Genomic DNA, 115,343 nt, shown 5'->3' with positions numbered 1-115,343 from the left:
ACGGTTGTCTTTAAAATGAAAGGAGATAGAGTAAACAGTTAATTCTAGGATATCTCTTAGTGGTTAGTGAGGACACTAAGAGATTTGCAACTCACAATTATCATAAATAGAAAAAATAATATTATAAGGAGAAGATATATTGAAAACATTAGAAATGACACAACAAGTATTGACGCATGAGGAATTATCAGTGGTTGTAGGTGGTGGATGTAGTTGGAACAATGCAGCTAAGGCTGCCCTCGGAACAAGTATCACGGGTCTAATCACTAGTGGCCCAGGAGGAGCCTTGTTGGGATTAGCTGGAGGAGCAGTAAGTTACGGAGCGTTGTGTTGGGTATGATTGAATTTTTGATGTCAAAAAATGTGACTTATTTGGAATTGTTTTATATCTTTTTGGGAGTAGTTCTTTCAAAAGTATACCTTGCTTTGCGAGGCCGTAAGCGCGATAAACTTGATGTATAAGAAAAAGGGTAGCACTCAATGCTATCCTTTTTTACTGTCTTCATAAGTTTTAATCATCTTCTTCTGTGGTGTGGCCATTGGGAACTGGTCAAAGTCTTGACTAGCCACCCAGCGTAGCTCCTTATCGGAAGTAGGTTTATCGTTCTTAACGTTGCCTTCCACCATTTCGATGGTCCATTTTTGGTGGCTGAAGGTATGCTTTACGGGTGTAAAGTTATTGTTTGTCCACTCTGGTTTGAGGGTATAATTTTCCTCAAAAATAGCTTTTTGAGAGACTGTCTCGAGAATACTATCATCCTTTTCAAAAAGGCTGAGTTGTTGGCTAATAAAGTCTGTTTCCATGATAGGGAAGGACCAGAAACCACCTAGCAGACGTCCCTCGATATTTTTTTCGAGTAGAAATTCACCCTTTGTATTTCTGATAATAAAAGCCTGAATTTGCATAGGTTTAGGCTTTTTCTTTGGCAATTTGATGGGGTATTTGTCATAGGTTCCATTGAGATAGGCTGCACAGAAAAAGCGAATAGGGCTTTCGTCGGGTCTTGGATTTTTAGCTGATTCGATATCAGTCCCAAGGTCCATAAGCGCCTGGTTAAAGTCACCTGGACGGTCAGGGTCAATCAAAATGTCCATAATCGCTTGGAAAATCTTACGATTTTTAGCGTCTCCGATATCGTAGTTAACCTCAAAGAGACGAGCCATAACCCGCATAACATTACCATCAACAGCAGGTTCTGGGAGCCCAAAAGCAATGCTAGAAATAGCACCAGCAGTATAGGGTCCGATGCCCTTGAGTTTGGCAATGTTTTCATATGTATCTGGAAACTGACCATCAAAGTCATCCATGATTTGTTGCGCAGCCTTTTGCATGTTTCGGACACGTGAATAGTAACCTAGTCCCTCCCAAGCTTTGAGAAGCTTCTCTTCTGGAGCTTCAGCCAAATCCTTAACTGTTGGGAACCAGTCTAAAAAGCGCTCGTAATAGGGAATGACAGTCTGAACCTGGGTTTGTTGTAGCATGATTTCACTGACCCAGATATAGTATGGGTTTCTAGTCCTACGCCAGGGGAGGTCTCGTTTCTCTCGATCGTACCAGTCCAGGAGGGTGCGACGAAAAGACGCGATTTTCTCAGCATCCCACATGACAATGCCGTATTCTTTTAAATCTAACATGTCTCTATTGTAGCAAAGAAATCTTTTTTCAAAAAATTATGCGTTTTTCCGACAAAAGGATTGACAAAAGTAAGCGTTTACATTATACTAAAAGTGTAAAGAAGATAAGGATTCATCAAGGAGGTAAGAGCCATGGTGAGAGTAAATATTTCAAGGTACAAAAACGGAGACTAAAATCTCTAAACAAAACAGTAGGCAAAACAAATAACTTTACCAATCATCTCTGAGGAGCGTGACCGCATGACAGTAGGGCGTTACAAGAACGGAGATTAATTCAGTCGCATAAAATAGCTACAAGGGAGTGATACCACCAGAAGTCGAAAGCCAAACTCAAATCTGTTAACTTAAGAAAAGTGAGGTAAAGCTCATGAGAAATGTTAGTAGGTATAAAAATGGAGACACATAGGTTGTTGCGTAAAATAGCCTAAGGAGTGATACCCATGCCACACGAAACGTAAATCCTATATTCTTAAGATGAACGAGGTGAGTTCATGAAAAATATGAGTAGGTATAAAAACGGCGATTAATAATGTTGCATAAAATAGCTACAAGGGAGTGATACCACCAGAAATCGAAAGCTAAACTCAAGATTAACGTCAAAAAGTGAGGTAAAGCTCATGAGAAATGTTAGTAGGTATAAAAATGGAGACACTTAAGCTGTTGCGTAAAATAGCTTAAGGAGTGATACCAATGCCAAATGAGTAATCTATCGACAAAAGTTAAATGCTTAAATCTTGTAACAAAGTACTGAGGTGGCGCTTATGTTGATGTTTGATGTAAGTCGTTATAAGAACGGCGACAAGTAAACCTCATTGAGTGGTCAATGGGGAGATAGGTCTCAAATCATAAGAATCGGAGGCGATTACTATGATGATGAATTTAGGACGTTATAAAAATGGAGACACTTCAAGTTATTGCATAAAATAGCTTAGGGAGTGATACCGATGTAATAGAAAATTTACAATGCTTGAAAGTTGTTTGTAAGTTGATGGAGGTAATCTATGATTGCTAGGTATAAAAATGGTGACACACAATGACTCCTCCTTATGAAAATATTTTTTACAAAATTCCAAAAGGATGTTCTAATGACAATTGAAGAATCTTAAAAGCTCATTCTAGCGTGTAAGAATGAGCTTTTTGATATGTTGAATATTAGTGGATTTTAGTGAGAGACTCTTAGTCCTTTTTGTTCAACCGAACCTTCCGTAGGAGAGCAAGCCTTTTTTGTTCTTTTACTAGAGTCGTAAAGATTTGGTATTGATTTTTAAGATGCGGTAGGAAACTCTTAGGAATTTTACTATCGAAGTTTAGGTTGTTCAGAAATATGGGGGCACTACTGTCTCTATAGATTTGTCCTTGGAAGAAGTAGTTGTCGGTCACGATATCAACTGAGATACGTGATGAGCGCCATCGACGTTTGCGCATGTATTTGGGTTTCCAACGAATCTTAAGTTGCTGGTCCTTGATATACCACCCCATGATGTCTATTTTGGCGGTCTGTTTCGTTTTGTCATCAAAGTAGGTTACTGGTACGCTTAAAACCTGCTGGCTTCTTGGTGAGGTTAAGAAGGGGTGAAAATCAGGAATGAAGTCGTAGTCCTTGCTAGACACTTCCGATAGACCGTCTTCTTCTCGTATTTTGCCATGGCTGACGTACTTGAAGAAGTCAAAACTCTTACCTTGTCTTTCTAGTCGTTCAGCCTCTAATTGATATCTTGTCACCTGATCACCGGTATTTTTAGTCGTCTTGAGGTAACGCATGATTTCTGCATCCTTGTAGTAAAGAGCAACGAGATTTTTTAGACGTTGACTAGGGTTCAGAGAGTGTAACTTGTCTGGAAAGGACAAGATTTGTATGTTTTGGACAGCGGCTAAAGGAACAGCAGCGATACCAGATAAGAGCTTGTCTAGTTCAAAGAGGGAGACGGTATCAAAATGACTGGTATGACCAAGCTGATGTGTTATGTCAACAACAAAGAGGTTATTGTCCTGTTTGAAAGTTATAATGTAGACGTCACTCGGACCTAAGTTTTTTAAATCATATTCTAGGGAAGTAATAGGAATATTATAGTAGTGGTTAAAGGTTGGAAGCCCTAGTTTTTCTCCTAATTTCTTTTTATGATAAAGCATTCTCTTATTTTAACATGAAGTTTGGTCGGAGAAAAGACGACTCATAAGGCTCAATTTTTTTCTTAGCGATTCAAATTTCTATCTATTCACTTTTCCCTTGCATTATCCTTCAAACTTTGGTAGAATTATATCTTGTGAGTGCACCTCACTTACTCGTGGCGAAAGACCATGAGTCATTAGACCAAAAGAGGAGGAAAATATCAATGGCTAAATACGAAATTCTTTATATCATTCGTCCAAACATTGAAGAAGAAGCTAAAAACGCTTTGGTAGCACGTTTCGATTCTATCTTGACTGACAACGGTGCAACTGTTGTTGAATCAAAAGATTGGGAAAAACGTCGTCTTGCATACGAAATCCAAGATTTCCGTGAAGGACTTTACCACGTTGTTAACGTTGAAGCAAACGACGATGCAGCTCTTAACGAGTTCGACCGTCTTTCAAAAATCAACGGTGACATTCTTCGTCACATGATCGTTAAACTTGACGCGTAAGAAGGTAAATTATGATTAATAATGTCGTACTCGTTGGTCGCATGACCCGTGATGCGGAACTTCGTTATACACCAAGTAACGTTGCTGTTGCAACATTCAGCCTTGCGGTTAACCGTAACTTCAAGGGTGCTAATGGTGAACGTGAAACAGACTTTATTAACTGTGTTATCTGGCGCCAGCAAGCTGAAAATTTGGCTAACTGGGCTAAGAAAGGCGCATTGATTGGAATTACAGGTCGTATTCAGACTCGTAACTATGAAAATCAACAAGGTCAACGTGTTTACGTAACTGAAGTTGTCGCTGATAATTTCCAAATGTTGGAAAGCCGTGCGGCACGTGAAGGTCACAGTGGTGGTTCTTACAACGCTGGAGGATTTGATAATTCAAATTCATTCGGTGGTGGAGCTTCAACTGGTGGTTCATTTGGTGGATCACAACCTGCGCAATCTACACCAAACTTCGGTCGTGATGAGAGTCCATTTGGTAATTCAAATCCAATGGATATTTCAGATGACGATCTCCCATTCTAAGAATGGACAAAACGAATTAAATATATAAAGGAGAAATAAACATGGCTCAACAACGTCGTGGCGGATTCAAACGCCGTAAAAAAGTTGATTACATCGCAGCTAACAAAATCGAATATGTTGATTACAAAGATACTGAGCTTCTTAGCCGTTTCGTTTCAGAACGTGGTAAAATTCTTCCACGTCGTGTAACAGGAACTTCAGCTAAAAACCAACGTAAAGTAACAACAGCGATTAAACGCGCTCGCGTTATGGCACTTATGCCTTACGTAAACGAAGACTAAAAATAATACCCTCGACTGAGGGTGTTTTTTTATGCCTTGATTTTGTAGTTTTTTGTTATTTTTAGGCTTGTGTGCTGAGTTTTATTTTATACTTTAGAGAAAAAGAAAAACCAACTGGTCTTCTCATTTATCTTGAGGAGCTAGTTGGTTGTTTTGTGGTATATAGAGTGTGTTTTCTAAGAAATCATCAAATTTTTGGTCGTTAACGAGGATATCGACATTGTCTTTGAAGACCTTGAAGCGGTTGGATAACCAGTGTGTTTTGATGTCTGCCCAATTGTTGAAGCGACTCCACCTGTAAGGAAGTGTAGGGTCCTGTTTTTCAAAGACATAGATAGTGCCGTCTTTTTCGTAAGCTATAGCCGTGTGGAAATTGCTGACATCACCAGGGCTATTTTGAAAGACCGATAGGAGTTTAACCTTCTCTGGAAACTTGAGTCCAGCTTTTTTCCAAGCTTTAAGGAGATCGTCTGTAGACTGATAGCTGATATTATCACCAAAAAGGAGATTGTAGAGAGCTTGATCCTTGGCAGTTAACTCTTTGTGGTGTGACTTAAGATCTATAAATTCGTTTTGAAGGGGGAGTTCTAATTTGGTGAGGTCCTCTGAGCTTGTAATAAGGTCGTGAAGAAGGAGGAAAGATGTTCGTCGACAGTTTAAGTCGTCAGTAAAGTGTGATTTATTCTCTTCAAAAGTTTTTTCATTAAGGAAGGTGACGAATTGGTTTTGATCTTTGCCGATTTTACTTTTGGTCCATTTTTTGACAACTGGCTGAAGGTTTGTATTTTCCTGATTGTAACGAGTAATATAAGGGGCTAGATTATCCCAGTCTTTGGTCGGGATGCCTTTGCTTTTTAAGGCTTTGGCTAGCTGTTTTTCTTGAGTGGGAGTCGTCACGTTGTTGAAACTATAGTAAGCTTGATAGTTTTTCTGAGTATTCTTGTGGCTGCATGCCATAAGTAATAGGCAGCAAGCAATGATTAGTAGAGGGAATTTGATACGCATCTATTGGATTTCTTTCTTTTGTCTATTAACTTTAACATTTTAGTATAGAACAACCAACTGTGTCAAGATTTCTGACGTAAAAAAGCACCCTTCTGGGTGCTTGGAGTTGAGATTGATTAAGATGCAGGTGCGTAAGTACTTTGAACGTTGTAGTGACGTTTGAAGAAGTATTTGGCAACACCAGCGATGACACCAATGATAAGGATTACAATTGGTGAAAGACCAGGGTTGAGGTAGCTTGGAAGAAGGGCTGTAAGACTAAAGAGGGCAAACCATGCAATAAAAGAGAGAGTGATGATGGTCATGCTGAACCACCATTTTGGACGTTCTTCTTTTGGTTTGTTATTGTGACGGTAGATGTAGTGATAAGGGGTATACATAGCAAGGCCTCCAATGAATGACACTGAAAGAAGGGTTGTGAGGCCGTAGCTGGTTTGTGTACCTGAGAAACCAAAGATTGCGTTCATGATTGCAACGATGGCTAGAAGGAAGAGTGAGGTATCAAGCCACATTTTCCAAGGTGTTTTGTCTGTTTCTGGTACTTCTTTGTTCGGTTCACCAGTTTCAGGTTGTTGGTGTTTTTCAGGGGAGAAGCTAGCTGCCCAAACAGTTGGAGCACCAAGGAGTCCACGTCCTGTGATTCCTTTTTTCTGGTTTTCGATAAGTTCAGGAATAATATCGCCAAGAATGTCTTTGATTTCTTGGTCTGATTTACCATCTTTGATGAGTTGGTTAGTTGCGATGTGGATAAATTCTTGGTTTTTCTTGGTGAGTTTTTGGATGTCCATGAGATGACCTTTCGATAAATAGTATTATTTTTTAGTTTTGTAGTTTAGGGATAAGAAGAGGCTCTATGTTAGAACCATTTTTTCCTGATAAAGTAGATAACAACGCAGGATGACCCGAAGGCTGCGATGAAAAAGATAACCCAAAAGGCATTATCTAAATCGTTTAGAGGCATAGAATTATTTTTAAAGTTCATGCCGTAGGCGGAGAAGATAACGGTTGGGATGTCCAGAGCCATAGTCATGAGAGCGAGTGTCTTCATGATAGTGTTCTGGTTGTTGCCGATGATAGAAGCAGCGGTTTCAGCCATGGCATTCAAGACATTTTCATAGATGCCTGCCATCTCAATGGCCTGTTGGGTTTCGACCAGCGTATCTTCCAGGAGATCCTCGTCCTCGATATATTTCTTCAAGCTAGAGGCGTTACCTGTTAGCTTTTTGACAATTCGCTCATTCATCTTAAGCGAGGCTTTTAGGTAGACAATGGATTTTTCCAATTCCATCATGTCAATCAAGTGCTCGTTTTTTGTCGCATTTTCCAACTGAGCTTCCAATTTATCACTCTGACGGTCGATAGAACGTAGGGCGGTAAGGTAAAGTTGAGCATTGCGATAGAGAATCTGAAAGACAAAACGAGTCTTCATAAAGGTGTAGAAGTTACGTACACGGTGGTTGAGGAAGTTGTCCATGAGGCTGATGTCCTCGAGACAGGTTGTAACAACCACCTCATCGGTAACGATGATACCCAATGGAATAGTGACGTAGTAGCTTTTGTTATTACGCTCTTCTTGGGTTGGGACGTCGACCAGAATCAGGGTGTAGTCATCTTCGACATCGATACGTGATGTTTCTTCCACGTCCAGAGGGGCACGGAGGTCTTGAATATCAATGTTAAAACGTTCTGCGACCTTCATGGCTTCTTCTTGGGAAGGGTTCACCAAATGAATCCAAGCACCAGGCTCGAATGTTTCAATTTCTTTGAATTCTTTTCCGGTGGATAAGAACATTTGTTTCAATGGGAACCCCTCCTTTGTCATTAGGTAAGCGCTAGCGCCTTGATTACAAAAGGATTTTTACAATCGCTTTTAAGTAAAATAAACACTGCTCTTAGCTTTTTTTAGTGATGTCAAATGAGGCTTGGGACGATGTTCCTTGCCTTTTTTAGACACTCCAATATTATACTACATTTGAAACATTTTTGGGCTGGATAAATTGAAATTTTGTTATAATATGAGAGAAAGTCGGGATGGATTTTCCATCCGTCTGTAGAAAGGAGTGGCCGTAGCTTCTGGGTTAGGGTCTCTTAAAATATGCAAGATAAGTTAGTGATTCATGGAGCAAGAGCTCACAATTTAAAAAATATCGATGTGGAGATTCCACGTGATAAACTGGTAGTGGTTACGGGTTTGTCAGGTTCTGGGAAGTCTTCCTTGGCCTTTGATACCATCTATGCAGAGGGGCAACGTCGTTATGTTGAAAGTCTCTCGGCTTATGCTCGTCAGTTTTTGGGTAATATGGAGAAACCTGATGTGGACTCGATTGATGGTTTGAGTCCTGCCATCTCCATTGATCAGAAAACAACAAGCAAAAACCCTCGTTCGACTGTAGGGACAGCAACGGAGATTAATGACTATCTTCGTCTCCTTTATGCGCGTGTGGGTGTCCCCTATTGTCCTAATGGTCATGGAGCCATTCAGTCGTCCTCTGTGGAACAGATTGTTGACGAGGTTCTAGCCCTTCCAGAGCGTACACGTATGCAGATTTTAGCGCCGATTGTTCGTCGTAGAAAAGGGCAACACAAGGCCGTTTTTGAGCGTGTACAAAAGGACGGTTATGTTCGTGTTCGTGTAGATGGTGAGATTTACGATGTCACAGAAGTGCCAGAGTTGTCTAAGTCTAAGATGCATAATATCGAAGTGGTTGTGGACCGCTTGGTGAATAAGGAGGGTATCCGTAGTCGTCTCTTTGATTCGGTGGAGGCGGCCCTTCGTTTAGCAGATGGCTACTTGATTGTGGATACTATGGATGATAATGAGTTGCTTTACTCAGAGCATTATTCTTGTCCAGTTTGTGGCTTCACAGTGCCAGAGTTGGAGCCGCGTCTCTTTTCATTCAATGCACCGTTTGGCTCTTGTCCGACCTGTGACGGTTTGGGTAATAAACTGGAAGTTGATATGGATTTGGTTATCCCTGATGCTAGTAAAACCTTGCGTGAAGGTGCTCTGGCGCCTTGGAATCCTATATCATCCAACTATTATCCAGCTATGCTTGAGCAGGCCATGGAGCAGTTCGGCGTGGATATGGATACACCATTTGAAAATCTGAAAAAAGAAGAACAGGATTTGATCCTCTATGGATCTGGGGACCGCGAATTCCACTTCCATTATGTTAATGATTTTGGTGGGGTGCGTGATATTGACATTCCTTTTGAAGGGGTTGTGACTAATATTAATCGTCGCTACCACGAGACCAATAGTGATTTCACTCGCAATGTCATGCGAGGTTATATGAATGAGTTGTCATGTCCAACTTGTCATGGCTATCGTCTTAACGAAGCAGCTCTCTCGGTTCGTGTTGGTGGTGAGAATGGCCTAAATATTGGTCAAATCTCTGATTTGTCTATTTCAGATCATCTTCAGGAAATTGATAGTCTGGAATTAGGTGAAAATGAAGGAATGATTGCCCGTCCAATTATCAAGGAAATCAAGGATCGCTTGACTTTCCTTAATAATGTAGGTCTTAATTATTTGACCCTCTCTCGTATGGCCGGAACCCTTTCTGGGGGTGAGAGTCAGCGTATCCGTTTGGCGACACAGATTGGCTCTAACCTTTCTGGAGTCCTATATGTTTTGGATGAGCCTTCTATTGGGCTTCATCAGCGTGACAATGATCGCTTGATATCAAGTCTTAAAAAGATGCGTGACTTGGGCAATACCCTGATTGTGGTGGAGCATGATGAAGATACTATGCGTGAGGCTGACTGGCTTATTGATGTGGGACCTGGTGCTGGTGCTTTTGGTGGTCAAATCATGGCCTCAGGAACCCCAGAGGAAGTTGCTAAGAACAAGAATTCAATCACCGGGCAATATCTGTCAGGTGCAAAATCAATTCCTGTTCCTCTGGAACGTCGTGTAGGTAATGGTCGTTTTATAGAGGTTAAAGGTGCTAGCGAGAATAACCTGAAGAATGTATCTGTCAAGTTTCCACTTGGAAAGTTGATTGCAGTCACTGGTGTTTCTGGTTCGGGAAAATCGACTTTGGTTAACGGAATTCTCAAGAAAAAGATTGCCCAAGAGCTCAATCGCAATAGTGAGAAACCTGGTAAACACAAATCAGTGTCAGGAATCGAGCATATCGAGCGTTTGATTGATATTGACCAAAGTCCAATTGGGCGTACACCTCGTTCTAATCCAGCGACTTATACAGGCGTTTTTGACGATATTCGTGATCTTTTTGCCCAAACCAATGAGGCCAAGATTCGCGGTTACAAGAAGGGACGTTTCTCTTTCAATGTCAAGGGTGGCCGTTGTGAAGCCTGCTCTGGTGATGGTATTATCAAGATTGAGATGCATTTCTTGCCTGATGTTTATGTCCCTTGTGAGGTTTGTCATGGCACACGCTATAATTCTGAGACCTTAGAAGTTCGCTATAAGGGGAAAAATATTGCTGAAATTTTGGATATGACAGTTGATGACGCAGTTGACTTCTTTGCGGCTATTCCTAAGATTGCTCGTAAGGTGCAGACTATCAAAGATGTAGGACTTGGGTATGTGACCTTGGGACAACCAGCAACAACCCTATCAGGTGGTGAGGCTCAACGTATGAAACTAGCTAGTGAGTTGCACAAACGCTCTACTGGGAAGTCCTTCTACATTCTGGATGAACCGACGACGGGTCTCCATACAGATGACATTGCTCGTCTTTTGAAGGTGCTTCAGCGTTTTGCGGATGATGGCAACACTGTTCTCGTGATTGAGCACAATCTGGATGTTATCAAGACCGCAGACCATATCATCGATTTGGGTCCTGAAGGCGGTGTCGGTGGAGGTACTATCGTTGCTACAGGGACTCCAGAAGAGGTAGCAGCCGTTCCGGAAAGCTACACAGGACAATATTTGAAAGAAAAATTGACATAAAGGAAAAAGGGCTCTCTGAGTCTTTTTTTGCTTTAGGCTGGTTTAAGTTGAGTTTGCTATTCTATGGTTAAGAAAAAAGATACAGGAGCCAGACTATGGTTAAAAAGCGTTTTTTTATAGGATTTAATGGTATTCTTCTAGCCTTATTTCTAGATATTTGTCTTTTAATTAGTATTCGTACAGTGGATCATCACGGCCATTTTCAATCAGCAACAGATAAATGGGAAACTTTGCTTTATGTTTTAGGAATTTATTTTAGTTTTCTCCTTTTTGAAGTAATTTTTTATCTTATTCTGAAACACCGTAGAAATAAACAAGTTTTGGAACAGGTCTTATAAAGGCCTGTCTTTTTGTGTTCAGTGGTAGTGACATTTATGTCACTATTTTTTTGAAAAGGGAGAACTTATAATGACCTTATACCCAAATCCACTAGGTCTCCAAGACGACTAAATCTTTGTATAGTCCAAGTGGTTATTGCTGTATTTATTTTTGAAAAGAAAGGAGAAATAAGAATGCGAACTAAGGCATATGGTGAAGAGCTCAATGCTGAAACCTTAGAAAATGTTACAGGGGGTGGTTTTGTATCTAAACCTCAAACCTTACCTGAACGATTGGGTTGGAACAAATGGTGGTTGAAAAGAAGACCTCCTTATGGCGATTAGAAGTTACCATGAGCACCAGATATGGGAAAGAGGAGTATGGATAAACAGAAGAATAATCTTATTAGAAGTTTAAGCATTGTTATCGTGATTGTCTGGCTATTTATTGTGATCATAAATGCTACACTAAGTTTCACCGAAGGTGTTGCTTTTATTGACCATTGTCTCGTCTGGTCAACTTTTTCACTAGCTTTTTCTTTGTTTGCGCTTAGAGTAGCGAGTAAGGATAAGGAGAAATGATTGTCTCTGCTGATTATTATAGTCTTAGGTTGAGTTTATTTGCTTAGCCTTTTCTTTTTATCTTTAATCCTATGGAATAGTGACATCTATGTCACTATTTTTTATTTCGTTAAGCTCTTATAATGAAGTCATAGCTTGGACTTAGTGGCTAAAATATTAATATAAATAGAAAAAGGAGAGGAACATGGTAATTAGTGTCATGGTACCATTGCTTTTGTTAATTGGTAAAAAGTAAGATGTAACACAGTAAACAAATAAGGAGAATACATGAAGAAAATACAATTTATTTTGATGGCGAGTTTTGTTTTAGGTACTTGCCAGTTAGCGGTGCTTAGTGGAGCAGCGGATGAGTTAGATGTTAAGGAATCTACAGTCGAATTATCCAATAATTCTGTTGAGAATGTGGAAGTTTCTTCTGAAACAGCTTCTCAACAGGTAGCTAAGAAAGTTGAATCTATTAGTGAGACAAAGGAAAATTCTCTTCCTCAATCATCACAGACAGGAGTGGTTGAGACAGAAGTAAGGTCCGAAGAGGTCTCGGTTGAAACTTATGAAAAGAATCTTGAAAACCTGAAGCCAGTCTCTTATAGTGATGTCACAAATATGTTGACTGAAGATGGCGGGGACCATATCCTTTATGTTGGCCGGCCAACCTGCTACTATTGTCGTCAAAATTCTCCAGTTTTGAAGGATTTCAATACCCTGATTGATGGTCAGCTTCTTTATTACAATACAGATTCAGATCAGTTGGACCGTGAGTCTCGTAAAATACTATTTGATAAGCTAGGAATTCCAGGGACTCCAAGTGTCATTCGTCTCAAAAATGGTCAATTGGTTTCTGGCTATCTTGGCAGTGCTCCAGATGCCCAAGCTATTTATCAGGCTGTTTTCAAGGAAGATACTGAGAAAACAGAGACACCAGAGGGAACAGGAATAGTAGAGAAGGTGGAAAATCCCTTACCTGAGTCCTCTTCTGAAGATACTATCAAGGATAGTGATAAGGATGTAATTAATCATACTGAAGGGTCTGTTACTAGCCTAATGTCTCAAATTAAGCAAGTTTTTAGGAATCTAACAGATCTGCTTATAAGTCTTTTAGGGAAATTTATCTAACAGACTATTTTCTAAGTTGGAGAAATAAAAGAACTTATCAAATATGATTTCTTCTTTGCTTGTCTTGTTTGTGAAGAATACCTTAACGGCCTTTGTAACGGCTTATTTTGGAGTAACAGGAATGACTTTCTTCACGCTCTATTTGGCTAGTTTAGGGGATACCATGACTAAGCTGATGACTTATGTGCCATTTAGTTTTATGCGAGCAGTCTTTACTAGTGGTCAAGGGTTCTTTAATCTTCGCGAAGCCTTTGTTTTGTTTGTTTGGACTACGGTTTTGCTCATTTTTATGCCAACTATCTACGAAAAGCGAGCCTTTGTGTAATGCTAATAAAGTCAGAGTTTGATCTGGCTTTTTCTTTATGACCTCAAAAAAACAATCTAAAATGTCAATTTAATCCTTTAAAATCTGAAAATTTGGTATAATTAACCTAAAATACCAAAGGAGTAATTTATAATGCAACGTAGACTTGAACGATTTGATGCCAAACTTGCCCAATCAGGCCTTGATGCCTTGTTGGTGACAGGACAAAAAAATATCTATTATTTGACAGATTTCTGGGGGACAAATGCGACTGTCTTCATTACTAAGAATCGTCGCCTCTTCTTAACCGATTCACGTTATACCCTCATTGCCAAACAATCCGTGCATGGCTTTGATATTATCGAAAGTAAGGACCCACTTAAGGATATTGTTAAAATTATCGAGGCTGATAAACTGGAAACAATCGGATTTGATAATCAGGTATCATTTGCTTACTATCAAGGTCTTCAAGCGATTTTTGAAGGCTACACTTTATCACCACAAAGCAACTTCATGGAAGAGTTGCGTATGATTAAGGACGAAAAAGAATTGGCAACTATCCGTAAGGCTTGTTCTATCTCAGACCGTGCCTTTACAGATGTACTTGATTTTATTAAACCAGGTCAAACAACAGAACTACAAGTGGCAAACTTCCTAGATTTCCGTATGCGTGAGTACGGAGCTTCAGGGGTTTCCTTTGAGTCTATCATTGCTTCAGGTTACCGTTCTGCTATGCCTCATGGGGTTGCTTCAGAAAAGGTTATCCAATCTGGTGAAACCTTAACGATGGACTTTGGTTGCTACTACAACCACTACGTTAGCGATATGACTCGTACTATCCATATTGGTGACACCACTGATGAGGAGCGTGAAATTTATGATATCGTTCTACGTTCTAACCAGGCCTTGATTGACGCAGCTAAGGCTGGTATGACACGTCGTGACTATGATAAGGTTGCGCGTGAGGTTATTGTCGAAGCGGGCTACGGTGACTACTTTACACATGGTATTGGACATGGTATCGGTCTTGACATTCACGAGATTCCTTACTTTGGTAACTCTGATGAGACTATCGAAGCTGGTATGGTCTTGACGGACGAGCCAGGTGTTTATTTGGCTGATAAATACGGTGTTCGTATCGAAGATGACATCATTATCACAGAAAATGGTTGTGAATTGATTACCCTTGCGCCTAAGGAATTGATTGTTCTCTAAGATTTGGAGGAATACTTTATGCCAAACCGTTTATCTTGGCAAGATTATTTTATGGCTAATGCAGAGCTGATTTCTAAGCGCTCTACGTGTGACCGTGCCTTTGTTGGAGCTGTTTTAGTCAAGGACAAGCGTATTATCGCTACAGGTTATAACGGCGGAGTTTCTGAGACTGATAACTGTAACGAAGTAGGCCACTATATGGAAGATGGTCATTGTATTCGTACGGTACACGCAGAGATGAATGCCCTTATCCAATGTGCCAAAGAGGGGATTTCTACCAAAAATACAGAGATTTATGTGACTCATTTTCCTTGTATCAACTGCACCAAAGCTCTCTTGCAAGCTGGTATTGTTAAGATTACATACAAGGCCAATTATAGGCCCCATCCCTTTGCGATTGAATTGATGGAACAAAAAGGCGTTTCTTATTTGCAACATGATGTTCCAGAGGTTCACTTAGGAATGGATGACTAGTTTGTTCTTTGAAAAAAGCCTGAGGATTGGGCTTGAATCTATAAAACATTTGAGCCATGCTATCATTTATGGTAGAATAAACTGATAATAATTTTTTACAAAGAGGTATTTAATAATGATTGAAGCAAGTAAACTCCGTGCGGGTATGACTTTCGTAACTAACGATGGCAAATTGATCAAAGTTCTTGAAGCTAGCCACCACAAACCTGGTAAAGGTAACACAATCATGCGTATGAAATTGCGTGATGTTCGTTCAGGTTCAACTTTTGATACTAGCTATCGTCCAGAAGAAAAATTTGAACAAGCAATCATCGAAACAGTACCAGCACAATACTTGTACCAAATGGATGATACTGCATACTTCATGAACACTGAAACATATGACCAATATGAAATCCCAGTAGCCAACGTTCAAGAAGAATTGAAATTTATCCTTGAAAACTCAGACGTAAAAATCCAATTCTACGGAACAGAAGTTATTGGTGTTCAAGTTCCAACAACTGTTGAATTGACTGTTACTGAAACACAACCATCAATCAAAGGTGCAACAGTTACAGGTTCAGGTAAACCTGCAACACTTGAAACTGGTCTTGTGGTTAACGTTCCAGACTTTATCGAAGCTGGTCAAAAATTGGTTATCAACACAGCTGAAGGTACTTACGTATCACGTGCCTAAGCCCAACTAAGTCTTTCAAACCACTGGTTTGAAGGCTTTATTTTCCAAACTAACGGAAAGGAAACATGCGATGACTACAGAAAATATCGGTGAAATTGTAATTGCCCCTCGCGTGCTCGAAGTGATTACAGGTATCGCTGCAACTAAAGTGGAAGGTGTTTACGCCCTTCAAAATAAAAATGTTACGGATAGTCTCAGCAAAACAAGCTTGGGACGTGGTGTTTACCTCCGAACAGAAGAAGATGGTACTGTAAATGCTGATATCTACGTCTCACTTCAGTATGGGGTTAACGTACCAGCGGTTTCAATTGAAATTCAAAAGGCTGTTAAAGCAGCTGTCTATGATATGGCAGAAGTGGCAATTTCAGAAGTCAATGTTCACGTTGAATCTATTGTTACTGAAAAGTCACAAAAACCAGACTTGGCTGAATTGTTTAACGAGGATTTTTTGAATGACTAATATCTTTAAAGATTCACGTCGTGACCTTCGTGAGCGTGCTTTTCAAACGCTTTTTGCCCTTGAATTTGGTGGAGAAGCTCTGGAACAAGCACATTTCGTTTACACTTATGACAAGCCAATTGACGAAGAAACTGAAGTTGATGTACCAGCCTTTCTCCTTAGCCTAGTAACAGGTGTCCGTGAAGAGTTGGCCCAACTTGATAGTCAAATTGAAGAAAAGTTGAAAGAGGGTTGGAGCCTCTCACGTTTGATTGTGACAGATCGTACTCTCCTTCGTTTGGGACTTTATGAAATCACGTCATTTGAAGAAACACCAGGACGTGTAGCTATTAACGAAATCATTGAAATCGCTAAAAAATATTCTGATGAAACATCTGCTAAGTTCATTAATGGTGTACTTAGTCAGTTTGTGACAGATGAAGCATAAGCAAAAGAAGTTGAGCGTTGTTTCAACTTCTTTTTTTCTACAAATGTAACAAGAAAAAAGTCGCAAGCGGAGATTTCTTGCGACTTTCATTTATATACTGCCACCAGCAATCAGACTCACTGGAAGTACATAATCACGATTAACTGTTTTGCCTTTAATTTTCTTGAGAAGAATTTCGACACAAAGCTTAGCAATTTCATCCAAAGGTTGTTGGATAGTTGCTAACTCTGGGTAGAAGTGACGGATAAAGGCGGTACCGTCATAACCGATGATTTTTAGGTCATCTGGGATAGAAAGTCCCAATTGTCTAACTACCTTCATAACCAAGATAGCTGTTAAATCGTCCGAAACAAAGATGCCATCTGGCTTTTCACGAGAAATGATAGATTTGATTTCTAATTCTCGTCGCATGAGAGACAAATCGTTTGGAACGGGACAGATAATACCTTTTTTGTCCAACTCATAATTAAAACCTAGTTGACGGAGTCCTGTTGGAGAATCCGAATTATCATAACCTGTAATCATGACAATTCGTTGACAACCAGCTTTAACCAGAGCTCTTGCGGCTAACTTCCCACCTTCAAAGTTGTCAGATGAAACGATAGGAATCTTTGGGGCGAGATTACGGTCGAAGGCAACGATGGGAGCTTCAACCTTCTCATAATCCTCAATGCCAAGATTGTGGCTAGACGAGATGATGCCATCACATTGATTGGCGGCAAGCATCTCCAAATAGTCCTTTTCCTTGTTAGGATCATGCTCACTGTTACAAATGATGGTTTTATAGCCTTGCTTAAAGAGTTCATCTTCAAGACGTTCAATAAGCTCAGCATAAAAGACATTGGAGATATTTGGGAAAATCAAGCCAACAAGTTTGGCCGACTTTCCTTGAAGACCTCGAGCTAAATTATTAGGTTTATAGTTGAGTTCTTGCATAGCAGCGTGAACTTTGTCAATGGTCTTCTGTGAGAGGTAGCCCTTTTTGTTTATGACGCGAGAAACTGTGGTTGGGCTCACACCAGCCAGTTCGGCAACGTCAGTAAGCTTTGCGACCATAAATCACCTTAGTATTTCAAGTCGAAGTAGTGTCCAGAAACGTTCCCTGATGTCACTTTGATACCAGTTTGTTCTGCACTTGGGAAGACGCGGCTAGTGAAGACTTTTTCACCTTTGTTGAAGAAAATTTCAACGATTGAATTGTCTACAAAGATGTTTGCTGTTGCAGCTTGACCGGCATCAAGAGTACATTCACGACTTGTGCCAAAGTCAGTCGCATATTGTTCACCAGCTTTAGAACGGTCAAGGATAACTTTTCCGTTTTCAGTATCAACTGTAAGTGACAAGCCATTTCCTTCTTGGTCTGCGAAGAGGACAAGTTCTGTTTGAGTGTTAGCTTCAAAGTTAAGTTCAAGCTCGTAAGTGTTAGTTGTTGCCGTTTTTTCAGAGAAATCTTCTTGGCTAGCACGTAAGCTTGTAATGGCTTCGACTGGATATTGGTAGAGTTTGCCATCTTTAATAGACAATTCTTTAACCAAGCTCATAGCCCCTTGGTAGTCGTATTTGTCAGTTGGATAGTCCACATCTGGAAGACCGATCCAGCTGACAATAAGGGCACGACCATCTGGAGTATTAAAGCCTTGAGTTGCATATGCTTCAAATCCGTAGTCCAAGTTGATAATTGGTGTGCCATCAACGAGGGCAGGTTTTTCTGTGTCGAAATCTTGGAAAATCTTATAAGTGTTAGGGTAGATGTTACCGTAGTCAAGTTCAGCTTTATCGAGACCTTGTGGGCTATAAAGAAGAACAGGTTTGCCATCTACAAAGACAAGGTTAGGACACTCAATCATGTACTCTGACCCAGTGCCACCAAAGTCAAGATTACCAACCTCAACCCAGTTTTCGACATCATTGTCTACTGCCTTGTAAAGTTTGATATAACCTTGTTTATCGTGGTTTTGAGCACCTACGATAGCGTAGAATTGTCCCTTGTAATCGAAGATTTGAGGGTCACGGAAGTGCCCAGTAGCGTCAGCAGGTTGTTTGATAAGAACCTTGTCGAATTTTTCGATTTTGCCGTCTTTATCCATCCAAGCGCCGATTTGACGTGGGTCACGAATCCAGTTTTCATCACGAACGTTCCCAGTATAGAAGATAAAGAGTTTATCACCGATTTGATAAGCAGAACCTGAGTAGGCACCGTGGCTATCATTTTCATGGTCTGGCAAGAGTTTGACACCAGTTTCTGTAAAGTGAACCAAATCTTCAGTTTCAGTATGCACCCATTGTTTCAAACCATGAGCAGCTCCAAATGGCCAACTTTGGTAGAAAAGTTGGAACTTACCATTAAAGTAAGAAAAACCGTTTGGATCATTAAGAAGCCCTGTTTCTGGTTCGATATGGTAACTTGCACGCCAAGGTGATTTAGCGACATTTTCTCTAATCTTTGTTTTTTCTTCGTCTGTCCAATCTGCGTATGGACGGTAACGAACTTCTGTTGGTAGATTCATATTTAGTAATCTCCTAATCTATTTGTTAATAATATAGTAAACGTTTTACCTATAAAAATCAACGATTTATAACAAAAAATAAAAAAATATGCTAAACGGTTGACATATGGCAGAAAGATGCTAAAATAGTTATCGTAAAGAAAAGCTAAACGCTTTCATACCAAATTTTATTAAGGAGAATTTTGCAAATGGATAACAAACAAATTGCAAAAGAAGTCATCGATGCCCTCGGTGGACGTGAAAACGTCAACAGTGTTGCTCACTGTGCGACTCGTCTACGTGTGATGGTCAAAGATGAAAACAAAATCAATAAAGAAAAGGCTGAGAACATTGAAAAAGTTCAAGGTGCTTTCTTTAACTCAGGTCAATACCAAATGATTTTTGGTACAGGTACTGTTAACAAGATTTACGACGAAGTCGTTGCTCAAGGTCTTCCAACAGCATCTAAAGACGAACAAAAAGCAGAAGCTGCTAAACAAGGTAACTGGTTCCAACGTGCTATCCGTTCATTCGGTGACGTTTTCGTTCCATTGCTTCCAGCAATCGTAGCGACTGGTCTTTTCATGGGTATCCGTGGAGCAATCAATAACGATACAGTTCTTGGTTTGTTCGGTACAACATCAAAAGCTTTTGCTGCTACTGATTTCTATACTTACACAGTTGTATTGACAGATACAGCCTTCGCCTTCTTCCCAGCCTTGATTTGTTGGTCAGCCTTTAACGTATTTGGTGGTTCACCACTTCTTGGTTTGGTTCTTGGTTTGATGATGGTTAACAACGCCCTTCCTAACGCTTGGGATGTTGCATCAGGTGCTGCTAAACCAATTTACTTCTTTGATTTTATTCCAGTAGTAGGTTACCAAAACTCAGTGCTTCCAGCCTTCTTCGTAGGTTTGCTTGGTGCTAAGTTCGAGCAATGGGTTCGTAAATGGGTTCCAGACGTTCTTGACCTTCTCTTGCGTCCACTTATCGTCTTCGCAGTAATGTCAGCTTTGGCCCTCTTTATCATTGGCCCTGTCTTCCATACTGTTGAAAGCTATGTTCTTGCTGCTACAGAATGGATTCTTAACTTGCCATTTGGTCTTGCTGGTCTTGTTCTTGGTGGAGTTCACCAAGTTATCGTCGTTACAGGGGTTCACCACGTCTTTAACTTGCTTGAAGCTAACCTCATTGCTAATACTGGTAAAGACCCACTTAACGCTATCATCACAGCTGCTATGACTGCCCAAGCTGGTGCGACACTTGCAGTGGGTGTTAAAACTAAAGATGCTAAATTGAAAGCACTTGCTTTCCCTGCAACTCTTTCAGCGGTACTTGGTATCACTGAACCAGCTATCTTCGGGGTTAACCTTCGTTTCGGTAAACCATTTATCATGGGTCTTATTGCCGGTGCTGCTGGTGGTTGGTTGGCATCAATCCTTAACCTTGCTGGTACAGGATTTGGTGTAACAATCGTTCCTGGTACACTTCTTTACCTTAACGGTCAAGTACTTAAATATGTTCTTATGGTACTTGTAACACTTGCTCTTGGTTTCGCTCTTACTTGGATCTTCGGTTACAAAGAGGAAGAAGTTGAAGCTCAAAAAGAAGTTGTTGCTGAAGATATTGCATCTGCAGAATCAGCTCCAGTTGCATTGCAAGCTGAAACAATCGCTGCTCCACTTAAAGGTGAAGTTGTAGCTTTGGAAAATGTTAATGATCCAGTCTTCTCATCAGGAGCCATGGGTAAAGGTGCCGCTATCAAACCTTCAGGTAACCAAGTAGTTGCACCATTTGATGGCGAAGTACAAATCGCCTTCCCAACAGGTCACGCTTACGGTCTTAAATCTGATAAAGGTGCTGAAGTGCTTATCCACATCGGTATCGATACTGTCTCACTTGACGGTAAAGGATTTGATGCTAAAGTTCAAGCAAATCAACGTATTAAAAAAGGTGATGTCTTGGCTACCTTCGATAGCTCAGTAATCACTGAAGCAGGTCTTGACGATACAACTATGGTTATCGTTACAAACACTGCAGACTTCGAAGATGTTTCATCAGTAGCGACTGGTTCGGTTGCTGAAGGTGCAGACTTCATCGCAGTTAAATAATAAGCTAGGAAAGTCGAAGCCAATTCGGCTTTTTTAGTTAAATGGCTCATAAAGATAAGTGTGAAGCAGAGCAGTCTGTGCCTCCTTGAACAAGGTCTCATTTAGATTGTCTTTTGCCTAGCTTTTCTTTATAATAGTATAAAATAGTTATTTATTGATTACAAAAGGAGATAGCTTTACCTATGGCTAAACTTTACGGAAGCTTGGAAGCTGGTGGTACAAAATTTGTTTGTGCTGTTGGCGATGAGAAATTCCAAGTCGTTGAAAAAACTCAATTCCCAACAACTACACCTTACGAAACAATTGACCGTACGATTGAATTTTTCAAACGTTATGAAGATCAATTGGCTGGAATTGCAATTGGTTCATTTGGACCAATTGATGTTGATCCAAACTCTGAAACATATGGTTTTGTGACTTCAACACCAAAACCACATTGGTCAAATGTCGACCTTCTTGGTTTGATTGCTAAAGAGTTTAATATTCCTTTCTACTTTACGACTGATGTTAACTCATCTGCTTATGGTGAGACACTTGTTCGTAAAGGTGTTAAGAGTCTTGTTTACTACACTATCGGAACTGGTATTGGAGCCGGTGCTATTCAAAATGGTGAGTTCATTGGTGGTATGGGTCACACTGAAGCTGGTCACGTATATGTACCTCTTCACCCAAATGATGTTTCCAATGAATTTAACGGAACTTGTCCATTCCACCGCGGATGTTTGGAAGGTTTGGCTGCTGGTCCATCACTTGAAGCCCGTACAGGTATTCGTGGTGAATTGATTGAGCAAAATTCTGAGGTTTGGGATGTTCAAGCTTACTACATTGCTCAAGCTGCTGTCCAGGCAACTGTGCTCTACCGTCCAGAAGTTATCGTCTTTGGGGGTGGTGTTATGGGACAAGAACACATGCTTCGTCGTGTCCGTGAAAAATTCACAGCTCTTTTGAATGGTTACCTTCCAGTGCCAGACGTGACTGAGTATATTGTGACACCTGCTGTTTCAGGTAATGGCTCTGCGACACTTGGTAACTTTGCACTTGCCAAAGATGTAGCTGACAAACACTCACGCAAATAAGCAAAATATGTAAAATCGCTTTAAGACATGATCTTAAGGCGTTTTGCTCTATACAGGAGGATGTAATGGAACCTTTATTTTTAGATTCGCCAATGCATGAAAAAATCTGGGGAGGTAATCGACTTAAGACAGAGTTTGGTTACGATATTCCCAGTGAACATACTGGTGAATACTGGGCAATTTCTGCCCATCCTAATGGTGTATCCTATGTCAAAAACGGGAAGTATGCTGGTTTCCACCTGGCAGAGCTTTACAAGGATAAACCAGAACTTTTTGGAAATCCCAAGACTAGTGTTTTTCCTTTGTTGACAAAGATTTTGGACGCTAATGACTGGCTCTCAGTACAAGTACACCCTGATGATGCTTATGGACTAGAGCATGAAGGTGAGCTAGGAAAGACAGAATGTTGGTATATTATTGATGCTGAAGAGGGTGCAGAGATTATTTATGGTCACAAGGCTAAGACCAAGGAAGAATTGGCGTCCTTAATTGAAGCAGGTGATTGGGACGGACTTTTGTCGAAAACTCCTGTTAAGAAAGGTGACTTTTTCTTTGTACCAAGTGGTACCATGCATGCTATTGGTCCAGGTATCCTTATCTTAGAAACTCAACAATCTAGCGATACCACTTACCGTGTCTATGATTTTGATCGTAGGGATGATCAGGGCAATAAACGTGAGCTTCATATTCAACAGTCTCTTGATGTCTTGAATTTAGGGGACCCAGAAAATAGCGTCCCAGCAACTGTTAAGACCTTGCAATTAGAGTCGACTTGTTTGACATCAAACTCCTTCTTCACCGTATATAAATGGAAGCTCAGTGGCTTGGTTGACTTCAAGCAATCAGCTCCTTATTTGCTTTGTTCGGTACTTTCTGGCAATGGGACTATGACTATCGATTCACGCATTTATTGTCTAAAAAAAGGTGATCACTTCATTCTTCCAAATGATGTGACAGATTGGGAAATTGATGGACAATTGGAGATGATTGTCAGTCACCCTAACGAGGCTTAAGTATGAGTAATGAAAAAGTTTTAGCTACACTATTTGAGTGTATTGAAATCGGCAAATCCTATTATTTTGAGGGAGCTTACTATCGTCTAAAAGACTATGGAGACCACATTTATGGCTTACAACGGGCCATTCCTGGGATGTGCGGTGAAAAAACGGCCTCCCCTAGCATCAAATTTTACTGGAAAAATGGTGTCTTGGACTATCAATTCTACGTTGATTTTGAAGCTAGCCCTATGATAATGAAGGCCTATAGCGGCACCGACCATGCCTTCTTTGAGCAGGCTTTTGAAAATCTCTTGCATGATTTTGAGGATATCCTAGAGAGCCAAGAGAACTCTAAGAAGTAGTTTTAAAGCATTATTGTCGATATTTTCAGTGAATCTAATAAAAAAGTTTTCGTTTATTTGTAAATCCATTGTGAAAGCCCTTAAACTAGGGCTTTTTTCTTTGTCAATCCTTGAGTGATTTCTTGTTTAAAGGGGGCTTTTGTGGTAAAATATGGAGATAAAGACTGTCGAAAGGAAAAAAGATGGCAAATATATTACGCAAAATCATTGAAAATGATAAAGGCGAAATTAAGAAACTAGAAAAAACTGCCAAGAAAGTCGAGAGCTATGCTGATGCAATGGCGGCTCTTTCAGATGAAGAACTTCAGGCAAAAACAGAAGAATTTAAAAAACGATATCAAAACGGAGAAAGTCTAGACCAACTCTTGCCAGAGGCATTTGCAGTTGTTCGTGAAGGGGCAAAACGTGTTCTTGGACTTTTCCCATATCGTGTGCAAATCATGGGTGGTATTGTTCTTCACCATGGTGACGTCCCAGAGATGCGTACAGGGGAAGGGAAAACCCTGACTGCGACAATGCCTGTTTACCTAAATGCTATTTCAGGTGAAGGTGTGCACGTTATCACCGTTAACGAATACCTTTCAGAGCGTGATGCGACTGAAATGGGTGAGCTTTATAGTTGGCTTGGTTTGTCAGTAGGGATTAACCTTTCAGCCAAATCACCAGCTGAAAAACGTGAAGCTTATAACTGTGACATCACTTACTCAACCAACTCAGAGGTAGGTTTCGACTATCTTCGTGATAACATGGTTGTTCGTAAGGAAAACATGGTACAACGTCCATTGAACTATGCCTTGGTCGATGAGGTTGACTCAGTTCTTATCGACGAAGCTCGTACACCATTGATTGTATCAGGTCCTGTAAGTTCAGAAACTAATCAGTTATATCACCGTGCGGATGCCTTTGTTAAGACCTTGACAGAGGATGATTATGCCATTGATATTCCAACAAAAACGATTGGTTTGAATGACTCAGGTATTGACAAGGCTGAAGAATTCTTCAACTTGGACAACTTATACGATATTGACAATGTTGCCTTGACTCACTATATTGACAACGCCCTTCGTGCCAACTACATCATGTTGCATGATATTGACTATGTGGTCAGTCCTGAGCAAGAAATTCTTATCGTTGACCAATTTACAGGTCGTACCATGGAAGGACGTCGTTTCTCAGATGGGCTCCACCAAGCCATTGAGGCAAAAGAAGGTGTGCCAGTTCAAGAAGAAACGAAGACATCTGCCTCAATCACTTACCAAAATATGTTCCGTATGTACAAGAAATTGTCAGGGATGACTGGTACTGGTAAAACTGAGGAAGATGAATTCCGTGAAATTTACAACATGCGAATCATTCCGATTCCAACTAACCGTCCAATTCAACGTATTGACCACGATGACCTTCTTTACCCTACCTTGGATGCTAAATTCCGCGCTGTGGTACAAGATGTTAAACGTCGTTATGAAAAGGGACAGCCAGTCCTTGTTGGTACGGTTGCCGTTGAAACATCTGACTTGATTTCTAAGATGTTGGTTGAAGCAGGTATTCCTCATGAAGTGCTTAATGCCAAGAACCACGAAAAAGAAGCGCATATTATCATGAATGCGGGTCAACGTGGTGCCGTTACGATTGCGACCAACATGGCCGGTCGTGGTACCGACATCAAACTTGGTGAAGGTGTTCTTGACCTTGGTGGACTCTGTGTCATTGGTACAGAGCGTCACGAAAGCCGTCGTATCGATAACCAGTTGCGTGGTCGTGCGGGACGTCAAGGGGACCCAGGGGAATCTCAATTCTACCTTTCACTTGAAGACGAATTGATGCGTCGTTTCGGTTCTGATCGTATCAAACAAGTCTTGGAACGTTTGAATGCTGATGATGAAGATATTGTTATCAAATCACGTATGTTGACACGCCAAGTGGAAGCGGCTCAAAAACGTGTCGAAGGAAATAACTACGATACTCGTAAACAAGTCCTTCAGTACGATGACGTTATGCGTGAACAACGTGAAATCATCTACGCTGAGCGTTATGATGTTATCACAGCGGAACGTGACCTTGAACCTGAGATTAAGGCTATGATTACGCGTACGATTAACCGTACAGTAGATGGTCACAGCCGCAATGATCAAGAGGAAGCTCTTAAAGGTATTTTGAACTTTGCTCGTCAGGCTTTGGTTCCTGAGAATGCCATCTCACTTGAAGATTTACAAGAAGTGGGAGAGGTAACGAAACGTAGTGTTAATTATGATGCTATTAAAGTTTACTTGAATGAGTTAGCAGATGATGTTTATGATCGTCAAATCAAGAAATTGCGTTCAGAGGAAGCTATCCGTGAATTCCAAAAAGTCTTGATTTTGATGGTTGTTGATAACAAGTGGACGGACCACATCGATGCCCTAGATCAATTACGTAATGCCGTTGGTTTGCGTGGTTATGCACAAAACAACCCAATCGTTGAGTATCAATCTGAAGGGTTCAAGATGTTCCAAGATATGATTGGGGCAATTGAATATGATGTGACACGTACAATGATGAAAGCACAAATTCATGAACAATCTCGTGAAAATGTGAATGAACGTGTTTCGACAACAGCAACAGGCAATATCCAGGCCCACCAAGCAGATGCTAATGGTCAAGAAATTGACTTTAGTAAGGTTGGTCGTAATGACTTCTGTCCATGCGGCTCTGGTAAGAAATTTAAAAATTGTCACGGTCGTAAACAATTTTAGGAAAAATAGGTAATTATTATGGTTTTTAAAGCAGTAAGTGAAAAAATTGATTTTGATGCAGTTAAAGAATCAACTACATTAACAGGTGAAGCTCTTGCCAAGAAACAAGCTCGTGATAAAGAGCTTGAAGCAATCATCAAGGGTGAAGATGACCGTACGCTTTTGGTTATCGGTCCATGTTCATCTGATAATGAAGAAGCTGTTCTTGATTATGCTCACCGTTTGGCTAAACTTCAAGAAGAAGTTAAAGATAAAGTCTTTATGGTTATGCGTGTCTATACAGCTAAACCTCGTACAAATGGTGATGGCTATAAAGGACTTGTACACCAACCTGATGCTGAAGGGAAACCAAACCTAATTAACGGTATCAAGGCTGTGCGTAACCTTCACTACCGTGTTATCACTGAAACTGGTATCACAACTGCTGACGAAATGCTTTACCCAGAAAATCTTCCTTTGGTAGATGACCTTGTGTCATACATTGCCGTTGGTGCACGTTCTGTAGAAGACCAACAACACCGTTTTGTTGCGTCAGGTATTGATGTTCCAACTGGTATGAAGAATCCAACATCAGGGAACCTTAACGTGATGTTTAACGGTATCTACGCCGCACAAAACAAACAAAACTTCCTCTTTAACGGTGAAGAAGTTGAAACTCTAGGGAACCCATTGGCACACGTTATTCTTCGTGGTTCAACGAATGAATATGGTAAAAACGTACCTAACTTCTACTATGATGATGTGCTTGAAACAATTGAACACTATGAACAAATGGGCCTTGAGAATCCATTCATCGTTATTGATACAAACCATGATAACTCAGGTAAACGTTACTTGGAACAAATCCGTATCGTTCGCCAAACTTTGATTAACCGTGACTGGAATGAAAAAATCAACAAAGTTGCACGTGGTTTCATGATTGAATCTTACCTTGAAGATGGCCGTCAAGATGCGCCAGATGTCTATGGTAAATCAATCACTGACCCATGTCTTGGTTGGGATAAGACAGAAGAATTGATTCGTGAAATCCACGATACTTTGTCAAAATAATAAGGTAACAGAAACCATATATGGGGAGTGAACCGTTTGGATGACCAAGCGGTTCGCTCTCTTTTCACAAAGAGAGGGAAATAGATGGGAATTCATCAAAATAGTCCGCTGATTGATGTAGCGGAAGTAAGGAAATTACACGCTCTTACGGGAGACGCTCTAGTAACTAAACAGGCTAATGATGAGGCCTTGGCAAAAATTATCAAGGGTGAGGACAAACGTCTTCTCTTGGTTATTGGTCCATGTTCATCTGATAATGAAGAAGCCGTTCTTGACTATGCTCACCGTTTGGCCAAACTTCAGGAAGAAGTGAAGGACAAAATCTTTATTGTTATGCGTGTTTATACAGCTAAACCACGTACCAATGGGGATGGCTATAAGGGACTTATCCACCAACCGGATGCAGAGGGAGAAGTAGACCTTCTTGAGGGGGTTAAGGCAGTTCGCCACCTTCAGTCACGTATTATTACTGAAACAGGTCTTCCAATCGCTGACGAGATGCTTTATCCGTCAAATCTTTCCTTCTTTGATGATTTGCTTAGCTATCATGCTGTTGGAGCACGTTCTGTTGAGGACCAAGAGCACCGCTTTGTAGCTTCAGGTATTGATGTGCCAATTGGCTTGAAGAACCCAACGTCAGGGAATTTGAATGTCATGTTTAATGGTATCTATGCGGCGCAGAACCAACAGCATTTCCTTTACAATGGTGCTGAAGTTAAAACAGATGGTAACCCACTCGCTCACGCTATCCTGCGTGGTGCCAACAATGAAAATGGTCAGAACATTGTCAACTACCATTACGAGGACTTGGTTAAGGCTTTGGACAAGTATAGTGCACTTAATCTGGAAAATCCATTTATCCTTGTCGATACAAACCATGATAACTCTGGTAAAAACTTCATGGAACAAGTTCGTATTGTGCGTGAAGTCCTTCTTAACCGTGAGTGGGATGAGCGTATCGCGGATACCGTGCGTGGATTTATGATTGAGTCTTACCTTGAGGATGGTCGTCAGGACACACCTGAAGTTTACGGTAAATCAATCACAGATCCATGTCTTGGTTGGGATAAGACTGATAGCCTTATTCGTGAAATCCACAATCGACTTTCGTTATAATTATGATTTTTGGACATGGTATAGACTTGCAGGAAATTTCAGCTGTAAAAAAGGCTTATGACCGCAATCCACGCTTTGCAAAAAAGGTATTGACACCCAAAGAGTGGGAGCGTTTTGAATCCCTTTCTGGCAATCGTCAGATGTCCTATTTAGCAGGGCGCTGGGCCGGTAAGGAAGCATTTTCGAAGGCCTGGGGTACTGGTATTGGAGCAGTAGGATTTAAGGATATTGAAATATTGACCAATGACAAGGGAGCTCCAGTGGTGACCCAATCACCTTTTGAAGGCAAGGTTTTTATCTCGATTTCCCATAGCGGTGATTTTGTTCAGGCAAGTGTCATTTTAGAAAAAAACTAAGAGATAGATGTTGGAAGAGGATAACTTATGATTTCAAGTTTACATCGACCAACCTTGGCAAAGGTTGATCTATCAGCAATTTCAGAAAATATTGAACAAGTGGTTAGTCACATCCCTAAACAGGTAAAGACTTTTGCAGTTGTTAAGGCCAATGCTTATGGTCATGGCGCTGTCGAAGTGGCCAAGCATGTATCTAAGCAGGTGGATGGTTTTTGTGTTTCCAACCTAGACGAGGCGCTTGAACTTCGTCAAGCTGGCTTAGAGCAACCGATACTTATTTTAGGAGTCGTCTTGCCAGACGAGGTTCCTTTGGCTATTCAAGAAAACATCACGCTGACGGTAGCTTCGCTAGAGTGGTTGGAAATGGTTAAGGATCAAGGGCTTGATTTAACTGGTTTGACCTGTCATATTAAGGTTGATTCAGGTATGGGCCGTATTGGGGTGCGTAGCCAAGAGGATGCGGATAGCTTGATTGCTGGTCTTAAATCACTTGGTGCGGATGTCGAAGGTATTTTTACTCATTTTGCAACGGCTGATGAGGCAGATGATAGTAAATTCAAGCGTCAATTGGCCTTCTTCACGGACTTAGTTAATAACTTGGTGGACCGTCCTCGCTTGGTACATGCTAGCAACTCTGCGACGAGTATCTGGCATGCAGAAACAGTCTTTAATGCGGTACGTCTAGGTGTTGTTATCTATGGTCTCAATCCTAGTGGTAGTGTTTTAGACCTTCCCTATAACATTCGTACTGCTTTAAGTTTGGATACTGCACTTGTTCATGTTAAGATCCTACCAGCAGGTCAAGATGTGGGTTATGGTGCAACCTATACGACGACAGCTGATGAGGTTATTGGAACCATTCCGATTGGCTATGCGGATGGTTGGACTAGAGATTTACAAGGTTTCCACGTTATTGTGGATGGACAGTTTTGTCCTATTGTTGGGCGTGTGTCTATGGACCAGATTACCGTTCGTCTTCCTAAGGTTTATCCCCTAGGAACTCCTGTCACTCTTATGGGTGAAAATGGGGGAGCAAGTATTACTGCGACAGAGGTGGCTGAAAAACGTGGCACTATCAACTACGAAGTTCTTTGTTTACTTAGTGACCGCGTACCTCGTAGCTATGATTAATATCAATAAAAAGAGAAATCCAGTTTGATGCTGGATTTTTTGGTTTTAGTGAAGAGTATTTTCATGTGTTATAATAGCTGATAAGGCTTCCTTTTTCACGGGAAGAAGAACACGATAGAAATGATAGAGGATATGATTCAACTAGATTCACCAATTGCGGATTTGAAAGGCTTTGGGCCTAAGTCCGCTGAAAAATTTACCAAATTAGATTTATACACGGTTGGGGACCTCTTGCTTTATTTTCCTTTCCGATATGAGGATTTTAAGAGTAAGTCTATCTTTGAACTGATGGATGGCGAAAAGGCTGTTATTACGGGAACAGTGGTGACGCCTGCCAATGTGCAGTATTATGGCTTTAAACGGAATCGTCTGAGTTTTAAAATCAAGCAAGGAGAGGCTGTGATTGCCATTAGTTTCTTCAACCAACCTTATCTTGTGGATAAGATTGAGATGGGGGCAGAAGTGGCTATTTTTGGCAAATGGGACCAGAAGAAGTCTGCTGTGACTGGTATGAAAGTCCTGGCTCAAGTTGAGGACGATATGCAGCCAGTCTACCATGTGGCCCAGGGTGTTAGTCAGGCCCAACTGATAAAGGCCATAAAGGCAGCTTTTGATAGTGGGGCCCTTAATTTGTTGGAGGAAAATCTCCCTCAGGTGCTGCTGGACAAGTACCGTCTCATGGGACGTCAAGAGGCTGTGCGTGCCATGCATTTTCCGAAAGATTTGGCTGAATATAAGCAGGCTCTACGTAGGACCAAGTTTGAGGAGCTCTTTTATTTCCAGATGAATTTACAGGTGCTGAAGGCTGAAAATAAGTCCGAAACTAATGGTCTAGCAATTGCTTACGATGAAGCCAAAATCAAAACCAAAATTGCAGCATTACCATTCCCCTTAACAGAGGCCCAACAGCGTAGTTTATCGGAAATCCTAGCTGATATGAAATCTGGGGCTCATATGAACCATCTCTTGCAAGGAGATGTGGGCTCAGGGAAAACAGTTATCGCTAGCTTGGCTATGTATGGGGCCTATACGGCAGGATTTCAGTCTGCCCTCATGGTACCGACGGAAATTTTAGCAGAGCAGCATTATCAGAGTTTACAGGGGCTTTTTCCTGAGTTAGAGGTAGTGCTCCTAACTTCTGGAATGAAGGCGGCGGATAAGAAAGTAGCCCTTTCCAAAATCGAGTCTGGGGAGGCTCAGATGATTGTGGGAACCCACTCGTTGATTCAAGATGCAGTGACTTATCATAGTCTTGGGCTAGTCATTACTGATGAACAGCACCGATTTGGGGTTAATCAACGTCGTATTTTCCGTAAGAAGGGTGACAATCCTGATGTCCTCATGATGACGGCAACACCCATTCCTAGGACTTTGGCGATCACTGCCTTTGGGGAGATGGATGTATCTATCATTGACCAGATGCCAGCTGGACGTAAGCCCATTATTACCCGTTGGGTTAAACATGAGCAGTTAGATACCGTACTGACTTGGATTAAGGGGGAGTTGGAAAAAGATGCTCAGGTCTATTTTATTTCTCCTCTGATTGAAGAGTCTGAGGCTCTTGATTTGAAAAATGCGGTGGCTCTTCATCAGGAACTCACAGAGTTCTTTGGGGATTCAGCTACAGTAGGTCTGATGCATGGTCGTATGAAAAATGATGAAAAAGACCAAATTATGCAAGATTTCAAGGACAGAAAATCTCAGATTTTAGTATCAACCACAGTTATCGAAGTAGGTGTTAACGTGCCAAATGCTACAGTTATGGTCATTATGGATGCGGATCGTTTTGGACTTAGCCAGCTTCACCAGCTTCGAGGGCGTGTAGGTCGTGGCGATAAGCAGTCCTACTGTGTTTTGGTGGCTAATCCTAAAAATGATACTGGTAAAAAACGCATGCAGGCCATGTGTGAGACCACGGATGGCTTTGTTCTAGCTGAGGAGGATCTTAAAATGCGTGGCTCAGGTGAAATCTTTGGGACACGTCAGTCAGGTATTCCTGAATTTCAGGTGGCCGATATTGTGGAAGACTACAATATCTTAGAGGAAGCCAGACGGGTGGCTAGCCAAATTGTATCTGACCCTAACTGGCGAGAGAATCCTGAATGGCAGGTGCTAGGAGCACATTTGAGAAGCCAAGGCGAGTTTGATTGAGGAGGAAACCAATGAACAAAAGACGGTTAAAACTCGATTTTTTTGCAATCTTGCATCCCTTATTTCTTATGATGTTAGGTCTTATATTTTATTTTTTCGCCTTCATCTTGATTTGGTTTATTACCGAATTGACAAAGCTGATAGAAGGAAAGACAGACTTTCATACCCTATATCTTTATTCACTTCTTATCTCTCTACTATGTTCAGTACTATTCATTATGTATGTAGCTGGTTTCATAGCTCAACTGATTATCCATATACAGCATCAAAAGGAAAGGACGCTTTTGCCAGTCTGGTGTATGATTACGGCTGTACTGATGCTTGTGCCCCTATTCGAAGATTTTAGTATCTTAGGCTCGTCCTGGAATTTTAAAGGGTATTTTCTTTCCATAGTTGCCTACATTGCCTATCTCTTTACAAAGCTACCCAAGGTTATTGAAAGTTACCGCTATCATGCGACAATTCGCTATGCCGTTTGGGTGGCTCTGATCTTGGGAATTATTTTATCCATGCTTTAGACAGAAAAACTCTCAGTAAACTCACTGAGAGTTTTAAGTTTCCTTCAAGCTTATTACAAGCTTTCTTTAAGTTAGGCAACCTATAATAAAACCATCAAAACGAGATAGGTTTTGATAATAAAACGTTTTGGCTAGGCCAAACCATTCCTAAAAAGGAGGACATAACAATGACAGTAAAAATTAAAGTAACCTACAACCCAAATTTCCAAAAGGATCCTCAAGACTTTAAGGTTTATCAAAACTAGTATTGATGCTAGGAAGAGGCTAAATTTACCCATATTCTACAACTTTCATCCCTCATTTTCCAAAATCCCTTTTTCCTTTTTTCATTACGTAGAATCCCTCTTCTTAAAATCATAAAAAGTCTAGACGGAAGCATGACCAGTCTAGGCGATTAACATAAGTAAGCTAACCAGTTGAGATTTTCATGACTGGTTTTTATTTTTTGAATTTTAGATAAAAAATATCGAAAAACGATAAAAATGTGTTGACAAGGAGAAATAAAGAGTGTAATATATAATTATCGATAAACGATAATAAGTTTTCGATAAAGATAATCTTATTCGCGAAAAAGAGAAATTATATACCAAAAACTATTTAATAAAGGAAATACTTATCATGAAAACACTTAAATCAATCATCAACGCAGTTCTTATTCTTCTTATGGCAATCTACGGTCTTGCAATGCTTGCTTTACTTATCCTTCCTTTTGTTGATGTGACTAATCTTTTCCCAGGTGCTGAGGTTCATTACCTTTCTGGATGGGGTTACTGGCTTGTATCAGAGTTACAATTTGCCTTCTATCTTGCCTTGATTTGTCTCCTTCGTAAAGAGTTTAAAGACTTTACTTGGAAGGCATTTTGGACAGAAGATTTTTCTCTCTTCTTGAAAAAGGCTGCTCTTCTAACCTTTGTGCCATCAGCCTTGAATATCTTCTTACAGTTGGGAACGACTAATCACCTTGTAGTGGACTTCAGCACATCAGTCTGGCTCCTCTTGGTCTCTCTAGCTTGTGATGCTGTTCGTCTTCGTAAGGGACAAACAGCTGTCAAATAATTGAAGGAATCTTATTTGAAAAGTAGTAAAATCTTATCTATAAACTAGTATTTTATATTGATATTCGATATAATTGATACTGTTAATAGTTAGCTGCTGATTTAGTATAAGGTTAAGGACTCCTAGAGGCACCTTGGCTTTTTCTAGTCTATACTCCCAAAAAATCAAAATGTATTTACAATCGAGGTAACACATGACAACTATCTTATTCTATTTTTTAATCGTCCTAGCCTTGGCTGGCTCTAGTTATTATGGTTGGAAATCGGCTAAAAGTGCTAAAAATCGTCAGGAAACGCAAGAACAAAAACGACTTCGTAGTGTTCTCTTGTTCGTTAATGTCCTCCTTTTTGCGGGCTTTTTAAGTCTTGTTATTACCATTCTTAATGACGCCTTTATTCTGACTGGTCATGAAGGACTCTTACAACAAGGTTTGCGTATGCTTCTCGGTTCGGGAGTTACCGTGAAAAGTAGTAGCACTAGTCTGACGCTTTTTGCAGCAACCATTGATTTCCTTCGTATGGTAGTCAACATAGGTTTCTTGTTGTGCCTACGTGCCTTTCTGATTAACCTTTATCGTTCTGATATTTTCATCGCTAAAAATGCCAAGTTGGTTCGTTGGTCAGCGCATTTGCTAGTTCTTGGGGCTTTTATCAATAATGGTATCTTTACATTTGGAACAGGCAACCAGAGTTATAGTTTCTTTAATATCAGTTATTTGCTAGTTAGCTTTGTCCTCTATGCTGTTGCTATGATTTTGACTAAGGCTAATGCCATTGCTGAGGAAAATGAGTATACGATTTAGGAGGGGCTTATGATTATTGTCAATTTGGACGTTGAACTTGCCAAGAAGAAGATGCGCTCGGGTGAGCTGGCAGAACGGATTGGTATTACCCCAGCCAATCTCTCGGTTCTTAAGACAGGCAAGGCCAAGGCAATCCGTTTTACAACACTGGACGCTATTTGTAAAGAGTTAGATTGCCAACCAGGAGATATTCTTGAATATAGACCTGACGAAGAAAACTAAAAGCCTGAAGCATTTCAGTCACCTTTCTGGTGACCATGCTTCAAGCTTTTTATTTTTTCTTCAACCATGCGACCAGGGCTAGACTGGCTAGCACGGTACCACAGACCATGGCGATATGTGTTTTTGAGATGGTTAGTTCATAGTGGAAATCTTTATTTTCCAATTTATCGGTTGCTTCAATACTAAGTTTCATGTCTTATCCCTCGATATAGTCTTTCAATTCTTGACCTTTGAGTCCGGCACTGAGTGCGATGAGGAGTTTGAGGCGAGCTTTTGGTGCATTGAGTTCTTTAACAAACATTACGCCAGCTTCTTGGAGTTTGACCCCACCCCCTTCATAGGCGTAGACAGGTTCGGCGATACCGTTAAAGCAGCGGGAAACGAGCACAACAGGGACACCTTTTTTCATAAGCTTTGTGATTTCTCCTGCAGCTAGTGGTGGGAGGTTTCCAGCACCCAGGGCTTCGATGACGACACCGTCAATCTTCTCCGGATCCAGGAGACTGATGATACCATCTCCAATCCCCATCCCTGCATAAGCTTTTATGATTGGTACTGTTCCTGTGATTTGTTCCAAGTCAAAGCGAACACGAGGCTCAGCAGTTTTGAACCAGAGGATGTCATGCTTCATGATAATACCTAGTGGACCATGGGTTGGTGTGTGGAAGGTTGCCACGTTTGTGGTATGGGTCTTAGTCACATACTTGGCTGCATGGATTTCATCATTCATCACGACCAGGATTCCTTTGTCAGCGGCCTTGTCGTCGCTAGCAACGCGTAGGGCTGAGAGATAGTTATAGACACCGTCGCTTCCTAGCTCGTTTGACGAACGCATGGCACCAGTTAGAACGATTGGAATCTCAGGGACGGCCATGGTATCTAGGAAGTAGGCTGTTTCTTCCAGGGTATCTGTCCCATGAGTGATGACCACACCATCATATTGACCAGCTGTTTCCTTGATTTTTTTGTAAATATCCAGCATGTGGTAGGGTGTGATATGTGGGCTAGGGATATTAAGAAAATCGAGAACGGTTAGTTCTAAATGATCTAAATCAAGTCCCACATGGTTCATGGGATTATCAGCGTTTTGCCTGACCCTACCATCATTATCCGCTGACATGGAAATGGTCCCTCCAGTGTGAAGGACTAGGATTTTTTTTGTCATTTATACTACTCACTATCATATTTATGTTATAATTTATTTTAGCATAAAATGTTAGAAGGAGGGGAGCTCTGTGGCCATTAAAGCAGTCTTTTTTGATATTGATGGGACTTTTCTAAATGACCGAAAACGCGTGTCTAGTTCAACCAAAAAAGCCATCAGTCAAATGAAGGAAGATGGTATCTTAGTTGGTTTGGCAACTGGTCGTGGTCCAGGATTTGTTCAGCCTTTCATGGACAATCTGGGTCTGGATTTTGCAGTGACTTATAATGGTCAGTATATCTTGACCCACGACAAGGTTCTCTATCAAAACCAGCTCCCTAAATCAACTATCTACAACTTGATCCGCTATGCTACCAAGCACCGTAGAGAGATTTCTCTGGGGACTAGCACAGGACTGGTTGGTTCCAATATCATCAGTATGGGGACTAGCAAGTTTGGGCAAATGGTAAGCCGTATTGTACCAAAGTCTTGGGCTAAGATGGTGGAACGTAGTTTCAAATCCTTAATTCGTCGTTTCAAGCCACAAAGCATGGAGACCCTTAAAACTATCATGCGCGAGCCAGTTTATCAGGTGGTTATGGTAGCGACAGTGGGTGAAACCCAGGCTATCGAGGAAAAATTTCCACACGTGAAGATTACACGTTCGAGCCCTTATTCAGCTGATATCATTTCAGCTGGACAGTCTAAACTTAAAGGAATTGCCCATCTAGGTGAGGTTTTTGGTTTCGAACTCAGCGAGGTTATGGCCTTCGGAGATTCGGAAAATGACCTAGAAATGCTATCTGGTGTTGGTATTGGTGTTGCCATGGGAAATGGTGAAGACGAACTGAAAGACCAAGCTACCCATGTCACTGATACCAATAACCAAAACGGGATTGCAAAAGCCTTGTCCCATTATGGTTTGATTCACTTTGAAACAGAGAATTCATTCACCAGTGATGATGACAACTTTAACAAGGTTAAGGATTTCCACCATTTGATGGATGGCTCTACCAATGATATGCCTCGTGTCTATAGTATAGAAGAAGCTAGTCATCGTTCGGACTTCAAGTTGGAAGAAATCGTCGAATTCCTTTATGCTTCATCAGGTGGGGACAAGCGTGTCTTTGGACAAGCTGTTTTGGATCTACATGTCGCTCTTGATAAGGCTGCGCTCAAGGTTAGTTCTAAGGAGCACCCAGAGTCAACTATGGTTGGCCAGGTGGATGCTTTGACAGACTTGCTTTATTTGACCTATGGTTCATTTGTTCTTATGGGGGTGGATCCTAAGCCTTTCTTTGATACCGTTCATGAGGCTAATATGGGTAAAATTTTCCCAGATGGCAAGGCTCACTTTGATCCAGTGACTCATAAAATCCTTAAACCGAGTGACTGGGAAGAGCGCTTTGCGCCAGAACCTCATATAAAACGAGAGTTGGATCGTCAGATTCAGAAATCTATCCAAAGAAATAAATAAGAAGATAAAAAGGTTTGGACAGTCTGTTCCGAACCTTTTTCTAATAAAAATGACATTTATTAATAGCTCTATTTGTGATAAAATAAAGTCATTCTATGTATTTTTAAGGAGAATATTATGACTAAAGCAGATTGGTTAGATTTTTTTGAAGCCATCAATGGTCGTTCAGCGACTGAAGAAGAAATTGCAGCAGCACTAGCAGCTGGTGAGTTCCAAGATGACGCCCCAGCTGTAGAAACTGCTCCAGCACAAGAAGCGCCAGCGCAACCAGCTTTCGCTAGTACCCAAGAAACACCAGCACAAGAGGCGCAGCCACAGCCAACTTTCGCTGGTGCACAAGAGGCGCAACCACAGCCAACTTTCGCTGGTGCACAAGAAGCGCAACAACAACCGACTTTTGCAAGTGTACAAGAAGCACAACCGCAAGCTCCTTTTGCAAATGCTCAGGCTGCTCAAGCACAACCAACCTTTGCAGGGGCTCAAACTGCTCCAGTACAAGGAGTGCCAAATCAAGCAGTGCAACCACAAGCTGGTTTTGCGAATGCTCAAGCTGGTCAACAAACAGCTTTTGCTAACGGTCAACCTCTTCAACCAGGTCAAAACGTTCAATTTATCAATGGTCAAGCTGTAGTTGTCCCTGCACAACCATCAGCATTTGCGACAACTTTCAAAAACTACTGGACATGGTTGCTTAATGCATGGCGTCGTCCAGCTGACATGACAGACTATGGTAAACACAATGGTTGGCTTAACTATATCTTCTTGTCACTCTTCACTGGACTTGCCTTCTTTGCAATCTTGAGCGCTGTGGCACGTAAATTTATTAGCCCAGTTGTATCAACAACAAATGCATTGTCTAGTATGTTTGGTTCTTATGGAACAGATAGTTACTCATCTTCAATTTCAAGTCATACATCTAGCATTGGTTTTGGAGCCTTCTTCGCAAGTATCCTAGCTGCCTTCCTCTTTATCTTTGCCTTTATCTTGGCAGGATTTGTAACACGTAAGGCTATCTTCCGTGACCCTGAGACTACTTTCTTGAATAGCTTTGACCGTTTTGGTCGCTTGACATCATTGGCCTTGCCAATCTTGCTAGTAACAATCTTGTTGGGAGCTATTGGACTTGTTGCCTTCCCAGGATTCTTGTTCTATGTTGTTTACTTCTTATTTGCAATTGCTAATCTATTTACAATTGTTCCTGTAACAACAGCGTGGAAGGCTGATAAATTCTATCAAATGATTTTGGCAGCACTTTTGAATGGTGTCATTTTGTCAATCTTGTTTGCAATCGTATTTGCTATCATGTCATCATTTACAGTAGGTCTTCTATTCTAAGTAAACCTCTGACGATTTTTGAAAAAGCAAGTTTATAGGAGTCTTTATGGCAACAAAAGAAAAGTGGATCGATTTATTTGAAAAGGCAGTTGGTCGTCCGCCCCATGCTTTGGAGATTGAAGAAGGCCAGAAAGCAGACTTTGACTTAAAGGCTATTAAAGGCATTGCGGCAATGGGCTTGGACCAAGAGGCCACTCCTTCTGAACCAACAGAAGAAGTTGATGAGTATGACGTTGCCGAGGAAGTGTTTGAAGATGTACCGCTTGGTGATGAAGAGGAAACGACTCCTTTAGAAATTGAGGAGCTTTCACCAGTATCTCAAGCAGATCAAGGTCAAACTGAAGAGAATTCAGAGGCCGCTTCTAAAGAAGCACAAGCCATCTGGATGAAGGCTTTTAAAACCTATGTTGGACGTCAGCCTCTTCCTGAGGAATTCCTACTTGGTAAGTCTTCAGGTTATGATGTGTCAACCATCCATCAGTTTATCTCAGATGGTAAGGCAGCGAAACCAGCCAAGCCAGCCATGGCTAAAGGAAAGAAAATCCTGATTATTGCTGGTGTTGTTGCAGCAGTCTTAGCGCTAGCTGGTTACGGCTTTGGTTCTTATTACTACTCACGTGGTCAAGTAGCAGAGCGTTATGAAGCAGCAGCTAAGAAGAGTTTTAAAGATAGCTTGGAATACCAAGTATGGTCTGATACTAAAAAGGAAATTAAAACATCCGAAGTCAAGTACACAGACACTAAAAGTACACAAGCCTATAGCAAGAGCCAACTCCTGTCTGGCGAACGTATGCAAAAGGTTGGACGTCAGTTCCTTATTTTTCCTAAGTGGAGAGTCGTGGTAGATCCTGGAACGGTTGATTTAACCGTTAATACAGCTGATTTGAATGTGACTATTAACGGGGTTTCTTATGCGACTACAGATGGCAATAACTACACGGCTAAATTGAACCATCTCTATCCAGGAACTTACAATTTTGTGGCTTCTGGTAAGGTCAATGACCAAGATATCACGGTCTCATCTGAGGAAAATGTGACCTCTAAAACAGAAGTCAACCTTTCTGTAGAGTATCTTAGCTTTACCGTTAAGTCTAATCTTAAGGACGGAGACCTCTACGTTGGTGGTACGAAAGTTGGAACCCTTAACTCAGGGAAACTAGATGTTAACAAGGTAGCAGTAGCAGGTTCATCAGCTGTTTATGTTAAGAAGAATTTCGAAGATGGTAGCTCTATTAAAACAGAGACATTGTCTATTAAGAAAATCTCTGAAGGTCAAACGGTTACTCTAGATGCTGATGGTGTTCTTGACCGTGACACAGCAGATCGTCTCTTGACTGCTGCCTACGGTAAATTTGGCAGCTATGCTTCTAATCATAACACGACACCAGATGGTGTATCCGACATTTTCCTTAATGGTACTGATGATACCATGTACAAGGATGTAACGGCTGATATTGATAAAAATACTACAGGTGCTAAAAACCGTGCTGCTGATAGTATTACTTTCTCAGACGTTGACGTCACAGAAGTCGTTCAGACAGGTGAGAAGACCTTCAAGGTAACCTTTACGGCAGTTTATGATTTCTACTATGGTTATGATTCGAAATTCAAGTCATCAGGAGATATCAAAGATAAAATCTCTTGGTCTTGTAATGTGGAATACGTTGGAGACGATGATAGCGATTCTAGCAGTAGCAGTTCTGACTACAGCAACTATCGTATCAACGGCAAGGCTGGTGAATCGCAAAATGTGAGCCGTGAAAATACTGTGAAATAACAGTTACTTTCTCAGTTGGTTAACATTGAACAGATTACAAATAGGAGGCTAGACCTCCACACTAAAAATGAGAGCCTGGTAATTGCCAGGTTCTTTTGTTTGCCCGTTTTTACCTCTTAGGGGCTAAACTGTGCCACTTACCTAAAAGGCCTTGTTTTGTGTAAAGCACTTGTTATAATGGAAGCATCAAAAGGACAGGAAAGGAGTATTATGAAAGTTAGAATCGAATTAGACCCATCCATGGATGAGCCTGAAATCTTGATTCGAGCTCCTCGGTTAACACAGGAATTAGCACAGCTCCAAGAGTCTATTCTAAAGCAAAAATTAGTTCCTTTAGCCTTTTATAAGGATCGAAGCGAATATTTTCTGGATTTGGCAGATATTCTCTTTTTTGAAACAGACGGGGAGAAAATTTATGGTCATACTAAGGATGAGGCATATGAGGTAAAGCAAAAACTCTACGAATTGGAAGACTTGCTTCCGATTGCCTTTTGTCGGATTTCCAAATCGACGATTGTTAATGCTAAACAGATTTATTCTTTGGAGAAGTCTTTTTCAGGGACTAGTACGGTGAATTTCTATCAGACCCACAAGCAGGTCCATGTATCAAGACGCTACTATCAAGTTTTAAAAGAACGACTAAACGAAATGAGGTAAGATAATGAGAAAGAAATTAATTGGGATCCTCTTGATCCTTTTGGCGGCTTTGGTAATTGTACAAGACTACTTTATAAAATGGGAAATTAGTATTTGGATGTTGGCCTGGGTGGTCTTACTGGCTATCTTATCCCTTTCTAGTCTTTTGAAGCGACATTTTGGTCTTGGTTTCGCCTATGGTATTGTGGCTCTTTTCTCACTCAATGGACAGTTCCATTTTCTTCCAGTATCTAATTCGGTCCTTATTTTTTCTTCCATTCTTGCGGTTATTGGCTTGAACATTCTCTTCCATTCTTCGAGTAAAACAAAGAATCGTTTTGGCTTGGGTGCTACTGGCTCAGACGCTAATAATGGAGGAAATGATATTGATGTCACTTTTTCATCAGTGACTAAGTATCTTAATGACCAGCAATTTACGCATGGGAGTGCAGATGTTAGTTTAGGACAGGCTTCCGTCTATTTTGATAATTGCCGTATTGAGGGGCCGTCTGCCCAGTTTGACGTGGACGTTTCTCTTGGAAGTCTTAGTCTCTATGTGCCCAGTGATTGGAGAGTGCATGTGAATGTGGATAATTCGCTTTCAGCTGTACAACATGAGGAAAATCCTAGTAACCTGACTAGCAAGGATTTCTACATTAAAGGCGATGTTTCCTTGGGTAATTTAGAAATTATCTATGTTGGTGAGAGTTCAATTGATTAAGTTAGGAGAGAAGTTGCTATAAACATGACAATTTAGGAGGGCAATAGCTCTGGGATTTCTAAGTTCATCAAGTCTTTCAAATCAACTAATACTCAAGGGAGTGGGACAAGGAACAATTTTTAAAAAGTTGTTCGGTCCTACTCCCTTTTTTCCTATTTTATAGTCTCTTTTTTTGTGATAATATAGTATAGTGAAAAAAACTAGACTGGAATAACTTTACTCTTTTGGAGTTTTATGTGACAGCGATGAATGGAGACATCTAAGCAGATGCTTGCTTGGAGCGATAGTCAAGTAAACTCAAAATGAGGCTAGAAGGGAAATTGTTATGAGAAAAAAAGCGATTGGTATTGATTTAGGAACAACGAATTCCGTTATGGCTGTTGTTCGTGAAGATGTGCCAGAGATTATTCCGATGGGGACGAATGACGATCAGGTCTTACGTTCAGCGGTTTATTTCTCAAATATTAGTGGCCAAAACCATGTGTCTTTTGGTAAGGAAGCCATTGAACGTGGGACAGAAATCGGAAGTACAGAAAACTTTAAATTTGATTTTAAACGTGATATTGGGCGTCCAATTGCTAGTGATACACCAGACCACACACGTGTCAATTCTATTATTCTTTCGGCCTTGGTTTTGAACGAATTCCGTAAGCGTGCCTATGTAGTTGGTCAGGAGATGGGTCAAGCAGATGGTATCAAGGATGCTGTTATCACAGTACCTGCCTACTTTACATCAGATCAACGTGCGGCAACTAAGAATGCTGGTCGTATTGCAGGATTTAATGTCTTGCGTATTATTAATGAGCCTACAGCTGCGGCCATTGCCTATGCCCACACTAAAAATGCTCAAGGAAATGTCTTGGTCTTCGACCTTGGTGGAGGAACTTTTGACGTTACCATCATGCGCGTGGCTGACCATGCCTATGATATTTTGGCAACTGACGGGAATTCACGCCTTGGTGGGATTGACTTTGATAAGCGTCTTGTGGGCTACATCATGCAGGAGTTGGAAAAACAAGGGGTCAATATGACTAACCTTTCCGAGAAGGAAAAAATTCAACTTCAATATAAGGCTGAGCAGATTAAGACTAGTCTATCTGTGAATGACCAAGCTCTCTATGAGCACTATGTCAATGGTCAAGGTTACGGTGTCTTGATTACTCAAGCGATTTTCAATGAAATTACCTTGGACCTCCTCAAAGATACTGAAATCAAGGTGCAATCTACCCTTCAAGCATCTGGCTTGAAATGGGAAGAGATTGACCATATTCTCCTTGTGGGTGGGTCAACACGTATGCCAATGATTCGTCAGATGATTCGTTTGATGAGTGGTTTGGAACCTAAGTTTGACCTTAATCCAGATACTATCGTGGCACAGGGAGCTTCTATTTTGGCTGACCTTATCGTCAATAATGAGGTTAGCTTCTCTGAGCACCAGGATGGTAAGACAACTGAGACAGATAGAGTGGTTGTCAAGGATGTGACCTCTCAGGGAATCGGTCTGCTCTTCAAGAAAAATCCAAACAAGAACTACAGTTTTGTGGGTGACTACTATAATAGTGTCGTGGTTCCACGTAACTCAGTCTTGCCTTTGGCTGTTACCAAGGATCTCTTTGCGGTCGTGGATGGACAGAGTAAGTTTAAACTTCGTATCACAGAAGGAAATTATGAAAATCCATTTGCTGTGAAGATTTTGGGACAAGTGGAAGGGCAAGTGCCACAACCTCGTCAGAAAGGTGAGCTCTTGGCACAAGTCACCTATGCCTTTGACTCAGAACAAATTGTTACCGTGACAGTGTCGGACCCTCGAAGCAATACTGTTGTGGCACGCTTTTCAGTCAATGCACAAGTCAACCAAACCCAAGAAGTGGTTAAGGAAGATTTGTCAGAACTTCAAGCTATTTTTGCTAAATTCATCTCATGATAGACTACTACAAAGCAATTGATACAGAGACAGGACAGGAAGTGCCCTATTTAAGAGAGGTCAGTAACCGCATCTCTCCAGAGATGTCGGCTCAAGATTGTTTCGTGGCCCTTTCCTTTTTACGTGAGGAGCTGGAGGAGCTCTGGACAAATGGTACCTTGGATAAAGAAGGTGAGCGTTTGCGCAGTGAGCTCTACACGATTCGCTCAATCTTTTTCTCAGACCATGAGAAGTTACAATATGACCGAAAACTCAGACAGGCTCAGAGAAAGGCCTTGGAAGTTGAGAAGGGGACGACCACTGATGCTAGCAATGTATCAGGTAAAAAGGAAATCCCTTTTGAACCTGTTGCGGTGACTCAGACTAAAGAGTCACCTCTTAAAAATTACCTCTTTGCCGCCTTCGCCTTTGTGATTTTACTAAGTTTGATTCTCTTCTTCAATATCAATGTCATCGTTCTTATTATCGGAGCCATTCTAATTGTGGCTTTGATGTTACTTATGTCTTAGGAGATATTAATGGAAACCAATCAATTAACATTTGAACATATCTGTTTCAAATATAAGGGAAATGATAACCAGCTCTTTACAGATTTGGATGTTACTATGGAGACTGGCCAAGTTGTCGGTATCTTGGGTGCTTCTGGTTCAGGGAAAACAACTTTAACAGAGATTCTCCTAGGCCAGCTTAAACCGACTTGCCAACAATTTCGTATTTTAGAAAATGGTAAACCTGTGACTGCGGGTTCACGCTCTTGGTCCTATGTACCCCAACAAAATCTCCTACGTGAGTACCTCAAGGTATCTGAGACCTTTGATTTTTATGCGGACCACCATCTGAAAGGGAGTGGTAAGCTGACTAAAAAGCATCGCATTGCAGGCATCATGGATGATTTAGGGTTGACGGAATTTGCAAACAAGAAGATTTCAGAGCTTTCTGGTGGGCAAAAACGTCGTGTATCTATTGGTATCGAGCTTCTTAGCCCTAGTCCCTACTTTATTCTTGATGAACCGTCTTCAGGCTTGGATGCCCTTAGTGACCGTAATCTCTTACGTACCTTGAAAATCTTGGCTAAATCAGCTAACAAGTCTATTGTGGTTATTACTCACAATACAGAAAATTTGGCTATTTTTGACAAGATTATCTTCTTGTCTAAGGGACGTCCGACATTTGCAGGAACCTATGAAGAGTTGCTTTTGGAATACAAGACTAGCGATCCTTATATGATTCGTAAATATATGGATATGAATATCGCAGATGTCTATCAAGAGCTCAATGCTTCAACACGTATTTACAAGATTTAGGGAGACTTATGAACGCAGCATTACGATTAAGTTGGTATAAATTTAAACACCACTACATGGATTTTGTGAAGGTACTTCTGGGCATTGTCGCTTTCGAAGGCTTGATCCTTTATATCCAAGACAAGGGATTTTTGAAAGATTTCGAAACAACTCGAATGACCCTCTTTCTCTTGCTTTTCTCAACCAGTCTCTTGATTGTGGTTCAAAACAGTATTTATATTTCTAAGGAACGCTCGGTCCTCAACCGTGACTTTTTCTCAGGTTTGAGTCGTTCAGCCTTCGCCTTGGCTAGTATGGGGATTCACGCCTTCTTTGCTGTTTTGGAAACCATTGTCTTTATCCTATCTTACTCTGTCTTTAGTAAGTTCTTTGACAAGGAATTTCCAGATGCTGGTCATATTTTTGGTTCCTACCGTTGGGAAGTTGGGATTACAGTGCTCCTGGTTTTCTTGGCGTCGCATTTTATTGCCCTCTTTATCTCAGCCTTGGTTGGCAAATCTGAGATTACCTCTGTTATCCTAGCAGTCGTTGTGGGTATCATGCAATTTTCATTGTCGGGAACTATCCTGTCTTTGCCAAAAGCCATTGATTGGGTACAAAAATTTATCTATCTTGGTTATGGCCACAAGCTTTTTGGGATTTCTAGTGACTTGTCAGACTTGCCATCGAGCTTGGCTAAGTACGGAGTCCCAGTCCCTAAGAGCCAGTTGGAGGCCTTTCAAGGGTCTACAGGCGAATTCTGGGGACAATGGTGGGCCTTGGTGCTTCATTGCCTCGTTTATGCCCTACTCTTTTTCGTCACACTTCAGAAGAAGGAGAAATAAATGCAACAATATGATGAATGGCTGATTGACTTCCAAGTGCAGCATGGTCGCAAGCCAAGTGATAAGGAAGTCGCAGAAGCTGCTAAGACTGGTTTTGCTCTTTCTAGTGGCTTGAGCAGACAGAAAAATTCTAAATTCAGACAAGTCTTGTCTAAGGTTGGTTTGGGAGATCTCAAGTTTAGCTGGTTTTTAGTTTTGGAAATTTTGCTCTTGATTTGTATTGCTCTCTTTGGCTATGTTGTAGGCTATCTATTTATCTAGGAGGACCTCATGAAACAGTTTAAACATAAAAAGTTTATCGGTTTGGCCTTGATTGTCTTTTTGGTCTTCATGGTACTTGGAAAATATACTCAGAGCACGGCTTTCACATCGTCTTCAAGAGTTTATGCCACAACCGTTGTCGATAAGAATACCGGGAACAAGGTGCGTTTTGAAGTTCGTAAAATCAAGGGAGACAAATACGAAGTCAAAAATACGGAGACAGGTGATACTTATCAGGCTAATGCCCAAGCCGGCGAAGACCGTTCTTTGAGCTTTAAGTTGGCTGGAACTAACGGCAACTCAGACGGTACTATCCGTATCACACCAAGTATGGTGCCTGGAGGAGATGCAAAGGTTGAAATGACTGACTCAAACACCTATACTCAGGTTGAGGGAGGTTCTGAAGTCGTTGAGTCTAGCGAGGCTTCGTCTAGTTCTTCAAGTAGCCAAGTTAAAAGCATTATTAAGGATATTTTGGAATCAAGTAGTTCATCCTCTGGTAGCGACGCAAGCTCAGAGTCGTCTTCTAACGATCCAAATAAGCCAAATGCAGATATCAAGACTAAGACCGATGTCAATGGTGATAAGGAAACCACTTATATTGCAGACTATTCGACTGAGGACATTAAGTCTATCACGGAAGCTTTTCGGAAATGGCTCTATCAGTCTGATTATGCCAAGGATGCTGTTTTAGTTCAAAGCAGTTTTGACAGTATCACTAAGGTCAATGATGGTAGTCCAACCTTCCTTTCATTTAAGGCACCTAAGGAAAAAGATAGCAGCCAAACGATTACCATCCTTGCTAATCTCATCAATGCGGATGGCTATGAACATATTACTGGTGTTCCGAGTGGTATCATCAATGGTAAGGAAGTCTCAAACTATGATTTCAAGGACTATAAAAACACGGTTGATTCCTTTGCTTTAGGGATTAATGACAATAGTGGTAAGACTGCAGACTATAGCCCAACATCATCCTTCCGTCTTTATACCTTGAAGGATAAGAAACATGCTATGTATGAAGACGATGCTGCTGAACAAAAAGCCCTCTTTAAGGACTTTTCAGCTGATGATAAAACTGGTGGCAATTATAATGGCTATAACAAGCTTTATAAGGATTTGGTTGACCAAGATAAGGATTCTTACCAAATCGTTCTAGGCTCTAATGGTACTGTTTATTATGTAACTAACTACTGGAAGGGCAATTACGATAAGAAGGCTGTTCAGACCTATAAGGTAGCACCAGATGACATGCAAGAGGCTTACCAAGAGCTGCTCAAGCATTACTCTAGTGCTAGCACGTCTGATAGCTCAGAATCTTCAAGTTCTTCACAATCATCAGAGTCATCATCAAGCTCATCAGAGGCCAAAACAGAATCAAAAACGGAAACCAAGACCGATCAAACAGGCATGGATGTTAATGCTATCAAGGATAATAACTTCCAAAGCCTCGAAGGGACTTGGAAGAATGGGAATGGCTTAAGTTTGACATTTTCTAAGGACAATTTAACAGCTCCTGAAAATTATGTTGTTGAAAATTCGAATGTTAAACTTGAGAATGGCTATCTCACATCAAGTTTAAGAATGGGTATTTCTGGAGCAGCAATTCTCTTTATTCCAAAGGGAGTTACACTTCCGACAGTTCAGGGATTTGTGGATGGTTCAGATAATACTAAAGACCGTATTTTGGTCACTCAGTCAGCATCGCCACAATCTGACGCTAAACAATTCTACTATAAGGCTGACTAGACCTGTCAAGGGTGAAAGTCTTAAAAAAGTAATGTTATAACCTAAAAGTTGAGATAAAATTATCTCAACTTTTTATGTTACATTTGTAACTTTAATTTAATAGTAAGTCCATCTTATATAAATAAATGGATTCTTAGAGGTATTATAGACTTTATTAGAAATTTAATTATTGTGAAAACTTACAAAAAGCTATATAATGAGTAGTGTTGTAAAAAGGGCTTCCTAGGGGATTTTTGAGGAAGTTTCTTAAATCAGATTAAAGGGAGAGGGGGAAAAGAATGACTTTTATTATTGAATCGCTATTTGCTGTTTTTAAAGATTTTCATTGGCTAGTATCTATAGACACACTCTTGATTTTCTTTGTCAATTATCTGATGTTTCATGCAGCTGGTAGGGTCAAGATTTCTTGGAGGCTACTTTTATTAGGTGGTCTTTTGTCAGTTGTTTTGACTCCCCTTCTTCCTATGGGATTCAAATTTTTACTTAATCCTCTCATATTATTTTGTTTTAGTTATTACAAACGTCCAGACTTGCCATGGATAGAGCCGGTATTTAATAGCTTTTATGCCTGGGGAACAACTAATATCATTATACGGGGCTTGTCATTAATCGTCTTTCCTTTACTTTTGGGAGCCGACTTGACTAGCCGTATTCCAGAATCTTTAACGGAGTTTATCTGTGTGGTAGTTACCTATCCTATTTACCTCTTGGTTCACCGTTTTATTGGTTATGAATATTTGCAGGTCGAGGAAAAGGAGCGCTTGCGCATACACTTCACCCCTATTGTTATTGGGGTTAGCTTTGCCTTTCTTTCATATGGGCTTTTAAATGAATTCATGCCTTACTTTGCTAGTATCTGGCCTGTGGAAGTGGTTAACAATTATGCTAAGTTGGCCGTTCTATTGGCAACAGGAGCCTTCTTTATCGTTGTTTCCTATGCCAATCAGTGGATAAAGGATGAACTTTTTCTGGAGTTGAAAGAGGAGCAGGAACGTCATTTCCAGAGCTTACAGGAATCTAGTAGGCATATCCTCCATCTTTATCAGGAGTTATACCGTGATGGAGTGCCTAAGGTCGTTGTACCTAAGAAGGCCAAGACTGTTCTGGCTACTAGTCAAGAGGGAGACAGTCAAAACCTATCTGAGGAAGAAGTTCCCTTCAGCAAGGTTATGCCAGATATTCCCAACCTGCTTTCTCAATTGTTACGTTCCGTCATTGAGAGTAAGTATATGGAGTTTCATGCTGTCGGGATTGATTTTATCATGGAGGTTCCAGACCCTATATCCCCATCCCATATTGATATAGTGGATCTATCAGCTGTCCTAACGACCTTCTTGGACAATGCCTTATTGAGAGCTCATGGGCAAGAAAATAGCTTAGTTCGTCTGTCTTATTACCAAAGTGGTGAGGTTCAGGTCCTCTCTGTAGAGACAACCCTTTCGCAAGACAGTGCTGAGGCACCTCACAAGGCGTACGAGAATCATCTGTCAATCAATGAACAGCTCGAAGATATTATGGAGCGTTACCCTCAGTCTAAACTTAGCTTTAAGAATGATAAGTTCATCTATAGACAGCAATTTGAATACTAAACAACTTGTAAAAAATATATAGAAAGGAGATTCGATGTTTGAATCGTTTTTGGGAATAAATTTTTTAAATCTCTATAATACAGATGCCTTTCTAGCCATTCAGATTATTATAACGCTGACGATAAACTGTGCTATTTTCAAACGAATGACAGACATTCGTATCTCCTGGACGGTGTTTCTGACCTTAGCCCTGCTAGATGTGGTCCTTCAGTATAATATTAAGAGTATGAACATGATTACAGATGTCTTTATTCTGATGGTTTTGGCTATTCTGGCTAAAGGAAAGACTTGGACGGTAACGCAGTATGCTTTTCATACCTTGTTTCCAGTGGTGACATCAGATTTGCTTTATCGTTTATTGGGGCTCTTCTTTATTCCCCTTCTCTTAAATCTCCCTGTAGCTGAGGTGGGGTCTAATGCACTTTTCTATCTCTTATCTTACGGTTTGATTTTGCCACTTTATTTTGTTTTTGACCGTTTCTTGGGCTTGGATTTGAAGCGTTGGAAGGTCTATAGTGATGACTCTTTCCATAACCTCCAGATTTCTAGAAGAGCTGCCTTAGCCATGGCTACTTATTTATTGGGAATCTTTCTCAGTATGAATTTAGATGACTGGTTACCTGGTTATTCTTTAGATTTGGAATTGAGACTTCGTATGTTAGGGGTTCTCTTGTCTGCGGTGGCCTTTATTTTCCTAGTTGCTCATCTTAATCAACTGTCTAGGCAGTATTTGGAAGAGAGTTTGGCCATGGAGGAAAAACGGCATTTGAATAGTTTGACCAAGGCCAACCAAAAGATTGATCTTCTCTACAATGAATTGTTACAATACAGACAGTCTTATCAGACGGTTGTGGAACAATTTTCAGAGGAAGTGCGTGACCAGGAAGAGGCCCTTGCTGAACAGGTGTATCAGAATGTTCTTAGAGAGAGTGCCAAGGAGTTTGAACGTTTCCGTGTCATTGATAATCCTAAGCTAGAAAATATTCAATCCTTGCCCTTACGTAGTCTTCTTTCGGCTCGTATGATGGAGGCTAAACGTAGTAATATTCCAGTGACTTGTGATATTCCTGAGGAGATTTCAGGCTTTACCATGAACGTGGTTGACTTGACCTTGCTGGTGTCCATTTTCTTTAGTAATGCGATTGATGAGAGTAAGCAGGTGCCTGCCAGTCAAATCAATTTTAGTTTTCATCGTCATGATAAGGATGGGAGTTACCATTTCGTCATGGAAAATAGGACGCAAGAAGAAAAAGTTGACCTTGATGCTATTATGCAGGAAGAAAATCAGAAGAAGACCTCTGGTCTTAACCTTCACTCAGCCAAGGATATTCTTAGGAAGTATAGTGATGCCAATCTGATTACAAGCAGTGGTGATTACCTCTTCAAACAGGAATTGATTTTTAAATAAATAGATAGAGCTAAATCAAAGGATTTGGCTCTTTTTTTCGTTACAGATCCATAAAGTAGGGCTCTTTGCTGTTGAGCTTATGCTTATGTCCGAAGCTTAGGACATCGGAGGAGGAAGGGGTGAGGGAGGAGTCTGATTGTTGCTTCATTCTGTGTTATAATAGCAAGGATTAGTGCTTCTTAGAGCTAAGTGAATGACGACTTGCTTAGCCTAACGACTGGTGTAGAGACAAGAAAGGGACGTCTTATGAAATTACTTTATACGGATATGTCTCAGGATTTAACTGAAATTCTGACGGAGCAGGCGACTAGCTATGCTCAAAAGGGAAAGAGGGTCTTTTATATTGCCCCTAATGCCCTATCATTTGAGAAGGAGCGTAAGGTCTTGGAATACCTGCCTCAGTCAGCGTCCTTTGAGATTACGGTGACTCGTTTTACTCAGATGGCTAGGTACTTTATTCTCAATACGAGTAACCCAAAAACTCAGTTGGATGATGCTGGTCTGGCCATGATTTTTTATAAGGTCTTGTCACATATGGGCGATGATGAGCTTAAGGTTTATGGTCGTTTACGCAAGGATAGTAACTTTATTAATCAATTGGTGGACCTTTACAAAGAATTGCAGCAGGCTAATATGACAGTTCTGGATTTGCAGCATTTGGATCAGGCGGAGAAACAAGAGGATTTGGTAAGGATTTTCAGTGCGGCTCAGGATCTCCTGTTGGCGGGAGATTTCGACAATCAATCAAAACTCAGTGCCTTCTTCAAGGAGATTACCTCAGGCCACCTCGATAAGGCCTTGAGTAACACGGTTTTGGTCATTGATGGCTTTACGCGTTTCTCTGCCGAGGAGGAAGCACTGGTTGCACTCTTGAATGATAAGTGCCACCAGATTGTCATTGGGACCTATGCCAGTCAAAAAGCTTATAAGGCTAACTTTGTTTATGGCAATGTTTATCAGGCTTCAGTGGATTTTCTGAAGACTTTGGCTCAGACTTATAAGGTGACACCTGACTACGTGACGACAGACAAAGAGGGCAATCCTTCTTTTGCACGTATTAGTCGTCTTTTGGAGAGCCGTCATGATTTTAGTACGGTAGATGAGAAGGTTACTGATCAAGACAAGCAAGCCTTGCAGGTCTGGGAAGTGGTCAACCAAAAGGAAGAGGTGGCTCAGGTTGCCAAGAGTATTCGTCAGTTGCTGGCGGATGGTAAGCGCTACAAGGATATCTTGGTCCTGCTTGGTGATGAGGAGAGTTATAAGCTTCAGGTGGGTCAGATTTTCCGAAAATTTGATATTCCCTATTATTTCGGTAAGGAAGAAACCATGTCTAGCCATCCTTTAGTGCAGTTTGTGGATTCGCTAGAGCGTATCAAGCGCTATAATTATCGTGCTGAGGATTTGCTTAATCTCGTAAAATCCGGTCTCTATGGTGGTTTTACTCAAGAGGACTTAGACCTTTTTGAGTATTATGTCAATTTTGCAGATATCAAGGGGCGTCACAAGTTCTTGTCTGATTTTACGGCCAATAGTCGTGATAAGTATGATTTAGACCAGCTTAATGCCTTGCGCTCACAACTGGTAGAGCCCTTGGACAAGTTGCTTAACAGTCGCAAACAAAAGGGTTCTAGTCTGCTTAAGAAACTTGCGGTCTTTTTAGGGGCTGTACAAGTGCCAAATCAGATGGCTGCTTTGACTGTCAAGGCCAGTGAAGCTGAAAAAGAGCAGAATGAACAGGTCTGGAAGTCTTTCACCCAACTCTTGGAGCAGGTTGAGACTATTTTTGGAGAAGAAACGCTGTCAGTGGACGACTTTTTGTCCATTTTGCGTTCGGGAATGTTGGCCTGTGATTACCGTACGGTTCCAGCCACTGTTGATGTGGTCAATGTGAAGAAATACGATTTGATTCAACCACATTCAGCTCCTTATGTTTTTGCCTTAGGCATGACTCAGTCGCATTTTCCAAAGGTTGGGCAAAATAAGAGTCTCCTGTCTGATGAGGAGCGTAGTCGTATCAATGAGGCGACGGATGAGCATAGGAGTTTGGATATTGTTACGCAGAGTAATAGTCAGCGGGGGCATTTTGTGGCTATGTCGCTTTTCAATGCGGCTAGTGAACAATTGGTGCTTAGTCAGCCACAAATTCTCAATGAGAGTCAAGATGATATGTCGGTTTATTTGAAGGAACTTCTTGACCTTGGTCTTCCTCTGGTTGAAAAGGGACGTAATCGTTTCGAGGCTAAGGGTGACCAGATTGGGAACTACAAGGACCTCCTATCGACTGTCATTGCCCTTAACAGCAGCCATCTAGATGCTGATTTGGACAAGGAAACGCAGACGTTCTGGTCAGTTGCTGTCCGTTATCTCCGTAAGCGACTTGATAAGGACCAAGTCTTGATTCCAAATGTGATTGACGATGTGACGACGACCAAGGTGGATGATCAGGTCATGCAGCTGGTCTTTCCGGGGGAAGAACCACTAAAATTATCAGCCTCGGCTCTGACGACCTTCTATAACAACCAATATCTTTATTTCTTGCGTTATGTCTTGGGACTTGAAGAGTTGGAGTCTATTCATCCGGATGCTCGACATCACGGGACTTATTTACACCGTGTCTTTGAGCGTGTGATGGGTGATTCTTCGTCAGAAAACTTCGATGATAAATTAGAAAAGGCTATTGCTCAGACCAATCAGGAACAACCCTTTGAAATTCTCTATACCGAGGACCAAGAGAGTCGCTTGTCTCGTCAGATCTTGGAAGATATCGCCCGTTCAACTGCCAGTGTTTTGCGTGACAATGCGGCCGTTAAAGTTGAGCGTGAGGAAGCCAAGTTTGACTTGCTTTTAGCAAATAGCATCAAAATTACAGGGATTATTGACCGTGTGGACCGTTTAACGGATGGGGCTCTGGGTGTCGTTGACTACAAATCAGGTAAAAATGTCTTTGACATTCAGAAATTCTACAATGGCCTCAGTCCGCAATTGGTGACCTATCTGGAGGCCCTTCGACAAACCTATAAGGTCGATGCTGACCAGCTTTTTGGTGCCATGTATCTCCACATGCAGGACCCACAACTTAACCTAGTCCAGTTTGGTCTGGATAAGCTAGCAGCTCAGGCTAATAAGGAATTGACCTATAAGGGGCTCTTTGTAGCTTCAGAAACAGAGCATCTGGCTGGTGGAAACTATGATTTACAAAAGACTGTCACCTATGACAAGGAGGACCTAGAAACCTTGTTAGACTACAATATTAAGCTCTTTACAGATGCTGCTGAGATTATTCGAAGTGGGAATTTTGCGGTCAATCCTTATACCGAGGATGGCAAGTCTGTTCAAGGGGATCAAATCAAGGCTATTACTCATTTTGAGGCCGACCGCCACATGGGACAGGCTCGTAAACTCTTGCGTTTACCAAGTAAGGGCAAGAAGGAAGCCTATTTGGAGCTGATGACAAAAGACGAGGACAAGAATCAGATGCAAGTTGCTGAAAATATCATCCCCTTTCTTGTCACTAATCAAGCTGTGACAGCAAACAAAAAAGATCAGGAGGACAACCATGTTGACTAAAGCTTTTTTAAGTCCAACAGAGATTAAGGAACGCATTGCCCAAGAAGCAGCTTCTGACAAGGAACGCAAGTTAACACCTGAGCAGATTGAAGCCATTTACAGTAATGGTAGCAATATTCTTGTGTCAGCTTCGGCCGGATCAGGAAAAACCTTTGTCATGGTTGAGCGTATCCTTGATATGATTGGACGTGGCGTTGGTATTGATCAACTCTTTATCTCAACCTTTACGGTAAAGGCTGCAGGTGAGTTGAAAGAGCGTCTGGAAAAGCGTCTGACAGAGCAGTTGGGACAAGTTGAGACGGATGAAGAGCGTGTCTTTCTTTCAGACCAGATTGCCAAAATTGGGACGGCTGATATTGGAACCATGGATGCCTTCACCCAGAAATTGGTCAATCAGTATGGCTATCTCCTGGGTGTGTCACCTATTTTTCGCATCATGACAGACCCTGCTGAGCAGACGCTTATGAAAAATGAGGTTTATACCGATCTTTTCAATGATTACATGCAAGGGAAGGATGCCCAACTTTTCCAAAAATTGGTCCGCAACTTCGCTGGAAATGGTAAGACTAGTAAGGCCTTCCGTGATCTAGTTTACGATGTCTATAACTTTTCTCAGGCTACTGCAGGTCCTGAAAAATGGCTACGTCAGAATCTCTTAAAAGGGCAGACCGATGCCAAGCCAGACAAGGCTAAAGTTGAGCTTTTAGAGGGTCTCAAAGATGGCTTGTTAGCTGATTTCTTAGCCTTCTTAAGAGACCATTTAGGCCTAGCTCAGCGTGAATTTGCCAAGGCCAAGTATCTGAATAATGTGTCAGATGCCATTAGCCTTCTGGAGGGAGCCTTGGCCAATGACCAAACCGATATGGAGGACTTGCTCAAACAACTCTTGACTCTGTCAGGAGGGACTGGCTTGACAAATATGACCCGTCCTAAAGACGAGGAACTCAAGGCCTACAAGGAAGCTTACAACAAGACCAAAAATGGGTTTGTGGCCCAGTTGCGTGAGATTGATACCCAACTAACGGTCCTCGAGGTTTTGACCAAGCATAATGATGACATCCTACCTCTGTTAGAGCTGCTTCAGGCCTTTGTGCTTGATTTTTCAGACCAGTATTTACAGGCCAAGATTCAGGAAAATGCCTTTGAATTCTCAGATATTGCCCACTTTGCCATCCGTATTTTGGAGGAAAATCCAGAGGTGGCAGCCAGCTACCGTGACCGTTACCATGAAGTAATGGTAGACGAGTATCAAGACAATAGCCATACTCAAGAACGCATGTTGGAGCTCCTCTCTAACGGTCACAACCGATTCATGGTGGGAGATATCAAGCAATCCATCTATCGTTTCCGTCAGGCGGATCCTCAGATTTTTAATGGCAAGTTCCAGCTTTTCCTTGAAAATCCAGATGCAGGTAAGCTAATTCTCCTTAAAGAGAACTTCCGTAGCCAATCTGAGGTTCTTGATGCGACTAATGGTGTTTTCAGCCACCTCATGGATCAGGAAATCGGAGATATCCTTTATGACAAGACGCATATGTTGGTAGCAGGTAGCGAGAAGCAAAAAGAGCCCCATCCTGAAAATGAGACTGAGGTTCTGATTTACAATAGTGATGAAGCAAGTGTGACTCCTGACGAGGATGGTTCTGATCAACCTATCAGTAGTGGTGAGATTTCCTTGGTTATCAAAGAAATTATCAAACTTCACGAGCAGGGTGTACGTTTTGAGGACATTACCCTCCTAGCACCAACCCGCAACACCTATCTGGACTTGATGGCAAGCTTCGAGGAGCACGGAATTCCTTTGGTTCCTGACGAGTACAAGTCAAGCTACCTAGAGTCGCTAGAAGTTATGATTATGTTGGATACCCTTCGTGCCATCAATAATCCTCTTAATGACTATGCCCTCGTTGCCCTCCTTCGTTCACCGATGTTTAATTTCAACGAGGATGATTTGGCTCGTATTGCTGTCCAGGCTGACGAAGGACAATTCTATGATAAACTTCTTGTAGCTTGCACTAAAACAGGGCTTCATCCGGAAGTTGTCACACAAGGACTTGATGCCAAGTTGACTCTTTTCACTGAGACTCTGGCAGATTGGCGTGATTACAGTAAGTGGCACTCGCTCTACGACCTCATTTGGAAGATTTACGACGATCGTTTCTATTATGATTATGTTGGCAGTCTTCCACGAGCTGAGCAACGCCAGGCCAATCTCTACGCCCTTGCCTTGCGTGCCAATGCCTATGAAAAGACTGGTTTTAAGGGACTTTCTCGTTTTATTGGTATGATTGATAAGATCATTTCTAGCGGTAACGACCTAGAGGAAGTAACAGACTTGGTTCCCAAAAATGCCGTTAGCCTCATGACCATTCACAAGTCCAAGGGACTAGAGTTCAAGTATGTCTTTGTCTTGCAGATGAATCGCAAGTTCATTGGTCACAGCAAGGATGGACTAAGTGGTAAATACATTATCAACCGTGAAAAAGGACTTGGCATTAAGTACCTAGCTGACCTTAAAGACCAGATAAACACCAATTTGCCCAAGTTAAATGTTGTTTTAGAGACCTTAACCTTCCAGGAAAATCGTAGGGAAGAGCGTCGAGCAAGTATCTCAGAAGAGATGCGTCTGCTCTATGTTGCAATGACTCGTGCAGAGAAAAAACTCTACCTAGTTGGTAAGGGTAGTAAGGAAAAATTAACCCAGCAATTTGGCACGGATGTCGAAAATAATCGCCTACCAGTAGCTCTCCGTGACCAAATCGCCACTTATCAGGATTGGGTTATGGCTTTGGATACTGCCTTTATGAGAAAGGATCTCAAGTTTACTGTTCGCTTTGTTGAGTCTGAAGACTTGACCCCAGAGGCTATTGGTCAGGTTGAAGTTAAAGCAGCAGTAGATGCTGATGATCTATCTAACAATCGCCAGACGGAAGACATTAAACGTGCCCTAACTGTCTTAGAAAGTGTTGAAAAGCTCAACCAACTTTATGCACCAGCGATTGACCTGCCATCTGTGCGTACGCCGAGCCAGCTCAAAGCCTTCTACGAACCTGTCATGGATACCGAAGGGGTGGATATTATGGACAAGAAAGAGGAAGTGCAACCTCTTGAGACATCCACTAGCTTTGAGCTTCCAGATTTTGGGCAAAAAACGAAGGTCACTGGAGCTGCAGTTGGTTCAGCCACCCATGAACTCATGCAACGCTTGAGTCTTTCTGACAAGGTGACCCTCCAAGATTTGACACAGGCCTTGAGTCGAGTATCGGCAGATGATCAAGTCAAGGCGCGCCTGCAGTTAGAAAAGCTACTAGGCTTCTTTGACACCGAACTTGGGAAGCTCATTCTAGCTAACCGTGATAAGTTGCGTCGCGAAGCGCCATTTGCCATGTTGGCAGAAGACCCGGCTAGTAAGGAAGACTTTGTCGTCCGTGGTATCATCGATGGCTACCTTCTTCTTGAAGACCGTATTGTCCTCTTTGACTATAAGACAGACCGCTTCACTCAACCTGGTGAGCTTAAGGAACGTTACAAAGGGCAAATGAGCCTCTATGCTAAAGCACTCAGCCAAGCCTATCAAATAGATAAGATTGATAAATACCTTATTCTCCTAGGTGGAAAAGACTTGGAAGTCGTAGAAGTATAAGCTATAGCCTAACCATTCTTTCATAGTGAAAGAGTGGTTTTTTTGTGTCTTAATCCCACCAAAAAAGACCGGTGTGCACACACCAGTCTTTTCGATAGATTTCCATCAGTATTGTAAGTTCGTTAAAATATTAGAGGATGGAAATAGTTATGAAAAAAAGTATCTTGTAGGTTGCTTGGGCCTACAAGGGCTATTATAACAAACTCATCTCAGTCTAAACAAGGTTAGAAAAATTAGAATTAACCACCACAAATATTACTAATTTTTAATAGTTAGAATCCATAATAGCAATAAATAGAGACAAAAACCGTCAGCATGAGACTGACGGTTTTAGTTTATTTTAATCCTAATATCAACTAATTAAAGGAACCACCCAATTGACCCAGACCCAGGAAATAGGCATAACCAGAATCATGGCTGGAATCATATCTGCTGTTGGGAATTGACGCAGTTTCATAATACGAAAACCGGTCGCAATCATGAGGAAGCCCCCGCAAGCCTTAAAGTCTCCAATCATGGCTTTTGTTGTTAGAGGGAGAATGAAACCAGCACTCACAAAGAGGAGGAAGAAAACGATAAATTGTGGAATGGCAATCATGGAGACGATGTAGCCTAGACTACAAGAGAAAATCATAGCCGTAAAGAAATCTAGGATAGATTTAGAAATTAAGATAGAAGCATCGCCTGTCATCCCAGACTCAAGACTCCCGTAAATTCCTGTACCACTGGCACAAAAAAGGACGATAACTGTCAAGAGTTGCGCATAAAATTCATCGTGAGCTAACCCTGTTTGCTTGCTTGGTGTAATCTTGGACAAGCCTTTTTCCATAAGCCCAGCTCCCTTGTTGATGAGGTTTCCAAACTTTAGGGCCAGCCCAATGATGGTACCGATAACTACCGCAAAGATAACCGCAGGCATATTAACCATATTCATAATAGCGCTAATCCCCATTACCATAGAGGCTAGGCCAAAGATAAGGTTAAGATTCTCCTTGAAGTCTTCTCTAAGATAGTCGCCAAAGAGACCTCCAGCGATTCCTCCTAGGATAATTGATAGCGAGTTGATGATAATTCCAGTTGGCACCAGTGATTTTCCTCCTATTTGTTTTAAATACTATAAGTTTAGCATTATCAAAGACCGAATGCAAAATTGTCTCGTTTTTACAAACGTTTTATTGAAATTGTACCTTTGAAATGATACAATAAATGAGAAGGTAAGGAGATAGTCTTATCTAAAACCATTGCCGATATTATTAGAGTATTGTTCATAAAAAACAAGGCAACAACTCTAATTTACAATCTAATATAAAGTGTAAAATGAGGCTATTGTTAAATAGATTCTCAAGAAAGGATAAAAGATGATTCGTTTTGAACACGTAACGAAACGTTATGAAGATAAGGATGCTCTCTCAGATCTTAACCTCGAGATTCGAGATGGGGAGATTTTTGGTCTGATTGGTCACAATGGGGCTGGTAAGACCACAACTATTTCCATTTTGACGTCTATCATTGAAGCTAGCTACGGTGAAGTTTATGTCGATGATATGGCCCTCAGCCAACATCGTGATGCTATCAAGAAAAAAATCGCTTATGTGCCAGATTCACCAGACTTATTTCTAAATTTAACTGCTAATGACTATTGGTACTTTTTGACACGTATCTATGATTTGGAAGCTAGTCAGGTTGAGGAACGTTTGATTAATCTCATGGCTATCTTTGACTTGACGGAAAGTCGCTATAACCTCATTTCTTCCTTCTCTCACGGTATGCGTCAGAAGGTTGTCGTTATCGGTGCTCTTCTGGTTAATCCGCAGATTTGGGTTTTGGATGAGCCTTTGACTGGTCTGGATCCACAGGCATCTTATGATTTGAAAGAAGCCATGCGTAACCATGCTAAGGAGGGTAATAGTGTGCTCTTTTCAACCCACGTTCTAAGTGTAGCTGAGCAGCTCTGTGATCGTATTGCTATTTTGAAGAAAGGAAAACTCATCTTCCAAGGGTCTCTAGCTGAACTTAAGTCTCAGTACCCTGACAAGGATTTGGAAACCATTTATCTGGAAATGGCTGGACGTAAGATCGAGGAGGTGTAGTCATGAACTGGAACCATGTTTGGGAGCTTTTTAAAATTAATCTCCTCTATGCAAATCCTCAAGCAGTAACTAACCTACAGAAACGTCAGGAGAAAAAGAAAAAGGCTAATTTCTCCATCGTTAATGCCATGCTTAGACAACAACTCTTGATTTTAATTATTTTTACGGTTGTTTATAGCTATCTTTTTGTAGGTGTCGATTATAAGGCCAATCCTGGAGTCTTAACCCTCTATCTTTTGACATTTTCAGTCATGGGGCTTCTCCAGACTTTTACGGCTCTCTATAGTACCTTTTACGATAGTAAGGATAGCAAGGCTTATCTGCCTCTTCCCTTAAAGCCATCAGAAGTCTTTTTGGCCAAGACCTTGTCAGGTTCTATGGTTGGGATGACCTTCATGGTACCTATCCTTAGTCTTCTCATTCTAGCTTACTGGCAATTTATTGGCCCGCTGGGGATAGTCGTGGGGTTTCTATCCTTTATCGTTTCTCTCTTTATCAATCTCGTTTTTTCAGTGATTCTGTCTAATAGTGTTGGAACGCTGATTGTTCGCAGTTCTCGTCAAAAGCTCTATTCGACTATTTTGATGACCCTGTCAACCCTATTGATTATGTTCCCTATCATGATGGTTGGTTTTCTTAATGGTTATGTTAAGGGTGCTGGACATATCGATTTTCCTTTGTTGCCTTATCTAAGAGGTTACTATGATGTGGTAGCTGCTCCTCTATCTCCGGAGGCTCTACTAAATTTTTATCTTCCTCTTATCTCAGTGCTTATCTTGGGTCTTTGGTTTTATAAAGTCAGAATGCCTCGTTATTTCCACGAAGCCATTTATAACAAAAAGGCTAGAAAGACTCAGGTAAAAGTTGTTACTCGAAGTCAAAGACAGGTCTTGGTTCGCCATCATTTATCTACTTTGGGAAACTCAACCCTCATTATCAATACCTATGTGGTACCAGTATTATATATGATCATGCTGGGCGGAGGTGCGTTCTTTTTGAAAGATTTAGGTCCAGACTATTTCGGGCTCATGCTTTTAGTCGGAATTGCCTTTGGTTTCTTTTCAGCGCAACCAACAAGTTTTCTTGGGGTGGCAACTTCCTTAGAGGGAACAAACTTTGACTTTATCCGTAGCCTGCCAATCAATACGGGTGACTATCTTCGTCAAAAGTTTTGGATTTTCTATGGCTTGCAAGTCGGTGTATCCCTCTTACTAGGAGGACTTGGTTTAATATTCCTTGCACATCTCCATCCTATTTTGGTGGCAAGTTTCGCTCTTGGTTTTCTCGTAACAACCTATCTTGTAGGTGGCTATTTCTTTGAACGTGACCTTAAATTATTGGAAGTGAATTGGCAGGAAGTCACTCAGCTCTTCAATCGGGGTGGCGGACAGTGGCTCTATATGGGTATCTTTATTCTTACAATTTTCATCGCTGCCTTGCTAGGAGGTATTGTCTTCTTTGCAAGTAAGTTCTGGATTGCCCTAGTAGTCAACGCTATAGTATCTGGGCTTATAGCTTTAATTGCCCTAATCGTTTATCTCTTTGTTGACCGCAGACGTTGGAAACGTATTAGAGCCATATTTTTTGCCTAGAACAAACTGTTTAAAGAGTCTCTCCGATTGGAGGGATTCTTTTTTACTGAAAATCTTTAATATGTAAACTTATGCATTATATATGTTAAAATACCTGAATTTAGTGTATAATCATAAACATGAAACGAAATTTTGACTCAGTAAAACGCCTAGTTATCAAAATCGGGACTAGCTCCCTGGTTTTGCCTTCAGGGAAAATTAATCTTGAAAAAATCGATCAGCTAGCTTTTGTGATTTCTAGCTTACATAATAAAGGAATTGAGGTTGTCCTCGTATCCTCTGGGGCTATGGGATTTGGTCTTAATGTCCTAGATCTTGAGAAGCGCCCAGCAGAGGTTGGTAAGCAACAGGCTGTCTCAAGTGTAGGGCAGGTGGCCATGATGAGCCTTTATTCTCAGGTCTTTTCACATTACCAAACCAAGGTATCTCAGCTTCTTTTGACCCGTGATGTGGTCGAGTATCCTGAGAGTTTGGCCAATGCCATCAATGCCTTTGAAAGCCTCTTTGAGCTTGGAGTTGTTCCAGTTGTTAATGAAAATGATGCTGTCAGCGTAGATGAAATGGACCATGCGACTAAGTTTGGGGACAACGACCGCTTGTCAGCTATCGTAGCTAAGATTGTTGGTGCTGACCTACTCATTATGTTGTCAGATATTGATGGGCTCTTCGATAAGAACCCAAATGTCTATGAAGATGCAACCCTTCGTAGCTATGTACCAGAGATTACAGAGGAAATTCTAGCCTCAGCTGGTGGTGCTGGTAGTAAATTTGGTACGGGTGGTATGATGAGTAAGATTAAGTCAGCCCAGATGGTTTTTGAAAATCAAAGCCAAATGGTTTTAATGAATGGTGAAAATCCGCGTGACATTCTTCGTGTCCTAGAAGGAGCCAAAATCGGTACACTCTTTAAACAGGAGGACTAATATGACACATATTGATACATTGGGCCAGCAGGCCAAAGTGGCGGGTCGTCAGATTGCTAAATTATCAACAGCAGCTAAAAATGACCTTCTAAATCAGGTAGCTAAAGCTCTAGTAGCTGAGAGTGCCTATATTATCGCTGAAAATGCTAAGGATATGGCCAATGCCAAGGAAAATGGTATTTCAGAGATTATGCAAGATCGCTTGCTCTTAACGGAAGACCGTATCGCAGGGATTGCTGAGGGTGTCCGTCAGGTGGCAGATCTTCAGGACCCAATCGGTCAAGTAGTTCGTGGCTATACGAATCTGGATGGTCTCAAAATCATTCAAAAGCGTGTTCCTATGGGTGTTATCGCTATGATTTTTGAGAGCCGTCCCAATGTCTCAATCGATGCCTTTAGCCTTGCCTTTAAAACCAATAATGCCATTATTCTTCGTGGAGGACGTGATGCCATCAATTCCAACAAGGCCTTGGTTACAGTAGCTCGTAAGGCTTTGGAAAATGCGGGTATCACAGCAGATGCCGTTCAGCTGGTTGAAGATACCTCTCATGAGGTAGCAGAAGAACTCATGGCGGCGACTAAGTATGTAGACTTGCTCATCCCTCGTGGTGGAGCTCGTCTCATCCAAACGGTTAAAGAAAAAGCCAAGGTTCCAGTCATTGAAACGGGTGTTGGTAACTGTCATATTTATGTGGATAAATATGCTAACTTAGATATGGCGACACAGATTGTCATCAATGCCAAAATACAGCGACCAAGCGTTTGCAATGCTGCAGAATCTCTCGTTGTTCATGCTGATATTGCGGAAGACTTCTTGCCTAACTTGGAAAAAGCTATTTCAAAAATTCAGTCTGTTGAGTTCCGTGCGGATGAAAGGGCTTTGAAACTTATGGAAAAAGCTGTACCCGCTTCACCTGAAGATTTTGCGACAGAGTTTCTTGACTATATTATGTCTGTTAAAGTGGTAGACAGCCTTGATGAGGCTATTAAATGGATTAATACTTACACGACATCGCATTCAGAGGCTATCGTAACTCAGGATATCAGTCGTGCGGAGCAATTCCAAGATGATGTTGACGCTGCAGCTGTCTATGTTAATGCCTCAACCCGCTTCACAGACGGCTTCGTCTTTGGACTGGGTGCTGAAATCGGAATCTCAACCCAAAAAATGCACGCCCGTGGCCCAATGGGACTTGAGGCCCTAACCTCAACCAAGTTCTATATTAACGGACAAGGACAAATTAGAGAATAACCCATAAAGCTCCATGAAGGAGCTTTTTTAGTTGGTTTGCTAGACGACAGGTCTTCTGATATACTGGTAGTATCAAGGATGAGGAGATTTTGCCATGTTTAAAGCTTATAAGAAGTATTGGATGGGCTATGTCGATTTTACAGGACGTTCAACTCGCTCAGACTATTGGTTGGCAGTTTTAGCAAATACTATAGTAACTATCATTTTATTTAGCATAGTTATAGTTGTAACTGTTTTTGATAGTCCGAATAGTCATTATCATATTATTTTTATATTATTGTATTTGCTTGCAATGCTATATTTCTTTGCTAACTATATTCCATCTATTGCCCTTCAGGTGCGTCGCTTGCGTGATGCTGGTTTTCATTGGGCATTGATTTTCTTAAGCTATGCGCCTGTTATAGGTGATATCGTACTGTTGGTTTTGTTTTGTCAACCCACAAAAGTAGAATTTCCTTTCAACCAGTTCAATAATCCACCACAATAATAATGACTTAACAGCCTTGCGAGGCTGTTTTTTAGTTGATTTGTCAATCTTCCCTTCTCTTGCTACACTGGGAGTATCATAAAAAAGGGGGATTTTATTATGATTGAAGCCTACAAAAAATTTTGGAAGGGCTATGTTGATTTTAAGGGCCGTTCAACACCTTCAGATTACTGGTTTGCATGTTCGGCACATCTATTGATTTTCTTTACTTGGTATTTGCTCCTAGCAGTGTTTGAAAGAATGGTAGCTGAAACAGGATCAAGCGATTTATTTACTATTGGTGTTATTTTACTACTTATCTTTTTTGCCTATGGTGTTGCTGCGGTTTTACCTGGTATTGCTCTAACGGTTCGTCGTTTACGTGATGCTGGCTATAATTGGCCGTATATTTTTATTCCTTTAATCCCATTTGTCGGTATTTTTATCTTCATTTTTCTATTATGTCAACCAACAAAAGTAGAAGTGCCAGTCAACAACGTCGATAACCCACAGCAATAATGACAATCAACCAACTCTTTGAGTTGGTTTTTCTAATGTCAAAAAAAGTTTTATGTTAATGTTGCACATTTTAATATTTCTGATATAATCTTATCTGAGACTAATCGATACTAAAAATATATTTAAGAAATGTGAATACTCTATGAAACTACTTCGTCAATTAAAAGAAAAACGTTACCTTATTTTGGCATTTACCCTACCGGCTATTCTTTTGGCTTTGGCAATTGTCTTTTTGCAGCCCGCACACAATCATGCAAAGGTCCAAGTCAAGGTTGGTACTAAGCAGTCATCGTCTAGCAAACCCAAGGCGTCATCCAAATCATCGAGCTCTAGCTCTTCGTCATCTTCTTCAACCTCGAGTGAGTCTTCGAGCGAATCATCATCAAGCTCAACGGTAGAAGCAGCTAGTCAGACAGAGGCAAGCTCTACTCCTGCGGTAGCGTCAACGCCAACACCATCTTCATCACAAGAGACTTATCAAGCGCCCCAATATAACTATGTGCCACCAACAACTTATACAGAGTCACATAGTGAGTCTTCAAGCTATACAGCACCTGCCTACAGCGCAGATGTTAGCTCTGGGACAACAGAATAAGGGTTAGAGAAAAGGAATTTAGGATTAGAAATGAAAAATAAAGTTTTAGTATTAGTAACAGGATTATCTAGTTTAGTACTATTGGCTGCTTGTTCAAACCAGCAAAATGGCTTGACTTCGACGACTTCAACTTCATCAGTAGAACAGTCACAATCAAGTAGTAGTGAAAGCTCTAGTCAAGAGAAAAAGGTAGATACCTCTGCTTATGATAGCATCATTAGTAAGTACCAAACGGCTGTGGCCAACAATCAAACGGATGCCTCGCTTAATTCTCTCGTTGTTACCTATGCTAATTCTCAAACAAGTCCTGCCTCAACGGTCTATACTTACCGTGATCTGGATGGTAATGGTGTTGATGAGTTGATTCTTGCTTTTAAGCCGGGGAAACTTTTTAAAGAGCATATGATTACGGATATTTACACTATCTCTAAGGATAGTGATCAGGTTATTCGTCTGACAGAAGGTCCACAACTGGGCATGTTGGGTGAGCGTATGACATTGGCCTACCTCATGGATAACACCTTTAGCTACTATGGTAGTGCTGGTGCTATGGCTGGTGGTGGTTCTGGCTACCACTTTAGTAGTGATGGCCAGTCTCTTATAAAAGATGACAGTGATTCGGGTGCAGAGAAGGCTGATTTTTCGAATTGGGATTGGAAGGATCTAAACTAATACTAACTTTAGAACGTCGTCACAAATTCAAACAAATTCATCATCCTTCAAGCCTGATGAATTCAAAAATGGCAATTACAAATCAGCTGTAGGGACATGGAAATCTTCAAATGGAAAGACCATCACCATCACTTCGGATGGACAGTTGGAACTCTGGGGGTCTACTTACCTTATCGACAAAGTCTCATCCAATCAGTATGTGTCTGGTATATATACCTTAACTTATGTTAATTCTAGTCCAGTTGGGAATACTCCAATTCAGCCTTGTCCTAAGGGAGTTAGTGATGCAAGTGATGCGGGAGATAATAGTAAGGACCGTATTCTAGCGACGAATGGAGTGCCATCTGAGGAAAGCTATTTTTACAGAGTGGATTAATCTTATCAGATGATATATCAACTAAAGAGTTAGACCACAGGTCTGGCTTTTTTACTATCCTGTCAACTTACAGAACGAGACAATTTCTCCATTCTTGTGCTATAATAAAAGTTATGACTAATGAATTTCACCATGTAACCGTTCTTTTACACGAAACTGTTGATATGCTTGATATCAAGCCCGATGGCATCTATGTAGATGCGACCTTGGGTGGCGCAGGACATTCGTCTTATCTTTTGTCGCAATTGTCTGAAAAGGGTCATTTGTACTGTTTTGATCAGGACCAAAAGGCTATTGATAATGCTCAAGTGCGTCTCAAGGACTATATTGATAAGGGCATGGTGACTTTCATCAAGGATAATTTCCGTAATCTCAAGTCCAATCTTGAAGCCTTGGGGGTGTCTGAAATTGATGGCATTCTCTATGACTTGGGTGTCTCTAGCCCACAGTTGGATGAGCGTGAGCGTGGTTTCTCCTATAAACAGGATGCCAAGCTGGATATGCGCATGAATGAGGAGGCGAGTCTGACTGCTTACGATGTGGTCAATACCTATCCTTACAACGATTTGGTGCGTATTTTCTTCAAGTATGGTGAGGACAAGTTCTCTAAACAGATTGCACGTAAGATTGAACAGGCTCGTCAGGTTAAACCAATTGAGACCACGACGGAACTGGCGGAAATCATTAAATCAGCTAAGCCTGCTAAGGAATTGAAGAAGAAGGGCCATCCAGCCAAGCAAATTTTCCAAGCTATTCGTATCGAAGTGAACGATGAGCTGGGTGCTGCGGATGAGTCTATTCAAGAGGCCTTGGATTTACTTGCTGTAGATGGCCGTATTTCGGTCATTACCTTCCATTCTTTGGAGGATCGATTGACTAAACAGCTTTTCAAGGAAGCCAGTACGGTAGATGTGCCTAAAGGTCTACCTTTTATTCCTGAAGACCTCCAGCCTAAGGTGGCCTTAGTTAATCGTAAGCCAATCCTACCTAGTCAGGAAGAATTAGAAGCTAATAACCGCTCGCATTCTGCTAAATTGCGTGTGGCTAAAAAAATCAGGAAATAATTATGGAAAATAAGGAACATCAGATTGTTAATAGAGCCATTAGAAACCATATTCGTTTTATGACGCGTATGGAAAAGGCCTTCTATTCGGCAATTGTTTTGACAGCTATTGTGATGAGTATCGCTGTTGTATTTTTACAAGGGCGTAATCAGGCTATCAAGCAACAAATCACAGACCTTAATAGCAAGATTAGTGATGAAAAAACAGAGCTTAACAATGCTAAGCAGGCGGTTAATGAGTTGACTAACTCTGACCGTATTAAAGAGATTGCTAATAAGGCAGGCCTGTCTATTAATAACGATAGTATTAAGAGTGTGAAGTAACCAATGAACAGATTAAGAAAACTTAAACATTTATTTCTAAACTATGTCGTTAGGGATAGGCGAAAGCCAGCCCAGAATCGACAGCACGTTGGTCAGAACCTTATGGTTCTCAGCATCTTTATCTTTTTCGTCTTTATTATCAACTTTGTGGTGATTATCGGGACAGACAGTAAGTTTGGTGTCGATTTGTCTACCCAGGCTGCTAAATCTTATAACACTAAGACCACGGTGGCTGCCAAGCGTGGGACGATTTACGACCGAAATGGAAATGTTTTGGCTGAGGATTCAACCAGTTATGCCATTTACGCTATCGTGTCGACCAGTTATGTATCAGCGACTCAAGAAAAACTCTATGTCCAAGATAGTCAGTTTGACAAGGTTGCTGATATTTTAAAGGATAAGCTAGGAATTGAAAAGAGTGATTCCTTGGCCCAATTGCGTACTAAGGGTGCCTACCAGGTTTCCTTTGGGCTAAAGGGGAAGGGAATTACCTACTCTGTTAAAGAAGAACTAGAAAAAGCCTTTAAAGATGCGGGAATTAAGGGGATGGCCTTTGAAGCAACAACGTCACGAATGTACCCTAATGGAACCTTCGCGTCAGAGTTTCTTGGTCGTGCCGAAGCTGTTGAAAATAAAAAAGACGGCTCATATTCTTTAATTGGTCAAACTGGTTTGGAGCGCTCGCTCAATAGCCTCTTGACTGGAACAGATGGAGAGGCCATCTATGAAAAGGATAAAAACGGTAATACGCTTCTAGGTACGGAAACCATTACCAAGGAAGCTATCGATGGTAAGAACATCTATACAACCTTGTCAGCGCCTCTCCAAACCTTCTTAGAAACGCAGATGGATACCTTTATGGAGCAGACGCAAGGTGTCAATGCTTCAGCGACAGTTGTCAATGCAAAAACAGGTGAAATTCTTGCGACGACACAACGTCCTACCTATAACTCTGATACCCTCGAAGGACAAGCCAAGAAAAGTTATGACTGGGTTAACCGACTTTATGAGGCCCAATATGAACCAGGGTCAACCATGAAGGTCATGCTCTTGTCATCGGCTATCAATAACGGAAGTTTCAATCCTAATGCGACCTATAGCAATGCCAACGGTATCAAGGTTGATGATGTTGAAATCAATGACTGGTCTATTAATGAAGGTATCTCGTCAGGCCGAACCATGTCATTTGCTCAAGGCTTCTCTTATTCAAGTAACGTTTTGATGACCATGTTGGAACAAGAGATGGGAGACAAAGTTTGGTCTAACTACTTATCTCTTTACAAATTTGGTCTTCCAACCCGTTTTGGGATGGTTGGTGAGTCTTCAGGGGTTGTCTCTCGAAACTCTGTTAATATAGCTCAATCATCCTTTGGACAAGGGATTTCAGTGACTCAGGTTCAGATGCTTCGTGCTTTTTCAGCTATCTCTAACAACGGTGTTATGCTGGAACCTCAATTTATCAAACAAGTTGCGGATGTCAACCAAGGCACTGTTCGTACGGCTAAGAAAGAAGTTATTGGTAAGCCAGTTTCCAAGCAGGCTGCTTCTGAGACCCGTAATTATATGATTTCTGTTGGTACAGACCCAGAGTTTGGTACCATGTACAACAAGTCTGAAGGTTCGCCAATCATTAAGGTTGGTAACTATGATGTTGCGGTTAAGTCAGGAACAGCCCAAGTGGCCGATGAAAAGACAGGAACCTATAAAGTTGGGACCAACGAAACGCTCAACTCAGTTGTAGCTATGGTTCCTTCTGATGATCCACAATATGTTATGTATGTAACAGTTCTGGAACCTAAGACCTGGGATAATAATTTTTATGCGACGGTGGTTAACCCTGTCCTAGAAGAAGCCATGTCTATGGGAGACACCCTAGATACTTCTGTGTCTGAAGGTAGTGAAAAGACCGAGGAAACGAGTTATCAAACCGGCGATATTATCGGTAAGAGTCCAGGTGAGATAGCTAACACCCTTCGTCAAAACTTGATTCATCCGATTGTTCTGGGTGTTGGTGATAAGATTGAGAAGGTTTCTGTAGATGCCAAAGCCAATATTAAGGCTAATGAACAGATTCTTATCATGACCAATGACTTCACAGAACTTCCAGACATGTATGGTTGGACCAAGAAGAACGTTGAAACCTTTGCCAAATGGAAGGGCATTAAAATTACTTACAAGGGTGGCAAGTCAGGGACTGTTACCAAACAAAGTGTTGCGGCAGGAAAAGCCCTGTCTAAAACTAAGAAGATTACCATTACTTTAGGAGACTAAGATGACTATGAGTCTGATAGCAGGCGTGGCCGCCTTTGTGTTGACGGTGCTCGCCATGCCTCACTTTATTACTTACTACAAAATCAAGAAAATCGGTGGCCAACAAATGCATGAAGATGTGAAGCAGCATCTGGCTAAGGCTGGAACACCAACTATGGGAGGGACAGTCTTCCTAGTAGTTGCTATCTTGGTTAGCTTGATTTTTAACTTCCACGTCTTTAGCGAGGGCCACCAAGCCTATGGTGCTACAGTAGGGATTCTCTTTGTAATTTTGATTTATGGAATTATAGGCTTCCTTGATGATTTCCTTAAGATTTTCCGTCAAATCAATGAGGGACTTAAACCTTGGCAAAAGATGGCCTTGCAGATTATTGCGGGTTTGCTTTTCTACTTTATCCACGTACTCCCTAGTGGGACAGATAGCCTAGCTATTGGTGGATTAACCATTCATCTCGGTGTCTTTTATGTTCTCTTTGTCCTATTCTGGATTGTCGGTTTCTCAAATGCTGTGAACTTGACAGACGGTATTGATGGTTTAGCTTCTATCTCTGTGGTTATCAGCTTGATTGCCTATGGAATTATCGCTTTTGTCAAGGGTGAGTTCGCTATCTTGACTATCATTATCACTATGATTGGGGCACTTCTTGGCTTCTTCGTCTTTAACCACAAGCCAGCCAAGGTCTTTATGGGAGATGTCGGTTCCTTGTCACTTGGAGCTATGCTTGCGGTTATCTCTATTGCCCTACGTGTAGAGTGGACCCTACTCTTGATTGGTGTGGTTTATGTCTTTGAGACAGCTTCTGTCATGCTACAGGTCAGCTATTTCAAATACACTAAGCGTAAGTATGGTGAAGGTCGTCGTATTTTCCGTATGACACCATTCCACCATCACCTCGAGTTGGGTGGTCTTTCAGGTAAGGGTGACAAATGGTCAGAGTGGAAGGTTGATGCTTTCCTTTGGACAGTTGGAGCACTTGCAAGTGCCATTACCCTTTGGATGGTTCTTGGAAACGTTATGAAATAAATGAAAAGAGCAGAAATGCTCTTTTTCTGTTATAATGATAGGGATAGACTAGATAGAAAAGAAGTAACTAAGCATGTCATTTAAAGATTTTAATTTTAAAACATTTATTCAGGAGGCTCTTGACGAGATTAAGTTTAAAGAGCCAACACCTGTTCAACAGAAATTGATTCCTGTAGTCCGTTCAGGTCGTGATTTGGTTGGTGAATCAAAGACGGGTTCAGGGAAGACACATACCTTCCTCTTGCCAATTTTTGAGAAACTAAATCCAAAGAGTGGTGATGTTCAGGTTGTTATTACAGCACCATCACGTGAATTGGCGACACAAATTTACCAAGCGACAAAACAAATTGCCAAACACTCTGAGACTGAAATTCGTGTGGTCAACTATGTGGGTGGTACAGACAAGCAACGTCAGATTGAGAAACTCAAGGTAGCACAACCTCATATTGTTATCGGGACACCAGGTCGTATTTATGACCTAGTTAAGTCTGGGGACTTGGCTATCCACAAGGCCCATACCTTTGTTGTTGACGAAGCTGATATGACCATGGATATGGGATTCTTGGATACTGTAGACAAGATTGCGGCAAGTCTGCCTAAGGAAGTTCAAATTTTGGTCTTCTCAGCAACCATTCCTCAAAAATTGCAACCATTCTTGAAGAAGTATTTGACCAATCCAGTCATGGAACAAATTAAAACTTCAACAGTTATTGCGGATACCATTGATAACTGGTTGGTATCTACCAAGGGTCGCAACAAGAATGAACAGATTCTTGAGATGCTTAAGGGGATGCAGCCTTATCTAGCAATGATTTTCGTTAATACCAAGGAACGTGCTGACGATTTGCACAGTTACCTAGTGTCAAATGGTCTTAAGGTTGCCAAAATTCACGGCGGTATTCCACCACGTGAACGTAAACGTATCATGAATCAAGTTAAGAAGCTTGAGTTTGAGTATATAGTAGCGACTGACCTTGCAGCGCGTGGGATTGACATTGAAGGGGTTAGCCATGTAATCAATGACGCCATCCCTCAAGACTTGTCCTTTTTTGTTCACCGTGTGGGACGTACTGGACGTAATGGCTTGTCAGGAACAGCCATCACCCTCTATCAACCAAGTGATGACTCAGATATTCGTGAGCTTGAAAAGATGGGGATTACCTTTGAGCCGAAAGTCTATAAGGACGGCGAGTTTCAAGATACCTATGACCGTGACCGTCGTGCCAACCGTGAAAAAGCCTATCAAAAACTTGATACGGAAATGATTGGTTTGGTTAAGAAGAAAAAGAAAAAAATCAAGCCTGGCTACAAGAAGAAAATTCAGTGGAAGGTTGACGAAAAACGCAAACGTGAACGTCGTGCGGCTAACCGTGCTAAGGGGCGTGCTGAGCGTAAAGCTAAGAAGCAAAGCTTCTAAGCATTGGCTTCTAGGTGTAAGAAAATTTAGATATGTAAAAACTTGGCAGAATGATTGTCAAGTTTTTTTATAGCAAAAGTGCTACAATAGGAGTCATGAAAGACAAGATTCGAATTCTTCATATCAATGATTTACACTCTCATTTTGAACAGTATCCACAACTCAAGCGAGCTGTGGATGATTTGAGTCAGACAGATAGAGAGTTGATCAAGGTAGATCTTGGGGACAATGTGGATAAGTCCCATCCCTTATCTGATGCGACAGCCGGGCGTTTTAATGTAGCCCTGATGAATGAGTTGGGGATAGACTATGCGACTATTGGAAATAATGAGGGGATTGGTCTGGCCAAGGAGGAGCTAGACTGTCTTTATGAGCAGGCTAAGTTTCAGCCGATCATAGGAAATCTCAAGGATGAGGGGAGACAACCTGAATGGGCTAAGCCCTATCTTATCCACAAAACTAAAGCAGGTACAAACATTGCTTTCTTGGCCTATACCTTCCCATATTACATCACCTATGCTCCCAACGGTTGGCAAGTGTTAGAGCCTATGGCTCGGTTGGAAGAGGATTTGGCTCGTCCCGAGGTAAGGGATGCAGATATAGTCGTCGTTCTTAGCCACCTAGGTGTACGTTATGATGAGCAGATTGCAGAGACTTATCCACAGGTAAATCTTGTCATCGGAAGCCACACGCATCACCTTTTTGAAGAGGGCAAATTAGTCAATGAAACCTATTTAGCAGCTGCTGACAGATATGGTTATTATCTTGGCTGTATTGACCTTACTGTGAAAAATGGGCAATTGATAGAGTGTCAGATTGAGGCTATCCCCACCAAGTCCTACATCTTGGATTTAGACAAGGAGGACGAAGCCTTTATCAAGGCTATGCGTGAGGAAGGCCATCGTCGTTTAGCTCAGAAAAAAGTAGCTAATCTAGGTCGAGAACTAGATTTTGATGAGACCTGTCAATTGGTTTTGCAGGCTGTTTGTCAGGAGACTCATAGCCAATTAACGCTTTTAAATACTGGACTCATCATGAAGACTTTGGGTCCTCAAGTGACCATGGCAGACCTGCAAGAAGCCCTTCCTCATCAGATGCGGATGGCTCGTCTAGTCGTGACAGGACAAGAGCTCAAAGAAATCTGTCAGGAAGTTTTTACTAAGGCTGAACTCCTTAAAAATCAAGCTATTAAAGGTATGGGATTTAGAGGGAAGACATTTGGTGAAGTAATCACGGGGAATTTTGCTTACAAAAACGGTAATTTGTTGTATAATAGAAGGGTTGTAGATTCCAATGAGAAGTTTAGTTTGGTCCTTGTGGACCAGTACTACTTTGCTTCTTACTTTCCTACAATTAAGGAAAAGGAAGTTACTCTTCTTTTTCCAGATTTGTTAAGGGAACTTGTGGCCAAGTATTTAGGAAAAAATGGTGCCAATTGGGATAAGATATAGAGACTTTATTACAGCATCATGATAGAAAATAAGAGAGAGCAGAAAGGATGGCACATGCGTAAAGAAATCTTGCCAGAAATGTTTAATTATAATAAATATCCAGGGCCAGACTTTGTGTATGTGGCTGATCTTCTGAAATCAGATGCCTGTCAGTTTACAGTTCTTGAAAATCACAAGGATGCTTTAGACGCTACCCGCTTTGGGCAACGTTTTTCTGAAATCATGCTCAAGTATGATTATATCGTTGGGGACTGGTCCAATGATCAGCTTCGCCTTAAGGGATTTTACGAGGACGAGCGCCCTAATACGCGTAAGACAGACCGCATTAGCCGATTGTCGGAGTATTTGCGTGAATACTGTGCCTTTGGTTGCGCCTACTTTATTTTGAAAAATGAAGAGCCGCAATTAATCGTCTTTGAAGAGGAGACAGAACCTCGTCGCAAGCGCCGTCGTTCTAATAATCGTCGTAATGCTTCTCAGGAATCTAGAGAGCGCAATGCTTCTCAAAAGAATAAGGGGCAAAAAGCTTCTGCTAAGCAAAAGCCAGACAAGTCCAAACGAAGAGATAGGGATCAAGAGGGTCCAAGCTTTGAGAAAATCAAGCGTCGTCCTAAGTTCAAATCTAGATCTGAGGATGGTGGTCGTGAGCGTAAGCCTAACTTCAAGAAGAGTCAGAAGCAAGCTCCAAATTCTAAAGGTCAAAACACTCCATCGAAGAAACAAAGCCAGACCAAGTCAGATGGTCAGCATTTCACAATCAGAAAAAAAGGAAATTAAACTATGTCAGAAGTAACAACACAAGCAAAACCAGAACGTCGTAAACGTCAGAAGTTAGAGGATATGGAAGGCTACAAACCTTCTATTTATGGTCTTACTCGTGACGAGTTGATTGATTGGGCTATGGAACACGGTGAAAAGAAATTCCGTGCTACTCAAATTTGGGATTGGCTCTACAAGAAGCGTGTGCAATCTTTCGAAGAAATGACTAACATTTCTAAGGATTTCATTGCTAAATTGAATGAGAATTTCTGTGTGAACCCATTGAAACAACGTATCGTTCAAGAATCTAAAGATGGTACCGTTAAATATCTTTTTGAATTGCCAGATGGTATGTTGATTGAGACGGTTTTGATGCGTCAACACTATGGTTTGTCTGTCTGTGTGACAACCCAGGTTGGATGTAACATCGGTTGTACTTTCTGTGCCAGTGGTTTGATTAAGAAACAACGTGACTTGACTGCTGGTGAGATTGTGGCGCAAATCATGTTGGTACAAAAATACTTTGACGATCGTGGCGACGGTGAACGTGTAAGCCACGTGGTTGTTATGGGTATCGGTGAGCCATTTGATAACTATGACAATGTGCTTCGTTTCTTGCGTACCATTAACAATGATAATGGTCTTGCCATTGGAGCGCGTCACATTACCGTATCAACATCTGGTTTGGCACCAAAAATCAAGGAATTTGCTAACGAAGGTGTTCAAGTTAACCTTGCCGTATCACTTCACGCGCCTAACAATGACCTTCGTTCAAGCATCATGCGTATCAACCGCTCATTCCCACTTGAAAAACTCTTTGAAGCTATCGAGTATTACATCCAAACAACCAACCGTCGTGTAACTTTTGAGTATATCATGCTTAATGAGGTCAATGACCATCCTGAAAATGCACAAGAGTTGGCTGATTTGACTAAGAAAATCCGTAAGTTGTCATACATCAACTTGATTCCATATAACCCAGTATCAGAGCACGATCAATATAGCCGTTCAACTAAAGAACGTGTGGCGGCCTTCTACGATGTGCTTAAGAAAAATGGGGTTAACTGTGTGGTTCGTCAAGAGCACGGTACAGATATCGATGCTGCTTGTGGACAATTGCGTTCAAACACTATGAAACGCGACCGTCAAAAAGCAGTGGCAGAAGCTTCTGGTAAATCAGAAGGTAAGTAAGATGTTTCGGCTTAAGACTTGGGTAGATAAGGATGGAGAACTAACACCAAAAGGAAGAAAGCTAAGCCGAGTTTTGGTCTATACTTATCTCCTTTGTTTAGTGCTCCTGTGTTGGACACCCCAGTACGGGCTAGTTGAAGGTGTTGACACCCCTGGTATTCAACATTTTGGTCGTGTTGTGGTCCTATTAACCCCATTCAATAGTTTGACCAACTTTTATCAGCTGGATAGTCTTAAGGAGATTGTCTTTGTCCTTGGGCAAAATGTGACCAACATTTTCTTACTGAGTCCGCTGATTTTAGGGCTTTTAGCCTTGTACCCCAGATTCAGGTCTTGGAAAAAGGTCCTTTTAGCGACCTTTGTCATGTCTTTGACGATTGAGGTTGGACAAGTCATTCTAGACCTTCTCATTGATGCTAATCGTGTCTTTGAGTTAGATGATTTATGGACCAATACTTTAGGAGGTTTGCTGGCATTAGCTGCCTACCGCCTCCTTGTGAAACTGATTCAAACGCATTTTAAAGAGTAAAAAACCTGGGAGCTTACGCGTCTCAGGTTTCACTTATTTTCTATCATACAAATACAACACATTCAAAAGAGGGAAAAATGAATAAACACGTTTGGAGAAATAATGAAACATTTAATGATGACAGTAGTCACCGTATTAACGTTAGGAGTAACAATGACGATGGTTAAGGCAGATACCTATCAAAGTGGCCGTGATGCCGATATCATGCGAGAAAGAGGACAGGTTTGGAATTATTCTGAGGCTAAGAGAGAGCCTCAATTAGCTAACTACAACACCGATGGTCGCTATCTCAGTGAGGCAACTAACTTTGAATTGTACAATTTTGTCAGAGAGTATAAGACATCTGATGAAATCAGACGCATTTGGAACCCTAAGAAAGATGAATCCGTTATCCATGATAAGGATAGCTACTCTATGGATGATGGGCACAAGGTCTATAATTTTGATTCCTTTGCTTATCAATTGCCAGAGTCTACTGATTTTGGGAAGTTATCTTATATTGGTCACTTTCAGTTAGAAGATGGCACAATCTATCGCTATTGGAAGTAACCTTATCATACGAGACTTATACGAGGTCTATTATTAACCATTTGTAAGGATAGGAGGAGTAACTTGTCTTTTAAAGAATCAATCATTGCAAAACTTTGGTGGTTTTTCAAGTTAGAAAAACGCCGGTATATTGTCGGGATTTTGGCACTGAGTCTGGTTTCGGTTCTCAATCTGATTCCTCCTATGGTTATGGGGCGGGTCATTGATGCTATCACATCGGGAAAATTGACCAATCAGATCTTGCTTCTGAATCTCGTATATTTGCTTTTGGCAGCTCTGGGGATGTACTATTTGCGCTATGTTTGGCGCATGTATATCTTGGCGACTTCTTATCGCTTAGGCCAGATTATGCGTTCACGCCTTTTTGAGCATTTTACTAAGATGTCGCCTTCTTTTTATCAAAAGTACCGAACTGGGGACCTCATGGCCCATGCAACCAATGATATCAACTCTTTAACCCGCTTGGCTGGCGGGGGCGTCATGTCAGCCGTGGATGCCTCTATCACAGCCTTGGTAACCCTAATCACCATGTTTTTCAGCATTTCCTGGCAGATGACACTGGTGGCTGTCTTACCCCTCCCCTTCATGGCTTTTGCGACAAGTCGTTTAGGACGCAAGACCCATAAAGCTTTTGGAGAATCCCAGGCAGCCTTTTCAGAACTTAATAATAAGGTCCAAGAGTCGGTATCAGGTATCAAGGTAACCAAGTCTTTTGGCTATCAGGAGGCTGAGCTTCAGTCCTTCCAAGAGACCAATAAGATGACCTTTAAAAAGAATATGCATACCATGAAGTATGATAGCCTTTTTGATCCTTTGGTCTTACTCTTTGTTGGCTCATCCTATGTTTTGACCCTTCTTGTCGGTGCCTTTATGATTCAGGCTGGTCAGATAACGGTCGGAAATTTGGTAACCTTCATTACCTATTTGGACATGCTGGTTTGGCCTCTAATGGCCATTGGCTTCCTCTTTAATATCACACAGAGAGGAAATGTGTCCTACCAACGTATTGAAAATCTTCTGGAGCAGGAATCAGATGTTCAAGATCCTGCGCACCCTCTCCCAAGTATTGAAAATGGTCGCTTAGAATATGCGATTGACCGCTTTGCCTTTGAGGATGAGGATACTTTGAGAGATATTCATTTCACCTTGGACAAGGGGCAAACCCTTGGTTTGGTTGGACAGACTGGCTCAGGAAAGACGGCCCTTGTCAAGTTGCTCTTGCGGGAGCACGATGTTAATCAAGGAGCCATCTATTTGAATGGTCATAACATCCGAGATTATCGCCTATCAGACTTGCGTAGCTTGATGGGCTATGTTCCTCAAGACCAGTTTCTCTTTGCCAGCTCCATTTTAGACAATATCTGCTTTGGTAATCCGGATCTCTCCTTTGACAAGGTAGAAGAAGCGACTAAGTTAGCTCAAGTTTATGATGACATCAAGGATATGCCTGAAGGCTTTGAAACAATCATTGGTGAAAAGGGTGTCAGCCTATCAGGCGGTCAAAAACAACGTCTGGCCATGAGTCGGGCCATGATTTTGGATCCAGATATTTTGATTTTGGACGACTCCCTATCTGCGGTTGATGCCAAGACAGAATATGCTATTATTGACAATCTCAAACATACCCGCAAGGACAAGACAACTATCATTACCGCCCATCGTCTGAGTGCGGTGGTGCACGCTGACCTTATCTTAGTCATGCAGGATGGTCGTATCATTGAACGTGGCCGTCATGAGGATTTGCTAGCTAAGGGTGGTTGGTATGCCAAGACCTATGAGTCTCAACAGTTAGAAATGGAAGGAGGAGAAGAAGATGATGCCTAATCAAAACCAATGGTCTGTGTTTAAGCGTCTCTTGACCTATCTCAAGCCTTACAAATTCTTGACCTTTCTAGCTTTAGCCTTCCTCTTGTCCACAACGGTTATCAAGAGTATTATTCCCCTTGTGGCCTCTTATTTTATTGACCACTATCTTCATGATATGAATCAGGCGGCAAGTTTAATTCTGATTGGTTACTATGGTCTTTATCTTTTGCAGACACTAGTTCAGTATTTGGGAAATCTCTTTTTTGCGCGTGTGTCCTACAGCATTGTCAGGGATATTCGCCGAGATGCCTTTGCCAATATGGAGAAACTAGGCATGTCTTACTTTGACAAAACTCCAGCAGGCTCTATCGTTTCTCGCTTGACCAATGATACAGAGACTATTAGTGAGATGTTCTCAGGGATTCTGTCTAGCTTTATTTCGGCTATCTTTATCTTTGTTACCACCCTTTACACTATGATGATGTTGGACATTCGTCTAACCGGGCTTATTGTGCTCTTTCTTCCTCTGATTGTCCTTTTGGTTAACCTTTACCGCAAAAAATCAGTGGTTATCATTGAAAAGACCAGAGCCTTGCTTTCAGATATAAATGCCAAACTGTCAGAGAGTATCGAAGGGATTCGAATTATTAAGGCCTTTAACCAAGAGAAACGTCTCAAAAAAGAGTTTGATGCCATTAATGAGGAACACCTGATTTATGCTAGCCGTTCCATGTCACTAGATTCTCTCTTTCTACGCCCAGCTATGAGCTTACTGAAGCTCCTAGGCTATGCTGTTCTCATGGCTTATTTTGGCTATCGTGGCATCTATCTGGGTATCACAGCGGGGATCATGTATGCCTTTATCCAGTACATTAACCGTCTCTTTGACCCCTTGATTGAAGTGACGCAAAACTTTTCAACCTTGCAAACCTCGATGGTCTCAGCAGGTCGGGTCTTCGCCTTGATTGACGAGCGCACCTATGAACCTGAGCAGAGAGACACAGATGCCAAGGTTATCGAGGGGAATATTCGCTTTGAAAATGTCTCCTTCTCCTATGATGGCAAGCACCAGATTTTGGATAATATTTCCTTCTCTGTCAATAAAGGAGAAACCATCGCTTTTGTCGGTTCTACAGGTTCCGGGAAATCCTCTAATATCAACGTGTTTATGCGTTTCTATGAGTTCCAATCAGGCCGAGTTCTTCTTGACGGTGTGGATATTCGCGATTATAGTCAGGCAGAGCTGCGTAAGAACATTGGTCTTGTTCTTCAGGAACCCTTTCTCTATCATGGCACGGTTAAATCCAATATTGCCATGTATCAGGATTTAACTGATGAAGAGATTAAAGCAGCCGCTGAGTTTGTGGATGCCAATCATTTTATCGACAAACTTCCAGAAGGCTACGATGCTCCAGTTTCTGAACGAGGTTCAAGTTTTTCAACTGGCCAACGCCAACTTCTAGCCTTTGCTAGGACCGTTGCTAGCCAGCCTAAGATTTTGATTCTGGATGAAGCGACAGCCAATATTGATTCGGAGACAGAGGCTATTGTCCAAAATTCTCTAGCAAAAATGCGTCAAGGACGCACAACCATTGCCATTGCCCACCGCCTATCGACAATCCAAGATGCCAACTGCATCTATGTCTTAGACAAGGGCCGCATCATCGAACACGGTAGCCATGAGGAGCTCCTAGCCCTCGGCGGCACCTACCACAAGATGTACAGCCTACAAGCAGGTGCAATGGAAGGAGAGTAAGCTAATCTAGACCATAGATTCTATATTCGAAAAGATTTCTTAAAAATCAAAATCGAGTGGTGACATACATGTCACTACTTTTTTGTTGGCTTGCAACCTATAATAAAACCATAGCTTAAGAGAAAAAGCTAAAAAATAATATTTTAGGAGGTTGTTAGAATGACAACACAAACAATGAACAATTTTGAAACACTCGATCTCGAGGCACTTGCAAACGTTGAAGGTGGAAATAGATGTAAAGATTTAATCTTTGGAGGAGCTTTAACTGGCGCAGGTGCTGGATTTACAGGTGGTATGGCAGCATTTGGTGTTACAGCATTTCCAGGAGCATTTGTAGGAGCACATGTTGGAGCAGTTGCTGGTGGGCTAGCATGTATCGGAGCGAGCTTTTAGAGAGGTTAAAAAATGAATGTGACTAAGTATAATAAGATGTGCGATGCTGAGCTAGAAATTATTTCTGGTGGTGGGAAAGTTGGAGCAGTAATTGGTGGCTGTCTAGGTGGTATGCTCATGGCATGGGCAGCAGGACCTGTTTCCGCAGGGGGTTATACTATGATATGTGCTACTTCGGGGCTTGCAAATGCTTATTTTTGATGTTCCCGAAGTAAAATTATTCTTGCTGATAATAGCGGAGATTATATTATATTTGATTGCATATCTTAGTAATAGAAAAAACAAAGATATGTATATTCGCCTATTTAAAGTATCAGTACTAATGACGCTACTGTATTACATCTCCAGTAGAATGTAATCGCTAAGGTCTTTTTTGAGATCTTACAGCAGTATAAAAAAATACAGAAAGGAATAGAGTTTAATGTAATAGCTTATTCAGTTTACAAGACTGACTGAGGTTATTCATAATTTAGGTGTTTTATCATGAAGTTAAAGAATGTTAGTTCGAGAGTATTGCGATTTTCTAGGGTCGTCACTGCTGTACTGGCAGTTTTCCTTATAAGTACCAGTATTTCTCTCTACAAAAGCAAGACCTCTCCAGAGATTTGGTTAGCAGTCGGAGCACTAGCTTTAGTAGTCATTTTTGTAAATGGGCTGCTCTACCATATTCTTAAGAAGCGTCCAGATTCAGTGAATCCGTTAACAATACGGCAGTCCTTCATTGTCTTTCTGGTCATCTCATTTCTAGTGCTTTGTGTAGAGTTTTACACATTACTTACATTCAGTGATACCACAGACCGTATAGTACTAGCCGTATTAATGCTTTTGTTAATCCTCTGTGATTTTCTAGCTTATTTGCAAGTCAAAAAATATTTTAAAAGATAAAAGGTATCTATAATCATGACTAAAAAACACCTAGTATCTCTAATGATGTCTATGGGCTTCATCCTTGTTGCCTTACATAACTTGGGAGAAAAACTGAATTTTGGACTTCAATGCCTAAATATTATTGGGTTATGTCTTTTTCTCTTTCTTATGTGTACGATTATCAAGGATATAAGGTCAGACAAGTAGTGACATTTATGTCACTACTTTTTTATCGGCTTCCAATCTATAATAAAAATCATAGCTTTGCACAGAAAGCTAAAAACACTTTAAGGAGAAAAGTATGTTCAAAAACTCAAAACCGTATTTACTGGCTACCATTCTCATCGGAATGGGCCTCGCTAATCTATTTAGAAGTTTGGATGCAGTCCACCATACCATTAACTTGTTGGGGCTAACCTTGCTTCTTTATAGTCTGCTTTTTAAAAAATGGACACAATTTAAGAAATAATGTTGAGTCCTAGATAATCCGATTACTTGTGTTTTGTCACTATCTTGAGAGGAAAAGACTCTAAAGCTCACTCTAACCCCACCATTCAGAAAATATAGTAACCGTTTGTGACATTATTCAATTTACGTTGCATAAAAGTGTTATAATAAGAAAGTGATTAATGAAACATGTGAAAATTAGAGTGAATTTCCAATGTTTGAAGGATATTCTTCTATCGTATAGACAAAACTTGCAGGGTCTGGGTCTTCAAAAAATGTCATGAAAGGAGGATTACTATTGGAACAATTTGTTATTTCTAGAAAATATATTAAATTTATCGTGCAAGTTATTTTGGCTGTCTGTATTCAATGTGTGATAACATTTTTCTGGCATCAAGAAAGAACATTTTTATTTTATACCTTGTCACTTTATGTTTCTTCATCGCTCTCTGATGATCTTAGTCAGCTGATTTGTAGAAATGAGAAGTGATGTCGTTACTCTAATCTGTCACGATTAATGTGATATTTACGAGGTTTTAGCTATTCTAGATTCAGAAATAATAGCCAATCATTTCTATGATAATACCTTATAATTTGTTTAAATAGTCCTAGTAAAAAAGGAGTTAAAATGGTGATATTACAAAAATTTAGTTCTGCTGTGTTACGTTCGTTACGTGTCCTATCAGCAATCCTAGGAGTAGTCATTGGGAATATAGCTTTAAATGCCCTATCTAATCAGCATCCAATCTGGATTTGGCTACCTTTGGCATTGCTATCAATCTTTTTACTCGTGTTACCACAGTTGCTTAAGCGAGAGCTTGACCGTCGTCCACTTGAGGAACGACAGTTTACTCCTAAACAAATTTACGCTGGTATGGGCTTGGCACATTCTGCTATTATTTTAGCTGGTGTTTATCGTTTGCTGATGGTGAGGGATGCTGAATGGCGCCTAATCATTATTGTTGTGATTGTTTTGGATATTTGTTTACTAGCTTTTCTGACACCTAGAGTGCTTAAAATCATTAAACAAAGTGAACGAGGCTAGAATTCAGTTTATGATAGACACGCCTATAAAAATTGCGATGCTGTAAGTTCTTATCTATGCTTTGGTAACTTTCTAGGTGTTGTGAAAACTTTCTGTTTGAGAGAACTGTGAGGTTTAAGTTTTATGTCAAAAAATCTACGTGCCATTACGGCCATTGTTTTGTCCCAATTGCTTATTGAGTGGATGGGATTCTTTTTAGGTATTCCTCTAAGTAAGATTCCGGTTTTAACAGTACTTAGCAGTCTAGCAGAGATTTTGATGCATCTTTTCCTAATCAAAAAATCTAAAGTTACTTTGGGCGATAAAGAGATATGGCATCAATACTTTTTATTCTTTAAGAAGACGCTGTGGCTCTCCATTTTGTTAGTTGCCATTTTACTTTTTTATACGCTGACTAAATCTGATAGCTTTATGCTTTATTTTTACTGGCATATCTTTGTGTTGTTCCACTGTCTTGGCTACATCATTTGTTTAAATAACATTAAAATGAATCGTAAAAATTGAAGACTAAATCTTGTTTATTTCCACACAATAAAAAAATCCCATGGGAGTTCTCATCCTATGGGATTTTTGCGATAAAGACTAATAAGGCAATGTCATCTGACTTTGGCTTAGGTCCACAGTTAATTCGTAGTCACTATTGTCACGAATGGTGTGCTCAAAGTCTGTGGTATAGAGAACAAGTCGGAGTTTGTCGCCCTTGTTGAGTTTGTAGATGGTTGGTTGCAAATCCAAACCGATAGTCATCCATTCATTTGGACTGACATTCTCAACGCTAAGGAGATCTTTGCGATTTTGCAGGTTAAGGTGTCCTTTGGTAATGACACGGTATTTTTCCTGCTTGAATGGCAATTCACGTAAAGCTTCTTCCTTGAAGAGACGGCCGTTATCTAAATTCATGCGTTTGAGTGCGGGAATAGGTGCGAGATACTTCTTGTCACCCATTTCTAGAACTTGGGCCGAAATGAGACCACGGTTTGTGCTAGACTTAACCTTGAGCTCTAGGTGGACACGACCATTAATCTGGATGTCTTGGTCCAGTTCAAAGTCCAAGGTAATGGCATTGGCTTTGTCTGCAAAGAGGTCATCCTTGAAGCTTTGGTAAGCTTTACCATATTTGGTGAAGGTTTCCTCTTCATAATGGTTAGCGATGCTAGCTTCAGCTTCACCAAGTTGAATATTTTTACCATTGTTGTGTCCAAAGTTATCGAGGACTTCCCAGGTCTGTTCAGACTGGTTGTTTTGCCAGATAAGAGTAGGCAGTGTGTAGCCATTCTCCAAACCAAGGAGTTTCTGACAAATCAAGGCGTTCATGCTTTCTCGGAAGTCAATAGACTGCCAAGCATTCATGTAAACGTGGGCACCATTGTGGAAGAAGAGGTGTTTTTCAAGAGTGTCAGGAAGAGCATTGAACATTTGATAGACGTTAATCGGTTTGACATTCCAGTCTTGGCTACCATGTGTAAAGACAACAGTGGCTTTAACACGATCTGCGAACTGCACATAGTTACGGTCATGCCAGAATTGGCTATAGTCCCCATGCTTACGATCAATGGCTGTGCTTAGCTCTTTGAGGTAGGCTTGGTAGTCTTTTTGGTGGCGTAAGTATTCTCCAGCTAATAGGGCACGAGAATAGGTAAATTCAGTCAAGGTGTCGAGATCTTCACCAGGGTATCCTCCAGGACTGACGAGGAGTCCATTTTCACGATAGTAGTCGTACCAAGAAGAAATACCTGCTTCAGCGATGACCATCTCCAAACCGTCGACACTAGTTGTAGCAAGGGCGTTGGACATGGTACCTAAGTATGAAAGTCCGGTAGTAGTCACCTTACCAGATGCCCAATCTGCAGTGATGGTATGCTGTCTGCTACGGCTAGTAAAGGCGCGTGCACGACCATTGAGCCAGTCAATGACAGCTTTATAGGCCAGAACTTGCTGATAGTCTCCAGAGGTCATGAAGCCTTCAGAATTGAAGGTACCGACACCTGATACATAGATAGAAGCCACACCACGAGCCAACATGTAATCGTTAAGCGTGTAGGTATCTGTGTGAGCAAAACGCTCCTGAGCCTTCGTGACAGGATTGATAGGCGTAAGGTCTACCTCTGGGGCCTTGATTTCTGGTTGGCTAAGGGAGATTTCACCTGCTGGTTTGACGAGTAAATCACCTTCCATCTTGTGGGTAAGCTTATCTGAAGCAGGCTCATTAGTCCCTTGTTGATAAGGGCTTGCGGTCATCATGGCTGGAACTGGGAAGTCCACATTAGGACGTAAGATAGTCACTTTGACCAAGTCTAACTGGCCATCTTTATCGGTATCTACAGGTGTTTCAACATAAACCACCTCACGGTGAAGCTGATTAGTGTCAAATGTTGCCAAGCTCTTACCATTAAAGAAGATGTAGTTATTACTTACAGGAATCAAATCCTGAGCTACTAACTGATCAATTAAGGTATTGCCAGACTGTGTGCGTGTTGCTAGCAATTGATGGAGGTTATTAAGGCTACCATCAAAAGTAATTGGGAAAGCCATTTCCTCTAGGAAAGCAACACTATCTGTAAAGTCTACATTAGGGACAAATCCTAGCATTTGAAGAGCTACCAAACCAAAGACTTCAGCAGTCAAAGGACGGTCTGATTGGAAGAAGGTTAGGAGATCAGTCTCTGTATCAGCAATCCAATTTTTCAAAGCCAAATCAGTATCTTCGAAGAAAAGGAAGTGCTTGCGAACAAAAGCCTCAAAATTGGCTTTGACACTGGCATCTAGAGAGACTTCAAAGCCCAAAGAACGGAGTTCCTGACAAGCCATTTCAGGACTAACAGGGATGTAACTAAACTGGTTAAATTTCATATTTAAAAACCTCAAAAAGAATACGTAAACATTTCAGAAATATCTTTACATCAGACATTATACTTGATAAAATGATAGATGTCTAAATTATTGTAAAATCGAAAGGAAATAAAGAGACAAATGAATGATTTTCTAAAAGAAGCGCTCAGCAGTGAATGGGTCTTGAAATACCTCACTGAGTTTATCGCGACTGCTTTTCTTGTAGCCCTTGGTAATGGTGCCGTTGCCAACGTTGAGCTTAAGGGAACAAAAGGTAACAAATCTGGTTGGATTGTAATCGCCTTTGGTTATGGTTTTGGTGTTATGATGCCAGCCCTTATGTTTGGTGATGTTTCTGGTAACCACATCAACCCTGCCTTCACACTTGGACTTGCTGCATCTGGCTTGTTCTCATGGGTAGGTGTTCCTGGATACCTTATTGCACAACTTCTTGGTGCCTTTGTAGGTCAAGCTATCGTGGTTTGGGTTCACCAACCTTACTATGTACAAACTGAGAATCCAAACAATATTCTTGGTACTTTCTCAACGATTTCAGCAGTTGACGATCATGACGACACTCCAGAAAATCGTAATCGTGCATGGGCTAACGGTTTTGCCAACGAGTTTGCAGGTTCATTCCTTCTCTTCTTTGGTGCTCTTGCCTTGACTAATAACTACTTTGGTCACAAATTGGTCTCACAAGCAGTCCAATATGGGTATGATAAAGAAGCTGTAACAGGCCAAATGGCGAATGGATCTCTTGCTGTAGCTCACATCGGTGTTGGTTTCTTGGTTTGTGCCTTGGTTCTCTCATTTGGTGGACCTACAGGACCAGCCCTTAACCCAGCCCGTGACTTGATGCCACGTCTTCTTCACCACATCTTGCCAACATCAGTTCTTGGTGAGCACAAAGGTGATTCTAAATGGTGGTATTCATGGGTCCCAGTTGTGGCTCCAATCCTTGCAGGAGTTTTGGCTGTATACTTGTTCAAAGCCATCTACCTTTAATCAATACAAAAAAATCTGAAGTTCAAGCTTCAGATTTTTTTATGCCTTAAAATTTTGAGAGTAACAAAAAAACTGAGAAAGCATTCTCAGTTACATAGGAGTAGTCATAACCAGAATTGTAGCACATAAGGTGTAAAGGTTCCACAAAACATGAAGTGTGATACTTGTAGATAAGTTCTCTCTTTTTTGGTAGACCATAGAGAGGGCCAAACCCATTCCGATATAAAGGAGGAGGTGGGCAAGATTAGTAGGCATGTGGAAGAGACAAAAGAGACCAGAGCTCACTAAAACAGCTACTGTCGAATAAGGCGATAACCAAGTGAAAATCCACTTACGAAAGAGCAGTTCTTGTAGGAAGGCTGTAGTCATCAGACCAATCGCTACAGGTAGGATAGGAATTGTTGTGAGCGTCTTTTGAAGTTCTGCATGGTAGTTGGTATGGGTCAGTAACATGAGGTTACTTCCGATGAGTCCCATCAAGAAGATAATGACAAAGCCCCAGATAATGGCTTTGATGTCCTTTCGATTTAAGCTAAAGCTGTGAATCAATCTTTCGCTTTTAGCCCAAAGATAGCTAATATAAAAAATAATGAGGTTGACAGCGATAATCCCCCAGCTTTCAAGGCTAGTGAAGGTCAACCCAGTCTGATTGTTATATAAGGTTGTCATACCTAAGGTGATGTTTGGGATAGCTATCATCAGCAGTAAAAAAAATCCCTGATAGGCATGTCTAAATGCCAGATTATTGACAAGAGTTTTCATAGACTCTATTATACTCTAAAATGAGGGAAATGCTAGCCCAAAAGTGAAGATAATGTAATGACTTTCATAATTTGTGTGAAATAAAGTGAAAAAATTACAATCCTGTTTTTTCTTAGGAAAATCCTTGTCACACAGGCTCTTTTCGGATAAAATAGAGAAGAATGGAGGTTGTCATGACGCAATCAGGGAATTTTAAGTTTCATACACCAATTTTTCGTGTAAATAACAGACAAGAAAATATTGATTTTTACCAAAATACATTAGGATTTAAGCTTTTGACTGAGGAAAATGCCCTTGCGGTCTTCACAGATTGGGCAGACCGTAACTCACTTTTTGTGATTGAGGAGTCACCAGCTTATCGTTGTCGCGCTGTTGAAGGTCCTAAGAAAATTAATAAAGTGGTCATTAAAGTTTCAAATCCACTTGAGATTGAATACCTTTTGGCGCGTGATGATCACCAAGCCAAGGCTATTTTCCAAGGGGAAAAGGGCTATGCCTTTGAAACAATCTCACCTGAGAATGGTCTTATTTTGATGCATGCTGAAGATGACTTATCTACTCTCAAGACAGTTGAATACGCAGATGTTGAAGAAAAAGAAGACTTCAAAGGAGTATCAGACTTTACGGTTGAGTCTTTGACCTTGAACGTTGTTGATACAGCCCAAGCAGCTTTCTTCTACGATAATCTTTTTGGCGAAGAATTGCCTTTGTCTATCCATTTTGAAAAAGCAGAAGGTCCTGACCTCCAAGTGAGTCCAGACCAGACTTGGGATTTGGAAATTCTAGAGTTTAAGGTAGCAGAAGACTATAACTTGGTTGCCTTGCATGATAAACTTGAAAAAGAACAGTTCTCTAGTTACCTAGACAGCAAAGGGAACTTGCTCGCACTCACTGACATGAGTAATATTGAGGTTTGGTTTACAAAGTAATGACTAATTTTCAACAAACATTGTCAACAATTACAGACTACATCAAGGCTGACATCTTTCCAGGTGCCAGCCTTGCACTTTATGACGGACAAGATTGGCAGGAGCATTATCTAGGAACTCAGGATGGAAATCATCCGGTAGTTCCAGGACTGACCTATGATCTAGCTAGTGTTTCCAAGGTAGTAGGAGTTGGGACTCTCTGTCTATTCTACTTACAAGCGGGAAAATTGGACTTGGATGAGAAACTATCGACCTATTATCCTGAAGTGGTGGATAAGACGCTGACCCTTCGTCAGCTTCTTTCTCACAGTAGCGGAATTGATCCTTTTATTCCAAATCGTGATGACTTAGACCAAGCTGGCTTGATTGCTGCTATTAATGCTATCAAAGTTAAGGCTGATAAACCTTTCTTGTATACAGATATTAATTTTATTCTCCTAGGTTTGATGCTTGAGAAAGTCTCAGGACAAACACTGGATAAGCTCTTTGACTCCGAAATTTTCCAACCGTTTGGAATGTCTGAAACGCAGTTTGGGCCAGTTGATCTTGCTGTTCCAACTGTTAAGGACATTCCAGGCGGAACTGTTCATGATCCCAAGGCTCGAGTTCTCAAAGAGCACACAGGGTCAGCAGGTCTCTTTTCAACCCTAAAGGACTTGGAAATCTTTGTTAACCATTATTTGACGGATGATTTTGCTAAAAATATGACGCAGAATATCAGTCAATCCAATAAGGAACGTAGTGTTGCTTGGGACCTCCAAGGGGATTGGATTCTTCATACTGGTTATACAGGTACCTTTGTGCTTATTAATATCCCAGCTCAACGTGCGGCGATTTTCCTAAGTAATCGTACTTACTACAAGGATGAGAGAGCTCAATGGATTAAGGATAGAGACGCTTTGATTGAAATAATGAAGGAGGAGTTGGTACATTCTGACAAATAAAAATAGAAGAGGGGCATCTTTTAATCCTCTAGAAGGTGAGATTAGTGTCGGGGCGACACAATTGTTTATCTTTTTGAAGATATGTTTGATAGTCTTGTCTTATGTGACATTTGTATGGTTGGAGCATCTATTTGGTGTTGGTCAGGTCGGGCAAGAGGTGGATATTCCAAAAGTTATTGCTGTCATACTTTTGGGTGTGACATTTTATAGGATGGGACATGGCATCATATTTAAGCTTTTTCATTTCTGTGGTTATCATGCCCGCCCCTTTGGAGAAGAGGATTACCGAGGTAGAACGTCATATATAGTATTTTTTGAAAAAACGACAGATGCCTACAAAATACTATATGATAAGCGCTCTCTTCGACATCAATTTCTTTATTTCCTAGCGACTCTTGGTAGACTCTACCTCTTAATCATCTTAGTTATTCTAATCGGTTATAGCTTCACCTTAGGAAAAGTTGGCTATATAATCTTCTTGCTCTTATGTGGTGTTTTGATTTTTTCTGTAAGATGGCTCATACATCTGAAAAGTCACTTTGTCCGTTATTTTAACTTAAAAGTTATCTCAGAGGAGTATTTTTACCCTATTTTTCTAAAGAAATAAAGACTAAAGTGATGCTTATACGAAGGGCTCACCAAGTTAATCAAAAATTACCATGTTTTGATTGGAATCATGAAGAAGGAGTTCATAATGGAACGGTCGCTTAAGCCACCTAAACAAAGTAGATTTGTCTCCTGGTTTCTGAGTCTTCTCTTTTGCATGCTTAACGGGAGTAGTCTCTTTGTCTGTGGTATGTGTTTTACAGTGGTGATCATTTTTTTGACGACGGATAGAGATGTAGACTCTTTTGTAGTTTTGGTATTTATTAGCTTGTTATCTAACCTTATTATTTCTTTTTATATTTTGATAAGAGAACTACTATACAAACTGATTCATTGCCTTGGGTATCGTGCCCAACCCGATTTAAAAGTCCTTCGTATGAGAAGAGGGTTTGATATTCATTTTCCTGTGTTTGAAAAGTATGGTCAAGACTATAAGTTGCTCTACAAGAGGCGTTCCAAGAAGCTTCAAATAGAGTATTTGCTTATATGTTTAGGGTACTTTTGTGCACTCACTCATATTGTGATTGGTTACGCCTTTATACTCAGGAAAATTCTGGAGTCCTTAAAATTGACATTTACCGACTTTGCTAGATATCCTGCTTTTTTAGTTTATATGGTAACGATGATCGTTATCATTATGGGAAATCGTAGCTGGAAAAAAATCACAGAGAGATTAAAAGCTAGAAAAAATGTGACAGTTCTAGCTGTCGAGCATGGTTATCCTATATTTGCGACAAAAGAAGAAGCTTAAGCAGTAGGTCAACTGCTTAAGCTTTTTTACTTATTAAGGATTTTTCAACAGTAATGTGTTGGATACCAGCTTCTTCAAAGATGTTACCGACTTCTTGATAGCCATTATTGAGGTAGAACTTAAGTGCACCGAGTTGAGCATGGAGAGAAATAGTCTGGAAGCCTTGTTCTTGTGCAAAATCTTCAGCTTCTTTTAGGAGAATGATCCCCAGACCTTGACCTTGGTAGTCAACAAGCACCGCCATACGTTGGAGGGTAACCTGAGTCAAGTCTTTATTCGGTAGTAGGCGTACGGTTGCTGCAGCCTTGCCTTTGTCATCATATAGAACAAAGTGGATGCAGTAGGCTTCATTCGCATCAATATCGATGGAGCGAGGAACGCCTTGCCCCTTAACAAAAACAGTGTTTCGGATGGCTACGGCATCGAGGTAAGTTTCTGAGAGTGTGTCCCTTGTGTGTTTGATAATCATAGGGCAAGTGTAACAAAGTCTATAACTAATTGTCAACGAAAAAAAGCTCGATGAGAAAAGTTATCATCAAGCTTTTTCTTGTTTTATTCTTTAATTTGTCGACCGTTTGTATCTTGAATAGGACGGTTATTTTCAAATCCAAGGGTTTGGGTGAATTTCTCCACTTGTTCCTTGCTGACAGTTTCTTGATTTTTGAAGACAATCCAGTTGACACCCTCAGTACATGGTGGTGTTGTCAAGGAACCTTCGAAGTTGTAGTAGTCCTTGTCTTCAGGATAGAAATCATCTAGTGAGATAGCCTGAGGAAGCTCAGTTTCTGTATTGGCCGCCTGAGGCATTTTATCCCATATTTGTTTTAAGGCTTGATTTTCATCGCCATAATTATAGAGAACCGAGACAACTGTGATTTTCCCATTATCTGTCTTATAGACGAAGTGCCCCTCTAGAGGATAAGTATGACCATCAATTTCATTCTCACTAGGTGCGTGAAAATGGAACTGCTGTAATTTATAGACATCATCACCAATCGTTAGGGTATTCTTTGGATTTTTAAAGCTGACTTCAATCGTATGCCCGTTATTTTCAACTTGAGCTTCTGATTCTTGATTATTAAGGTTTAGTTCTGGAAGATCAACGTCCTCAGCACCGGTGATATTGATCGGAGATTGTTCTTTACCATTTTTGCTGAGTTCATAATCTTTAGAAAGGTCACCCCAATGGTCTGGACCAGTAGAGCCAGTATACCCCCATTGAACGTCCTTGGGCTTTGAGGATTCGGTCTTGGTATCAGACTGGCAGGCTACGAGCAGGACAGTGCTTGCTACGAGAAACACTAATCCAATTAGCTTAAAACTTTTCTTATTCATTTGTCCTCCTTATACTCTTTAATCTTATAACAATGATAGTCTACGTGTTATTAGAAACCATCCGTTTGACAGTCATTGAGTATCGTTTCTCTAAGGTGCTTCTGAGAAGGAAGTGTTTGGAGATACCAAACGGAAACGCTCTAATTTTATAGCTAATCTGATGAAAAGTCAAATGTAAATGATAGCAGATTTAGAAAAATATAATGAAAACTAGTTTTTGGCAAAAATAAAAGAACCCGCTATTGCGAGCTCTTTAGTTATTTTATCCCAAAGCGTCGTCCATTGAAAGAACTTCGTGGAAGACACGTTGTGTCAATTCAGTTTTTTGTTCTGGAGTGAGGTATTTAGTGTTTACACAGTATCCAGAGATACGTACGATAACATCTTCACCGCTCATAATCTTTTCGTAAACGTCTGACAAGTCCATAACGTTCAAGTTAACGTGTTGTCCACCGTTTTCGAAGTATCCGTCAAGGATAGTTACGAGGTTGTCAACTTGTTCGTCGTGAGTCTTACCAAGGGCACGAGGCGATACTTGAGTAGTAAGTGAGATACCGTCAGCTGCATAACCGAAGTCAAGGCTTGCAAGTGAGTTCAAGTTTTGCAACCATCCACCTTTAGCTTTGTTAGATGGGTTAGCACCTGGTGAGAAGAATTCCAATTTAGACAAGTTCACTGAACCATCTTCGTTGAGGTATACACCTTTGTGGACTGGTGAGTTACCAGTTTGTTTAGAGTAAGCAACGTTAGATGTGATTGTCAAAAGTGATACAGTAGCTTCTGCGTCTTTGTAAAGTTTGTGGCTACGAAGACGAGTAGTGTAAGCTTCAATCAACCATTCTGCCAATTCGTTTGAACGTGGGTCATCTTCACCCCAACGTGGGTATTCACCGATTGTTTCGTAGTCGTAGATGTAGCCATCTTCGTCACGGATTGGTTTAACTGTAGCGTATTTGATTGCTGACAATGTATCAACAGTATTTGCGAAACCACAGATACCGAATCCCATGTTAGCACGTTGTTTAGTTGGCAAGAAGGCCATTTGAACAGCTTCATAGTTGTACTTATCAGTCATGTAGTGGATGATGTTAAGGGCATCTACGTAAGTGTCAGTCAACCAGTCAAGAGATTTTTCGAAGTTAGCTTTAACAGTGTCAAAGTCAAGAACTTCATCACGGATTGGATCGATATCAAATACTTTGTAGTCTTTATGAACATCGTCGTAACCACCATTCAAACCAGTAAGAAGGGCTTTAAGTACGTTAACACGAGCACCGAAGTATTGGATGTTGTGACGTTGTTCTTCGTTTTCTGGGTCAAGTGGTGATACACAACATGAGATACAGCTCATTTCACCGTATCCGTCTTTAGCCATAGTAGTTACACCTTCGTATTGGATAGAAGAGTGTTTGTGGCTCATGTGCATACAGTAGCGACGGAATGAGTAAGGCAATTTGTCAGTCCAAAGAACTGTCAAGTTTGGTTCTGGAGAGTTACCGATGTTATCAAGAGTGTTCAAGAAACGGTAGTCCATCTTAGTAACACGGTGACGTCCGTCAGCACCCATACCAGCCATAGAAGTTGTGATGAATGTTGGGTCACCTGAGTACAATTGGTCGTAAGCTTTTGTACGAGCAAACTTAACTGTACGAAGTTTCATAACGAAATCATCAACGAATTCTTGGATTTCTGATTCAGTGTAAGTACCACGAGCAAGGTCACGTTCTGCGTATACGTCAAGGACGATTGGCACACGACCAAGTGAAGTAGCGGCACCGTTGATTACACGACATACTGCCATGAAAGCAATGTTTGTCCATTGGATAGCTTCTTTAGTATCGAAGGCTGGACGACGAACATCTACACCATAAAGGTCACCAAGGCGAACAACGTCTTGAAGTGCTTGGTATTGAAGGTTAACTTCTTCACGAAGACGGATAGTTTCTTCGTCGATTTCTTTGATAGCATTCCAGTCGTTAACTTTTTCTTGCATCAAGTAGTCAGCACCGTAGAGGGCAAGACGAGCGTAAACCCCGATGATACGTCCACGTGAGTAAGCATCTGGAAGACCAGTAACTGTGTGAGCGTGACGTGCACGACGGATGTTTGAAGTGTAAGCACGGAAGATACCATCGTTAACTGTAGTCACGTATTTTGTGAAAATTTCGTGTACAGCTGGGTCTGGTTCATAACCGTGTTCTTTCAAAGCAGTTTCCGCCATACGGATACCACCTTTAGGCATGAAGTTCAATTTAAAGAGCTCATCATTTTGGATACCATAGATAAGTTCATCTTCTTTTGAAATGTATCCTGCGTCAATGTCAGCGATTGAAGTTGGACGAGTATCCATTGGGAAGCGTCCTTCAGCTTCATAGCCTGCTTTAGTTTCATCTACGATTTTTTTAATTTTTAGAGAGCGTTCAGTTGGTCCTGCAAGGAAGCTTTCGTCACCATCATAAGGTGTGTAGTTTGCTTGAACGAAACGTGAAACGCTAGCTTTTTCTTTCCAGTCAGTTCCTTTAAAGCCTTCCCACGCTTTTTCAAAAACATCTGTGTTGGTTTTAACCGTTGCCATAGTTTGAATCTCCTATAATTCTAGTAACAAAATTATCTGTTACATTCTCTAGAAGTATTCTATCACACAGTAACCGCTTACACAACTTTAAAACTGTGTTTTTAGAGACATTCTTTTATAATACAGTTTTGAAAACGACAAATCTGTATTATAAATTTCTGTTTTTTGGTAGATTTTGGTATCATAAGGGGAGAATGCTTTGTAGTCCCAAAGTTTTATGTGAAAAGCTTTACAATGAGATAAATCTGAGAAAGGAGGCAGGGAGCCATGTTAGAGTTTCCTCTAATAAATGATACCAGTCGGAAAATCATCCATATTGACATGGACGCCTTTTTTGCTCAGGTCGAGATGAGGGATGACCCCAGTCTTAAGGACAAACCGGTTATTATCGGTCACGACCCTAGAAAAACAGGGGGACGTGGTGTGGTATCAACCTGTAATTACGAGGCTAGAAAATATGGTGTCCATTCAGCCATGTCTTCTAAGGAAGCCTATGAACGTTGTCCTAATGCTGTCTTTATCTCAGGAAATTATAGTCATTACCGAGAGGTAGGGATGCAGATTCGTGAGATTTTTAAACGCTATACCGACTTGGTAGAGCCTATGTCTATCGACGAAGCCTATCTTGATGTGACGATAAATAAGCTTGGTATCAAATCCGCGGTTAAGGTAGCCAAACTTATCCAGTATGACATCTGGCAGGAACTTCACCTGACTTGTTCAGCAGGCGTTTCCTACAATAAATTTATCGCCAAACTAGCTTCTGATTTTCAAAAGCCTGCTGGTTTGACGGTGGTGCTTCCAGAGGAGGCTCAGGAATTTTTGGAAAAGCTCCCTATTGAAAAGTTTCATGGAGTAGGTAAAAAGTCAGTTGAACGTCTTCACGACATGGAAATATACACCGGTGCCGATCTTCTGAAGATTCCTGAGATGACGCTGATTGATCGTTTTGGACGCTTCGGATTTGATCTCTTTCGTAAGGCTAGAGGGATTTCCAATAGTCCTGTCAGGCCCAATCGTGTCCGTAAATCTATCGGAAGTGAGCGAACCTATGGCAAGCTTCTTTATAATGAAGATGATATCAAGGCTGAGTTGACAAAGAATGCTAGACGGGTGGCTGAAAGTGCCCAGAAAAATAAAAAAGTTGGTCGAATCGTTGTCATTAAGGTCCGTTATTCGGATTTTTCGACCTTAACCAAGCGTATGACCTTGGACAAATCAACCCAGGGTTTTGAGGCCATCGAAAGGACTGCCCATACCATTTTTGACCAACTGGAGGAAAATAGTAGTGGTGTTCGCCTGCTCGGTGTGACGCTGACGGGTCTGGAAGATCAAGAAGGCAGGCAATTGGACCTAGATGATTTGGAGTCATTATAATAGTAGAGTTTTGATTTTTTCTTTTGGAAAGTGACCTTGAAGAATCATCAGACCTATGCTATCTTAAATAGTAACTAAAAGAAATGAGGGAATAATCTTAATGAAAAAAGTTCTTACCTATTTAGGACTGATTCTGGCAGCTTGCTTGCTTCTCGTAGCTTTTGCTTCCAATAAGCCAGCTGAGAAGAAAAAAGCGACACCAACTCCGACAGAACGTGCCAAGGCTGATGCGACAGTTTTAATTGATACTATGCTTGGAAAATCTAGTAACGGTTTTTCAAAACTCTACGGTGAAAATTACGAAGCCTGGACTGAAACGAAAGTCTTTGAAAAACAAGTTGCAGATACTATCGAAGAAAAGGGGTATACACCGGAAGACAAGTATACGTTTAAATACATTGAAGGTTATGATGCTAAGACACCAACCCAAGTGCTTTCTAAGTTCCTCAAGGTCCGTCGTAATATGATTGGTAAGATTCAGGACTATAAGCTGAAAGATGTCAAAGTTAAAGGAAATGAAGCGACAGTTACCTTTACTTCACGCTCTGTTAGTGCCTATGGTGCTGCAGCTGCTGTTCGTACTCTCCTTATGAGTCTCTATGATAACGACATTGACAAGTTGAAACAGTGGAATCAAGCTGATAACAACGATGTAGAAAAAGGTAAAGCCAAAGATCTCACAACGAAATTCCTTTATGGTGAAAACTTTAACGGCGATTTGACACAATTTAAGGATATTGATAAAGAAATGGCCTATACACCTTTGACAGGTGCTGATGATCTAGAAAAGACCTTCAAGCTAACCAAAGATGATGGGGGTAACTGGACTATTTCTGTAGAAGATTATAAAGAGCTTGCCGAAGCCTTGGTTGACCATGATGAATCAGGAAGCAGAGCTGTTTACGCTGAACGCATCCATAAGAATTTATCAGATTATCAACCTGAAGACAGTAGCGATTCAAGTAGTAAGTCATCAAGTAAGGATAAATAGAGTTTTATTGCATTTGATGTTAAACATGTACGGAAAGCTTTTTTTGGTGAGAAGAGTTGTCACACCAGTGGCAGCTCTTTTCTTATTGTTCGTTGTATCCATTCCCACTATAACCATTTTCTATCACCTCTTAGGATTTTATTATTAGACGAGTTTGGAGGAAGATGATAAACTGTTATCACTAACTATTAATGAAAGTATCGAGGATTATAGATATGAAAAAATGGCTTGCAGGTTTAGGGATTCTTGGCTTGTCAGTTTTGACTTTGGCTGCTTGTGGGAACAAGAGTGACAGTAGGGCATCTGGTGAAAAGCAGACGATTACTGTTGCGACAGACTCTGATACGGCGCCTTTCACTTTCAAAAAAGGTGACGACTTCAAGGGTTATGATATTGATTTGGTCAAGGCTATTTTCAAGGATTCGGACAAATATGAGGTCAAGTTTGTAACGACACCTTTTGATTCCATCTTGACAGGGGTGGATTCTGGACGTTATCAGATTGCAGCTAACGACTTCAACTATAATGAAGAACGTGCGCAGAAATATGGTTTCTCAGATCCGATTTCACGTTCTAACTATGCCATCACTAGTGCTGAGGGTACCAAGTATACCAGCCTAGACGATTTGTCTGGTAAGACGACAGAAGTACTTCCTGGCTCTAACTATGCTCAGTTGCTTGAAAATTGGAACCATGCCAATGCGGACAAGACACCAATTACAATCAACTACGCTTCGAGCTCAACTGGTCTTTCAACACGTGTTCAACATATTCAAGAAGGAAAAATTGATTTTATCCTTTATGATGCCATTTCCTCTGAGTACATTGTCAAAGATCAAGGCTATAAGTTGGCTGTAAACAAGATTAAAGACGATATCGGTATGAAGACTGATGGTCTTGAATATCTTCTTTTCTCAAATGATAAGCAAGGTAAGGAACTCAAGACTTTTGTCAATAAACGTATCAAAGAGCTTAAGAAGGATGGAACACTTGCCAAACTCAGCAAGGAATACTTTGGTGGCGATTACGTCAGTGATTTGAAATAAGACTGCGAAAAGTTGAGACTGCTGTCTCAGCTTTGGATTGAAGACAAAGCTTTCTTTTGAGGCTTTCCTGAGGTGATGACGGACGTCAGCGACCTTCTTCGAAGTTCCATGACTAAGTTTTGAGCCTAAGGTCTCAAAACTTCCGAACACCTGAAACTTTAAAGTTTCAGGTGTTTTTCTCACGTCGGAAAGCCTCGGTTTATGCTCACTTTGTTCGTGAAATAAGGAATGAGTTCAAATCTTTTTAGTCTTAATAAGGTATTGCTATCAGTGATACGATTTTCTTATCACTATGATAAGAAAAGACTATTTCACAGACTTTCTGAGTCGTGCTAAAATGAATACTATAAAATTATGATAAGATATTTGAATGGTTAGCACTAGGCTAACCTACTTTTTTAGAAAGAAAGGGCGACATTGTGAAAAAGAGTATAGAAGCATTTAATCGGTCACCTTGGTATCTCCAAGTTATCATTGGCTTGGTTGGTTTGGCAGTAGCTGTTGCTTTAGCCATTCCCTTGTCTTGGCTAGTAGAAATTCTTTGGGGTTATATTTTGCAACTGGTTACGGTTGTCTTCAAATGGATTTCATCTTGGATGCCAGCTGGTAAGCTCTTCTCATGGAAGGCTGTCTTCGATGCTGTTCCTAAGATTGTGGAACGCTTGCCTTTAACTTTGGGATTGACTATTGCAGGTGCCTTCTTCGGTTTGATTTTGGCCCTTGTCTTTGCGGTTGTTAAAATTAATCGAGTACGTATCCTTTATCCAATTCAAGCCGTTTTTGTGAGCTTCTTGCGTGGGACACCAATCCTTGTACAACTCATGTTGACTTACTATGGTATTCCACTCTTCCTTCGTTACTTGAATGGTGAGTTCGGCTTAGATTGGAACATTAATGAGATTCCACCAGCTATCTTCGCTATTACAGCCTTTGCCTTTAATGAAGCAGCTTACATGAGTGAGACCATCCGTGCAGCGATTCAGGCCGTTGACGCTGGGGAAATCGAAGCTGCCCGTTCTCTTGGGATGACATCAGCACAAGTTTACCGTCGTGTCATCATTCCAAATGCGGCGGTTATTGCGACACCAAGTTTGATTAACAGTCTGATTGGTTTGACTAAGGGAACATCACTTGCCTTTAGTGCAGGTATCGTCGAAATGTATGCACAGGCTCAAATCTTGGGTGGTGCTGACTACCGTTACTTTGAACGTTATATCTCAGTTGCCCTTGTATACTGGGCAATCTCAATCTTGATTGAGTACATTGGTCGTTCGGTTGAAAATCATATGGCCATTAAGGCTCCTGAAGCGACTGACATTTCTGGCATTGGAGGTGACCGCTAATGATTAGTATCAAAAATTTGACCAAAGAATTTTCAGGACAAAAGGTTCTCGATGGCATTGATATTGACATTGAAAAGGGTGAAGTTGTAGCTCTTGTTGGTGCCTCTGGTGCAGGTAAGTCAACAATCCTTCGTAGCTTAAACTATTTGGAACAACCTGATTCTGGTACCATTACCATTGATGATTTCAAGGTAGATTTCGAAACAATTACTAAAGAGCAAATCCTTACTCTTCGTCGTAAGTTGTCCATGGTGTTCCAACAGTTCAACCTCTTTGAACGTCGTACAGCCTTGGATAATGTTAAGGAAGGTCTTAAGATTGTTAAGAAACTTTCTGACGACGAAGCTACCAAGATTGCTAAAGAAGAGCTCGCTAAGGTTGGGCTTTCTAATCGTGAAAATCACTACCCACGTCACTTGTCGGGTGGTCAAAAGCAACGTGTGGCCTTGGCTCGTGCCCTTGCAATGAAGCCTGATGTGCTCTTGCTTGACGAACCGACATCTGCCCTTGACCCTGAGTTGGTCGGTGAGGTTGAAAAATCAATCGCTGATGCGGCTAAGTCAGGTCAAACCATGATTTTGGTCAGTCACGACATGAACTTTGTTTATCAAGTAGCTGACAAGGTGCTCTTTCTTGAAAAAGGTCATATCCTTGAACAAGGAACACCTGATGAAATCTTTAACCATCCAAAAGAAGAGCGAACAAAAGAATTTTTCGCTTCTTATTCAAAACAATATCTTTAAGATGGGATTTTTGTTACAATAGAAAAGGTAGTGGGATAGGACTACAGTTTAGTTCATAGTCAAAATCCCACAAGGATGATTAGGAACTTTTGAATGTTTCAAAGGCGACTATAGTCCAATCAGAGGCTGCATCGTGCAGTTATTACTAGTCGAATTTAGAGGTTGGAGAATGTTATCTCAGCCTTTTCTATTTCTCACTTTAGGATGATTTATGTTATTAAATATTTTTAAATTTTATCTCTTAGGCCTTGTGATTGCTTTCTTTGTGTGCTTGGTGATTGGTGCCATTTGGCTTGGATGGCGTGCGTTACGTCGTGCTGACAAGACAGTTAAGGAGCGACAAGGTGCCCTCTATGATGCTATTATGATGTCGATGGTTTCGATTCCAGTTTTGGCATTTGCTTTTATGGCGATTCTTATCGTGCTGAATGCATAATTCTAGCTTTGTTGGCACATTAGGTGTAAGATATCTCTACAAGAAAATCATATAAGGAGTTACTCATGTACGATACAATTGTTATTGGAGCTGGTCCTGCGGGGATGACTGCAGCACTTTATGCAGCTCGTGCCAACCTTAAAGTGGCAACTTTGGAGCAAGGTGCTCCTGGTGGACAGATGAATAACACGTCTGATATTGAAAATTACCCTGGTTTTGAAAGTATCTCTGGTCCAGAATTGTCAATGAAGATGTTTGAACCCTTGGAAAAATTGGGCGTTGAAAATCTTTATGGTATTGTGTCTGGTATCGAAGACAAGGGTGACTATAAAGTTGTTAAAACTGGTGATGAGGAGTATCAAACCAAGACAGTTATCATTGCGACTGGTGCCAAACACCGTCATATTGGTGTTGCTGGTGAAGAAGAGTACAACAGCCGTGGTGTATCTTACTGTGCGGTGTGTGATGGTGCCTTTTTCCGTAATCAAGACCTCTTGGTTGTTGGTGGTGGAGACTCTGCCGTTGAAGAAGGAATTTATTTGACACGCTTTGCCAATAGCGTGACCATTGTTCACCGTCGTGATGAATTGCGTGCCCAAAAGGTTCTTCAAGACCGTGCCTTTGCCAATGAAAAGGTCAAGTTTATCTGGGATTCAGTCGTTGAAGAAATCAAGGGTGATGATATCAAGGTTCGCAGTGTTGATATCAAGAATGTCAAAACTGGTGAGGTGACTAACCACGAATTTGGTGGTGTCTTTGTTTATGTGGGACTTGATCCAGTTTCAGATTACTTGACAGGTCTTGACATCACTGACCAAGATGGTTGGGTAATTACAGATGATAAGATGGCGACACGTATTCCTGGTATCTTTGCCATTGGGGATGTCCGCCAGAAAGACCTTCGTCAAATTACAACAGCCGTAGGGGATGGTGCCACAGCTGGTATCGAAGCCTACAACTACGTGACTGCACTTGGTGATAAGTAAAATAAATGGAAACTCGGGAGGTTCTCGAGTTTTTTGTGTGGTCTTGTAGGTATTTAGCATGACTAGATTTCTTTGTGGCAACATCTATGTGTAATTTTTTGTTATAATAAAAAAGTCTTACTAAAAATCAGTAAAAACGAGGTGACCAACTTGCGTGTTGTAGCAGGTGATTTTGGCGGGCGTCCGCTTAAAACGTTAGAAGGCAAAACGACTCGTCCAACAACGGACAAGGTCAAAGGTGCCATTTTCAATATGATTGGTCCTTTCTTTGATGGAGGGCGTGTTTTGGATCTTTTTTCTGGGAGCGGTAGCCTGGCTATTGAGGCTATCAGTCGTGGTATGTCGTCTGCTGTCCTCGTGGAAAAGGATCGTCGGGCACAGGCTATTATCCAGGAAAATATCAAGATGACCAAGAGTGAGAAGCAGTTTCAGCTTTTGAAGATGGATGCAACGCGTGCATTGACACAATTGACAGGTCAATTTGACTTGGTGCTTTTAGATCCGCCTTATGCCAAAGAGCAGATTGTGGCTAATATTACTCAGTTAGAGGAGCAAGGGCTCTTGGCTGAAGAAGTTATGTTGGTTTGCGAGACGGATAAGACTGTGGACTTGCCTGAAGAAATTTCAAACTTTGGGATTTGGAAGCAGAAAACCTATGGTATCAGTAAGGTGACCGTTTACGTGCGTTAGCCTTTGATAGGGAAGTTGTAGAAAGGAATGCTATGACAAAGATTGCTATGTTTACGGGGTCTTTTGATCCGATTACCAATGGGCATATGGATATTATTGCCAGAGCCAGCAAGCTCTTTGATGAGCTCTATATTGGACTATTTTATAATAAAAATAAGCAGGGCTTCTGGGACATTGAGACTCGCAAGCGTATCTTGGAAGAGGTTGTAGCAGATCTTCCCAATGTCAAGGTTATAACGGCTCACGATAGTCTGGCTGTAGATGTCGCCAGAGATCTTGGGGTGACTTATCTGGTTAGAGGCCTTCGTAATGCGACAGATTTTGACTATGAGGCTAATATGGATTATTTCAATAAGGGGCTGGCGCCTGAGCTTGAAACGGTTTATTTGATTGCTAGTCATGAGGTGACACCAGTGTCCTCGAGTCGTGTGCGTGAGTTGATTTATTTTGAGGGGGACATTAGTTCTTATGTTCCTCAAGTAGTTGTTAAGGAAGTGGAGGCCAAGCGTGGCAAACAAGAACGAATCTAAATCACTATTAGGGAAAATTTGGCGGATTAAGTGGTGGTTGCTAAGTATTTTTACGGTACTTTTCCTCCTCTTTTCCCTCTTTTTCCCGCTAAATAATTATTATGTTGAGCTTCCGGGTGGTGCTTTTGATACTAAGGAAGTCTTGACTGTAGATAAGAAAGCTGATGATTCAAAAGGATCCTACAATTTTGTGGCGGTGGCTCAAACCAAGGCAACTTTGGCCCTCATGCTCTATGCTCAGTTTAATGATTTTGCAAAGCTTCAAACAGCTGAAGAGGCGACTGGAAATTACTCTGACGAAGATTTCATGCGTATCAACCAGTTTTACATGGAGACTTCACAAAACCAGGCGATTTATCAGGGCTTGACTCTGGCTGGTAAGGAGGCTAGCTTGGAGTATATGGGTGTTTATGTGCTTCAGGTGGCTGATGATTCTAGTTTCAAGGGTGTCCTTAATATTGCGGATACGGTGACAGCTGTCAATGGCAAGACCTTTGATAATTCTACTGACTTGATTAAATACGTCCAAGGACTTAAGTTGGGTTCAAAAGTCAAGGTCACTTATACGACAGAGGACAAAGAAAAGACTGCCACTGGTAAGATCATTAAGATTGCTAATGGTAAAAATGGTATCGGTATTGGTTTGACGGATCATACTGAGGTCAAGAGTCCTGAAAACGTGAAGTTTAAACTTGATGGTGTTGGTGGACCAAGTGCGGGGCTTATGTTTACTTTGGCTATTTACGATCAGGTGTCTGGTCAAGACCTCAAGGCTGGCCGTAAAATTGCTGGAACAGGTACTATTGAAAAGGATGGGGCTGTCGGTGATATCGGTGGGGCCTACCTCAAGGTGAAATCAGCGGCTGATAGTGGCGCAGATATTTTCTTCGTGCCAAATAATCCAGTAACTAAGGAAATGAAAAAGGCTGATCCGGATGCCAAGACTAACTATCAAGAGGCCAAGGAAGCTGCCAAGAAACTGGGGACCAAGATGAAAATCGTTCCTGTTAAAACAGCTCAAGAAGCCATTGATTATTTGAAAAAGACTAAGTAAGAAGAGAGAGTAGGACAGGCAGAAATCCATGATTTTTGTCCTAGTCTTACTCTCTTTTTAAGGTCAAAGTGTTATAATAGTCTTTATGAAAAAACGTTATAGAACAGTCAATGATTACTATCGTGAAATTTTTGGCGAAAAGATTTTCAAACTTCCTATAGATGCGGGCTTTGATTGTCCCAACCGTGATGGCACAGTGGCTCACGGTGGCTGTACCTTTTGTACGGTATCGGGGTCTGGGGACGCCATTGTAGCTCCTGAGGCGCCGATTCGTGAGCAGTTTTACCATGAGATTGACTTTATGCACCGCAAGTGGCCAGAAGTTCAGAAATATCTGGTTTATTTTCAAAATTTTACCAATACCCACGCTCCGCTTGAGGTTATCAAGGAACGCTACGAACAGGCTATCAATGAGCCTGGTGTTGTTGGCATCAATATCGGGACTCGCCCAGACTGTTTGCCAGATGATGTGATTGATTATCTGGCAGAACTCACAGAACGTATGCATGTGACTGTTGAACTTGGTTTGCAGACGACTTATGAAGAAACGTCAGAACTCATTAACCGAGCACACAGCTATGAACTCTACGTGGAGACCGTGAAGCGTCTGCGTGAGCGTGCACCAAAGGCTGAAATTGTATCGCACTTGATTAATGGATTGCCAGGGGAAACCCACGAGATGATGGTGGAAAATGTTCGCCGCTGTGTGACGGACAATGACATTCAGGGAATCAAACTCCACCTCCTCCACCTGATGACCAATACGCGTATGCAAAGAGATTACCACGAGGGGCGTCTCAAATTGCTGAGCCAGGAAGAGTATGTGTCAATCATCTGTGACCAGTTGGAAATCATCCCTAAGGATATCGTCATTCATCGGATTACTGGTGATGCGCCGCGAGATATGTTGATTGGTCCTATGTGGAGTCTCAACAAGTGGGAAGTCCTTAATGCCATTGACAAAGAGATGGAACGTCGTGACTCATGGCAAGGGTGTAAAGTAGTTAGCGACAAGGAGGAAAAAGCATGATTAAGCGTCCCATTCATCTGTCTCATGACTTTCTAGCAGAAGTGCTGGACGATGAGAGTGTAGCTATCGATGCGACCATGGGAAATGGCAATGATACAGCCTTTCTGGCTGGCCTTGCCAAGAAGGTCTATGCTTTTGACGTGCAGGAGCAGGCGCTTGAAAAGACCAGTCAACGCTTGTCAGACCTGGGAATTGAAAATGCGGAACTCATTTTAGATGGTCACGAAAATCTGGACCATTATGTCACGGAACCTATTCGAGTAGCTATTTTCAATCTGGGCTACCTGCCATCTGCAGACAAAAGTGTCATCACTAAGCCCCATACGACTCTTGAGGCCATTGAGAAAATCCTTGACCGCTTAGAAGTTGGTGGGCGCTTGGCTATTATGATTTACTACGGTCATGATGGTGGTGATATGGAGAAGGATGCTGTGCTTGAGTACGTTATCGGTTTGGACCAGCGTGTTTTCACAGTCATGCTTTACCAACCCCTTAATCAAATTAATACCCCACCATTTTTGGTGATGTTGGAGAAATTACAATGATTACAGATGTTAAAGAAAAACTTGCAGATATGCAGGCCAAATATATTGATAAGCAGAGTGCCGAGGGTACTTTGAAAAAGGTTGATAATCGTAAAACGGCTAAGATCAAGAAAAAGTTAGCTAGTCTTGAGGTCGAACGTTGCCATAAACTTTTAGCCAAGGAAGATGTCACTGCCATTGATAAAAAAATTAGTAAGCAAAAAGAACTATTCTCAAACTGTTGTCATAAGGAAGGGTAGGAGGAGCTATGCATCTATCGTTAGCTTTGCTTGTTCTTCTTTTTAGCTTGATTTTATCGAACGTTATTAATCGTGTCTTTCCACGTCTTCCCTTACCTTTGATCCAAATTATTTTTGGAGTGGGTATCGGTTTTCTTTTTAAGGAACGTGCTTTCGAGCTTGAAACGGAACTTTTTCTAGCTTTCATTATTGCTCCCTTGCTGTTTCGTGAGGGTGAAGAAAGTGATATTACCAGTATTTTACGTAACTGGAAACTCATTCTATTTTTGATTTTTCCAGTCATCTTCGTGTCTACGCTGGGAATCGGTTATCTTGCTAAGGCTGTCTTGCCTGCCTCAGTGCCTTTGTCTGCCTGCCTAGCCATTGGGGCAGCCCTTGGGCCAACGGATTTGGTGGCCTATTCAGCTATTTCTAAACGCTTCAGTTTTCCAAAGTGGATTAGCTATATTTTGCAGGGTGAAGGACTTCTAAACGATGCCTCTGGCTTGGTTGCCTTTCAGGTGGCGGTTACCGCTTTGACAACGGGTGCTTTCTCCCTCCTTGATGCGAGCTGGAATTTGGTTATTTCTGTTATTGGTGGTTTTTTGGTTGGCTTGATTACAGCCTTATTTAATCGTCTCTTTTTGACCATTTTGGATAATATGGATGCTGCAGATGTCACAGGTGCTCTCTTACTAGAGTTGGTACTACCGATTTCCTCTTACTTTGTAGCCGAGGAAATTCATGCTTCCGGAATTATTGCTGTTGTCGTAGCAGGGATTTCACTTGCCAGTCGCTTTAAAAAAATCACCGTTTTTGATGCCAAGTTGGATAGTGTTTCTCATACGATTTGGGGAACCATTACCTTCATGCTTAATGGCATGGTCTTTTTCCTCTTGGGAACAGAACTTCCAACCCTAGCAGCCCCAGTACTGCGTAGCACTACCTACGATAATCTCTGGATGCTTCTTGCTATCGTCCTTTTAACAGCGACCATGTTTGGCATTCGTTTTGTTATGATTAGTGCGGTATTTGCCCAAAGAGCTTGGAGGGCCAAACGATCACTGAAAAAAATCTGGAAGGGTGCTACTCTTTTAACCTTTTCTGGGGTCAAAGGAACGGTCTCAATTGCAACCATCCTTTTGCTTCCGGTTGCCAATATGACGGCTTTGGAACATAGTCTCTTGCTCTTTACGGTAGCGGGTGTCACTTTATTAAGTTTCTTAACAGGTATCTTAGTCCTACCTAAGCTAGCCACTGGACCAGCGCACACAACCAACCATTATATGCAGATTGCCATTCTTAATGATGTGGTCGGCGAGTTGGAAAAAGATCTAAAACAGTCAACTAATCAAGGAGCTGTCTATGCTACTATTGACAACTACAATCAACGCTTGGAAGATTTAATCTTGGAGCAGGAATCAAATGATGTCAAAGAAGAGTTGGCCAATATCCGAGTCATGATTATGGAGATTGAGAGTGAGGGTCTGGAATATGCCTACAAGAAGGGTAAGATTTCAGAACTCGAATACAATCTCTACCAACGTTATATCAAGGGCTTAGAGCGTCGTATTAACCGTGGTTTTGTCTCTAGTCTTTCTTACGCTCTAGCTGTCTTTGTGCGTGGCCTTCGTAGATTGTTGCACTTGGCTCTTACTTTCAAGTTTCGTATTAATCAGGATGAAACTAGGAGGGGTCCTAGGTTGACGGAAGAAAACCGTGACCATATGGCTGAACTTTATTTGACAAATACGGAGCAGATTTTAGAAGCCTTGAGTAATCTGGAAGGTGTTTATCATTCAGAACTCTTGTCTTATTTGAAGCGTAATCGACTTCAAGAGGCTGAAATAATTCAGTCAGGTGCCTTTGTTGAGCGGGTTATCACCCACCTTCATCCAGACAATGTCGATGAAATGTTACGAGGCTACTATTTGGAACGTAAGGTTATCAACGAGTACGAGCAGGCTGAGCTTATCTCTAGCCGTTATGCCAAGCAGCTTCGTAAGGAGGTCAATACTTTGGAAGATTACTCTCTCAAAGAAACTAGCAACACTTTAACCTATGATATGATTAATTTGGCTCGAGGTCGAGCTTAAGTGAAGAAGCCAAGATTTTTCTTGGCTTCTTTTTAATGTCTCTCTTTTTCATTATCGTGGTTTGGAAAAAGAAAGCCCAGTCCTAGGCATGTTAGGATTCCTGCAACAATCAGGATGCTATTTGATATAGGGAGCAAGTCATAGATTGCATTAGCAATCATTAAACCAATCAAAGTACTCATGAGGCTAGATTTATAATCTTTTTTGATAAGATTTTCTATTGCAAAGAAAGCAAAAAGAGCGACTGGAAAGAGTGGCCAAAGGGACACCTCCAATTTGGGGAAGCCGAGAATACTGTAAGTGATAACTGTTACTGCTGTACCGATTAATCCAATACCTATTACTTTAGTCATGTTTTTACCTCGTTTTCTATATCTGAAAGATATTTTGCTTTAACACCTACTAAATTATCAAAAGGTTAACTTACGGACAATATCATTTGTCTATGTGGTTCATTCTAGAATCTATTCGGTCAAAAAGGACTGTTTTGTAATCAAGTAAAGAAAAGAGAAAATATTTCACCACAAGGATAAAACGCTTACATAAAAGGAGTATAATGATATTGAAAGATGTTTTCTCTAAGATTAAATGAAAGGTGGGGTAGTTGTATGTCCAGAAAAACTTGGTATTATATACTTATCTTTTTTGAAGTATTGTTAGCTCTTTCTATGCTTAGGTCTTATGGTTTGCATTTTGAGTATGAAACGCTCAATTCTGTATCCTTACTAAGTTCTCAATTTCCACAGCAACTCTTTTTAGTCTGGTTTGTTTTTAGGCTTTTGAAGGACAAGTGGAAAGCTGAGGGCGTCTTAGCTGTGCTTGCCTTCCATATTTGTCAGCTAGTTACCTATTTCATCATACCGGCTTCCATTTTTAAGCCTTGGTTGGTTTCCCCAGTTTTAACTATTATGTGCCTAATTTGGCTTGTCATTACGATTAGGAAGACAGAGCTTCCAACACTCTTAGCCTCTCTTAAGAGTTCGTCAGCTTGGCAGTCCTCTGTTCCCCTTCTTGGATTAGGGATGGTCGCCGTAGTATGGAGCACACACTATATAAATATTGATTTAGAAGATTTAAGTAGTCTTACTTCCATACTGTATCCTATACTAGAGTGTGCAAGTATATTTTTGTTCCTTACATTAATAGCTGAAACAACTCAAAAGAAATTAAGAATTTCTTCAATCCTTATCATAGTTACTAGTTTACTTGAGTTGGTTTATGGTTTCTTGGTTGACCATATCATTACTGATGTCTCTCTTTTTCTACTAGTAGTATCATCTTATCTTGTCTATCGTACAAACGGCAACACTTCCACACTAGTTGAAAAATGGCAGAAGAAGTATGGGGTTGAGTTGAGTGAAGATGATCTGCTGGTGGAGAAAAGAACCAAACCAGTCATTGAAAAGCGTAAGGTTTATGATTATGCGGAGAGCCAAAGACAACCAAATCCTCAAAGTCTTCATTCTCCTTGGCTTTGGACCGCTTTTATTCTATCCTTGAGGAATTTAGTTTTTAATATAATTGCAGTTTTCAATTATCCTACTGATGAAACCAATCCCTTAGCAGGTATCGGTTGGTTTATGTACTTCATCGTGATGATTCCATTAATTATTATTCCTACTGTGATGCTTCCAAATGCCATAAGAACTGCTGACAAAAACCGTCTATATATAGTTGCTATGTTATTTATTTTAGTTGCAAGAAGCTCTATAGAACAGCTCATCGTTCCAGCCTTAATTTTGTACGGTGTATCGAAAATAAAAGAGGGGTAGCCATAAAACAACAAGTCCCCTAGACCTAGTCTGAGGGACTTGTTTCTTAGATATTGTTTAAAAATTAGCCCTAAATCAAGCTACTTTATGACTGATCTCTATAAAAGAGGGTTAATGTAAAAACGATGGTCGTCAATTGGAATAATTTGAACAGGATTTTGATAGAAGTCAGCTAGAACTTCCGGTGTGATAATATCGTTTTTTGGTCCTTGTGCCACGATTCTTCCCTGACGGAGTAGGAGAATGTGGTCCATTTTTTCAGTAATCTCTTCAGCGTGGTGGGTGACGTAAAGAACCAATGGAGCATGTGGAAGCGAGGTGATACGGTCAATCTGACGTAAGAGTTTTTCGCGGGCAAAGAGGTCCAAGCCAACAGTCGCCTCGTCAAGGATAATAATGTCAGGATCTTCCATGAGACTGCGAGCAATCAAACAAATTTGTTTTTCTCCTTGAGACAGGCCATGGTATTTACGACCTATCAAATCTCCAGCACCAAGTGAGGTCAGCATGTCCTTGGCTTCTTGCAACTCCTTATCCCCATATGTCTTGTAGAGGATTGAGCTCTTGTATTTACCAGTAAGGACGATTTTTTCAGCAGTCATATGCTTAGGCAAACGCTCAGTGATGAAGGAGCTGACGATACCGATATGTTGACGAAGACCTGTGATGTCTCGATTCCCAAAGGTGTAGCCTAGTATCTCAGCCTTTCCCTCAGAAGGGAAGAATTCAGCTGTCAACAAACGTAGGAGGGTTGATTTTCCAGCACCGTTAAGTCCCAGGATAGCCCAGGTTTGTCCTTTTTCAACTGTCCAGTTAAGGTCAGACAAAAGTGTTTTTCCTTGGCGGGCCAAGCTGACATTTTCTAAGCGTATAAGTGACATAAGTCTCTCCTTCGATGATAAATTACTCTAATTATAGCATAAAATAGGAACCTATATTGGGAAATTGTGATATAATGGAAGTCAGAATTTTTTTAGAGGAGAAGAAAAAATGGAAGACTCCAGTGGTCAGTCCTTATTATTTCAATCTATTTTATTACTAATTTTAACCTTGCTTACGGCCTTTTTCTCAGCATCAGAGATGGCTTTAGTATCACTAAACCGTTCACGTGTGGAACAAAAGGCTGAAGAAGGCGACAAGAAATTTATTCGCCTGCTCAAGGTTCTTGAAAATCCAAATAACTTCTTATCAACCATTCAAGTTGGTATTACCTTTATCAGTCTCTTACAAGGGGCTAGTCTCTCCGCTTCACTAGGTGCAGTGATAGCGACTTGGTTTGGTCATGCAGCCTGGGCTAAGACAGCAGGTAGCATGATTTCATTGGTTGTCTTGACCTATATCTCGATTGTTTTTGGGGAACTCTATCCTAAACGTATTGCTATGAACCTCAAGGAAAATCTAGCCATCTACTCAGCACCAGTTATTATTGTTACTGGTAAGATTGTTAGTCCTTTTGTTTGGATTCTTTCAGCATCGACAAATCTTGTGTCTCGTTTGACGCCCATGACCTTTGATGATGCGGATGAGCAGATGACTCGGGATGAGATTGAGTACATGTTGACTAAGAGTGAAGATACACTTGAGGCTGAAGAAATTGAAATGCTTCAGGGGATTTTCTCTCTTGATGAATTGATGGCACGTGAGGTTATGGTCCCTCGTACCGATGCCTTCATGATTGATATCGAAGACAATACTCAAGAAAATATCCAAGCTATTCTTAAGGAAAGTTTCTCACGTATCCCTGTTTACGAGGATGACAAGGATAAGATTATCGGTGTCATTCATACTAAAAACCTTCTAAAAGCAGGTTTTGAACTTGGTTTTGAAAATATCAAACTTCGTCGAATCATGAACGAACCTCTCTTTGTTCCAGAGACTATCTTCGTAGATGATCTCTTGGCGGCCTTTCGTAACACCAATAATCAGATGGCTATCTTGCTTGATGAATACGGTGGCGTTGCTGGTCTTGTTACCTTCGAGGACCTTTTGGAAGAAATCGTTGGTGAGATTGACGACGAAACAGATAAAACTAGTGTGGAAGTTCGTGAAATTGGTGAGAATACTTATATTGTCGAAGGAGCTATGACTCTTAACGACTTCAATGAACATTTTGATACAGAACTTGAGAGTGATGACGTTGATACTATCGCAGGTTATTATTTGACTGGTGTGGGGGCCATCCCAACTCAAGAAGTCAAGGAACACTATTCAGTTATCAACAAGGACAAACACCTCGAATTTATCAATGATAAGGTTAAGGATGGTCGTGTAACCAAACTTAAGGTAATCATCACGGCAGCTCCAGAAGAGGCAGAAGAATAGTTTTCCACATGTTTTTATTAGAAAATATTGGAACTTAAAAGCGACTATTTACTAATTAGGCACTTTCTCTCATTATGAGTGAAAGTGCTTTTTCTTATCTATCTTGGAATATCCGCTTATCAAAATAATAAGATTAGAAAATGGCTATAAAGTACGTTATAAAGCCTTTTTTACCTATCCAAACTGCTAGACTTTGTCATAAAAAGAACTATAATTTTGGAGATACTCTAACATATTTTAGCGTATTGATAGATTTAGAATAAAAATAAATAAGATTTTAATTAAAACAGTCTTTTATTACTTTTTTATGGTAGAATATGAATTAACTGATAAATGAAAAAAAGGAGAATCTTAATGGCTTCTAAAAAATCTATATATAGTAGCTTGCTTTTACTCACCCTTACCCTAGGAGCTTTTGTACCAGTAACTTCTTTTGCGGACGACGGTATTGCGACAAATGATGCTGTTCTTACACAACCAACGACAGATCGTGTAGCAACAGGTCCTTCAACAGCCCCAAGTGATGGTGATTTGGCTCGTAGCAATGATTCAAACACAGGTGCGGCAACGCCAACAACACCTACAGCTCCTGAAGTACCAGCTGAACCAACAACACCAGCAACTCCAGAAACACCTGCGACACCGGCTCCAACAGTTGATTCATCAACAACACCAGCTGATAAACCAACTGAGAAACCAGCCGATAAGCCAGAAGAACCGGCCTCACCAACTGATAAAGGGACAAGTGAAGCAGCTCAAACCCCTGAAACTCCAGCAGTGAACGTTAATGGACAACCTGTTGTTACTGTAACACCAACAGCTCCAGTTATCACTGCAGCTGGCCAAACAATTGTGTCTACACAAAACAGCCAAATTGTCATCGCCAACACTGATGGTACAACAAGTGTTGTTGCTCCTGAAGCAGTGGGATTCAAAGTAAATGCTGACGGTACATTGACTGGTAAAGATGCTAAAGGTAAGGAAGTTACACTTCCTAAGACTGGTGAAGCATCAACAGTAATCTTGACATTGGCAGGAACATTCTTCCTTGCTGCTGCAGCCTTTTTGGGGCTTAAGAAACGTGCCTAATAATATAGATGATAAAAGACTGGATTTTTCCAGTTTTTTTGTTTTTCTTCTGGTATAGTATAGATATCATTTAATTTTAGATGTATTATAGTATAACCTTTGCTTGAATTCAGGCAGATATGGAGCATGTTTCTGATAAAAGAGGTATAATAAAAACATGTAAAAAGCGTTTACAAGGAGGCTGCCATGGCAGAAATTGATTACAGTCAGGTGACTGGACTTGTTCATTCAACCGAAAGTTTTGGATCCGTAGATGGTCCGGGTATCCGTTTTATTGTTTTCATGCAAGGCTGTAAGATGCGTTGTCAATATTGTCATAACCCAGACACTTGGGCTATGGAGTCAAATAAGGCTGTTGAACGTACGGTTGAAGATGTCTTAGATGAGGCTCTTCGTTTCCGTCATTTCTGGGGTGAGCATGGTGGTATCACTGTATCAGGTGGTGAGGCCATGCTTCAGATTGATTTTGTCACTGCCCTCTTTACAGAGGCTAAGAAGCTAGGAATTCACTGTACGCTTGATACTTGTGGGTTTGCTTACCGCAATACTCCTGAGTATCATGAAGTTGTTGACAAACTTTTGGCTGTAACTGACTTGGTTCTACTGGATATCAAAGAGATTGATCCTGAACAACACAAGTTTGTGACCCGTCAACCTAATAAGAATATCTTGGAATTTGCTCAGTATCTGTCTGATAAACAAGTTCCAGTCTGGATTCGCCATGTCTTGGTACCTGGTTTGACAGACTTTGACGAACACTTGATTAAGCTCGGCGAGTTTGTAAAAACCTTGAAAAATGTTGATAAATTTGAAATCCTTCCCTACCATACAATGGGTGAGTTCAAATGGCGTGAGCTCGGCATTCCCTATCCTTTGGAAGGGGTCAAACCACCAACAGCAGATCGGGTCAAAAATGCCAAAGCTCTCATGCACACTGAAACGTATCAAGAGTATAAAAATCGTATCGGTGTTAAAACCTTGGATTGAAAAAGAAGCTCTTGACAAGGGCTTTTTAACTTTGCTATTATTTAAGGAGCAATAAAGAGCAGGTAAATTATGTTTCGTATTTTAAAATTTGATGATGACTTTGTTTATCTCAGTCATCCTGACGGGCGACTTAAGAAAATAGATCGCACGCTTTTTGATTTTGATATAAAATTAGGAGACCGTATTGATGTCTACCAAGATGGGGACTTGACCGTTGTTACTCCGGCAGAAGTTCAAACGGACTTGAGCTTAGAGGGAGACAAATCTGTTAAATCACACCTCTTGCAAGGAATTTTAGATCTTTTCCTTGAGACTCTTAATATTCACAACAATCATTTGGGTGACTTGAAGAAGATTTTCACGCAATTATTGATTACACTCTTCATGGCTTGGAGCTTGCTAGGTGTTATTCTGGTTGAGATTCTTCTTTTCGCAGAATCGATTATTGTTTTCCTATGGAGACTCTTAGTTCGTCTTATTAAGTGGATGCATATTAAAGACAACACTAAGGTCTTGATTGATGAGACGCAAAAACGTCATGCTAAGCGTGAGCGTCAAAAAGCTCAAAGACTTGAGCAGGAAAGACGTCGCCAGGAAGAGCTAGAAGAACGTGAATACCTTCGTGAAACAGAACGTCAAAAGGAACTCATGATTGTTGAAGCTAGCCTTAGTCAGGAAGCAGAGCGTGAGAGCCTTTCAACTAGCCTTGCTTTAGAGCAAGCAGGTGCCTCAAGTCAATCTGCTAGTGAAGACTTGGTCGAAGAAAGCCAGTCAACTTCAGAGTCAGAAGTGATGTCTGAATCAGCAAAGTCTGAAAAATAGAACAAGATAAATTGCAAGAATAAGTGCAACATTTAGTCAAACTCATCCTCTAGAGCTTCA

Annotated in this window: 112 protein-coding genes; 95 read left to right on the top strand and 17 right to left on the bottom strand. The window is 41.1% G+C overall.

Annotated elements, in window-relative coordinates; all coding sequences use genetic code 11:
• Positions 1–139 precede the first annotated feature (139 nt).
• Positions 140–340: a Blp family class II bacteriocin gene (locus AX662_RS04215; protein WP_229040619.1), complete on the top strand. Its 201-nt coding sequence runs from the start codon at positions 140–142 to the stop codon at positions 338–340.
• 143 nt (positions 341–483) lie between these two features.
• Here the strand turns inward: AX662_RS04215 and mutY are convergent, their stop codons facing one another.
• Together mutY and AX662_RS04205 are read right to left on the bottom strand one after the other, a co-directional pair.
• Positions 484–1,635: an A/G-specific adenine glycosylase gene (gene mutY / locus AX662_RS04210; protein ID WP_060971703.1), complete on the bottom strand. Its 1,152-nt coding sequence runs from the start codon at positions 1,633–1,635 to the stop codon at positions 484–486.
• A 1,176-nt stretch (positions 1,636–2,811) separates the two neighbouring features.
• On the bottom strand, positions 2,812–3,765 hold the full coding sequence (locus AX662_RS04205; protein WP_060971702.1) for a hypothetical protein: 954 nt from the start codon (positions 3,763–3,765) through the stop codon (positions 2,812–2,814).
• A gap of 203 nt (positions 3,766–3,968) precedes the next feature.
• On the opposite strand from AX662_RS04205, the gene rpsF reads away from it, so the two are divergent.
• From rpsF to rpsR, 3 genes are read left to right on the top strand one after another with little or no spacing between them, the layout of a single operon-like run.
• Positions 3,969–4,259 carry a 30S ribosomal protein S6 gene (gene rpsF, locus AX662_RS04200; RefSeq protein ID WP_003093185.1) on the top strand — a complete coding sequence of 97 codons (291 nt, stop codon included), beginning with the start codon at positions 3,969–3,971 and terminating at the stop codon, positions 4,257–4,259.
• An 11-nt stretch (positions 4,260–4,270) separates the two neighbouring features.
• On the top strand, positions 4,271–4,789 hold the full coding sequence (locus tag AX662_RS04195) for a single-stranded DNA-binding protein (RefSeq protein WP_002891844.1): 519 nt from the start codon (positions 4,271–4,273) through the stop codon (positions 4,787–4,789).
• Between the two features lie 41 nt (positions 4,790–4,830).
• Positions 4,831–5,070, top strand: coding sequence for a 30S ribosomal protein S18 (gene rpsR, locus AX662_RS04190; protein WP_000068665.1), 240 nt, complete (start codon positions 4,831–4,833; stop codon positions 5,068–5,070).
• Positions 5,071–5,193: 123 nt separating this feature from the next.
• Here the strand turns inward: rpsR and AX662_RS04185 are convergent, their stop codons facing one another.
• The 3 genes from AX662_RS04185 to AX662_RS04175 all read right to left on the bottom strand — a co-directional run bounded on the left by AX662_RS04185 (position 5,194) and on the right by AX662_RS04175 (position 7,876).
• Positions 5,194–6,075, bottom strand: coding sequence for a DUF4300 family protein (locus tag AX662_RS04185; protein ID WP_060971701.1), 882 nt, complete (start codon positions 6,073–6,075; stop codon positions 5,194–5,196).
• Positions 6,076–6,191: 116 nt separating this feature from the next.
• Positions 6,192–6,863 (bottom strand): DUF1129 domain-containing protein, encoded by a 672-nt coding sequence (locus AX662_RS04180; protein WP_060971700.1) that lies wholly within the window; start codon positions 6,861–6,863, stop codon positions 6,192–6,194.
• Positions 6,864–6,931: 68 nt separating this feature from the next.
• The gene (locus tag AX662_RS04175) at positions 6,932–7,876 is read right to left on the bottom strand and encodes a magnesium transporter CorA family protein (RefSeq protein WP_060971699.1); all 945 of its coding nucleotides are present in this window, start codon (positions 7,874–7,876) and stop codon (positions 6,932–6,934) included.
• 294 nt (positions 7,877–8,170) lie between these two features.
• Here AX662_RS04175 and uvrA point away from each other — a divergent pair, with 294 nt between their 5' ends.
• The 11 genes from uvrA (at position 8,171) to nusB (ending at position 16,564) form a co-directional block, all read left to right on the top strand.
• Positions 8,171–10,996: an excinuclease ABC subunit UvrA gene (gene uvrA, locus AX662_RS04170; protein ID WP_060971698.1), complete on the top strand. Its 2,826-nt coding sequence runs from the start codon at positions 8,171–8,173 to the stop codon at positions 10,994–10,996.
• 95 nt (positions 10,997–11,091) lie between these two features.
• The gene (locus tag AX662_RS04165; RefSeq protein ID WP_037602605.1) at positions 11,092–11,334 is read left to right on the top strand and encodes a DUF3923 family protein; all 243 of its coding nucleotides are present in this window, start codon (positions 11,092–11,094) and stop codon (positions 11,332–11,334) included.
• Positions 11,335–11,508: 174 nt separating this feature from the next.
• Entirely contained in the window at positions 11,509–11,658 is a 150-nt protein-coding gene (locus tag AX662_RS10720) for a hypothetical protein (protein WP_171966959.1), read from the top strand.
• Between the two features lie 36 nt (positions 11,659–11,694).
• Entirely contained in the window at positions 11,695–11,895 is a 201-nt protein-coding gene (locus AX662_RS04160; protein ID WP_037602602.1) for a hypothetical protein, read from the top strand.
• 267 nt (positions 11,896–12,162) lie between these two features.
• Positions 12,163–13,008 (top strand): thioredoxin family protein, encoded by an 846-nt coding sequence (locus AX662_RS04155; RefSeq protein ID WP_060971697.1) that lies wholly within the window; start codon positions 12,163–12,165, stop codon positions 13,006–13,008.
• 70 nt (positions 13,009–13,078) lie between these two features.
• Positions 13,079–13,333 carry a hypothetical protein gene (locus AX662_RS04150; RefSeq protein WP_231728412.1) on the top strand — a complete coding sequence of 85 codons (255 nt, stop codon included), beginning with the start codon at positions 13,079–13,081 and terminating at the stop codon, positions 13,331–13,333.
• 132 nt (positions 13,334–13,465) lie between these two features.
• On the top strand, positions 13,466–14,527 hold the full coding sequence (locus AX662_RS04145; RefSeq protein ID WP_060971695.1) for a M24 family metallopeptidase: 1,062 nt from the start codon (positions 13,466–13,468) through the stop codon (positions 14,525–14,527).
• A gap of 18 nt (positions 14,528–14,545) precedes the next feature.
• Entirely contained in the window at positions 14,546–15,001 is a 456-nt protein-coding gene (locus AX662_RS04140) for a deoxycytidylate deaminase (RefSeq protein ID WP_002884736.1), read from the top strand.
• 115 nt (positions 15,002–15,116) lie between these two features.
• The gene (efp, locus tag AX662_RS04135; protein ID WP_002891830.1) at positions 15,117–15,677 is read left to right on the top strand and encodes an elongation factor P; all 561 of its coding nucleotides are present in this window, start codon (positions 15,117–15,119) and stop codon (positions 15,675–15,677) included.
• Between the two features lie 70 nt (positions 15,678–15,747).
• Positions 15,748–16,137, top strand: coding sequence for an Asp23/Gls24 family envelope stress response protein (locus AX662_RS04130; RefSeq protein ID WP_002884704.1), 390 nt, complete (start codon positions 15,748–15,750; stop codon positions 16,135–16,137).
• On the top strand, positions 16,130–16,564 hold the full coding sequence (nusB, locus tag AX662_RS04125) for a transcription antitermination factor NusB (RefSeq protein WP_060971694.1): 435 nt from the start codon (positions 16,130–16,132) through the stop codon (positions 16,562–16,564). Before AX662_RS04130 ends, nusB begins: the two co-directional genes overlap by 8 nt.
• Before the next feature lie 90 nt (positions 16,565–16,654).
• On the opposite strand, the gene AX662_RS04120 is transcribed toward nusB, so the two are convergent.
• A complete protein-coding gene (locus AX662_RS04120; protein WP_060971693.1) occupies positions 16,655–17,620 on the bottom strand; it encodes a LacI family DNA-binding transcriptional regulator in 966 nt (321 codons plus the stop codon).
• A gap of 8 nt (positions 17,621–17,628) precedes the next feature.
• Complete coding sequence (locus AX662_RS04115) at positions 17,629–19,071, bottom strand: sucrose-6-phosphate hydrolase (protein ID WP_014635039.1); 1,443 nt, start codon at positions 19,069–19,071, stop codon at positions 17,629–17,631.
• A gap of 188 nt (positions 19,072–19,259) precedes the next feature.
• Between AX662_RS04115 and AX662_RS04110 the strand changes: the two genes are divergently transcribed.
• The 14 genes from AX662_RS04110 to AX662_RS04045 all read left to right on the top strand — a co-directional run bounded on the left by AX662_RS04110 (position 19,260) and on the right by AX662_RS04045 (position 34,731).
• Positions 19,260–21,161: a sucrose-specific PTS transporter subunit IIBC gene (locus AX662_RS04110; protein ID WP_022496300.1), complete on the top strand. Its 1,902-nt coding sequence runs from the start codon at positions 19,260–19,262 to the stop codon at positions 21,159–21,161.
• Between the two features lie 182 nt (positions 21,162–21,343).
• Complete coding sequence (scrK, locus tag AX662_RS04105; RefSeq protein WP_002891824.1) at positions 21,344–22,237, top strand: fructokinase ScrK; 894 nt, start codon at positions 21,344–21,346, stop codon at positions 22,235–22,237.
• Between the two features lie 65 nt (positions 22,238–22,302).
• Positions 22,303–23,250 carry a mannose-6-phosphate isomerase, class I gene (manA, locus tag AX662_RS04100; protein ID WP_060971692.1) on the top strand — a complete coding sequence of 316 codons (948 nt, stop codon included), beginning with the start codon at positions 22,303–22,305 and terminating at the stop codon, positions 23,248–23,250.
• Between the two features lie 2 nt (positions 23,251–23,252).
• Positions 23,253–23,597 carry a hypothetical protein gene (locus AX662_RS10320; RefSeq protein ID WP_082757393.1) on the top strand — a complete coding sequence of 115 codons (345 nt, stop codon included), beginning with the start codon at positions 23,253–23,255 and terminating at the stop codon, positions 23,595–23,597.
• A 182-nt stretch (positions 23,598–23,779) separates the two neighbouring features.
• The gene (secA, locus tag AX662_RS04090; protein ID WP_004183450.1) at positions 23,780–26,329 is read left to right on the top strand and encodes a preprotein translocase subunit SecA; all 2,550 of its coding nucleotides are present in this window, start codon (positions 23,780–23,782) and stop codon (positions 26,327–26,329) included.
• Between the two features lie 18 nt (positions 26,330–26,347).
• Complete coding sequence (locus AX662_RS04085) at positions 26,348–27,379, top strand: 3-deoxy-7-phosphoheptulonate synthase (protein ID WP_060971691.1); 1,032 nt, start codon at positions 26,348–26,350, stop codon at positions 27,377–27,379.
• Positions 27,380–27,463: 84 nt separating this feature from the next.
• Positions 27,464–28,495 (top strand): 3-deoxy-7-phosphoheptulonate synthase, encoded by a 1,032-nt coding sequence (locus AX662_RS04080; protein WP_060971690.1) that lies wholly within the window; start codon positions 27,464–27,466, stop codon positions 28,493–28,495.
• A gap of 2 nt (positions 28,496–28,497) precedes the next feature.
• Complete coding sequence (gene acpS / locus AX662_RS04075) at positions 28,498–28,851, top strand: holo-ACP synthase (RefSeq protein WP_002891813.1); 354 nt, start codon at positions 28,498–28,500, stop codon at positions 28,849–28,851.
• A 27-nt stretch (positions 28,852–28,878) separates the two neighbouring features.
• On the top strand, positions 28,879–29,982 hold the full coding sequence (alr, locus tag AX662_RS04070; RefSeq protein WP_060971689.1) for an alanine racemase: 1,104 nt from the start codon (positions 28,879–28,881) through the stop codon (positions 29,980–29,982).
• 132 nt (positions 29,983–30,114) lie between these two features.
• A complete protein-coding gene (gene recG, locus AX662_RS04065) occupies positions 30,115–32,133 on the top strand; it encodes an ATP-dependent DNA helicase RecG (protein WP_060971724.1) in 2,019 nt (672 codons plus the stop codon).
• 284 nt (positions 32,134–32,417) lie between these two features.
• Positions 32,418–32,651, top strand: a complete 234-nt coding sequence (locus AX662_RS10950; RefSeq protein WP_225998843.1) for a hypothetical protein — start codon at positions 32,418–32,420, stop codon at positions 32,649–32,651.
• Between the two features lie 618 nt (positions 32,652–33,269).
• Positions 33,270–33,707 (top strand): hypothetical protein, encoded by a 438-nt coding sequence (locus tag AX662_RS04055; RefSeq protein ID WP_060971687.1) that lies wholly within the window; start codon positions 33,270–33,272, stop codon positions 33,705–33,707.
• Positions 33,708–33,900: 193 nt separating this feature from the next.
• Positions 33,901–34,509 carry a DUF2975 domain-containing protein gene (locus AX662_RS04050; protein WP_060971686.1) on the top strand — a complete coding sequence of 203 codons (609 nt, stop codon included), beginning with the start codon at positions 33,901–33,903 and terminating at the stop codon, positions 34,507–34,509.
• A 9-nt stretch (positions 34,510–34,518) separates the two neighbouring features.
• Positions 34,519–34,731 (top strand): helix-turn-helix domain-containing protein, encoded by a 213-nt coding sequence (locus tag AX662_RS04045; protein ID WP_002884695.1) that lies wholly within the window; start codon positions 34,519–34,521, stop codon positions 34,729–34,731.
• 49 nt (positions 34,732–34,780) lie between these two features.
• Here AX662_RS04045 and AX662_RS10715 read toward each other — a convergent pair whose 3' ends face one another.
• Positions 34,781–34,924 (bottom strand): hypothetical protein, encoded by a 144-nt coding sequence (locus AX662_RS10715; RefSeq protein WP_171966960.1) that lies wholly within the window; start codon positions 34,922–34,924, stop codon positions 34,781–34,783.
• A gap of 3 nt (positions 34,925–34,927) precedes the next feature.
• Positions 34,928–35,896, bottom strand: a complete 969-nt coding sequence (locus tag AX662_RS04040; protein ID WP_060971685.1) for an asparaginase — start codon at positions 35,894–35,896, stop codon at positions 34,928–34,930.
• 70 nt (positions 35,897–35,966) lie between these two features.
• On the opposite strand from AX662_RS04040, the gene AX662_RS04035 reads away from it, so the two are divergent.
• The 15 genes from AX662_RS04035 (at position 35,967) to addA (ending at position 58,090) form a co-directional block, all read left to right on the top strand.
• A complete protein-coding gene (locus AX662_RS04035; RefSeq protein ID WP_060971684.1) occupies positions 35,967–37,352 on the top strand; it encodes a Cof-type HAD-IIB family hydrolase in 1,386 nt (461 codons plus the stop codon).
• Positions 37,353–37,469: 117 nt separating this feature from the next.
• Entirely contained in the window at positions 37,470–38,687 is a 1,218-nt protein-coding gene (locus AX662_RS04030) for a DUF6574 domain-containing protein (RefSeq protein WP_060971683.1), read from the top strand.
• A gap of 46 nt (positions 38,688–38,733) precedes the next feature.
• Positions 38,734–40,464 carry a zinc ribbon domain-containing protein gene (locus AX662_RS04025; protein WP_060971682.1) on the top strand — a complete coding sequence of 577 codons (1,731 nt, stop codon included), beginning with the start codon at positions 38,734–38,736 and terminating at the stop codon, positions 40,462–40,464.
• Positions 40,465–40,674: 210 nt separating this feature from the next.
• Positions 40,675–41,121, top strand: coding sequence for a LytTR family DNA-binding domain-containing protein (locus tag AX662_RS04020; RefSeq protein WP_060971681.1), 447 nt, complete (start codon positions 40,675–40,677; stop codon positions 41,119–41,121).
• A 4-nt stretch (positions 41,122–41,125) separates the two neighbouring features.
• On the top strand, positions 41,126–41,821 hold the full coding sequence (locus AX662_RS04015) for a hypothetical protein (protein WP_060971680.1): 696 nt from the start codon (positions 41,126–41,128) through the stop codon (positions 41,819–41,821).
• Positions 41,822–42,146: 325 nt separating this feature from the next.
• Positions 42,147–43,745: an Hsp70 family protein gene (locus tag AX662_RS04010; RefSeq protein WP_022495864.1), complete on the top strand. Its 1,599-nt coding sequence runs from the start codon at positions 42,147–42,149 to the stop codon at positions 43,743–43,745.
• Positions 43,742–44,254, top strand: coding sequence for a hypothetical protein (locus AX662_RS04005; RefSeq protein ID WP_060971679.1), 513 nt, complete (start codon positions 43,742–43,744; stop codon positions 44,252–44,254). Before AX662_RS04010 ends, AX662_RS04005 begins: the two co-directional genes overlap by 4 nt.
• A 9-nt stretch (positions 44,255–44,263) precedes the next feature.
• Positions 44,264–45,049 (top strand): ATP-binding cassette domain-containing protein, encoded by a 786-nt coding sequence (locus AX662_RS04000; protein WP_002891779.1) that lies wholly within the window; start codon positions 44,264–44,266, stop codon positions 45,047–45,049.
• Between the two features lie 8 nt (positions 45,050–45,057).
• Positions 45,058–45,873, top strand: a complete 816-nt coding sequence (locus AX662_RS03995) for an ABC transporter permease (protein ID WP_004183421.1) — start codon at positions 45,058–45,060, stop codon at positions 45,871–45,873.
• Entirely contained in the window at positions 45,874–46,134 is a 261-nt protein-coding gene (locus AX662_RS03990) for a hypothetical protein (protein ID WP_002884593.1), read from the top strand.
• A gap of 9 nt (positions 46,135–46,143) precedes the next feature.
• Positions 46,144–47,883: a DUF6287 domain-containing protein gene (locus tag AX662_RS03985; protein WP_060971678.1), complete on the top strand. Its 1,740-nt coding sequence runs from the start codon at positions 46,144–46,146 to the stop codon at positions 47,881–47,883.
• 278 nt (positions 47,884–48,161) lie between these two features.
• The gene (locus tag AX662_RS03980) at positions 48,162–49,472 is read left to right on the top strand and encodes a hypothetical protein (RefSeq protein ID WP_060971677.1); all 1,311 of its coding nucleotides are present in this window, start codon (positions 48,162–48,164) and stop codon (positions 49,470–49,472) included.
• 34 nt (positions 49,473–49,506) lie between these two features.
• Positions 49,507–50,880 carry a GHKL domain-containing protein gene (locus AX662_RS03975; RefSeq protein WP_060971676.1) on the top strand — a complete coding sequence of 458 codons (1,374 nt, stop codon included), beginning with the start codon at positions 49,507–49,509 and terminating at the stop codon, positions 50,878–50,880.
• 246 nt (positions 50,881–51,126) lie between these two features.
• Positions 51,127–54,447 (top strand): ATP-dependent nuclease subunit B, encoded by a 3,321-nt coding sequence (rexB, locus tag AX662_RS03970; protein ID WP_060971675.1) that lies wholly within the window; start codon positions 51,127–51,129, stop codon positions 54,445–54,447.
• A complete protein-coding gene (gene addA / locus AX662_RS03965) occupies positions 54,437–58,090 on the top strand; it encodes a helicase-exonuclease AddAB subunit AddA (protein WP_060971674.1) in 3,654 nt (1,217 codons plus the stop codon). Before rexB ends, addA begins: the two co-directional genes overlap by 11 nt.
• A 352-nt stretch (positions 58,091–58,442) precedes the next feature.
• Here addA and AX662_RS03960 read toward each other — a convergent pair whose 3' ends face one another.
• Complete coding sequence (locus AX662_RS03960) at positions 58,443–59,174, bottom strand: DUF554 domain-containing protein (protein WP_060971673.1); 732 nt, start codon at positions 59,172–59,174, stop codon at positions 58,443–58,445.
• Between the two features lie 274 nt (positions 59,175–59,448).
• On the opposite strand from AX662_RS03960, the gene AX662_RS03955 reads away from it, so the two are divergent.
• The 27 genes from AX662_RS03955 (at position 59,449) to AX662_RS03835 (ending at position 83,971) form a co-directional block, all read left to right on the top strand.
• Positions 59,449–60,180: an ABC transporter ATP-binding protein gene (locus AX662_RS03955; protein ID WP_060971672.1), complete on the top strand. Its 732-nt coding sequence runs from the start codon at positions 59,449–59,451 to the stop codon at positions 60,178–60,180.
• A gap of 2 nt (positions 60,181–60,182) precedes the next feature.
• Positions 60,183–61,772, top strand: coding sequence for a DUF4231 domain-containing protein (locus AX662_RS03950; protein ID WP_021146443.1), 1,590 nt, complete (start codon positions 60,183–60,185; stop codon positions 61,770–61,772).
• 119 nt (positions 61,773–61,891) lie between these two features.
• A complete protein-coding gene (proB, locus tag AX662_RS03945) occupies positions 61,892–62,695 on the top strand; it encodes a glutamate 5-kinase (protein WP_021146442.1) in 804 nt (267 codons plus the stop codon).
• 1 nt (position 62,696) lies between these two features.
• Entirely contained in the window at positions 62,697–63,947 is a 1,251-nt protein-coding gene (locus AX662_RS03940; protein ID WP_060971671.1) for a glutamate-5-semialdehyde dehydrogenase, read from the top strand.
• A 94-nt stretch (positions 63,948–64,041) separates the two neighbouring features.
• Positions 64,042–64,434, top strand: coding sequence for a DUF805 domain-containing protein (locus AX662_RS03935; protein WP_060971670.1), 393 nt, complete (start codon positions 64,042–64,044; stop codon positions 64,432–64,434).
• 99 nt (positions 64,435–64,533) lie between these two features.
• Positions 64,534–64,932, top strand: coding sequence for a DUF805 domain-containing protein (locus AX662_RS03930; protein WP_060971669.1), 399 nt, complete (start codon positions 64,534–64,536; stop codon positions 64,930–64,932).
• Between the two features lie 142 nt (positions 64,933–65,074).
• Complete coding sequence (locus tag AX662_RS03925; protein ID WP_060971668.1) at positions 65,075–65,527, top strand: Wzz/FepE/Etk N-terminal domain-containing protein; 453 nt, start codon at positions 65,075–65,077, stop codon at positions 65,525–65,527.
• Positions 65,528–65,557: 30 nt separating this feature from the next.
• Complete coding sequence (locus AX662_RS10945; RefSeq protein ID WP_229040620.1) at positions 65,558–66,199, top strand: hypothetical protein; 642 nt, start codon at positions 65,558–65,560, stop codon at positions 66,197–66,199.
• A gap of 199 nt (positions 66,200–66,398) precedes the next feature.
• Positions 66,399–66,575, top strand: coding sequence for a hypothetical protein (locus tag AX662_RS10940; RefSeq protein ID WP_230318859.1), 177 nt, complete (start codon positions 66,399–66,401; stop codon positions 66,573–66,575).
• A gap of 113 nt (positions 66,576–66,688) precedes the next feature.
• A complete protein-coding gene (gene rsmH, locus AX662_RS03915) occupies positions 66,689–67,639 on the top strand; it encodes a 16S rRNA (cytosine(1402)-N(4))-methyltransferase RsmH (protein ID WP_002888254.1) in 951 nt (316 codons plus the stop codon).
• A 2-nt stretch (positions 67,640–67,641) separates the two neighbouring features.
• Positions 67,642–67,962, top strand: a complete 321-nt coding sequence (gene ftsL / locus AX662_RS03910) for a cell division protein FtsL (RefSeq protein WP_002891750.1) — start codon at positions 67,642–67,644, stop codon at positions 67,960–67,962.
• 3 nt (positions 67,963–67,965) lie between these two features.
• Entirely contained in the window at positions 67,966–70,233 is a 2,268-nt protein-coding gene (gene pbp2x, locus AX662_RS03905; RefSeq protein WP_060971667.1) for a penicillin-binding protein PBP2X, read from the top strand.
• Position 70,234: 1 nt separating this feature from the next.
• Positions 70,235–71,257, top strand: a complete 1,023-nt coding sequence (gene mraY, locus AX662_RS03900; protein ID WP_002891748.1) for a phospho-N-acetylmuramoyl-pentapeptide-transferase — start codon at positions 70,235–70,237, stop codon at positions 71,255–71,257.
• 73 nt (positions 71,258–71,330) lie between these two features.
• Positions 71,331–72,674: a DEAD/DEAH box helicase gene (locus AX662_RS03895; protein WP_060971666.1), complete on the top strand. Its 1,344-nt coding sequence runs from the start codon at positions 71,331–71,333 to the stop codon at positions 72,672–72,674.
• Positions 72,675–72,769: 95 nt separating this feature from the next.
• Entirely contained in the window at positions 72,770–74,125 is a 1,356-nt protein-coding gene (locus AX662_RS03890; protein ID WP_048674863.1) for a bifunctional metallophosphatase/5'-nucleotidase, read from the top strand.
• 54 nt (positions 74,126–74,179) lie between these two features.
• Positions 74,180–74,902: a YutD family protein gene (locus AX662_RS03885; protein WP_048674861.1), complete on the top strand. Its 723-nt coding sequence runs from the start codon at positions 74,180–74,182 to the stop codon at positions 74,900–74,902.
• 63 nt (positions 74,903–74,965) lie between these two features.
• Positions 74,966–76,075 (top strand): 23S rRNA (adenine(2503)-C(2))-methyltransferase RlmN, encoded by a 1,110-nt coding sequence (gene rlmN, locus AX662_RS03880; RefSeq protein ID WP_096832658.1) that lies wholly within the window; start codon positions 74,966–74,968, stop codon positions 76,073–76,075.
• Between the two features lies 1 nt (position 76,076).
• Entirely contained in the window at positions 76,077–76,604 is a 528-nt protein-coding gene (locus tag AX662_RS03875) for a VanZ family protein (protein WP_014634995.1), read from the top strand.
• A 153-nt stretch (positions 76,605–76,757) separates the two neighbouring features.
• On the top strand, positions 76,758–77,153 hold the full coding sequence (locus AX662_RS03870) for a hypothetical protein (protein WP_014634994.1): 396 nt from the start codon (positions 76,758–76,760) through the stop codon (positions 77,151–77,153).
• 63 nt (positions 77,154–77,216) lie between these two features.
• Positions 77,217–78,977: an ABC transporter ATP-binding protein gene (locus tag AX662_RS03865; RefSeq protein WP_060971665.1), complete on the top strand. Its 1,761-nt coding sequence runs from the start codon at positions 77,217–77,219 to the stop codon at positions 78,975–78,977.
• The gene (locus AX662_RS03860; protein ID WP_411198083.1) at positions 78,967–80,715 is read left to right on the top strand and encodes an ABC transporter ATP-binding protein; all 1,749 of its coding nucleotides are present in this window, start codon (positions 78,967–78,969) and stop codon (positions 80,713–80,715) included. The genes AX662_RS03865 and AX662_RS03860 overlap by 11 nt, the downstream gene beginning before the upstream one ends.
• A gap of 159 nt (positions 80,716–80,874) precedes the next feature.
• Entirely contained in the window at positions 80,875–81,108 is a 234-nt protein-coding gene (locus tag AX662_RS03855; protein WP_048674859.1) for a Blp family class II bacteriocin, read from the top strand.
• A gap of 36 nt (positions 81,109–81,144) precedes the next feature.
• Complete coding sequence (locus AX662_RS03850) at positions 81,145–81,309, top strand: class IIb bacteriocin, lactobin A/cerein 7B family (RefSeq protein ID WP_225791565.1); 165 nt, start codon at positions 81,145–81,147, stop codon at positions 81,307–81,309.
• A gap of 282 nt (positions 81,310–81,591) precedes the next feature.
• Positions 81,592–81,993 carry a hypothetical protein gene (locus AX662_RS11095; RefSeq protein ID WP_048674851.1) on the top strand — a complete coding sequence of 134 codons (402 nt, stop codon included), beginning with the start codon at positions 81,592–81,594 and terminating at the stop codon, positions 81,991–81,993.
• A 283-nt stretch (positions 81,994–82,276) separates the two neighbouring features.
• On the top strand, positions 82,277–82,444 hold the full coding sequence (locus tag AX662_RS10710; protein ID WP_048674846.1) for a hypothetical protein: 168 nt from the start codon (positions 82,277–82,279) through the stop codon (positions 82,442–82,444).
• Positions 82,445–83,050: 606 nt separating this feature from the next.
• The gene (locus AX662_RS03840) at positions 83,051–83,467 is read left to right on the top strand and encodes a hypothetical protein (protein WP_060971664.1); all 417 of its coding nucleotides are present in this window, start codon (positions 83,051–83,053) and stop codon (positions 83,465–83,467) included.
• A 123-nt stretch (positions 83,468–83,590) separates the two neighbouring features.
• Positions 83,591–83,971: a hypothetical protein gene (locus AX662_RS03835; RefSeq protein WP_060971663.1), complete on the top strand. Its 381-nt coding sequence runs from the start codon at positions 83,591–83,593 to the stop codon at positions 83,969–83,971.
• Positions 83,972–84,049: 78 nt separating this feature from the next.
• Here the strand turns inward: AX662_RS03835 and AX662_RS03830 are convergent, their stop codons facing one another.
• Complete coding sequence (locus AX662_RS03830) at positions 84,050–86,317, bottom strand: Xaa-Pro dipeptidyl-peptidase (protein ID WP_060971662.1); 2,268 nt, start codon at positions 86,315–86,317, stop codon at positions 84,050–84,052.
• 120 nt (positions 86,318–86,437) lie between these two features.
• Between AX662_RS03830 and gla the strand changes: the two genes are divergently transcribed.
• Complete coding sequence (gene gla / locus AX662_RS03825) at positions 86,438–87,304, top strand: aquaglyceroporin Gla (protein WP_060971661.1); 867 nt, start codon at positions 86,438–86,440, stop codon at positions 87,302–87,304.
• 90 nt (positions 87,305–87,394) lie between these two features.
• Here the strand turns inward: gla and AX662_RS10315 are convergent, their stop codons facing one another.
• Positions 87,395–87,973 carry a CPBP family intramembrane glutamic endopeptidase gene (locus tag AX662_RS10315; RefSeq protein ID WP_229040622.1) on the bottom strand — a complete coding sequence of 193 codons (579 nt, stop codon included), beginning with the start codon at positions 87,971–87,973 and terminating at the stop codon, positions 87,395–87,397.
• Positions 87,974–88,239: 266 nt separating this feature from the next.
• On the opposite strand from AX662_RS10315, the gene AX662_RS03815 reads away from it, so the two are divergent.
• The 4 genes from AX662_RS03815 to AX662_RS10705 all read left to right on the top strand — a co-directional run bounded on the left by AX662_RS03815 (position 88,240) and on the right by AX662_RS10705 (position 91,296).
• On the top strand, positions 88,240–88,995 hold the full coding sequence (locus AX662_RS03815) for a CppA family protein (RefSeq protein WP_060971660.1): 756 nt from the start codon (positions 88,240–88,242) through the stop codon (positions 88,993–88,995).
• Positions 88,995–89,939, top strand: a complete 945-nt coding sequence (locus AX662_RS03810; RefSeq protein ID WP_060971659.1) for a serine hydrolase domain-containing protein — start codon at positions 88,995–88,997, stop codon at positions 89,937–89,939. The genes AX662_RS03815 and AX662_RS03810 overlap by 1 nt, the downstream gene beginning before the upstream one ends.
• A gap of 103 nt (positions 89,940–90,042) precedes the next feature.
• Positions 90,043–90,546 (top strand): hypothetical protein, encoded by a 504-nt coding sequence (locus tag AX662_RS03805; RefSeq protein ID WP_155124453.1) that lies wholly within the window; start codon positions 90,043–90,045, stop codon positions 90,544–90,546.
• 87 nt (positions 90,547–90,633) lie between these two features.
• Positions 90,634–91,296: a hypothetical protein gene (locus tag AX662_RS10705; RefSeq protein WP_048674824.1), complete on the top strand. Its 663-nt coding sequence runs from the start codon at positions 90,634–90,636 to the stop codon at positions 91,294–91,296.
• Positions 91,297–91,312: 16 nt separating this feature from the next.
• Here AX662_RS10705 and AX662_RS03795 read toward each other — a convergent pair whose 3' ends face one another.
• The 3 genes from AX662_RS03795 to pflB all read right to left on the bottom strand — a co-directional run bounded on the left by AX662_RS03795 (position 91,313) and on the right by pflB (position 95,206).
• Positions 91,313–91,765 (bottom strand): GNAT family N-acetyltransferase, encoded by a 453-nt coding sequence (locus tag AX662_RS03795; RefSeq protein WP_060971657.1) that lies wholly within the window; start codon positions 91,763–91,765, stop codon positions 91,313–91,315.
• A gap of 83 nt (positions 91,766–91,848) precedes the next feature.
• A complete protein-coding gene (locus AX662_RS03790) occupies positions 91,849–92,631 on the bottom strand; it encodes a carbonic anhydrase (RefSeq protein WP_060971656.1) in 783 nt (260 codons plus the stop codon).
• 262 nt (positions 92,632–92,893) lie between these two features.
• Complete coding sequence (pflB, locus tag AX662_RS03785) at positions 92,894–95,206, bottom strand: formate C-acetyltransferase (protein ID WP_002891716.1); 2,313 nt, start codon at positions 95,204–95,206, stop codon at positions 92,894–92,896.
• Positions 95,207–95,473: 267 nt separating this feature from the next.
• Here pflB and dinB point away from each other — a divergent pair, with 267 nt between their 5' ends.
• The 14 genes from dinB to AX662_RS03715 all read left to right on the top strand — a co-directional run bounded on the left by dinB (position 95,474) and on the right by AX662_RS03715 (position 108,291).
• Positions 95,474–96,583: a DNA polymerase IV gene (gene dinB / locus AX662_RS03780; RefSeq protein ID WP_060971655.1), complete on the top strand. Its 1,110-nt coding sequence runs from the start codon at positions 95,474–95,476 to the stop codon at positions 96,581–96,583.
• 100 nt (positions 96,584–96,683) lie between these two features.
• Positions 96,684–97,574: a hypothetical protein gene (locus AX662_RS03775; RefSeq protein WP_060971654.1), complete on the top strand. Its 891-nt coding sequence runs from the start codon at positions 96,684–96,686 to the stop codon at positions 97,572–97,574.
• A 215-nt stretch (positions 97,575–97,789) separates the two neighbouring features.
• Entirely contained in the window at positions 97,790–98,620 is an 831-nt protein-coding gene (locus tag AX662_RS03770; RefSeq protein WP_060971653.1) for a transporter substrate-binding domain-containing protein, read from the top strand.
• Positions 98,621–99,216: 596 nt separating this feature from the next.
• Positions 99,217–99,963, top strand: a complete 747-nt coding sequence (locus tag AX662_RS03765; RefSeq protein ID WP_095559509.1) for an amino acid ABC transporter permease — start codon at positions 99,217–99,219, stop codon at positions 99,961–99,963.
• Positions 99,963–100,706 carry an amino acid ABC transporter ATP-binding protein gene (locus tag AX662_RS03760; protein WP_002891704.1) on the top strand — a complete coding sequence of 248 codons (744 nt, stop codon included), beginning with the start codon at positions 99,963–99,965 and terminating at the stop codon, positions 100,704–100,706. Before AX662_RS03765 ends, AX662_RS03760 begins: the two co-directional genes overlap by 1 nt.
• 211 nt (positions 100,707–100,917) lie before the next feature.
• Positions 100,918–101,142 carry a DUF4059 family protein gene (locus AX662_RS03755; protein WP_002884393.1) on the top strand — a complete coding sequence of 75 codons (225 nt, stop codon included), beginning with the start codon at positions 100,918–100,920 and terminating at the stop codon, positions 101,140–101,142.
• 32 nt (positions 101,143–101,174) lie between these two features.
• On the top strand, positions 101,175–102,128 hold the full coding sequence (trxB, locus tag AX662_RS03750) for a thioredoxin-disulfide reductase (protein WP_255296714.1): 954 nt from the start codon (positions 101,175–101,177) through the stop codon (positions 102,126–102,128).
• A gap of 93 nt (positions 102,129–102,221) precedes the next feature.
• Positions 102,222–102,818 carry a 16S rRNA (guanine(966)-N(2))-methyltransferase RsmD gene (rsmD, locus tag AX662_RS03745; protein WP_227039374.1) on the top strand — a complete coding sequence of 199 codons (597 nt, stop codon included), beginning with the start codon at positions 102,222–102,224 and terminating at the stop codon, positions 102,816–102,818.
• A gap of 32 nt (positions 102,819–102,850) precedes the next feature.
• On the top strand, positions 102,851–103,348 hold the full coding sequence (gene coaD, locus AX662_RS03740) for a pantetheine-phosphate adenylyltransferase (protein WP_021143683.1): 498 nt from the start codon (positions 102,851–102,853) through the stop codon (positions 103,346–103,348).
• Positions 103,326–104,402 (top strand): SepM family pheromone-processing serine protease, encoded by a 1,077-nt coding sequence (locus AX662_RS03735; RefSeq protein WP_060971651.1) that lies wholly within the window; start codon positions 103,326–103,328, stop codon positions 104,400–104,402. The genes coaD and AX662_RS03735 overlap by 23 nt, the downstream gene beginning before the upstream one ends.
• Before the next feature lie 85 nt (positions 104,403–104,487).
• Positions 104,488–105,432 carry a TIGR01212 family radical SAM protein gene (locus AX662_RS03730; protein ID WP_060971650.1) on the top strand — a complete coding sequence of 315 codons (945 nt, stop codon included), beginning with the start codon at positions 104,488–104,490 and terminating at the stop codon, positions 105,430–105,432.
• Entirely contained in the window at positions 105,429–105,977 is a 549-nt protein-coding gene (locus AX662_RS03725; protein WP_060971649.1) for a tRNA (mnm(5)s(2)U34)-methyltransferase, read from the top strand. The genes AX662_RS03730 and AX662_RS03725 overlap by 4 nt, the downstream gene beginning before the upstream one ends.
• Positions 105,974–106,216 (top strand): hypothetical protein, encoded by a 243-nt coding sequence (locus AX662_RS03720; protein WP_060971648.1) that lies wholly within the window; start codon positions 105,974–105,976, stop codon positions 106,214–106,216. Before AX662_RS03725 ends, AX662_RS03720 begins: the two co-directional genes overlap by 4 nt.
• A gap of 8 nt (positions 106,217–106,224) precedes the next feature.
• Positions 106,225–108,291 (top strand): cation:proton antiporter, encoded by a 2,067-nt coding sequence (locus tag AX662_RS03715; protein ID WP_060971647.1) that lies wholly within the window; start codon positions 106,225–106,227, stop codon positions 108,289–108,291.
• 32 nt (positions 108,292–108,323) lie between these two features.
• Here the strand turns inward: AX662_RS03715 and AX662_RS03710 are convergent, their stop codons facing one another.
• Positions 108,324–108,644: a hypothetical protein gene (locus AX662_RS03710; RefSeq protein ID WP_013991101.1), complete on the bottom strand. Its 321-nt coding sequence runs from the start codon at positions 108,642–108,644 to the stop codon at positions 108,324–108,326.
• A gap of 255 nt (positions 108,645–108,899) precedes the next feature.
• Between AX662_RS03710 and AX662_RS03705 the strand changes: the two genes are divergently transcribed.
• Entirely contained in the window at positions 108,900–110,063 is a 1,164-nt protein-coding gene (locus tag AX662_RS03705) for a hypothetical protein (protein WP_060971721.1), read from the top strand.
• Positions 110,064–110,161: 98 nt separating this feature from the next.
• Here AX662_RS03705 and AX662_RS03700 read toward each other — a convergent pair whose 3' ends face one another.
• Positions 110,162–110,944: an ABC transporter ATP-binding protein gene (locus AX662_RS03700; RefSeq protein WP_060971646.1), complete on the bottom strand. Its 783-nt coding sequence runs from the start codon at positions 110,942–110,944 to the stop codon at positions 110,162–110,164.
• Between the two features lie 109 nt (positions 110,945–111,053).
• Here AX662_RS03700 and AX662_RS03695 point away from each other — a divergent pair, with 109 nt between their 5' ends.
• The 4 genes from AX662_RS03695 to AX662_RS03680 all read left to right on the top strand — a co-directional run bounded on the left by AX662_RS03695 (position 111,054) and on the right by AX662_RS03680 (position 115,283).
• Positions 111,054–112,385, top strand: a complete 1,332-nt coding sequence (locus AX662_RS03695; RefSeq protein WP_060971645.1) for a hemolysin family protein — start codon at positions 111,054–111,056, stop codon at positions 112,383–112,385.
• 354 nt (positions 112,386–112,739) lie between these two features.
• Positions 112,740–113,474 (top strand): LPXTG cell wall anchor domain-containing protein, encoded by a 735-nt coding sequence (locus tag AX662_RS03690; protein WP_060971644.1) that lies wholly within the window; start codon positions 112,740–112,742, stop codon positions 113,472–113,474.
• 186 nt (positions 113,475–113,660) lie between these two features.
• Positions 113,661–114,461 carry a pyruvate formate-lyase-activating protein gene (gene pflA, locus AX662_RS03685; protein WP_002891689.1) on the top strand — a complete coding sequence of 267 codons (801 nt, stop codon included), beginning with the start codon at positions 113,661–113,663 and terminating at the stop codon, positions 114,459–114,461.
• Positions 114,462–114,530: 69 nt separating this feature from the next.
• Complete coding sequence (locus AX662_RS03680; RefSeq protein WP_004183318.1) at positions 114,531–115,283, top strand: hypothetical protein; 753 nt, start codon at positions 114,531–114,533, stop codon at positions 115,281–115,283.
• The last annotated feature ends 60 nt before the right edge of the window (positions 115,284–115,343 follow it).

Source organism: Streptococcus sp. CCH5-D3 (assembly GCF_001556435.1).
Taxonomy (GTDB): domain Bacteria; phylum Bacillota; class Bacilli; order Lactobacillales; family Streptococcaceae; genus Streptococcus.
Note: the sequence above shows the minus strand (reverse complement) of the source record. Positions and strands in the feature narration are given on the sequence as shown.

Bases quoted from the DNA above. Each gene is read 5' to 3' on its own strand.
- rlmN (WP_096832658.1), top strand. From the start codon at position 74,966: ATGGAAGGCTACAAACCTTCTATTTATGGTCTTACTCGTGACGAGTTG.
- AX662_RS04165 (WP_037602605.1), top strand. From the start codon at position 11,092: ATGGTTAAAAAGCGTTTTTTTATAGGATTTAATGGTATTCTTCTAGCC.
- AX662_RS03930 (WP_060971669.1), top strand. From the start codon at position 64,534: ATGATTGAAGCCTACAAAAAATTTTGGAAGGGCTATGTTGATTTTAAG.
- AX662_RS03860 (WP_411198083.1), top strand. From the start codon at position 78,967: ATGATGCCTAATCAAAACCAATGGTCTGTGTTTAAGCGTCTCTTGACC.
- AX662_RS03770 (WP_060971653.1), top strand. From the start codon at position 97,790: ATGAAAAAATGGCTTGCAGGTTTAGGGATTCTTGGCTTGTCAGTTTTG.
- AX662_RS04080 (WP_060971690.1), top strand. From the start codon at position 27,464: ATGGGAATTCATCAAAATAGTCCGCTGATTGATGTAGCGGAAGTAAGG.
- AX662_RS10945 (WP_229040620.1), top strand. From the start codon at position 65,558: ATGAAAAATAAAGTTTTAGTATTAGTAACAGGATTATCTAGTTTAGTA.
- AX662_RS03695 (WP_060971645.1), top strand. From the start codon at position 111,054: ATGGAAGACTCCAGTGGTCAGTCCTTATTATTTCAATCTATTTTATTA.
- AX662_RS03700 (WP_060971646.1), bottom strand. From the start codon at position 110,944: ATGTCACTTATACGCTTAGAAAATGTCAGCTTGGCCCGCCAAGGAAAA.
- AX662_RS04045 (WP_002884695.1), top strand. From the start codon at position 34,519: ATGATTATTGTCAATTTGGACGTTGAACTTGCCAAGAAGAAGATGCGC.
- rpsF (WP_003093185.1), top strand. From the start codon at position 3,969: ATGGCTAAATACGAAATTCTTTATATCATTCGTCCAAACATTGAAGAA.
- AX662_RS04020 (WP_060971681.1), top strand. From the start codon at position 40,675: ATGAAAGTTAGAATCGAATTAGACCCATCCATGGATGAGCCTGAAATC.
- gla (WP_060971661.1), top strand. From the start codon at position 86,438: ATGAATGATTTTCTAAAAGAAGCGCTCAGCAGTGAATGGGTCTTGAAA.
- AX662_RS04145 (WP_060971695.1), top strand. From the start codon at position 13,466: ATGCAACGTAGACTTGAACGATTTGATGCCAAACTTGCCCAATCAGGC.
- AX662_RS04185 (WP_060971701.1), bottom strand. From the start codon at position 6,075: ATGCGTATCAAATTCCCTCTACTAATCATTGCTTGCTGCCTATTACTT.
- mutY (WP_060971703.1), bottom strand. From the start codon at position 1,635: ATGTTAGATTTAAAAGAATACGGCATTGTCATGTGGGATGCTGAGAAA.
- AX662_RS04195 (WP_002891844.1), top strand. From the start codon at position 4,271: ATGATTAATAATGTCGTACTCGTTGGTCGCATGACCCGTGATGCGGAA.
- AX662_RS03815 (WP_060971660.1), top strand. From the start codon at position 88,240: ATGACGCAATCAGGGAATTTTAAGTTTCATACACCAATTTTTCGTGTA.
- AX662_RS03810 (WP_060971659.1), top strand. From the start codon at position 88,995: ATGACTAATTTTCAACAAACATTGTCAACAATTACAGACTACATCAAG.
- AX662_RS03765 (WP_095559509.1), top strand. From the start codon at position 99,217: ATGCCAGCTGGTAAGCTCTTCTCATGGAAGGCTGTCTTCGATGCTGTT.
- AX662_RS03950 (WP_021146443.1), top strand. From the start codon at position 60,183: ATGAACTGGAACCATGTTTGGGAGCTTTTTAAAATTAATCTCCTCTAT.
- AX662_RS03790 (WP_060971656.1), bottom strand. From the start codon at position 92,631: ATGAATAAGAAAAGTTTTAAGCTAATTGGATTAGTGTTTCTCGTAGCA.
- AX662_RS04085 (WP_060971691.1), top strand. From the start codon at position 26,348: ATGGTTTTTAAAGCAGTAAGTGAAAAAATTGATTTTGATGCAGTTAAA.
- AX662_RS03710 (WP_013991101.1), bottom strand. From the start codon at position 108,644: ATGACTAAAGTAATAGGTATTGGATTAATCGGTACAGCAGTAACAGTT.
- AX662_RS04055 (WP_060971687.1), top strand. From the start codon at position 33,270: ATGAAAACACTTAAATCAATCATCAACGCAGTTCTTATTCTTCTTATG.
- ftsL (WP_002891750.1), top strand. From the start codon at position 67,642: ATGGAAAATAAGGAACATCAGATTGTTAATAGAGCCATTAGAAACCAT.
- AX662_RS03990 (WP_002884593.1), top strand. From the start codon at position 45,874: ATGCAACAATATGATGAATGGCTGATTGACTTCCAAGTGCAGCATGGT.
- recG (WP_060971724.1), top strand. From the start codon at position 30,115: ATGATTCAACTAGATTCACCAATTGCGGATTTGAAAGGCTTTGGGCCT.
- AX662_RS03935 (WP_060971670.1), top strand. From the start codon at position 64,042: ATGTTTAAAGCTTATAAGAAGTATTGGATGGGCTATGTCGATTTTACA.
- AX662_RS04110 (WP_022496300.1), top strand. From the start codon at position 19,260: ATGGATAACAAACAAATTGCAAAAGAAGTCATCGATGCCCTCGGTGGA.
- AX662_RS03975 (WP_060971676.1), top strand. From the start codon at position 49,507: ATGTTTGAATCGTTTTTGGGAATAAATTTTTTAAATCTCTATAATACA.
- nusB (WP_060971694.1), top strand. From the start codon at position 16,130: ATGACTAATATCTTTAAAGATTCACGTCGTGACCTTCGTGAGCGTGCT.
- AX662_RS04180 (WP_060971700.1), bottom strand. From the start codon at position 6,863: ATGGACATCCAAAAACTCACCAAGAAAAACCAAGAATTTATCCACATC.
- dinB (WP_060971655.1), top strand. From the start codon at position 95,474: ATGTTAGAGTTTCCTCTAATAAATGATACCAGTCGGAAAATCATCCAT.
- AX662_RS04005 (WP_060971679.1), top strand. From the start codon at position 43,742: ATGATAGACTACTACAAAGCAATTGATACAGAGACAGGACAGGAAGTG.
- proB (WP_021146442.1), top strand. From the start codon at position 61,892: ATGAAACGAAATTTTGACTCAGTAAAACGCCTAGTTATCAAAATCGGG.
- AX662_RS10705 (WP_048674824.1), top strand. From the start codon at position 90,634: ATGGAACGGTCGCTTAAGCCACCTAAACAAAGTAGATTTGTCTCCTGG.
- AX662_RS04155 (WP_060971697.1), top strand. From the start codon at position 12,163: ATGAAGAAAATACAATTTATTTTGATGGCGAGTTTTGTTTTAGGTACT.
- AX662_RS03995 (WP_004183421.1), top strand. From the start codon at position 45,058: ATGAACGCAGCATTACGATTAAGTTGGTATAAATTTAAACACCACTAC.
- AX662_RS03760 (WP_002891704.1), top strand. From the start codon at position 99,963: ATGATTAGTATCAAAAATTTGACCAAAGAATTTTCAGGACAAAAGGTT.
- AX662_RS04205 (WP_060971702.1), bottom strand. From the start codon at position 3,765: ATGCTTTATCATAAAAAGAAATTAGGAGAAAAACTAGGGCTTCCAACC.
- AX662_RS03875 (WP_014634995.1), top strand. From the start codon at position 76,077: ATGTTTCGGCTTAAGACTTGGGTAGATAAGGATGGAGAACTAACACCA.
- AX662_RS11095 (WP_048674851.1), top strand. From the start codon at position 81,592: ATGAAGTTAAAGAATGTTAGTTCGAGAGTATTGCGATTTTCTAGGGTC.
- AX662_RS03925 (WP_060971668.1), top strand. From the start codon at position 65,075: ATGAAACTACTTCGTCAATTAAAAGAAAAACGTTACCTTATTTTGGCA.
- acpS (WP_002891813.1), top strand. From the start codon at position 28,498: ATGATTTTTGGACATGGTATAGACTTGCAGGAAATTTCAGCTGTAAAA.
- AX662_RS04160 (WP_037602602.1), top strand. From the start codon at position 11,695: ATGGATAAACAGAAGAATAATCTTATTAGAAGTTTAAGCATTGTTATC.
- AX662_RS03795 (WP_060971657.1), bottom strand. From the start codon at position 91,765: ATGATTATCAAACACACAAGGGACACACTCTCAGAAACTTACCTCGAT.
- mraY (WP_002891748.1), top strand. From the start codon at position 70,235: ATGACTATGAGTCTGATAGCAGGCGTGGCCGCCTTTGTGTTGACGGTG.
- uvrA (WP_060971698.1), top strand. From the start codon at position 8,171: ATGCAAGATAAGTTAGTGATTCATGGAGCAAGAGCTCACAATTTAAAA.
- AX662_RS03985 (WP_060971678.1), top strand. From the start codon at position 46,144: ATGAAACAGTTTAAACATAAAAAGTTTATCGGTTTGGCCTTGATTGTC.
- AX662_RS03885 (WP_048674861.1), top strand. From the start codon at position 74,180: ATGCGTAAAGAAATCTTGCCAGAAATGTTTAATTATAATAAATATCCA.
- AX662_RS04010 (WP_022495864.1), top strand. From the start codon at position 42,147: ATGAGAAAAAAAGCGATTGGTATTGATTTAGGAACAACGAATTCCGTT.
- coaD (WP_021143683.1), top strand. From the start codon at position 102,851: ATGACAAAGATTGCTATGTTTACGGGGTCTTTTGATCCGATTACCAAT.
- AX662_RS04000 (WP_002891779.1), top strand. From the start codon at position 44,264: ATGGAAACCAATCAATTAACATTTGAACATATCTGTTTCAAATATAAG.
- AX662_RS03855 (WP_048674859.1), top strand. From the start codon at position 80,875: ATGACAACACAAACAATGAACAATTTTGAAACACTCGATCTCGAGGCA.
- AX662_RS10720 (WP_171966959.1), top strand. From the start codon at position 11,509: ATGCGAACTAAGGCATATGGTGAAGAGCTCAATGCTGAAACCTTAGAA.
- AX662_RS03980 (WP_060971677.1), top strand. From the start codon at position 48,162: ATGACTTTTATTATTGAATCGCTATTTGCTGTTTTTAAAGATTTTCAT.
- AX662_RS03870 (WP_014634994.1), top strand. From the start codon at position 76,758: ATGACGATGGTTAAGGCAGATACCTATCAAAGTGGCCGTGATGCCGAT.
- AX662_RS04030 (WP_060971683.1), top strand. From the start codon at position 37,470: ATGACTAAAGCAGATTGGTTAGATTTTTTTGAAGCCATCAATGGTCGT.
- AX662_RS04050 (WP_060971686.1), top strand. From the start codon at position 33,901: ATGACAACTATCTTATTCTATTTTTTAATCGTCCTAGCCTTGGCTGGC.
- AX662_RS04115 (WP_014635039.1), bottom strand. From the start codon at position 19,071: ATGAATCTACCAACAGAAGTTCGTTACCGTCCATACGCAGATTGGACA.
- AX662_RS03720 (WP_060971648.1), top strand. From the start codon at position 105,974: ATGATTACAGATGTTAAAGAAAAACTTGCAGATATGCAGGCCAAATAT.
- AX662_RS03755 (WP_002884393.1), top strand. From the start codon at position 100,918: ATGTTATTAAATATTTTTAAATTTTATCTCTTAGGCCTTGTGATTGCT.
- pflB (WP_002891716.1), bottom strand. From the start codon at position 95,206: ATGGCAACGGTTAAAACCAACACAGATGTTTTTGAAAAAGCGTGGGAA.
- AX662_RS04015 (WP_060971680.1), top strand. From the start codon at position 41,126: ATGAGAAAGAAATTAATTGGGATCCTCTTGATCCTTTTGGCGGCTTTG.
- AX662_RS03940 (WP_060971671.1), top strand. From the start codon at position 62,697: ATGACACATATTGATACATTGGGCCAGCAGGCCAAAGTGGCGGGTCGT.
- secA (WP_004183450.1), top strand. From the start codon at position 23,780: ATGGCAAATATATTACGCAAAATCATTGAAAATGATAAAGGCGAAATT.
- AX662_RS03890 (WP_048674863.1), top strand. From the start codon at position 72,770: ATGAAAGACAAGATTCGAATTCTTCATATCAATGATTTACACTCTCAT.
- AX662_RS03680 (WP_004183318.1), top strand. From the start codon at position 114,531: ATGTTTCGTATTTTAAAATTTGATGATGACTTTGTTTATCTCAGTCAT.
- AX662_RS03835 (WP_060971663.1), top strand. From the start codon at position 83,591: ATGTCAAAAAATCTACGTGCCATTACGGCCATTGTTTTGTCCCAATTG.
- AX662_RS03850 (WP_225791565.1), top strand. From the start codon at position 81,145: ATGTGCGATGCTGAGCTAGAAATTATTTCTGGTGGTGGGAAAGTTGGA.
- rsmH (WP_002888254.1), top strand. From the start codon at position 66,689: ATGACTAATGAATTTCACCATGTAACCGTTCTTTTACACGAAACTGTT.
- AX662_RS03895 (WP_060971666.1), top strand. From the start codon at position 71,331: ATGTCATTTAAAGATTTTAATTTTAAAACATTTATTCAGGAGGCTCTT.
- scrK (WP_002891824.1), top strand. From the start codon at position 21,344: ATGGCTAAACTTTACGGAAGCTTGGAAGCTGGTGGTACAAAATTTGTT.
- efp (WP_002891830.1), top strand. From the start codon at position 15,117: ATGATTGAAGCAAGTAAACTCCGTGCGGGTATGACTTTCGTAACTAAC.
- AX662_RS03955 (WP_060971672.1), top strand. From the start codon at position 59,449: ATGATTCGTTTTGAACACGTAACGAAACGTTATGAAGATAAGGATGCT.
- addA (WP_060971674.1), top strand. From the start codon at position 54,437: ATGTTGACTAAAGCTTTTTTAAGTCCAACAGAGATTAAGGAACGCATT.
- AX662_RS04120 (WP_060971693.1), bottom strand. From the start codon at position 17,620: ATGGTCGCAAAGCTTACTGACGTTGCCGAACTGGCTGGTGTGAGCCCA.
- rpsR (WP_000068665.1), top strand. From the start codon at position 4,831: ATGGCTCAACAACGTCGTGGCGGATTCAAACGCCGTAAAAAAGTTGAT.
- pflA (WP_002891689.1), top strand. From the start codon at position 113,661: ATGGCAGAAATTGATTACAGTCAGGTGACTGGACTTGTTCATTCAACC.
- alr (WP_060971689.1), top strand. From the start codon at position 28,879: ATGATTTCAAGTTTACATCGACCAACCTTGGCAAAGGTTGATCTATCA.
- AX662_RS04130 (WP_002884704.1), top strand. From the start codon at position 15,748: ATGACTACAGAAAATATCGGTGAAATTGTAATTGCCCCTCGCGTGCTC.
- AX662_RS03830 (WP_060971662.1), bottom strand. From the start codon at position 86,317: ATGAAATTTAACCAGTTTAGTTACATCCCTGTTAGTCCTGAAATGGCT.
- AX662_RS04140 (WP_002884736.1), top strand. From the start codon at position 14,546: ATGCCAAACCGTTTATCTTGGCAAGATTATTTTATGGCTAATGCAGAG.
- AX662_RS03715 (WP_060971647.1), top strand. From the start codon at position 106,225: ATGCATCTATCGTTAGCTTTGCTTGTTCTTCTTTTTAGCTTGATTTTA.
- AX662_RS03730 (WP_060971650.1), top strand. From the start codon at position 104,488: ATGAAAAAACGTTATAGAACAGTCAATGATTACTATCGTGAAATTTTT.
- AX662_RS03725 (WP_060971649.1), top strand. From the start codon at position 105,429: ATGATTAAGCGTCCCATTCATCTGTCTCATGACTTTCTAGCAGAAGTG.
- rexB (WP_060971675.1), top strand. From the start codon at position 51,127: ATGAAATTACTTTATACGGATATGTCTCAGGATTTAACTGAAATTCTG.
- AX662_RS10320 (WP_082757393.1), top strand. From the start codon at position 23,253: ATGAGTAATGAAAAAGTTTTAGCTACACTATTTGAGTGTATTGAAATC.
- AX662_RS03775 (WP_060971654.1), top strand. From the start codon at position 96,684: ATGAAAAAAGTTCTTACCTATTTAGGACTGATTCTGGCAGCTTGCTTG.
- AX662_RS04025 (WP_060971682.1), top strand. From the start codon at position 38,734: ATGGCAACAAAAGAAAAGTGGATCGATTTATTTGAAAAGGCAGTTGGT.
- AX662_RS03840 (WP_060971664.1), top strand. From the start codon at position 83,051: ATGGTGATATTACAAAAATTTAGTTCTGCTGTGTTACGTTCGTTACGT.
- manA (WP_060971692.1), top strand. From the start codon at position 22,303: ATGGAACCTTTATTTTTAGATTCGCCAATGCATGAAAAAATCTGGGGA.
- AX662_RS04040 (WP_060971685.1), bottom strand. From the start codon at position 35,896: ATGACAAAAAAAATCCTAGTCCTTCACACTGGAGGGACCATTTCCATG.
- AX662_RS10315 (WP_229040622.1), bottom strand. From the start codon at position 87,973: ATGACAACCTTATATAACAATCAGACTGGGTTGACCTTCACTAGCCTT.
- pbp2x (WP_060971667.1), top strand. From the start codon at position 67,966: ATGAACAGATTAAGAAAACTTAAACATTTATTTCTAAACTATGTCGTT.
- AX662_RS10710 (WP_048674846.1), top strand. From the start codon at position 82,277: ATGTTCAAAAACTCAAAACCGTATTTACTGGCTACCATTCTCATCGGA.
- AX662_RS03690 (WP_060971644.1), top strand. From the start codon at position 112,740: ATGGCTTCTAAAAAATCTATATATAGTAGCTTGCTTTTACTCACCCTT.
- AX662_RS10715 (WP_171966960.1), bottom strand. From the start codon at position 34,924: ATGAAACTTAGTATTGAAGCAACCGATAAATTGGAAAATAAAGATTTC.
- AX662_RS03705 (WP_060971721.1), top strand. From the start codon at position 108,900: ATGTCCAGAAAAACTTGGTATTATATACTTATCTTTTTTGAAGTATTG.